This is a genomic window from Bifidobacterium thermophilum (genome assembly GCF_037482445.1).
GTDB classification, from domain to species: Bacteria; Actinomycetota; Actinomycetes; order Actinomycetales; family Bifidobacteriaceae; genus Bifidobacterium; species Bifidobacterium thermophilum_B.
On the sequence record NZ_JBBHLY010000012.1, the window covers coordinates 1 to 115,343 of the forward strand.

Below are 115,343 nucleotides of genomic sequence, written 5' to 3' on the forward strand. Positions count from 1 at the left end.
AAGGACAACCCACGAACACCGAAAGGCGCCACGCCCGCCGGAACCGTTCCCATACGCACCCTGGGAACCCGGGGACGGACACGCCCGACACACCCGTCCACGCGCACGCACACCGCGAAAAACCCACGGACACCGACACCACAACCGCACATCGGACGCAACCCACGCGCACCGCCATGGCACACGGCACAGACCCCCGGGATCCTTCGAACGCATGCCCGGATATACGCAAACCGACACATCGGCCCACAGACGGGACAGGATGCCTCCCATCCCGAGCGCAGCGCATACCCGGGCATACACGGCGCAGCCCATTCGAACCGCCCAAACGCTATATGAGACGCAACTCGTCCGCGCTGTTTTTCCGGACACCAATCCGTGCAAAGTCTGAGCGTGGCGGCATAAGGATCCGAAACCGTGACGCGCCTGAGGCCACAACTCTCTGCACCCGATTCGGGACGCGCATTCCGGCCCACAACCTGTCATCGTCGGTCCGTGCAGGGACACGTCGAGGCCCTGTCTGAATATTGACACCTTCGATTACAATAATCCTGTACTGTACATTGTCCATACTTCATGTCCTCGTGCAACGGGCGTGCATGGTAGTCGGCAACGATTGTTGTCAGGGAGAATTCATGACAAGTCACATGGTCAAGGAATATGCCGAGCCTCTTACTACCCCGATTGACTCTGATCGTGGTATCTTCACCATTCTTGAGGATCGTGCTGAGCGGACGCCGGAAGGAACCCTGATCGAATATCGGGACGATTCTGGTATGTGGCGGCACTTCACGGCCCTTGAATTCAAAGATACCGTTGTCGCGCTGGCCAAGGGGCTGATCGCGCGAGGGGTGATGCCCGGGGATTCCGTGGGCATCATCGCGCATACGTCTTGGCAGTGGACCGCCCTTGACTTGGCGATCATGTCAATCGGCGCGGTGACCGTCCCGGTGTACGAGACGAATTCACCGGCACAGGTGCGCATGATTTTCAACGATTCCAACGTTCGCATGGCGTTTGCCGAAGATGACATGCAGCGTGACAAGATTGAATCCGTCCGGGAGGAATGCCCTGACCTGGGTGACGTGTATGTCATCGGTATTGATGCGCTCGATGCTATCGAGGCATTCGGCAAGGGCGTTTCCGATCGAGAGTTCTATGAGCGTGCGCGAGCGGTGCGGGGCGACGACCTGGCAACCATCGTGTACACCTCAGGCTCGACGGGAACCCCGAAAGGTATCGAGCTCACCCACGGGAATTTCGTGTTCATCGTGATGTCGGGGACCATCACCATGCCCGATGTCGTCACTAAGCCCGGACGCCGGCTCTGGCTGTTCCTGCCGTTGGCCCACGTGTTCGCGCGGTACATGCAGTACGTGTGCTTCGCGGGGAATGTGACTCTCGGTTTGTCCAGCAATTTCAAGACCATGCTCGCCGACTTCCAGGCGTTCAAGCCGACTTTCGTGCTCGCTGTCCCGCGTGTCTTCGAAAAGATCTACAACGCCGCCTCACAGAAGGCCGGGAAAGGAACGAAGGGTCGTATCTTCGCCCGTGCAGCACAAGTGGCTCGGGCATGGTCTCGAGCCCAGCAGTCCGACGAGGGCATTCCGCTGGGGCTCCGCATCCAGCATGCGGTGTACGACCGACTGGTCTACCAGCAGATCATGGACGTGTTCGGCGGCAGCTGCGAGTATGCCGTGTGCGGCGGTGCCCCATTGGATGCGTCAATCGCCCATTTCTTCAACGGCGTCGGCCTGCCGCTGCTCGAAGGGTACGGTATGACGGAAACCTGCGCTCCCGCTTGTGTGAACCCTACGGTCGGCTATCGCATCGGTACGCTTGGCAAACCGTTCCAGGGCGTCAGCTTCGCGGTCGCTGATGACGGCGAGCTGTGCATCAAGAGCCCGGCGGTGTGCAAGGGGTACCATAACCACCCTGAGATTACCGAAAGCCAGATAGTCGACGGATGGCTGCATACCGGCGATCTGGGCGATATCAGTGACGACGGTTTCATCAAGGTCACCGGGCGCAAGAAAGACATCATCATCACTGCAGGAGGCAAGAATATGTCTCCGGGGGAGGTCGAAGCGAGCGTCATGACCTCCCCGGTCGTGGACCAGTGTGTGGTGATCGGTGACCGCAAGCCGTTCATCGCCGCGCTCATCACCATTGACCTCGCTGATGCGAATGCCTGGCTTGAATCACAGGGTGCCGAACCGTGCAAGGATCTTGCCGAGGCGAGCCGCAACCCGATTATCTACACTGAGGTCGAGCGTGCTGTCAACAAGGCGAACGAGCTGGTATCCAGGGCCGAATCAATCAGGAAATTCGAGATTCTGCCGGACACCTTCACCGAGCAGAACGGCATGCTCACCGCAAGCCTGAAAGCGCGCAGGCAGGCGATCGTCGAGCATTACCAGGATCTCATCGATCATCAAATCTACGTGCCGCGTAAGAAATAGCGATACCGGCCGCAAACCGACATCGCATTGACCGTGAAGCCGCCTGGCGGTATTGTTCCGCCTGGCGGCTTCTGACATGTCCTGTGAAGTATGGCGCAGCGCAATCATCGGCTGCCATGCCGGGAAGGGAAGGGCTTTTGAAGGAGCATACGGGCGTGGATCATCCTGCCGTACCCGAGAATGATGATCGCATGGCGCCGGCGGCGTTATCGGAATCCGGACGCAACACAATATTCACTGCCTTGCGTTGGGCTTTGCCGAACACATTACCGGTGTTGACCGGATACCTGTTCCTTGGGCTGACATACGGGGTGCTGATGACGACACACGGATTCCCGTTCTGGCTTCCGATGGTCACGGCGTTGGTGATCTATACCGGATCGATGGAATTCCTTCTTGTCGGGATCCTGTCATCATCGTTCAACCCGCTATCGGCATTCCTCACGGCGGTGGTCGTCGGGGCGCGCCATCTGTTCTATGGGATCGCCATGCTTGGCAGATACCGCAATATGGGATGGAAGAAAGCGTATCTCATCTTCGCGACGAGCGATGAGACCTTTTCGGTGAACTATTCCGCGCGTATCCCACCGGACCGGCATGTCGACCGCGGATGGTTCTACTTCTGGGTTTCCTTGCTCGACCAGATGTACTGGGTGATCGGCAGCGCCGCCGGCGGGCTGTTCGGCAGCATGATCACCGTGGATGTCCGAGGCCTTGATTTCGTGATGACCGCCATGTTCATGGTGATCTTCCTGCAGCAGTGGTTCCAGGACGGTACCTCGTTACGGCACATGATGACCGACCATATCTGCGAGCTGATCGGCGTGTTGGGCTCGCTCGCCGCACTGCTGGTGCTCGGCCCGGACCGGTTCATGATACCGGCCATGATCATCATCCTCGTGTCGTTGCTGGCCATACGCCGCCCATTGGAACGTAGGAACAATCAAGAGGGGGAACGATGACCTGGCAGCAGCAACTGATCACGATCCTTGTCGTGATTCTCGGCACGGTGGCGACACGATTCATCCCATACCTGGTGTTCTCCGAAACCCGCCCGATACCGCCGGTCGTCAGATATCTCGGCAAGGTGCTGGCCCCTGCGGTATTCGGGCTTCTGGTGGTCTACTGTCTGAGGAACGTGAGCGTCACCGGCGGTTCGCATGGCGTGCCGGAACTGGTGTCCTTGTCGGTCGTCACCGGATTGTACGTGTGGAAACGAGACATGCTTATCCCCATGGTCGGGGGCACGCTGTGCTATATGGTGCTTGTCCATCTGATGTAGCAGGTGCCGCGTGAGACGTAGCCATCCCGCCGGTATAATGGCGGTAGCCCGGCGTAGCGTGCCGGGCGCGGCGGAAGACCTGAATTGCTTGAAAGGCGGAACGATGATTCTCACCACGACACCGACAGTGGAAGGCCACCGGATTGTCGAATACAAACCGATTGTCTTCGGCGAAGTGGTTTCCGGCGTGAACTTCGTCAAGGACATGTTCGCCGGTGCCAGGAATTTCTTCGGCGGCAGGTCGCAGTCCTATGAGGATGAGCTCACCCGCGCCCGTGAGGAGGCGTTGAACGAAATGGCGCAGCGGGCGCAACAATACGGCGCCAATGCGGTTGTCGGAGTGGATATCGATTACGAGACCCTCGGCGAGGGCGGCGGTATGCTCATGGTCACTGCAAGCGGCACCGCGGTCGTCGTCGCCTGACCATCGAATCATCCGGCGAACGTCGCGCGGCGTTGTCGACCGTGGGCTGCAACCGGTACGGACAATCGCGGCTGCCGGAAGACGGCGGATCCGGGAAACACAAGGACATACACAGTGATAGGAGATATACGCATGCCGGGGCATGAGAACATCCAGGAGGACAGCCAGACGGAAGCGGAGCCGGCTATCAGACTGTCAGGAGTGGAATTCCGCCGGCGAGGGCGCGTCATCCTCACCGATGTCAATCTTACCATCAAACGTGGCGAGAAATGGGTGTTGTTCGGTCCCAACGGCATCGGCAAATCCACCCTGGTGAACATGATGAGCACCCGTGGGTTCCCCTCCGAGGGAACCGTCGACATCCTCGGCAACCGGCTCGGCAAGGTCGATGTGTTCTCCTATCGTCCGCTCATCGGCCTGAGCTCGGCATCGCTTGCGCGCGAACTGCCGCCGGGGGAGGACCCGCTCGACGCGGTGGTCACCGCACTCACCGCGACCCTCGGCCGATGGCGGGACTCATACACCGCACAGGAGTATGAGAAAGCGCGTCGGCTGATGGCGGAATTCAACATCTCCTATCTCGAAGGCAAACAGATGTACCGCCTGTCCGAAGGCGAACGTACGCGTGTGCTCATTTGCCGCGCCCTCATGGCCGATCCTCAACTGCTGATTCTTGACGAGCCGACCACAGGCCTCGATCTGGGCGGGCGTGAGATCGCGTTGCGGGCGCTCGCCAGGATCGGCAGGGAGGATCGTGACCGGACCGTCATCCTGGTGACGCATCGTCTGGAGGAGATCCCGCAGGGCTTCGACCATGTCGCGATCATGGGCAGGCTCGAGGGTTCGGAAGCAGATGCCTACGAAACCAATGTCGCCGGTGGGGATCCCCAGCCGGGCACTATCGTCTACGCCGGTGACCTTCCACAAGGATTCACGTCGGAGCGGCTGAGCAGGATATTCGGTCTGCCGCTCAACGTCACGCATGAGCACGGCAGATGGGGCGCCTACGCTTACTGACCGTATGGCGAGGCGGCATGGCCGGGGTGTCCCGCCATGTACGCTGATGCCGGCGATAGCATAGAGACGAGGAAAACGACAGCGTATGATGCGAGGGAAAGGACAGGGAAAGGACAGCATGCCGAACCGAGGACCGTTGCAGGCGGGCGAGAAAATACAGTTCACCGACCGGAAAGGCAAGCGGATCACCGACCAGCTGGTCGTGGGCGGGACGACCCAGACCGAACACGGCCTGATCATGCACGACCAGGTCATCGGACAGACCGAGGGCATCGTGGTCACGACGGTCAGGGCGAAGCGGGAAGCGCAGGTCAACCAGCAACACCCCGAGCGTGATGCGGGCAAACCGTGGAAATCAGCGCGTGCGATAGGCGGCTGGGAGTACGCCGTGATGCGTCCGCGTCTCGCCGATTATGTCCTGTCCATGCCCCGAGGCGCGCAGATCATGTATCCGAAAGACATCGCGCAGGTCATCCAGTTAGGGGATATCCGCAGCGGCATGCGCGTGCTGGAATCCGGTGCCGGGTCAGGTGCTATGAGCCTCAACCTGCTGGACGCGATCGGATCCGAGGGGTCGCTGACCACCATCGAGATGCGTCCGGAATTCGCGAAAGTCGCCTTGGGCAATGCGACCGTGTATTTCGGCGAGCGGCCGGCATGGTGGGACCTTCTGGTCGGGGATTTCGACAGTGTCGCGTCGACGCTGCCGGATCACAGTTACGACCGCATCATGCTGGACATGCTCGACCCGTGGAACCGCCTGGACCAGGCGCATCGGGTCATCGCCCCCGGCGGTGTCCTGATCGCCTATATCACGACCACGACCCAGATGAGCCGTATGGTCGAGGCGTTGCGCGCCTCGGGCTGCTGGACCGAGCCGGACATCCAGGAGACACTTGAACGCAGCTGGAAGGCGCAAGGGCTTGCCGTCCGGCCAAGCCACCAGATGATCGGGCATACCGGTTTCCTCGTCGTCTCCCGTGCGATGGCCGACGGATACGAGGCGCTGCACAAACGTGACCGGGCGACCAAGGACACGACCACCGACATCGATGATCTCGACGCTTCCCAGCGTGCGGAGCAGCTCGAGGATCTCGAGCTCAGGGACATCTCGGATCGCAAGCTGCGCAAGGTGCTGCGGGATCTTGACGCGCAGGTGGCGAACCTACGGCATGACGGGCATGATGGCGCAGACGCCGATGACGGCGGGACGGCCCTGCCGGAAACGGCTGCGTCGCGGGACGGAAACGCCTGAACAAGTAGCGGAAACGAGGCATGAATGGGACAGTCATTGAAGAAAATCGCCAAGACAGCAGACCAGTATGGATATGTGCTGCTCGTGATGCGCCATGCGAAGACAGAGCCTGCGAATCTGGCAGGCGATCGGGCCCGGGAACTGACCGACAAAGGGCGCCGTCAGGCGAAAAACGTGGCACGCGGAATCGAATCGCTCGGCATGGTCCCGGATCGGATCGCATGCTCCGGGGCGGTGCGCGCCGAGCAGACGCTGGAGCGGATGCTCAAGGTGTTCGGTGATGGGCCCAAGGTCGATTATCGGCAGAGCCTGTATGAGGGTGGGGTCCAGGCCGTGTTCGATGAGATCGCCCGCACGGCGGACAAATACCATACACTCATGGTCGTGGGGCATGAGCCGACGGTATCGATCGCCAGTGAGTGGATCGCATCAGAGCGTTCGGAACAGTCTTTGCTCAATCTGCTTCAATTGGGTTTGTCCCCCGCATCGGTGGTGATGTTCGGATCCGATAAGCCGTTCTCGAGCTGGCAGGTGCATGCCGCCGATCTGTTCGCCGTGCTCAGCCCCAAGGATTTTGGCGACTGAAACGGGTGGAGAGGCGCGACACCGGAACATGATGCGACCGACAGGAGTGATCCCATGGGAAAGAAGCACGGATACACGCTGCTGCACCTCCTGGTATTTCTCGGTGTTGCCGTAGTGGCGACATCGGCGATCCTGTTGTGGTATGCGTTGGATGGGCATACGGATACCCCCTGTCGCCTACGTAGCCTGTCTCTATTCGGTGTACGGGCTGGTGGCCTTCATCGAGCTGCTCAACCGGCTGCGCAAGATGGCGGTCCCGAAAGCCCGGCGTCGCATCACCGATTCGGCGTTGGTGGCAACACTGCGTCGCAGCCGTATGATTGCGAAATATCTTGACGATGAGCGATTCCGGACCGCCCTCTCATTGGTTATCGGCCTGTTCATCAACTTGTCTATACAGCCATCAATCTGTTCTCGGGACTGTATCTGCGTTCCGCGTGGCTTATCACGCTCGGCTGCTACAACCTGTTTCTTGCATGCCTGCGCGCCTCACTGGCGGATTATATGAGTTCAAGCGCAGGGATTGCAATCTGCAAGAGGAGTATCGCAGGTATCGCAGCTGCGGCACCCTATTGCTGTTCATGGACATCGTGCTTGCCGGCTTCTGTGTGCTCATCGCGCTTGATTCCAAGGGATACGACTATCCTAGGTATCTGATCTACGCGATGGTCGCCATGCTTTCCCTGGAAACCGCGATAATCGGGCGGTTCGGCACGGGGCAGACCGGCTTCCGGTTCACCATGACCGAGCTTTCAGGAGTCGCCGTCTGCCTGATCGTATTCATCATGGCAGTGGTCATGATGGTGAGATCCGGCAGCTACATCAACGGCATGCGGGCAGATACGCGGAATCGGTAACGGGCTTGTCACGGGAAGGCATGCCGGCCGTTCGCCTGGCTGTATCTGTCCATTCTCGCGGCGATAACCTGGACTTTGATATCAGACAAAGTTTTTCCTCTGACGGGTGTCCGTGGTCGCTTCGTCGCCGGATCGGAGGTTACGCCGGCAATGTCGGGTCTTGGCGATGTCGTCACCGCGAGACGCCGAGGTATGCGAGAATCCGCAGAACGCCGGGCTGGAAGCCTAGGCGTCGCTCCTTGGCACAGGTAGTGGCGAGGTCCGCAATCGCATGAAGGTATAAAACTGGTTTATAACGACACCCACAATCGGCTGATGACCTTCTTACGCGGATTTTTGGTATGGTGAGCGCGTTGCAATAGATATCCGTTTCGATTGTGGAGGACAGCCATATGACAGCATTGACTTCGGTTTCCGGATTCCCGCGCATCGGCAGCAACCGAGAGCTCAAGAAGGTCATCGAGGGGTACTGGAAAGGCGCCAGCACGCTCGACGACGTGCGTGCCACCGCGAAGCAGCTGCGCGCCAACCATTGGAAGCTGCAGCAGGACGCGGGCATCGACCTCATCCCGAGCAATGATTTCAGCTATTACGACCAGATGCTCGACACGGCCATCCTCTTGGGTGCGGTCCCGGCGCGCTACCAGCGCCTGGGCTTCGACCAGCCCGAGGACACGCTGTTCGCCATCGGCCGCGGCTATCAGGGCGACAAGGGCGACGTGACCGCGCTGCCGATGAAGAAGTGGTTCACCACGAACTACCACTACATCGTGCCGGAAATCGAAAGCTCCACCCAGATCCACCTCGCCAGCACCAAGCCGTTCGATGAGTTCAACGAGGCGAAGGCGCTGGGCATCGTCACCAAGCCGGTGCTCATCGGCCCGTACACCTTCCTCAAGCTCGCCCGCGACCCGCAGGCCGAGGAACTCGAATTCGACCGCGGCCTGATCAACGACATCGCCTCCGTCTATGCGCAGGTGCTCGGCAAGTTCGCTGAGCTCGGCGCCCAGTGGGTGCAGTTCGACGAGCCGTACCTTGTGCTCGACAAGGAAGACGGCGATGTCGAACTGTTCAAGAGCCTGTATTCCAAGATCCTGCCCGCACGCGAAGGCAAGGTCAAGCTGCTGCTCAACACGTACTTCGGCCACATCGCCGACATCTACGAAACCGTGAACCTGCTGGGCTTCGACGGCATCGGGCTCGACCTGATCGAAGGCAAGGACGAGAACCTCGCCGCCGTGGACAAGTACGGTGTCGCCGAGGGTACGACCATCTTCGCAGGCGTCGTCAACGGACGCAATATCTGGCGCAACAATTATGCCGTCAGCCTCGGCGTGATCGACGCGCTGCACACCAAGACCGACAACATCGCCGTGTCCACCGCATGCTCCCTGCTGCACGTGCCGTTCAGCACCGAAGGGGAAACCGGGCTCGAGCCGCAGGTGCTCAAGCATTTCGCATTCGCTGTGGAAAAGCTCGGCGAACTGCACGACATCGCGGTGCTCGCCGACCAGGACGATACCGCACGCCGCAACGCCAAGGCGCTCGCCGACAACCAGGCGCTGTTCGACGGCACCCGCGTCACCGCGGACCAGGCGGTCGCCAAGCGTCTCGCCGCGCTGACCGCCGACGATTTCGTTCGTCAGCCTGCCCGCGCGGAACGCCAGAGGCTGCAGCGTGAGGCGCTCGGCCTGCCGCTGCTGCCGACCACAACCATCGGCTCCTTCCCGCAAACCAAGGAAGTACGCGCCGAACGTGCACGCCTGCGCAAGGGTGAAATCACCCGTGAACAGTACGACGAGTTCATCAAGCAGCAGATCGACGAATGCATCAAGCATCAGGAGCAGATCGGCCTCGACGTGCTCGTCCACGGCGAATTCGAACGCAACGACATGGTCGAATACTTCGGCCAGCATCTCAATGGCTTCCTGTTCACCAAGAACGCATGGGTGCAGTCTTACGGCACCCGTTGCGTGAAGCCTCCGATCGTGTGGGGCGACGTCTCACGCGCCGAACCGATCACCGTCGCCTGGAGCGCCTATGCGCAGTCACGCACCAAGCACATCATGAAGGGCATGCTCACCGGCCCGGTGACCATCCTCAACTGGTCCTGGCCGCGTGAGGACGTCAGCCATGAACTGCAGACCCAGCAGCTGGCGCTCGCCATCCGCGACGAAGTGCTCGACTTGGAGAAGGCCGGCATCAAGGTCATCCAGATCGATGAGGCCGCCCTGCGCGAGAAGCTGCCGCTGCGCAAGAGTGACTGGCATAAGAAGTACCTGGATTGGGCGATTCCCGCGTTCCGTCTCGTGCACTCCGCCGTCAAGCCCACCACGCAGATCCACACGCACATGTGCTATTCGGAGTTCAACGACATCATCCGCGATATCGACGCGATGGACGCGGACGTCATCTCCTTCGAAGCCTCCCGTGGCGATCTGGTCGTGCTCGACGCGATTCATGACGCGAACTTCGAGACTGAAGCCGGTCCGGGCGTGTACGACATCCACTCGCCGCGTATCCCGAGCGAAGCCGAAATCGAGCATCGCATCGACGAGATCCTCGCCAAGATGGACGTCAACAAGGTGTGGATCAACCCCGACTGCGGCCTGAAGACCCGTGGCAACGCGGAAACCTGGCCGAGCCTGGAGCATCTGGTCGCCGCCGCCAAGGCGGTGCGCGCACGACTGGGGAAGTGACATGCACCAGCCGATGTTCTCCATCGAGGTATTCCCACCCAAACGCAACGCGCCGGTGGGAACCATCTACGACACGCTCGACGGGCTGCAAGGCCTCAACCCCGACTTCATCTCGGTGACCTACGGAACCGGCAAGTCGTCAGACCGGACAGCGACCGCGCGCATCGCGAACACCATCCGCAAGGAGTATGACATACCCGCCGTCGCCCACCTTACCGCGCAATACACTACGCGGGAACAGGTCGACGAGGCGCTTGACATGTTCAGGCAGGCGGGGGTGTCCGCGGTGCTCGCCCTGCGAGGCGACCCCGTGCCCGATCGCGAACCCGCTGGGGCGTTCGAACATGCCAGCGATCTGGTCGCGTACATCCGAGAGCATGACCCGGATATGACGATTTTCGGGGCATGCTACCCGGAGTGTCACCCGCAGGCGAGCGACCTTGATGAGGACATACGAAATCTCAAAATCAAGGTTGACGCGGGCGCAAGCCACCTGATTTCGCAGTTGTTCTACGACAACGCGGACTTTTACCACTTCCTCGACAAGGCGCGTGCAGCGGGCATCGATGTGCCGATCGAGGCGGGTATCATGCCGGTGACCAATGCCAAGCAGATCAGGCGCATGGTGCGCATGTGCTCGTCACGTGTGCCGCTGCCCTTGGAATCCCTGCTTGACAAGTGGGGCGACGACCCGAAGACACTCAAGCAGGCGGGTGTCATCTATGCGTCGAACCAGATCGCCGACCTCGTTGCCCACGGTGTTGACGGGGTGCATCTGTACTCGATGAACAAGCCGGCTGTCACACGGCAGATCTGGCACAATGTCGAGGACCTGTTCTCGCCCGGGCAAACGGGCACAGACTTCGCCTGAGTAATCTATTGCAACAAGCCGGCGGACGGACGCACCATCACGGTGTGGCTGTCCGCCGGCTTTTTTTATGTGGTGGGCGGGATTGATTCCGACGAAGGGCTCTGTGGTGGTGGCTGAGTGTGGTATTCGCCCGCGGTGCGACTGCCTGGTTGCATGCGGCGGCGGTTATGCGTGAGTGCAGAGGACTGCGGTGTTGAATTGGCCTGTGGCGTGACTGCTCAGTCACACGGCGTGGAGGATATCGCGCGGGCGGAGGCTGTCATGATACGGTATCGGCTTGTGGTGCGATTGCGCAGTTACATGGTGTGGAGATAGACGTGGATTGAGGATGTTGCAACACGGTACCAGCCAGTGGTGTAACAGCCAGGTCGCACGCGGCGGCGATAGGCGGGGATTGGATTCCGCAACACTTGGTATCTGCCTGCGGTGCAATCAGCGGGTCACACGGCGGCCCGTAATCAAGTTACTGTCATATCAAGGCCCACATGCCCAGCATCGGCGGCATCCGGCGGTATATTGGAACTATGGATTCATCACCGGCATTTCCCTTCAGCACCCGTGATCTCATCCATATCGGATTCCAACGGTTGGACGAGGCGCGATCGGCTTTTTCGGCACTTAACGAGTACGGCATCGGCGCCGACCATATCCGCCCAATCGCCGATGCGTTGGCGAGCGCCCTCGACCCGGACACCGCAATCGACAATCTCCTCGGCATACTTGAGGGCTTACCGCAGGACGATGACAGCGTGCGTCACATACTCGAAGACGCCACCGCCGCGCGCAGGCTCATCGCCGTGCTCGGGGCGAGCGACAAGCTGGGCAAACTCATGCGCACCCGAACCGACCTTGTCCGCGCCGCGGCCCTAGACCCATGCCATAGTTGCGACTACAACCGTCCGCAACGGTTCGCCAAGCTCCTCGACACAGTACAAGCCAAGACATTGGAACTCGCCGACGCGCAGGAGGATGGTCAGACGCATCTGGCCTACGAATCATCCCTGCCGTTGCCGGAGGCCACCGACCGCCTGCGTGCCGCCTACCGCCGCCAGCTTGCCGCGATCGTCGCCGTTGACGCCACCGCCGAACATCCATGTGACATTCAGCCGCGAATCAGCAAAGCGCTGTCGGATCTCGCGGACGCAGCGCTCGAAGCGGCGCTCGCCATCGCCCGGCATGAGACCCCGGACAGCGCGCGGTGCCGGTTCAGCATCATCGGTATGGGCAAACTCGGCGCCCAGGAATTGAACTACGTTTCCGATGTCGATCTGATTTACGTGGTTGAACCCACCGACGCCGACGCCGGCACGACCACGCTCACCCGCATCGGCACCAGGATGGGCACCATGCTGCAACGCGTTTGCCAATCCGTCATCATGGGTTCCACCGAACCTCCATTATGGCAGATTGACGGCGGGCTTCGGCCTGAAGGCAAGGACGGCCCGCTGGTCCGCCGGCTCGAATCGCATCGCAGCTACTACGAGCAGTGGGCGCAGAACTGGGAATTCCAGGCGTTGCTCAAAGCCCGGCCGGCCGCGGGCGACAGCGAACTGTCGCAAGCCTACCTGGACATGACCCGCCCGTTCGTGTGGTCCGCCTCGAAACGCGACAATTTCGTCCAGGACTGCCAGCAGATGCGCCAACGTGTCGAACGGCTCATCCCGGACAATCTCAAAGACCGTGAGATCAAACTCGGCCGAGGCGGCTTGCGGGACGTCGAGTTCACCGTGCAGATGCTCCAGCTCGTCCACGGGCGTTCCGACACCACGCTACGCAAACGCGGTACGCTGGACGCACTGAAGGCGCTCGCCGACGGCGGATATGTCTCGCGCAAGCAGGCGACCCTGCTGGCGCAGGATTACCGGTTCGAACGCGTGCTCGAACACCGTCAGCAGATGTGGGAACTCAAACGCACGCACCTGTTCCCGGATCTCGGAACCGGCAATATCGGCGGCCTAGAACGCAAACGGGACATCGACATCGATGCGCTTAGCCACAATGAGGAACTCCGCCGGCTTGCGCGTACCTTCGGCCTGCACCCCGAGGAGCTCGTCGAACGTTATGACGAGACGCGGCGCGAAGTCAGGCGTCTGCACCTAGACATCTACTACCGACCGATGCTGCCGATCAGCGCGCGCATGGACGACGACCAGATCACCCTGTCCGACCAGGCGACCCGCGAGCGGTTCGAATCCATCGGTTTCGCCGACCCCGACGCCGCCATGCGCCACGTCAAGGCGTTGACTGACGGCCTGTCGCGTGCCGCGCGCATCAACCGCATCCTCCTGCCTGCCGTCCTCCAGTGGCTTGGGCAAGGACAGAACCCGGATATGGGCCTGCTCAACTGGAGGCGATTAGAAGAGCATTTCGGCGAAGACAGTGACTATCTCGGCTTCCTGCGCGACTCCCAATCCGCAGCGCAACGGCTGTGCCACATCCTGTCCAACTCGCGTTTTCTGGGCGACGCGCTCAACCGTTCGGTCGAATCCGTCACCTGGCTGGGCGATGACGACGAACTCAGGCCGCGCACCCGAGCCAGCCTCGACGTGCAATGCAACGGCATCATCGTCCGCAACCGGTCGAGTCTCAAAGACGCAGCCACGCTGTTGCGCGCCATGAGACGGCACGAGATCGAACGCATCGGACTGGGCTGGATGAGCGGCGTCATCGACGAGGACACCACCCTCACCGGCATGACCGACGTGTATGACGCGATCATCGATGCCGCCTTGCGCTGGGCGTTGGAACACCGTCGCACCATGATGGGCCTGGACGCCTGCCCGGCGGATATCGCCGTCATCGGCATGGGACGCTACGGCGGCAGGGAAATCAACTTCAGCTCCGACGCCGACGCGATCCTGATCTACCGGGCCAACGGCACGGGGAACGCCGGACAGGGAACGCCGGACGAGGCGCTCGCCGCCTCCTACGCGAGACAGGTCACCGACGACGTGCGTTCCCTGCTACAAGGCCCGTCCACGTTGGAGCCGCGCATCGACCTTGACCTCGACTTGCGGCCGGAAGGCAAGAACGGCCCGCTCATCCGCTCGTACGCCTCCTGTGAGGAATACTACGGGTCCTGGGCGAGCACCTGGGAGAGCCAGGCGCTGATCCGTGCGCGGTATGCGGCGGGCGACGGCATGCTCGCCCATGATTTCCTTGACAATATCGCCAATCCGCTGCGCTATCCGACGGCACCGCTCAACGGGCAGCAGATCGGCGAAATCCGCAAGCTCAAGGCCCGTATGGAGGCCGAACGTCTGCCTAGGGGCGTGCGTCGCGACCGGCATCTCAAACTTGGCAAGGGCGGCCTGTCCGACGTGGAATGGACCGTGCAGCTGCTGCAGCTGGAACATGCCGGCACCTGTCCCGGGCTTCGCACCGGTTCCACGATGGAGGCGCTTGACACGCTCGAAACCCAGGGCATCATCGCGCACAAGGACGCTGCCACGCTGCGTCGCACATGGCGGATCTGCACGGCGGCCCGCAACGGCAATTACCTGTGGTCCGGCCGTGCCACGCGTGCGGACATTCTGCCCGACGACCTCGATTCGCTCGGCGGTATGGCCGTGTACCTCGGGTACGGGGCCAATCGCGGGCAGCAATTCGAAAACGACATCCTCGCCCTGATGCGCCAATGCCGTGAAGTAGTCGAACGCCTGTTCTACGGGCAGCAGTGAGTTTGGAGCGGACTCGTTGCGAGCCTGCACGAGAAGTCGGCATCACGCCGGCGGGTGGCACTGTGATGCCCGTCGTGACCACCACAGACGGGTGTACCGCCGGCGAGCACACTGCGAGCGCACCGAAGCCGCCGGCATGTCCCTGAACTGTCCTACAGTTGGCTAGGTCACATAAGGTGGCCACCTCTCAACAGGAAGGTGAGCCTTGTCCGAACACAGCACCCAGTTGCCGGCAACCGGCGTTCCCCAAGAAGCCGAATCGTCCATGGTTGGCAAAAGCGTGGTCACGCTTGACGATTTGACGACATCCCAGATTGTCGATTTGCTTCATAAAGCGCAGTACATCGAAACGCATCGTCATGAGGTGGCGCATACCTGCGACGGCAGGGTGCTGGCCACCCTTTTTTATGAGCCCAGCACGCGCACGCGTCTGAGCTTCGAGACAGCGATGCTCCGGCTCGGCGGCCATGTGATCGGTTTCGCCGGCGCCCAATTATCCTCCGTGACCAAGGGCGAATCCATCGCCGACACCGTCAAAACCGTGTCCAACCTCGTCGACGTCATCGCGATGCGCCACCCCAAGGAAGGTGCCGCGCTCGTGGCGGCCCGTGCGGCCAAGGACTTCGGCATTCCCGTGATCAACGCGGGCGACGGCGGCCACATGCACCCCACCCAGACGCTCGCCGACCTTGCGACCATCACCTCGCGTTACGGCAGGATTACCGGGCTGACCATCGGCCTGTGCGGCGACCTGACCTTCGGGCGTACCGTGCACTCGCTGGTCGAGACCCTGTGCCGTTTCGGCAATGTGAACTTCGTGCTCATCAGCCCTGACGAACTGAAAATGCCGCGGTACGTGATTGACCGCATCAAGCGCGCGCCCTCCTGCACTTACACCGAAGTGCGCGACCTTGCCGGCGTAATCGGCGATCTGGACGTGCTGTACATGACCCGCGTGCAGAAGGAACGCTTCTTCAACGAGGACGATTACCTGCGCCTGCGCGACACCTACATCCTCGATGAGGCGAAGCTTCAGCTCGCCAAGCCGGATATGGCGGTACTCCACCCGTTGCCGCGAGTCAACGAGATTTCCGTGGACGTCGACCACGACCCGCGCGCCGCCTACTTCGAGCAGGTGCACAACGGCATGCTCATGCGCATGGCTTTGGAAAGCTCGGTGGTCGGCGACACGCTGCCCGGGTATGAGGAATGGAAGAACGAGGAGGTCCAAGCCTGATGGAAGTCACCAGCATCCGCAACGGCATCATCATTGACCACGTGCCCGCGGGCACCGCGCTCAAGGTATTGCAGTACCTGAAGATCGACCCGACCAGCACGAAGCTCGCGCTCATCATGAACACCGACAGCCGGCAGTACGGTTCGAAGGACATCATCAAGATCGAGGACGCGGGGGATTTGAACCTTGACGTGCTCGGCTTCATCGCACGCCAGGCGACCATCGACATCGTGCGTGGCGGCAAGATCGTGCGCAAGGAGAAGCCGAACCTGCCTGAGCACATGGTCAACGTCATCAAATGCAAGAACCCGCGGTGCGTGACCACAACGGAACGCGGCATCGACCAGATGTTCCATCTGGTGCATTCCGAACGCCAGGAATACCGCTGCGACTACTGCGATGAGGAAGCCAAGCTGTAAAGCCGTGCGCCGCGCGCGCCGAGGAAAGGAACGATAAGTATGCTCACGCTGCACGACATCCGCGTCTGGGATACGGGGGAGAGGATTGACCTCGTGATCCCCGGCACGGACGCCCAGCGCTACTTCGACGAGCCGGGAGCCGTGTCAGACGGCGAGTTCGACGCCTCAGGGCTGACCGTGGCACCGGGGTTCGCCGACCCGCACGTCCACTTCCGCGATCCGGGGCAGACTTACAAGGAATCCATGCGTTCCGGGTGCGCCGCAGCGGCTTCCGGCGGCTACACGCGGGTGCTCATCATGCCGAACACGCTGCCCGCGATGGACGGCAAACCCGCCCGGCCGGGAACGCCCGGCGCGGATGACGTGCTCGCCGCAGGGGCGCGCGACACCATCGACTACCTGCAGCATTACGACGCGACCCATGACGGCATGCTGCCCGCGCGCTACGACCTGTGCGTATGCGCTTCCGTGGACCGGGCCGGAGAGGAGGCCACCGACCCCGAGGATTGGCGTGCGCACCTGCCCGGCGTCGGCGACGATGCCAAGGACCCGTACCAGCAGGCGCATCCGGTCACCGCGATCAGCGACGACGGCGCGGCCGTGCCCGACAAGATCCTCGACCAGGTGCTCGCCAACGCGAAAGCTAACGGGCTGTATCTCATCGAGCATTGCGAACACCACGACAGCGGCATCATCAACGAGGGACCGGTCAGCCGCAAGCTTGGCGTCCCCGGCATCCCCGAGGACACCGAGCTGCGCATCGTCACCCGCGATATCGAGGCTTCGCGGCGCACCGGCGTGCATGTGCATTTCCAGCATGTGAGCACCGCCGGATCCTTCGAGGCGATTCGCGAGGCCAAGGCGGAAGGCCTGCCCATCACCTGCGAGACCGCGCCGCATTATCTCGCATTGAGCGACGAGGCGATCCTCACCTACGGCGTCATGGCGAAAATGAACCCGCCGCTGCGCTCAGAGGCTGACCGCCGTGCGACCGTCGCCGCGGTCACGGACGGAACGGTTGACCTGATCGCCACCGACCACGCCCCGCACGCGCAGGATGAGAAGGCCGCGGGCCTTGAACAGGCTCCGAACGGCATCATCGGCCTTGAATGCGCGTACGGCGTATGCCATCGGGTGCTGGTGGACGGCGGTTACATCTCAGAGCAGCGGCTCATCGAACTCATGTCCGTGGCTCCGGAGCACCTCATGGGGCATACGCCGACCGACGTGGCCGGACTGCTGAATACCTCCTCACGATGCGCGACCAAACGTACCCTGGACCTTGCCGCCGTGGAACACCCTGAAACCGTGGATTTGGCGATTCTCGACACGTCACGCAGCTGGACCGTGGACAAGGACCGCTTCCACTCCAAGGCGCGCAACACGCCGTTCGACGGCTGGCAGGTTACCGGCCGGCCGCTCGCCACGGTGATCGGCTCGCGGCTGGTATTCTCCCGCATCGGAGCCTGAGCGGACCCGCAGTCACATTCTTCAAGTATCCCTGAAAGAAGGCAAGATGGACAAGCTTATCGAAGCGATCCAAGCGACGCACAACCCGAGCGTGGTCGGGCTCGACCCGACCGACCAGGTCGTGCCCGCGCAGCTCATCGACTCCTTCCATGAGGAGGTCGCCGACCAGGTCGATGACCCTGCCGAAATCCCCGCCATGCAGCGCGCGGTCGCGTATTTCGAGTTCAACCGCGCAATCATCGACGCGATTGCGGGCATCGTGCCCGCCGTCAAACCGCAGATCGCGATGTATGAGGCCTTGGGGCCGGCCGGCATCGACACCTATGAGATGACCTGCGAATACGCGCAATCCCAAGGCTTGTACGTACTCGGGGATATCAAGCGCGGCGATATCGGCTCGACGGCCGCCGCCTACGCGCGGCATCTGGGCGGGCTCAACGCGCAGGATGGCGACGCGCTCGACCTGTGGCATGAGGACGCCGTCACCGTCAACCCGTATCTGGGCACGGACGGCATCACCCCGTTCGTGGACGCGGCCAGGGCAGCCGACAAGGATCTGTTCGTGCTGGTACGCACCTCCAACCCGTCCAGCAAGGAAATCCAAGAGCTAGAGCTCGCCGACGGGACACGCCTGTACGAGCGGGTCGCCGACCTCGTCGAGCAGTGGGGCGCCGAAACGCTCGGCGCATCCGGATACACGCGTGTCGGCGCGGTCGTCGGGGCAACCCACCCCGAGCAAGGCAAACAGTTGCGTGAACGCATGCCGCACACCTTCTTCCTGGTCCCCGGCTACGGGGCGCAAGGCGGCACCGCGCAGGATGTCGCCGGCATGTTCGACGCCAACGGCTCCGGGGCGATCGTCAACTCGTCGCGCGGCATCATCGGCGCATGGCGCAAGAACGGCGGATACGACGAGAGCATGTCCGCCGACGATGCGCTCGCCCTGGTCGCCACCAGCGCCCGGGACGCGGCAATCGCCATGCGGGATGATCTGGAGTCCGCGCTCGCCTGACACACCGCGTAACACGGCGAAATACCGAAGCAATAGAATGCACGCGTCGGCGGACGCCTCGCACGTTCAGCCGCACAGGTTCAGCCACCCACAGCTACCAAGCCCAACAGCCCAAAGGAGAGGCAATGCCCAACGCAACGTTTATCCCAACCTTCGACGTGACCGCCGAAGCATCCCGTGCGGGACGCTTCCCCGGCAGGCGCACCGTACCGGTGGTGGATAACCGCAGATTGTCCGACGGCATCTATCGACTTACCTTCCGCGACAGCTACATCGCGGGACACGCCAAGCCGGCGCAGTTCGTGGACCTGTATTCCGCGGATCCCACGCGCCTGATGCCGCGGCCGTTCGGCGTCAGCGAAGTCGAGGGCGATGACGTGAGCCTGATCTTCGCGGTCGTCGGCAAGGGCACCGATGAGTTCTCCCGACTGGCCCCAGGCGATACGGTCGATGTGATGGGCCCTTTGGGCAAGGGATTCGATATGAAAGCGCCCGCGAACTATGTGCTCGTGGCAGGTGGCCTCGGCGTCCCGCCGCTCCTGTATGCCGCGCAGAAGCTCGCGCTGCGCGACGACGCGACCGCGACCGCCGCGTTCGGATACCGTGACGAACGCTTCGCCGACGATCTGGTGTCCAAATACGCGGAACGCACGGAAAGCATCACCAACGCGCAAGGCAACGTCGTCGATCTGCTTGATTCGATCGAGGATTCGCTGGTCCATGGCGATCTGCCCCCGGTCATCCTGTCCTGCGGCCCGATGCCGATGATGCGCGCCGTCGCCTCCTGGGCGGTCGCGCGTGATATCCCATGCCAGTTGAGCCTCGAGGCGCGTATGGGCTGCGGGTACGGCACCTGCTACGTATGCGTCGTCGACACGGCGGCAGGACGGCAGAAAGTGTGCGTCGCCGGCCCGGTATTCACCCCGGAACAGCTCGGATGGGACAAGTAGAGGTCACGAGAGGATGCAGGAGCAGCAGATGGACAAGCAGATCAACGTATACGAGCCGCATGAATGGAAGCACAGCACCGTCGTCGCCGGCGTCGAGTGGAAGAACCCCGTGGGCACCGCCTCGGGTACGTTCCAGTATGACGCATGCCATTGGTTCTATGATGTCAGCCAGATGGGCGCGGTCACCACCAAGGGCGTTTCCCCGGTCCCATGGGAAGGCAATCCCGGGCCGCGCACGGCCGAAACCCCGGCGGGTACGGTCAATTCGGTAGGCTTGCAGAACCCGGGCGTCGACCATTATCTCGTCGACGAGCTGCCCAAGCTCAAGAAGGAAGGCGCGACGGTTGTCACCAATGTGGCCGGCCATTGCGATGATGACTACGCCGAAGTGGTCGCCAAACTTGCCGATTGTCCTGCGGACATGCTGGAAATCAACGTGAGCTGCCCGAACGTCACCCACGGCGGCATGAGCGTAGGCACCGACCCGGCCGCGCTCAACCGGCTGATCACCCGCTTGCGTCATATCACCTCGAAGCCTTTGATCGTGAAGCTCACCCCGAACGTGACCGATATCGTCCCGATCGCGAAAGCCGCGGTGGACGGCGGCGCAGACGCGTTGAGCATGATCAACACACTGGTCGGCATGCGTATCGATATCCGTACGGGCGAGCCGATTCTCGCGAATCGCACGGGTGGCGTGTCCGGGCCGGCGATTCTTCCGATCGGCCTGAGCTTCGTATGGCGTGTGCGCCAGGCGTTGCCGGATATCCCGATCATCGGCATCGGCGGCATCGATTCCGGCGAGAAGGCCTTGGAATACCTGTATGCGGGGGCGAACGCCGTGGAGGTCGGCGCGGCCGCGCTGTATGAGCCCACGGCCCCGATGCGCGTGGCGCGCGAGCTTGACGACCTGCTTGACTCGCGTCCGGAACTCGCCGCGAAACTCGCGGCGGGGCAGACCTGGCGCTGACGGCAGGCAAACGCCGTCACCCCCTGCGCGGTACGCTTGGGTGCGGTAGACCATGCGCCTGCACCGGCGCGGACGGGCGCATGGCTGGATACAGAAAGGACAGTCTTGCTGATGAATGAGCAGAAAGTATCGCTCGACCGGAGATTCACCTCGTTCCTCCTGCAATCGCAGGCATTGAAGTTCGGGGATTTCACCTTGAAATCCGGTCGCCGCTCGCCGTACTTCATCAACGCCGGCGCCTTCGACACCGGCAGGAAAATCGCCCTGCTCGGCTCGTTCTATGCCGAGAAGATCAGTGCCGCAATAGCCGAGGGAATCCTGCCCGGGAATATTGACACCGTGTTCGGACCGGCATACAAGGGCATCCCGCTGGCGGTTTCCACGGCGATCGCATTGACCGCGCAATACGATATGGGGGTCGGTTACACCTTCGACCGCAAGGAACGCAAGGATCACGGTGACGGCGGCATGTTCGTCGGAACCCAGCTGCGCGACGGCATGAAAGTGCTGCTTGTCGACGACGTGATGACCGCCGGCACCGCCGTGCGCGAAGTCGTCCCCAAGCTGCGCGAGGCGGCCGACGTGCAGATCGTCGGGCTCGTCCTGTCGGTCGATCGCATGGAGAAAACGCGCGACAGCGATATGTCCGCCGTCGCCGCGGTACAGCAGGAGTTCGGATTCCCGGTCATTTCCATCGCGAACGTGCGTGAGATCTTCGACGCGGCATCGCACATGACCGGTGACGACGGTCTGCCGTTGCTTGACGAGGACATCAAGACGCGCGCCAAGGAGTACCTCGACACGTATGGTGCGTGACATCCGCATGATGTGATTCGTGTGTCACTGCTACGACGGCCGGCCGGGAACACCCGCATGGGGTTCCCGGCCGGCCGTTTATCTTGTCATGTATTGTGTGTGGGCACAAGCCGATGATGCCTTGTGCCCACAGTGGCGCTCTAGTCGATGAGCTTGTACCCGTGCGAGGCGATGACCGTACGCAGCTTGTCAAGATATGTCTGTGCGGCGGTCGACAGTTTCGCACGTTCGTTGGTGATCCAGCCGAGCAGCATCGTCTCGTCCGTGTCCAGCGGCACGGTGACGATTTTCTCGTTGTTGAGGTCGCCGTTGTCAATGCCCGTGCACACGGTGTACCCGTTGAGACCGATGATGAAGTTGAGGATCGTCGCACGGTCGGTCACGTTGATTTGCTTGGGGGAGTACTCCGGCCACACGGCTTCCTCGGCGAAGTAGAAGCTGCCTTCGGCGCCCTGCTCGTACTGGATGAACGGGAAGGGCTTGAGATCGTCCATGGTGACTTTCTTCTTGCCGGCCAGCGGGTTGTCGCGCGAGATGAACACGTGCAGGTTCGCGCGGAACAGCGGGTGGAACACGAGATGCTTCTCGCGCAACAGCTTGTTGATCACGTTCTTGTTGAAATCGGACAGGTACAGGATGCCGATCTCGGACTGCATGTTGGCCACCTGGTTGATGATGTCCTTGGTGCGCGTCTCACGGATGGTGAACTCATATTCGTCGGATTTGATCGAGTTGATCATCTCGACGAACGCCTCGACGGCGAACATGTAATGCTGGGTGGAGACGCTGCACAGCTGCTTGCGCGGCTTCGCGTTCTTGTAGCGTTCCTCGAGCAGTGAGGCCTGGTCGAGGACCTGACGGGCGTAGGTGAGGAATTCCGCGCCATCCACGGTCAGCGCGATGCCCTGGGAGGATCGGGTGAAGATCTCGATGCCCAGTTCGTGTTCCAGTTCCTTGACTGACGAGCTCAATGCCGGCTGCGAGACATACAGCTCGTGGGAGGCCTCGTTCATCGAACCGCATTCGACGATTTTGACGATATATTTCAGTTGCAGGAGAGTCATAAGAGGATTTTATATCACGGCAATGTCAAGAATCAGGCGGTTATATCCGCATGGTGGCGGGCGCCCGTCGTCAGATACGTACGCCCAGCGATTGCAGCTCGCGTCTGGTGTGCGTCGCGTCATCGAACAGGAACGCGTGCATGCCGATGGATTTCGCCCCCTCGACATTGCGCGGCGTGTCGTCAAAGAACACGCTGGACGCGGGATCGGCGATGCCGAACCGGCCCAATGCCAGACGGTAGAAGCCGGCGTTGGGCTTGAACTGCTTCTCGACGCCGGACACCACGGTCCCGTCCAGCAGCTCTGCAAGCTGCGGGAACTTGTCGAACGCGAAATGGAAGGTCTCATACGACCAGTTCGTCAGTCCCCACACGCCGTATCCGGCGGCCTTCAAATCCGCGAGCAACCCTTCCATCCCCGGGATGACCCGTGTCAGGGAATCGTCGTAGCGGGCGATGTAGTCGGCGAAGATATCAGCGATAGCATCCCCGTGATCGCGCTTCACGTCCGGAAGAATGTCGGCGAGCGCCTCGCCGTGGTCCATCCGGTCCTCATAATCGAAGAAGCCATACGGGTCGTCCGGCGCGCAAATACGATCCACCAAGGAATCGGGGTAGCGGCCGCGCAACGCGGCCGCACACTGCCAGTCGATGAGCACGCCGCAGAAATCGAACACGATATCGCTGATCACCGTCGGCGTGTGCTCCGTATCGGTGCGTGCAGTGTGCTCCGCGGCCTGTTGTCCCGCTGTCTGCGTTGCCAGTGTCGTCATACTGTCCCTTCCTGACGAGCCCCGGCCATGGTCGCCGACGGCGCGCGTCAAATCAATCGGTCGGCTTCGCCCATGACAAAGCCCGCACCACAGTCTAGCGGCTGTGGCCCCCTTACGCGCGAAGACAGACGTATCGAGGGTATGAACGGATCGGAAACGTATCGGAAACGGGATGCACCGTCACTGCTCGCCCTGTTGGAAAACCTGGACGTACAGGATCTGGGTGTCCGCGTTCGCGCACCCGGTGATGCCGGTGGCGCCGATGCTCATGGCATCCGTCTGATCCGGAGGATAGACGAGCATCGAATCCGCGTCGGTCGGCGTACAATCCGCGGAGTCGAAATTGCCGGCATTGACGATTCTCAGGGCGCTATGCGCGGATTCGCCAGGCTTGAGGGTGATTGTCGACGCGGGAACCGTACGGTCCCGCTGTGCCGCCGCGCCGATCTGGGCGTCGCCGTGACGCAGCGAAACACCGGGATAGCCCCGTAACGTGCAAGTCCGGGAACCGGAATTCGTCAGCACCAGATACGGGTAGGAGCTTCCCGCTCCACCGCCCGCGCCCTGCGTCAGTTCTGCGGTCAGCTCCTTGGTGACGCATGCCCCGGAAGCCGTGGCGGAACCTGATGACGATGACGCGGATGGCGTCGAAGATGACGATGCCGTGGAGGACGGGGATGGCGAGACGGATGCCGACGAGGTCGACGATGCCGATGACGTCGGCGATGCCGATGAACTGGCATCGGCACCTGACGACGACCCGCAGGCGCTCAACGATCCTGTCAGCAGCAGTGCCGTCGTCCAAGCGATTGCGGTGCGTATTGCGACGTGGCCGGACGTTCCGGGCCGTGGCGATGGATTGATGCCGGACGGCGAACCCTTGCCATACTGGGAAACGATCATCATATTCCTTCCTCTGCGAAGCACACTGACTCTCCTGTCGCTGACGCGTAACCGCGTCGTGGCTTCATTGTACTTGCAACATCGTTGGAACCGGGGAGGCTGCCGCAAACGGGAGTTAGCCGATGAGTTGCGCGACCGCCTGCGGAATAGCGCGCACCACATCGCTCGCGATAATCGGCTTCCCGGCATCATGACCGGTATCGCGCTCGCTGACGCCGTAGACTTCGGGCGCACTCCACCCGCATTGTGACGAATGCGAGGCGATGGCGGCGGCAAGGCCATGCAGGTAGACCGCGGCGGCAACCGTGTCGGCCACAGCCGGGGCGTCATCGGGCGATCCGGACACGTCGGACTGGGACAGCAGCGCCCCGATCATGCCTGCAAGGATGTCTCCCGCCCCGGCCGTGCCCAGCCAAGCGGGGGCGCGTCCGCACAGGATCACTCGGGTCCGCCCGCCGTCATAGGGGTCCGTTCCGGCGATAACGCTGACCGCGCCTTTGAGCACGACCGTAGCACCAGTCGACTCGTGTGCAAGTGTCGCATATTGTGTGGGCGCCGATACGACTTGGCTGGCGGTCACCGGCCCGTCCGCGGCGCCAAGCCTGGTCAACAGGCTTGCCAGCTCACCGGCGTGGGGCGTAATCACCACGTTTCCAGGTACCAGGGCAGGAAGCAGGTCAAGCGCACCGGCATCCACGACGATGGGTGGCATCGCTTCCGGGTGAGTGTCCTGCGCCGAGGTGTCCTCATCGTGCGTCCCGGAGTCCGGGGAGAGCGCATAATGCGACAGAAGCTTCGCAATCGTCTCGCGCTGGATGTCCTCATCGTCTGGGGCATCCCCGGACGCGGGAACCCCCGAACCGACAACCCAGGCGTTCACATGCCCCTTGCCGATGACCGCCTCCGGCAGCGCGCGCAATACCAGATCCTGCGCGCGCTGCGGCCCGAGGTACCGCACCATGCCGATGCCTGATCTCGCGGCTGCACTGGCACCGAGCACCGCCGCACCGGGGTATCGTGCCGAACCGGTGACCAGCCCTACGACCCCACGCGTGTATTTCATATCATGCACCGACGGCACTGCGATCGAGGAAGATGCGAGGTCGGCGTCCATCATCTCCGCTGCAGGTTCGGCCTCGTCGATATCGAACCCGAAATCGACGAGCGTGACCTTCCCGCAGGCATAGGACGCGGGAGGCAGCATGGCGCAAGGTTTGAGGGCGCCGAACATCACCGTTCGGTCCGCGTTCAGGCATGGTCCTGGGATTGTCCCGTCGTCCACGCCGATTCCCGAGGGCGTGTCCACGGCCAATACCATGGGCTGGTCATCGGTATGCGCTTGGGCTGCGCCGGAACCGGGCCGCCCGCCGGGCCCCCACAAATCCAGCAGCGCCGTAGCGAGCGTCGCCGCGATGCCGTGCAATGCTCCGGACACGCCGATTCCCGTCATCGCATCGATGACCAGATCGGCCTGGTTCGCGAGCTCAACGGCGACACGGAGACGTTCACCGGCCTCGCCCGCGGAGAAACCGCTCACGCAACCGGAGATATCAGCCTCCGGATCCAATACCAGCACGCGGCCGCCGCTATGCGCGAACGCGGAAAAACCACCATCATGCAGGCCCCTTCCCACGGCGACAACCGTGACTTGGGCGTCATCGCCCGCGAGTTGCGCCGCGGTGAACAGCCCGTCACCGCCATTGTCGCCGGCCCCCGCGAGAACGACCACATTGGCGTCCTCGACGGTGATGCCTTGGCTGTCAAGCATGCGTTCCGCCTCATGGGCTGCCGCTGCCGCCGCCATGCGCATCAGCGGCACGCCATCATCCAGCAGCGGCCGTTCCAGCTCGCGTACCGTGTCTGCGGCGTATGCGTTGAACCTGAGCATCTGCAGGCGTTCCTGATCAATGCTTCCACCCATGGCATGGACCCCTTTCCTATCAATGGCGTTCAGGCCCGTTGCACCCTGCACCAGGACTGCTTACTTCCACTGTAGTCCCTTTCGGGGCGGATTCGCGGCGACGCGTGCATGTCCTGTGCGGGCGCATGACGCTGTCGGCAAGTACGCCCGAAGCATTCGTCGTCCCTCGGGCGGTACAGTAGTGGGATACGGGAATCGGTGGATTGCCGTGAGAGGACAGAAGGAGCATGGGCATGAACGTGGTGGCGGCTGCTGAGGCGTTATGGGCGCAGCACACTATACATCTCGATCCCGAGCCGCGAGGGGAGCGGCAAGGTGTCGTACATGCCGACCAGACCGGGGACGCGTTGTCGTTCGTGGCCGTCGGTGATTCGATGATCGCCGGTTGCGGGGTAGAGGACCAGTCCGAAGGATTCACGCCGGCTATGGCATCAGTGTTCTCTGATGTGCTCGACCGGCCGGTTGACTGGCGTGCCGTCGGCAAGCTCGGTGCCACCATGCGTCGCGTGCGGTATCGTCTGCTCCCGCAGGTCGAGCATCATGCCGATTTGATGGTGCTATGCGCCGGGTCGAATGATCTGATGGCGCGTAGGACCATCGCCCAGTGGCGCGACGACCTGTCCGCTTCGCTTGATCTGGCGAAGGGACGCGCCGACCATGTGGTCGTGTTCAGCGCCGCCCAGCTGTATCGCAGCCCGTCCTTGGGCAAATCCCTGCGTCATGTCATCGAAGGCATGACCGACGAGCAGACGCAGGCCAGCCGTGAGATTTGCGAACAGTACGGAGTCAGGTTCCTCGACATGACCCACGAGGACGTCGGCGCGGACCGCGAGGGCTTCTACGCGCACGACAGATTCCACCCCAGCGCGTACGGATACCACTGCATGGCGCAGCGTGTCGGCGAGCTGCTGGAAGGCTGGATGGCCGACACGCTGCGGTAAAGGGCAAGAGAGTCGCCGGAATCTCCAGCGCAGAAAGCTGGATGACGGGCGTGCCGCCATCCAGGCAACCGCTCCTTACTCTTCAGCCACCAGTTCCAGATAGCCGTCGTTCCACAGATCCTCGTCGCCGTCAGGCATGAGCAGCACGCGCTCGGGGTTCAGGGCCTCGACCGCGCCCTCATCGTGGGTGACCAACACGATCGCGCCCTCGTATTTCGCGATCGCCTTGAGAATCTCATCTCGCGAGACAGGATCGAGATTGTTGGTCGGCTCGTCCAGAAGCAACACATTCGCACGGGATGTCACCAGCGTGGCGAGCGCCAGCCTGGTCTTCTCGCCACCGGAAAGCACCTTCGCCGGTTTCATCACGTCATCGCCGGAGAATAGGAAACTGCCCAGAATCGACCGCGTATGCGTGTCATCGAGCTCCGGGGCGACGTGCTGAAGGTTCTCCAGTACCGTCGCATCCATATCGAGCGTGTCGTGCTCCTGAGCGAAATACCCGATCTTGCACCCGTGCCCGTACACCACCTCACCGGTATCCGGCTGCTCCTGCCCGGCCAGGATCCGCAACGTCGTCGTTTTGCCGGCGCCGTTGTACCCGAGGATCACGACGCGTGAACCCTTGTCGATCGCAAGATTGATGCCCGCAAACACGATATTGGACCCGAACGCCTTCGAGATATCCTTCGCCATGATCGGGGTGCGGCCGCAAGGCGCCGGCTCCGGGAAACGGATATCGGCGACCTTCTCCTTCTTCTCTGCCTCGCTGGTCTCGGCGAGCAACCGTTCGGCGCGGCGCATCATGTTCTGGGCGGCGACCGCCTTCGTGGCCTTCGCATGCAACCGGATACCCTGCTTCATCAGGCGCTCCGCCTTCTTTTCGGCGACCTCGCGTTCGCGCCGACGACGTTCCTCATCGACCACACGCTGATGAAGATACGCCTTCCATCCCAACGAATACATATCGATCTGGCCGAGTTGGGCGTCAAGATGCCATACTTTGTTCACCACCTCGTCAAGCAGTTCAGTGGAGTGGGAAATCACCAGGAAACCGCCTTCGAAGCGTTTGAGATAGCCGCGCAGCCACTCGATCGAATCCGCATCAAGATGGTTCGTCGGCTCGTCGAGGATCAACGTGTCCGCATCCGAGAACAGGATGCGCGCCAGCTCGATACGCCGCCGCTGGCCGCCGGAGAGCGTGCCGAGCTGCTGCTGCATGACTTCCTGGGGCAGTCCGAGGCTGTCGGCCATCGAAATCGCCTCGGACTGGGCCGCATAGCCGCCCGCCTTGTCGAAATCCTGCATGGCCTTGTCATACCGGTTCATCGCCTTGCTCATCACATCAGGGTCCGGATCGGTCATATCCTTCTCGGCCTTACGCATACGGCTGATGATCGTCGCGATATCGCGGGCGCTCATCATCCTGTCCAACGCGGTCTGCGTCGGATCGGCCACATGCGTATCCTGGGGAAGATATCCCAGCTTGCCGGAAATGCGTACGGAACCCGCGGCAGGGAGCATATCGCCGGTAATCACACGCGTCAGCGTCGTCTTGCCTGCGCCATTGCGGCCGACCAGGCCGATCTTGTCGCCCTTCGCGACATGAAAATCGGTCGGATGCAACAACGTACGCGCCCCGATCTGGATTTCCAGTCCCTTTGCCTCGATAGCCATGCCCACCTGCCGTTTCTTCCAAACATCGCGGTCAAAGTCCAACAGGCTATCTTACCCATAGGGAGCCGACGTGCCCGACAGCACCGCAGCGCGGTCTTCAGACGCCCCACGCACGCCACACGGAATCGAACACATGTTCGACATACGTCATACAAGGCTGTATTCTAGAACCCAGTACCACCCACACCGGAGGCAAGACGTGAGCACAGCACAACAGGCGCCGCACCAGCATCACACCACCGCGGCCGAGCATATCCTCAACAGCGATTCGTTCCTGCAGCGGGAGCTCGCCAAAGCGCCGCTCAACGAGCATGACGGTTCACTCGTCGCCGACATCAGCCACATCCCCAACGACCTCAAGATCACCATCCAGGGCGCTCGCGAACACAATCTCAAGAACGTCGATCTGTCGGTCCCGCGTAACCGCATGGTGGTGTTCACCGGGTTGTCCGGTTCCGGCAAGTCGTCGCTCGCGTTCGACACGCTCTTCGCCGAGGGGCAACGGCGGTATGTCGAATCCCTGAGCGCCTATGCCCGTCAGTTCCTTGGGAGGATGGACAAGCCGGACGTCGATTTCATCGAAGGCTTGAGCCCTGCCGTGTCCATCGACCAGAAGACCACGAACCGCAACCCGAGGTCGACGGTCGGCACCATCACCGAAATCTACGATTATCTCAGGCTGCTGTTCGCGCGCACCGGACAGCCCCATTGCCCGCAGTGCGGCGAACCGGTGAGCGCGCAGACCCCGCAGCAGATGGTCGATGCACTGCTTGCCATGCCTGAACGCACCCGCTTCCAGATCCTTGCACCGGTGGCCAGGGGGCGCAAAGGCGAATTCGTCGATCTGCTCGAGCTCCTGCGTTCCGATGGGTATGCGCGCGCGCTGATCGACGGCGAGATGCGGCAGCTTTCCGATGACATCAAGCTTGCCAAGCAGAAGAAGCACACCATAGAGGTGGTGGTCGACCGTCTGGTCATCAAAGACGGCATCCGCCAAAGGCTTACTGACTCCATCGAAACGGCCCTCAAGCTGTCGAAAGGGCTGGTCATAGCGGATTTTGTGGATCTTGACGAACAGGACCCCAACCGTAGGCGTCCGTTCTCCGAAAAGCGGGCATGTCCGAACGGGCACCAGCTTGAGCTCGACGAGATCGAGCCACGCACGTTCTCCTTCAACGCTCCGTACGGCGCCTGCCCTGAATGCACGGGCATCGGCTACAGTCTGGAGATCGACCCGGACCTGGTGATCCCCGATCCGTCGAAAACCCTCAACGAGGGGGCGATCGAGCCGTGGGGTCTGACCAAAGGCACCGGCGACTATTACCGGCATGTGCTGGAAGGGCTTGGCGAGGAGATGGGATTCAATCTGGATACCCCTTGGCAGGATCTTCCCGAAGACGTCCGGCACGCCATCATGTACGGCCATGATTTCAAAGTGAAGGTCTCATACCGGAACCGCTGGGGGCGGCTGCGCGAGTATTCGACGGGATTCGAAGGCGTTGTACGCACGCTGATGCGTCGCCACGACGAGACGGATTCCGACCAGATGAAGCAGTACTACGAGTCCTATATGCGCGAGGTACCCTGCCAGGCATGTGGCGGCAAACGTCTGCGCCCGGAAGTGCTTGCCGTCACGGTGGACGGGAAGTCCATCGCCGATGTCTGCGACATGCCGGTGGAACGGAGTCTCGCGTGGATCAGGAATCTGCGTCTGGAAGGGTCCGCCGCCGAAATCGCCGGTGAGGTAGTCAAGGAGATCAGGGCGCGTCTCGCTTTCCTCAACGATGTCGGGTTGAGCTACCTGAGCCTGTCCCGTGCCGCTAAGACCCTGTCCGGCGGCGAAGCCCAGCGCATCCGACTCGCCACACAGATCGGCTCGGGGCTTGTCGGGGTCATGTACGTGCTTGACGAGCCTTCCATCGGACTGCATCAGCGCGACAACAAGCGCCTGATCGACACCCTGCACCACTTGCGCGATCTGGGCAATACGCTGATCGTCGTGGAACACGACCAAGAGACCATAGAAACCGCGGATTGGCTGGTCGATATCGGCCCTGGGGCAGGTGAGCATGGCGGTGAAGTGGTATATTCCGGCCCCGCCTCGCATATCGTCGACGCGCCCCGCTCCGTCACCGGGGATTACATCGCCGGCAGGCGTGCCATCGAAGTGCCGAAGCGTCGCCGCCGTACCAGTGCGAGCCGGCGGCTCACCGTCATCGGGGCAAGGGAGAACAATCTCAAGAACATCAACGTGAACTTCCCGCTCGGCGTCATGACCTGTGTGACCGGTGTGTCCGGTTCGGGCAAATCCACGCTGGTGAACACGATCCTCTATCCGGTGCTCGCCGATAAGCTCAACGGCGCGCGCATGGTTCCGGGCAAGCATACCCGCGTCGAGGGCGTCGAGCAGTGCGACAAAGTCATCCATGTCGACCAGAACCCCATCGGCAGGACCCCGCGTTCCAATCCGGCGACCTATACCGGGGTGTGGGACAAGATCCGTGCGCTCTTCGCCAAGACCCCCGAGGCACAGGTGAGGGGATACGGGCCTGGACGGTTCTCCTTCAACGTCAAAGGCGGGCGTTGCGAGGCCTGCCATGGTGACGGCACGCTCAAGATCGAAATGAACTTCCTGCCCGACGTGTACGTCCAGTGCGAGGAATGCCATGGCAAGCGGTATAACCGCGAGACCCTGGAAGTCAAGTACAACGGCAAATCCGTTGCCGACGTGCTCGACATGCCGATCGAGGAGGCCGCCCGGTTCTTCAAGGCATACCCGTCCATCTCCCGGTATCTTGACACGCTCACCCAGGTCGGTCTGGGGTACATCCGTCTGGGGCAACCGGCCACAACCCTTTCCGGCGGCGAATCCCAGCGCGTCAAGCTCGCCACCGAGCTGCAGCGCCGCTCCACAGGCAAGACCGTCTACATTCTCGACGAACCGACCACCGGACTGCATTTCGAAGATGTGCGCAAACTGCTCCTCGTCCTGCAAGGCCTGGTTGACAAAGGCAACACGGTCATCGTGATCGAGCACAACCTCGACGTCATCAAGTCCGCGGACTGGATCATCGACCTGGGGCCGGAAGGCGGCGATGGCGGCGGCACCGTCGTCGCGCAGGGCACTCCCGAGCAGGTCGCCAAGAACGAGAAGAGCTGGACGGGCAAATTCCTCAAGGACATGCTCTGAACCGCTTTGAACACGGTGAGACGCCGGAATCATTGCAGACGACTCCAGAACGCGGTAGCGGCGGCAACCCGGGGAAAGGAACCTACAGAACCCATGGGCATCATCGAACGTCACAGCCCCGAACGCTGGCGGGCGACCGCCAAGGGGATCCTCGCGGATCAGACCATGCAAGGACACACATCCGCCACGCAAGACGACGCTTCGGAAACCCCGCGAGGAGTCAACGCCAACGGGGCGCCGCTGCTCGGCGACTCGCGTGACCTGTTCCGCCCGAAAACCGGAGATATCCCGGCGGAACCCGGTGTGTACAAGTGGCGGGACGGGGAAGGACGGGTCATCTATGTCGGCAAGGCGAAGAACCTGCGCAACCGTCTGACCAACTACTTCCAACCGCTTGACCAGCTGCACCCGCGCACCCAGACCATGGTGCTCACCGCGAGAAGCCTGGAATGGACCGTCGTCGGCACCGAACTCGAGGCGCTCACCCTCGAATACACGTGGATCAAGGAGTTCGATCCCAGATTCAATGTGGTATTCCGGGACGACAAGACCTACCCGTATCTCGCCGTCTCAGTGGGCGAAAGCATCCCGCGGGTATGGGTGACACGCAGTAGAAAGCGGCGCGACACCAGATATTTCGGGCCATACGCGAAGGTGTGGGACCTGCGCCATAGTCTCGATCGGCTGTTGAAGACCTTTCCGGTGCGCACCTGTTCTGATGGGGTGTTCAACAAGGCGCGTCTTACCGGCAGACCCTGCCTGCTCGCCTCCATCGGCAAATGCTCCGCGCCCTGCGTCGGGCGGATCAGCGAAGCCGACCATCGCCGCCAATGCGAGCGATTGGTCGGCGTACTGACCGGCAGGGTGGGAAAATCCTATATCGCCCAGCTTGGCCGTGACATGAAGACGGCAAGCGATGACCTCGATTTCGAACGCGCAGCCAGGCTTCGGGACGAAATCGCGATGCTGCGGACCGTCATGCAGCAGAATTCCGTTGTCCTCGACCAAGACGTGGATGCCGATATCTTCGGACTGTCCTCGGATGAGCTCGAGGCATCGGTCCACGTGTTCTTCGTCAGGGACGGGTCCATCCGAGGCGAACGCAACTGGACCGTCGAACGAGTCGAGGATATCGGCGATGACGAATTGATGGCCGACCTCATCGTGCAGGTGTATTCGGATCTGCTTCATGAACGCGGCGACGGACAGCATCCGCAGGACAGTGACAGTATGCAGCATATCAACGTCCTCGAACGCAGGGATGCCATCGGTGCGACACAGCGCGTGACCGCTTCGGACAGCCTCGCCAGGGCACAGGCGACAAGGACCCGACACGAGCGGCTGGAACAGACCGGCCGCGCGGATCTCCTGGCGCCGATCGCCCCGGTACCGCGCGAGATCCTCATGCCGGTCGAACCGGCCAGACGCGAGGATCTCGAATCCTGGCTCAGCGGCGAACGCGGGTCACAGGTCTCGATACGAGTCCCCGGGCGCGGGGAGAAACGCACCCTGATGGAACGCGCCAACGACAACGCCGCGCAGGCGCTGCAACGAAGCAAAATGAGCCGTATCAGCGATATCGGCGCCCGCACCGAGGCGATGAACGACGTCGCCAAGGCACTTGGACTGCCCCAAGCGCCGTTGCGTATCGAATGCTACGACATTTCCAATACCATCGCAGGCGCCTATCAGGTGGCATCCATGGTGGTCTTCGAGGACGCGATCGCGAAGAAATCCGAATACCGTCGCTTCGCCATCAGAGGGCATGACGGCAACGGCGCGCTCGATGATCTCAGCGCGCTGTATGAGACCCTGACCCGTCGGTTCCGTCACGGCAACATCGCCGGCGATTCCGGCGACAGCATCGACAACGAACGGCGGATAGAACGCGTGCTACAAAGCCAGACCGGCCAAGACGGTGCGCCGACGGCAGACGGCGATACCAGCGAGGTCGTCCAGCAGAATACGGAACGCAGGCATTTCGCCTACAAACCCAACCTCGTCGTCGTCGATGGCGGCAAGCCGCAAGTCATGGCGGCCGCCAAAGCGCTTCATGACTGCGGGGTGGACGATGTCGCCGTATGCGGTCTGGCGAAACGGCTTGAAGAAGTCTGGGTCCCTGACGACGACTATCCAATCATCCTGAAACGGCAGTCCGAGGGCATGTATCTGCTCCAACGCGTGCGCGACGAGTCGCACCGCTTCGCGATCACCTATCACCGGCAAACACGGCGTAAAGGTATGCTGCGGTCCGCATTGGACGATATTCCCGGCATCGGGCCGGCATACCAGAAACGGCTGCTCAACGCATTCGGGTCCGTGCGCGCCATGCGGGATGCCAGCGTCGACCAGCTCGAGCAGGTCAAAGGCGTCGGGCACGCCAAGGCCGAGACGATATACCGGGCATTGCACGCAGAAGACAAACCCACCGATTAGCATGGGCGATACCGGTACTACCGGCGTTGTCCAGCATCGCATCCATGACGGGTGCGCGGGAAAGCGAGTGAGAACCTTGATTGACATCCCTGATTCCTTCGGTGCGCCCACCGCGGCCAACCAGTGCGCGGTGCTCGGCAAACCCACCGCGCACTCCCTGTCGCCTGTCCTGCACCAGGCCGCCTACCGGGCGCTCGGCATCCAGGACTCATGGTCATACCACCGCTACGAGGTGGGCGAAGATGCGCTCGGAGGCTTCCTCGAAGAGCTCGACGACAGCTGGCGCGGCCTGAGCCTGACCATGCCTTTGAAACGTACCATCCAGCCTTACGGAATACCGTCGAATACCTGGGCGAAACATCTCGGTGTCGCCAATACCGTAGTGTTCGACTGGCAGACCCCGGCGGTCCCGGGGCCGGCGACCGACGCGGGACTGCCGTTCATGCGTCTGTACAACACCGATGTTGATGGCATCGATCTCGCCATCCGCCACGCCTGGGATACCCGGGGAGGATACCCGTCCAACGCGGGCCGTCTCAAGGCGCTGGTCATCGGCAACGGCAATACCGCCATGTCCGCCATCGCGGCGCTCAGCCAACTGCGCACGCCTCAGGGTGCGACCGTCGGCGGTATCGGTATCACCGTCGCGGCGCGGCATCCGGAGCATAACCGCGACATCCTCGCTTTGCGCGAGCGGCCGGCCTCGTCAGGCGTGCTCCGGGTCGATGCCATCATCGGTCTCGATGCCGTGGCGGCGACGATGAACGACTATCAGGTCATCATCAGCACCCTGCCGGCGCATGCCGCGGACGATCTTGCGGCACAACTCGTCGCAAGCGGCCTGCACGTGGACGGCACACTGCTCGACGTCGCCTATGCCCCCCATCCAAGCCGGCTCAATCGTGCCTGGGAACAGGCAGGCGGCATATCGATCGGGGGCGAGGAGATGCTGCTGTACCAGGCCATCGGCCAGGTATGCCTGATGACAGGCCGTGGAGCACAAGCCTGGAGCGATGGCGGACCTGTCGACGTCCGACAAGTCGACAGCGCACTGGAAGATGCAATGAGAGCAGCGTTACGGGAGGCAATACAATGACCGAAGCCAGCACACAGCATGCGGGGAACGTACCTGGAAACGAGGGGGATCGGCCGGACCCCGCCGATTCGTTCGAGGTCCTCCTGATCACCGGTATGAGCGGCGCAGGACGCACCCATGCCGCGGATGCCCTCGAGGACATGGGCTGGTATGTCGTCGATAATCTTCCTCCGAAGCTGTTGATCCCCCTGGTCGATATGATGACTTCGTCCGGGTCGAAAGTCCATAAACTCGCCGCGGTCATCGACGTACGGTCGCGAAGCTACTTCGACGATCTGTCAGAAGTGCTCAGCCACCTCGACGATCTTGGCGTAAAGACGCGCATCCTCTTCCTCGACGCGAACAACGAGGTGCTGATCAAACGCTACGAGTCGGTCAGGCGTCCGCACCCGTTGCAGCACGGCAACCGCCTCATCGACGGCATTCTCGAGGAGCGCTCCCTGCTGGCCAATCTCAAGGAACGCGCCGATCTGGTTATCGACACATCATCGCTCAGCATTCATCAGCTGTCCACGAAACTGTATGAATCGATGCTGGGATCGGGACCTGCCACGGTATCGGTGCATATCTTCAGCTTCGGGTTCAAATACGGCATCCCCATCGACGCGGATTTCGTCGCCGATGTACGGTTCCTGCCTAATCCCTATTGGATCCCCTCGTTGCGCGAGCTGACCGGGCTTGACAAGCCGGTAAGCGACTACGTGCTTTCGAGCAAGGGCGCACAGGAATTCCTCGACGCATATCAGCGCGCGATCAGCATCGCCATCGACGGTTATGCCAGGGAAGACAAGCATTACGTGACCATAGCCATCGGATGCACCGGCGGGCAACACCGTTCGGTCGCCATGAGCAACGCGCTGGCCCAACGGCTGCGTTCACAAGGATTGTCCGTGACGGTTTCGGCACGGGAACTCCACCGTCACGTACACCAGTCCTGACCGAATGACGAAAGCCAACGGCTGAATTTACACGGCTTGACGTAATCTTGTCCAAGATATTGGATATGACAGATAGCCGTTGCCGACCTGCCGGCGAGCCACCGTCGCAGGCGCAGACACTATGAAGAGAAACAGGAAGTAGGAGGTTGGCTCTTGGCTCTTCTCGATGATGTCAATAGCGAACTCGCCACGATCGACGATGACTTGCCAGCCGCGATGGTGGCACAGGCTGCCGCCATGTTCCAATTCGGCGGCGGTCTGCGTCAGACCAGCAACAAGCAGATTGTATTGTTCGCACAATTTGACTCGCTTGAAGCGGCGAAATGGTTGCATAACGCCATTGTCAACCAATTCCAGCATCAGGCGCAGGAAGTCGCGAAGAAGCAGCCGCTGCATGAACAGAACGCGGCGAAACAGCCGAAGTTCGACGCAAAGATCAAATCGGTCCGCCGTCAGACCCCGCAAGGGCAGATTCTCCAACGGTACAACGTGGTCGTCGAGCGCGGCGCGATGGGACTGGCGGTATGGCTTGGACTGTACAATCCGCGCACCCATCGTGTCGTCCGTGGTCTTCCGCCTGAGATCGTCAATGGCAAGATTCCGCAGATCAAGGCTGCCTGGCGTGGCGCATTCATGGCCCATGGGCTCATTTCCGACATCGGCACTGCAAGCTATCTCGAAGTCGTATGTCCGACCCATGAGTCGTCTCTCGCCTTGCAAGGAGCGGCGCATCGTCTCGGCATCAGCGCCAAGACACGTCAGGTGCGCAGTTCGGAACGCGTGACCCTGCGTGACCCGGACGCCATCGAGCGCCTCCTGGTTCTCATCGGCGCGCCCCGCTCAGCACGCGAGTGGACCGGCAAACGTACCGATGGCGAACCCCGCGGCAAGACGAATCGTCTGGCGAATTTCGACGATGCGAATATGCGCCGCAGCGCGAAGGCGGCTGAGGAGGCCACCAAGAAGGTGCGCGAGGCGTTCGAGATCCTTGGCGACGACATTCCACCCAAACTCCGTGCCGCCGGTCAGCTCCGACTGGACCATAGCGATGCGAGTCTGGAGGAGCTGGGACGTCTCGCCGACCCGCCCATCAGCAAGGATGCCATCGCCGGCCGTATCCGCCGACTGCTGCAGAAGGCGGAGAAAGCGCAGAAAATGCAGCGGCAGGCCGAATAGCCGGGAAGGACGGCCATACACCGCAATGTCGGGACGGCGCCGCCATTCGCACAGCGCGGATGGCGGCGCCGTTGTTCGTTGTTACCTGTATCATCGCAAGTGGCGTACCAACGTCACCATCTTCCCGCATGGCCTGTGAGGTATGCGGTTAGGAAAGGATACTCATGAAGACACTGAAGGATCTTGGAGATCTCAAGGGCAAGCGCGTTCTCGTGCGCGCCGATTTCAACGTCCCGCTGGACGGCACCACCATCACCGATGACGGTCGTATCCGCGCCGCTTTGCCGACCATTGAAGCTCTGCGCGCTGACGGTGCGAAGGTCATCCTGATGGCCCATCTCGGCCGTCCCAAGGGCAAGGTCGTTCCTGAGCTGTCTCTCGCCCCGGTCGCCAAGCGCCTGGGCGAGCTGCTCGGTGTGAATGTTCCGCTTGCCGAGGACACGTATGGCGCGGATGCCCATGCCAAGGTCGAGGCCATGAGCGACGGGGATGTCGTCCTGCTGCAGAACGTACGGTTCAACCCGGAGGAGACCAGCAAGGACGAAGCCGAGCGTGACGCCTATGCCAAGAAGATCGCCGAGCTCGGCGATGTCTTCGTTTCCGACGGTTTCGGTGTTGTGCATCGTGCGCAGGGCTCCAACTACTCCATTGCGAAATACCTGCCTTCCGCAGCCGGCCTGCTCGTCGAGAAGGAAGTCAAGGCGCTGTCCCGTGCCACCGAGAACCCGGAGCGTCCGCTGACCGTGGTGTTGGGCGGCTCCAAGGTGTCCGACAAGCTCGGTGTCATCGAGAACCTGCTCGGCAGCGCGAACCGTCTGGTCATCGGTGGCGGCATGGTGTACACCTTCCTCAAGGCCAAGGGCTATGAGGTAGGCACCTCGCTGTTGGAAGAGGATCAGCTCGAGACGGTCAAGGGCTATATCGAGACTGCCGAGAAGACCGGTGTCGAGCTCGTGCTGCCGACCGATATCGTCGTGAATGCAGGCTTCCCCGCCGGCGACACCCCGATCGCTCCGGAAGTCGTGAAGGCTGATGCCATTCCTGCCGACAAGATGGGCCTTGACATCGGTCCGGAATCCCAGAAGCTGTTCCACGACAAGATCGTCGATTCCAAGACGGTCGTGTGGAACGGGCCGATGGGCGTGTTCGAGGTCGCGCAGTTCGCCGAGGGCACCCGTGCCGTGGCACAGGGCCTTGTCGATGCGACGAAGGCCGGCGCCTTCACCATCGTCGGTGGCGGCGATTCCGCTTCCGCAGTGCGTAACCTCGGCTTCCCGGAGGACGGCTTCTCGCACATCTCCACCGGCGGCGGCGCTTCCCTTGAATTCCTCGAAGGCAAGGAGCTGCCCGGCCTGAAGGTGCTCGAGTAGGTTATCCCCCCAAGCGGTTGCGAATCCGCTGCGATGTGCGGGCGTGCATGGCTGTGCATGCCCGCACATGTATTATGCGGGCGTCCCGGTAGGCGGGATATAGTTGGAACAAAGACCGAGCGTGATAGGAGCTGTGCATGGCGGCAAGACGCATTCCTCTGGTGGCGGGCAACTGGAAGATGAACTTCAATCATCTCGAAGCCACATACTTTGTGCAGAAGTTCGCATGGCTGCTCCGTGACGCCCACACCGATTACCGTCGTTGCGAAGTCGCGCTCATGCCGTCGTTCACCTCCATCCGCAGCGTCCAGGTGCTGGTCGAGGCTGATGATCTGCCCATCAGGTACGGGGCCCAGTCCGTTTCCGTGACATCGCAGGGTGCTTTTACCGGTGACGTGTCAGCCGATATGCTGGCCGCGCTCGGATGCTCCTACGTGATTGTCGGGCATTCCGAACGACGTAAATACCATCCCGAGGATGACGCCAATATCGTCGACCAGGTCCGTGCCGTGCTCGCTGCCGGGATGAGCCCGATTCTATGCGTCGGGGAAAGCTACGAGGAGCGCAAGCAGGGCATTGAGCTTGATTTCGCTGTCGGCCAGGTCCGTGATGTCACCCGGGATCTGTCGGTCGATGAGGCGTCGCGACTGCTCGTGGCGTATGAGCCGGTATGGGCGATCGGTACCGGGATGGTGGCCACCCCGCAGTCAGCCCAGGACGCGGCGAAGGCGATCCGTGATGATATCCGCGGTACGTTCGGCAAGGAGACCGCCGACAAGCTTCGCATCCTGTACGGCGGTTCCGTGACTTCGAAGAATGCGGACCAGCTGATCCGCCAGCCCGATGTCGACGGCTTCCTGGTCGGTGGCGCTTCGCTGCACGCCGAGGAACTCGCCAATATCGTGAGGATCGTGGCCAAGTCGGGCACGGCTGTCGCATGACGATCATCACGGTTCGGATGCGATAATCCGCCCGTTGCGCTATGATATTTGCAGTTACACACAATGGAGGTTCAACTCGTGTCAGGTATGGCTGTTCTTAAGCTGGTTATCCAGATTCTCGTCGTCGTACTCAGCTTCCTGCTGACCCTGCTCATTCTTATGCACAAGGGCAAGGGCGGTGGCCTTTCCGACATGTTCGGCGGCGGCCTGACGCAGAACGCCGGTTCCTCCGGCGTCGCCGAGAAGAACCTGAACCGTTGGACGGTCATCATCGCCGTGCTGTGGGTGGCGTTGATCATCACGCTTGATCTGTTCACGAAGTTCAACATCGGCGCCTGAGATCAAACTTCCGGCCACGCACATATAGGTGGTGATGTGTCCGCCCTGCCTTTGTATATCACGAAGGCAGGGCGGATTCGTATCTGGATTCGCATCCAGGCATTATGTTGTGTGCGCATCGGGAAAGCCACAGAGCCGACCACAAATCGCATCACGGCAACGAGACGAAACAGGAAAGACACCATAATGATTAATGGTTCCAGTACGGTGACACAGAACACGCTCCAGGGCATACGGCAGGATATACGGCTTGTCGTCGCCGATCTTGACGGGACACTCATGCATGATGCGCCGACGTTCGAGGAACGATTCGTAACCCGGCATTCCATCGACACCATGTGGCGCATGCACGACCGGGGTGTGCGCTTCGCGGTCGCGACGGCACGGCCCGTCAGCACCGGATACGATGTCGTCTCACGGCTGCCTGTGGATGCCTGCATTTATCTCAATGGCGCCCTGATCGATATGGATCCCTCGTCATCGGATGTCGAGATGCTGACCAGCGGCGTGCTACCGGATGACGGGCATCTTGTGAAAACCGGTTTCTCCTCACGCCGTGCATGCGAGGTCTGCCGTTTTCTCGTGCATGAGCTCCCCGGATTGAGAATCGGCATCGTCATGGATGATGTCCGGTATACGAATTTCGATGTCAGCGTCTATTGGAAGACCCAGACCTTCGTGATCACGGACTTCACGGATGTGCCTGACGGCGTGGCTGACAAGATCATCATCTTCCCGGACCCACAGCAGTGGGGCAGACTCGGCGCATTGGTCCCTGATGATTTCTCCGTCAATATCTCAGAGGGATCGATGTGGATGCTCATGAACCCACAGGCGAACAAGGAGCAATCGCTGAAGACCATTTGCGCGGCGATGGATATTCCTCTCGCACAGACCGTTGCATTCGGCGATGATCTCATCGATATCGCCATGATGCGAAGGTCCGGCACCGGTGTGGCGGTCTCAAATGCGAATCCCGAAGTGCTGGCCATCGCGGACGATATCTGCCCGTCCAACAATGACGACGGCGTGGCCCAGTGGATTGAACACCGCTGGCGGCTCTGAGAAACCGCTGTGGTGTCGCACCTTGTGGCATCGGGAGAGGTCATGGTATTGAACTTCGTACTGGGTTGGCAAACAATGCTGGTTCAGAATAATGACACGCGGTTCAATCCGTTCACGCTGGTGGTATAGTAACTCCTAGCGTTGAACTCAATTTGAACTTTGGAGTGTCATGGCAGAAGGAATCTTCGCGCAACGTCTCGCTGAGGCGATGCAGCAGCGTCACCTCAAGCAGATCGACATCGTCAGACGGGCACCCGAGTACGGTATCCATCTCGGGAAGAGCCATGTCAGCCAGTACGTCAGCGGTAAGACCGTTCCACGCCCGGATACCGTCCGCGCCCTCGCTGAGATGCTGGGGGTCAGCGATGCCTGGTTGTCGGGGGAGAGCGATGCCATGACGGCATCGAAGCCGCGGCTCGCGGAAGGTCCCCAACATGCGGATCCCGCTGCAAACCACTCTGATCCATCGTTCACCGTCGCGCCTGCATCTACGAAAGGAACCACCATGCGGCATTTCGGCAAATCATCCAAGCTTGACAATGTCCTGTACGATGTCAGGGGACCGGTTGTCGATGAAGCGGCCCGGATGGAGGCTTCAGGCACCCATGTACTCAAACTCAACATCGGCAACCCCGCGCCGTTCGGCTTCCGAACCCCCGACGAAGTGGTGTATGACATGGCCCAGCAGCTTACCGATTGCGAAGGCTATTCGGACTCCAAGGGCCTGTTCTCGGCGCGCAAGGCGATTATGCAGTACGCGCAAATCAAGAATATCCCGAACGTCAGCATCGACGGCATTTACACCGGTAATGGCGTCAGCGAGCTGATCAATCTCAGCATGTCCGCGCTGCTCGACAACGGTGACGAAGTGCTGGTGCCTTCCCCGGATTATCCGCTGTGGACCGCGTGCGTCACCCTCGCAGGGGGCACCGCGGTCCATTACATCTGTGATGAGCAATCGGAATGGTATCCGGATATCGAGGATATGCGACGTAAGATCACCGATCACACCAAGGCGATCGTGATCATCAACCCGAACAATCCCACCGGCGCCTTGTACCCGCCTGAGGTACTCCAGCAAATCGTCGATCTCGCTAGGGAACACCAGCTCATGATTTTCTCCGACGAAATCTACGACCGCCTGGTCATGGACGGCCTCAAGCACGTGTCCATCGCGTCCATGGCCCCGGACCTGTTCTGCGTCACCTTCTCCGGACTGTCCAAATCCCATATGATCGCCGGCTACCGTGTCGGTTGGATGGTGCTCAGCGGCAACAAGAGCATCGCAAAGGACTATATCGAGGGGCTGAACATGCTTACGAACATGCGCATCTGCTCGAATGTCCCCGCCCAATCCATCATCCAGACCGCGCTCGGCGGCCATCAGAGCGTCAACGACTATATCGTGCCCGGCGGCAGGATCTACGAGCAGCGTGAATACATCTATGAGGCATTGAACTCGATTCCAGGGGTATCCGCCGTCAAACCGAAGGCTGCGTTCTACATTTTCCCGAAGCTGGATATCAAGCGATTCGGTATCAAGAACGATGAGAAGTTCGCACTGGATCTGCTACGAGAGCAGAAGCTGCTCATTGTGCAGGGCAGCGGTTTCAATTGGCAGCATCCCGACCATTTCCGCGTGGTATACCTGCCTCGCATCGAGGTGTTGAAGGATGCGGCGACCAAGTTGGGCAACTTCCTGTCCACGTACCACCAATGATGGCTTGGTGACCGGGTCTTTCCTTACACGACGGGGCGCATGCGGGTGATCCCTTGCATGCGCCCCGTCGTGTATATGCAAGATAGTTCAACATCACCGATGTATGGCATTGAATATGAATCAGGACATATGAAATCAGGCCCTGATTCCCGACAATGAAGCGGGTATCAGGGCCTGAATACAATCAGCCTATTGTGGATAGGTCTCAGCCGTTGACGCGGTCGATGCCGGACTGGACGTCGGCGATCACGGAATCCCAGGAGGCGATGAACTTGGCGACACCGTCGGCCTCGAGCTGATCGGTGACATCCTTGATGTTGATGCCCAGGGCGGCGAGCTTGTCCATGATGGCCTGGCTCTCCTCGTAGGTGCCCTTGATGGACGGAGCGCCGTTGCCGTGGTCGGCGAGAGCGTTCAGCGTCTTCTCCGGCATGGTGTTCACCACGTTCGGGGCCACGAGCTCGTCGACGTACTTGCAATCGGAGTACGCGGCGTTCTTGGTGCCGGTGGAAGCCCACAGCGGACGCTGCTTCTTGGCGCCCTTGGCCTCGAGAGCGGCCCAGCGAGGATCGTTCGCGAACTTCTCCTCGAAGAGCTTGTAGGCGAGGCGAGCGTTGGCCACAGCGGCCTTGCCCTCGAGAGCCTTGGCCTCATCGGAGCCGTTGGCCTCGAGCAGCTTGTCGACGGCGGTGTCCACGCGGGACACGAAGAAGGAGGCGACGGAGCCGATGTGCTTGAGGTCGTGGCCGTTGGCGTCAGCCTGAGCGATGCCCTCGATGAAGGCGTCGATGACCTGCTCGTAGCGCTCGATGGAGAAGATCAGCGTCACGTTGACGGAGATGCCCTTGGCGAGCGTGGCGGTGATGGCCGGCAGGCCCTCGAGGGTCGCCGGGATCTTGATCATGGCGTTCGGGCGGTTGACCTTCTCCCACAGCTCAACGGCCTGCTTCTCGGTGGCCTCGGTCTCGTGAGCGAGACGCGGGTCGACCTCGATGGAGACGCGGCCGTCGACGAAGTCGGTGGCCTCAGCAATGTCGCGGAAGATATCCGTCGCGTTGCGCACGTCGGTGGTGGTCAGCTCGCGGATGGCGGTCTCAACGTCGACCTTGCCGAGCTCCTTGAGCTGCGCATCGTACGGGCCGACCTGGGAGAGGGCCTTCTGGAAGATGGACGGGTTGGTGGTCACGCCAACGACGTTCTTGTTCTTGATGAGGTCCTGCAGGGAGCCGGACTCGATGCGGGTGCGGGACAGATCGTCCAGCCAGATGGAAACACCGTTGTCGCTGGTGCGCTGAGTTGCTTCAGTCATGTTTGTGTTACTCCTTGATATTCCTAGATGGGAACACATTAATTCTACATGAAAGGGTACCTTGAGGTTTTCTTCACGCGAACGTCAAAGTACCCTTTCATAGTGGTATGGACGCGATCAGGCGTTCACTTCGGCGATGGAAGCCTTGGCAGCTTCCACGACGTGCTCGGCGGTGATACCCAGATCGATCATGTTCTGAGCGCCGTCGCCCTGCAGGCCGAACTGCTCGATGGAGATGGCCTTGCCATAGGCGCCGAGGTACTTGTACCACGGCATGGCAACGCCGGCCTCGATGGAGACGCGGGCCTTGACGCCGGCCGGGAGGATCTCCTCCTTGTACTCGTCGTCCTGCTCCTCGAACCATTCCATGGACGGGAAGGACACGACGCGGGCCTTGATGCCTTCAGCGGCGAGGGTCTTGGCGGCGGCCACGGCCCACTGGACCTCGGAACCGGAAGCCATGACGATCACGTCCGGGGTGCCCTCGGTGTCGACGAGCACGTAAGCGCCCTTGCGGACACCGTCCTTCGCCTTGTCCTTGGTCTCGGCGAGCGTCGGCACACCCTGACGGGTGAGGATCATCGCGGTCGGCAGGGTATTCTTCTTCTCGAAGAAGTAACGGTAGGCCTCAGCGGTCTCATACGCGTCGGCAGGACGCACAACCTCGAGCTGCGGCATGGCGCGGAAAGCGGCCAGATGCTCGATCGGCTGGTGGGTCGGACCGTCCTCGCCGAGGGCGACGGAATCATGGGTCCACACGTACAGGTTCGGAATCTCCATGAGTGCGGCCAGACGCACGGCCGGGCGCTCGTAGTCGGAGAACTGGAAGAACGTGCCGTTGAACGGACGGGTGTCGGAACCGAGCAGGATGCCGTTGGTGATGGCGCCCATGGCGAACTCGCGCACGCCGAAGTGCAGCTGGCGGCCGTACTCGGACTGTTCAGGCCAGGTGCGGGTCTCGTCGGAGGACGGGCCGAAGGACTTGGCACCGTTGATATTGGTGTTGTTGGAGCCACCGAGATCGGCGGAGCCGCCCCACAGCTCAGGCATAACCTCAGCGATGGCGTTGAGGACCTGGCCGGAGGACTTACGGGTCGCGACACCCTTGCCGACTTCCTGGGCGGCCTCGAAGGCGTCGATAGCCTCGTCGAAGCCTTCAGGCAGCTTATGCGCCTTGATGCGCTCGTACAGGGCTGCCTTGTCCGGGTTGGCCTTCTGCCAGGCGGCGAACTTCTCGTCCCATTCCTTGTGGGCCTCGAGGCCGCGCTCGGCGACCTTGCGGGCATGCGCGAGGGCTTCCTCGTCGATCGGGAAGTCGACATCCGGATCGAAGCCGAGTTCCTTCTTCAGGCCGGCAACGGCCTCGGCGCCGAGCTTGGAGCCGTGGGAAGCCTCGTTGTTGGTCTTGCCCGGGGTCGGCCATGCAATGAGCGTGTCGACCTTGATGAAGTGCGGACGGTCGGTGACGGCCTCGGCCTTGTCGAGGGCCGCGGCGAGGGCCGCGGTGTCTTCCTTGTAGGAGCCGTCAGGCTGGATGAAGGACACTTCGTCGGTGTACCAGCCGTAGGCCTCGTAACGCTTGAGGATGTCCTCGGAGAAGGTGAGCTTGGTGTCGCCCTCGATCTGGATGTGGTTCGCATCGAAGATCACGAAGAGGTTGCCGAGCTTCTGGTTGCCCGCGAGCGAGCCGGCCTCGGAGGACACGCCTTCCTCGACATCGCCTTCACCGCAGATGACCCACACCTTGTGGTCGAACGGCGAGGTGCCTTCGGCGGCATCCGGGTCGAGCAGACCGCGCTCGAAGCGCTGGCCATAGGCGAAGCCGACAGCGGAGGCAAGACCCTGGCCGAGCGGGCCGGTGGTCATTTCGATGCCCGGGGTCAGGCCGTACTCCGGATGGCCCGGGGTGCGGGTGTCGGCGCCGCCTCGGAAGTACTTGAGGTCGTCCAGCGTCAGGCCGTAGCCGGAGAAGAACAGCTGCACGTATTGCGTGAGCGAAGCATGGCCACCGGAGAGGATGAAGCGATCACGTCCGGCCCACTTGGGATCGTTCGGATCGTGCTTGATGTAGTGCTGATACAGCGTGTAGGCAATCGCAGCCAGGGACACAGGGGAGCCGGGATGGCCGTGCCCCGCACGCTCGACGGCGTCGGCGGAGAGGACCTTCGCCATCTTGACGGCGCGCTCGTCCAATTCAGACCAGGTGAAATCGGTCATAGGTGATCTACTTTCCTTCCAATACTTCGGGTGGCCGCGCATTCGGCTTATGCCGCGCCACGGACGCCCTCACATTGCACTACCATGCTAACTTTTGCATCAGACTTCGTGGTGCGCTTTTGGCGTGTTCTGAACATTCATGTGCCATTGGTGATGCAAATGAACATGCAATATGTTCGGTTTTCCCTATTGATGAACCTATTAGCACTCGCCCGGCAAGAGTGCTAAGACATTAGATATTGCATCTGGGCATATTCCCCGCGGCTGGACGCCGTGGACGTATGCCCGTGGTAAGTATTGTAAGACCTGCCCCTGTGCCAGGGGCGATACACCAAGGAGGCGCGCATATGACGCAATCCCGTCGCATGCTGGTTCTGCGCGCCGTGATCGAGGATTACATCCGTTCGCAGGAGCCTGTTGGTTCCACATCGCTGACACGCAACCATCATCTCGGCGTGAGCTCCGCCACCATTCGCAATGACATGGCCGCTTTGGAGGACGAGGGGTATCTGGTCCAGCCCCACACCTCAGCGGGAAGGATCCCGACCGAGAAGGGGTATCGTTATTTCGTGGACCGGTTGGCGACCGTTGTGCCGTTGTCTCCCGCCCAACGCAGGGGGATCAGCAATTTCCTTGCAGGCTCGGTCAGCCTCGAGGATACGCTGCAGCGGGCGGCCCGCCTGTTGGCTCGCATCACCGGGCAGGTCGCCGTTGTCGCTTCGCCGGCACTGTCCAAGTCGACGTTGAGGCATATCGAAATCGTGCCCGTCTCCGTCAACAAGCTTCTGGCGGTTATCATCACCGATACAGGCAGAGTCGCACAACATACGTTGGAGGCGCGGCAACTGCCTGATAGCAAGCAGCTCACAACGTTCTGCGAAACGGTCAACGCCCGTTGCGCCGGCAAGTCATTGGCCTCGGCGGCGGCGACAATCCTCACGCTTGCCAACAGCCCGGAACATGGCGTCATGGCGACGCTGGCCGCCGCGTTGTCACGCGCGCTGACCAGCATGGCCGATGACGAGCAGGCCACGGACCTGTATATGGCCGGCACCTCGAAGCTCGCCCATCAGCATTCCGGCACGGAGATGGCGCCATTGCTCGATGCGCTCGAGGAACAGGTGGTCATCATGAGACTCATGAACTCGCTGAGTGAGGAGGTCACGGAAAACGGTGTCGGCGTCGCCATCGGTTCGGAAACGCATACGCCGGAACTCATGCATGCCTCCGTGGTCACCAGCGGGTATGGGCATATCCATGCCAAGGCGTCGGATGGTCCTGACGGTGCGCAGACAGGCAAGCCTGTTGCGTTCGTCGGTTCTATCGGCCCCACGCACATGGATTATGTCACGACTATGGCTGCTGTCCGGGCGGTGGCAAGATACCTCACCAATATCATCGGCGAGGACGAAGCCAACGCCGTCGGCTGACATAGGCGTGTGACACAATACTTCCAGAACACAACCAAAGGAACAACCAGTGGCAGACTACTACGAGGTCCTGGGCGTGGAACGCACGGCCAGCGAAGAGGAAATCAAAAAGGCCTATCGCAAGATGAGCCGTAAGTACCATCCCGACATCGCCGGACCTGAATTCGAGGACAAGTTCAAGGAAGTCAATAGCGCCTATGAGGTGCTGTCGAATCCTGACAAGCGCAGGATGTACGACCAGGGTGTCGACCCCAATGATCCCTCCAGCGGGTTCGGTGCCGGTGCGGGCGGCTTCGATATGGGTGATGTCGGTGACATCTTCGGCCAGTTCTTCAGCAGCGCGTTCGGTGCCGGCTCGTCCCAAGGGCCGACCCCCCGCACACAACCTGGCCGCGATGCGCTGGCGAGAACGACGATCGACCTGAAGACCGCTGTATTCGGAGGCGTCGCCCACGTAAAGATCAACACCTTCGGCCTATGCCAGGAATGCAGCGGGTCCGGGGCGTCGAAAGGTTCCGAACCGGTGACCTGCCCTGAATGCCACGGCCAGGGATATCGGCAGAAAGTCATCCGTACCATGCTCGGCCAGATGATGACTTCCGCACCGTGCGAGCGTTGCGAAGGCCATGGCACGATTATCGAGAATCCATGCCCGCAGTGCATGGGGCATGGCCGGGTACGTACGACGCGTGATGTCGGGGTCACCGTGCCGGCTGGCGTGCATGATGAGACCAGGCTCCGTCTGCCGCATCAGGGCGAGGTCGGCGAAGGCGGAGGCGCTGCCGGCGACTTGTATGTCGACATCCGCATCAAACCGGACAAACAGTTCACGCGCGACGGCGATGACCTGCATTGCTGGGTGCAGATCCCCATGAGCTGGGCTGTGCTCGGCCACGGCCTTGACATCGACACGTTCGATGGTTCCCAGCATCTTGACATTCCGCAAGGATGCCAACCCGAGCAGACAGTCACGCTCAAGGGACTCGGCTCGACCAAGCTCGGCGATTCGACGAGAGGCGATCTCATCATCCATGTGAATGTCGTCATTCCTACCAAGCTCAAGGATGACGAACGTAGGCTCATCGAGCAATTCGCCGAGAAGCATGACGGTGAAGACCAACAGGTTTCCCAGAGCTGCAAGCCGTTAAGCGGCAAGAAGGGGTTCTTCAGCAAACTCAAGGACGCACTGAGCTGATTCAGACGATTGCAGGCACAACGCCGTCTCGTCGTTCCTGCTCCTTTCGGGGGAGCGGACGACGGGGCGGCGTCTGTAGTTATTATGGGTCCGGTGCCGTTATTTCAGCAGCGACCGGCACATCGACCGGTATTCGCTGACGTACCCGCCGCCGAAGAACACACAGTGTCCGGCGATGGGGTAGAGCTGCCAGATGGTGACGCGATCCTCCCACCCTGACTTGAGCGGATGCACCCGCTGATAGCCGTCGATGATCTCGCGCAGATACGACATGCCGAACAGATTGAGCATGGCGAGATCCTCCTCGCGGTGCCCGCCGTGTGCCGCTGGGTCGATGAGCACCGCCTCCACGTCACCGCTGTCGCGCGTCCACATGACATTGCCGCTCCACAGATCGCCATGGACGCGTGCGGGCTTGTCCTCGCCCGCACGGCCAAGCAGATCTGGCAGCCGGTCGATGACCCGATCGGTCAAGGCAAGGTCGTCTTCGCTGAGTTCCCCACGTTGGATACCCAATTCGACCATCGGACGCAATCTGCCTTCGGCGAGGTAGGTGACCGGGTCGGTCCATTCGCCGGTGTCCATCTTCACAGGGTCCTGGAGCGGCCCGAAGTAACACGTTCCCGTATATCCTTCTGGCGCCGAACCGAAATACGGTGCTCCGGCATCATGCATGTGGGCGAGCGCCGCGCCGAAATCGTATGCGGCTTTCGGCGTGGGGGAGCAGCCTTCGACACGTTCGATATCCAGATAGCCGTCACCCCAGTCGTAGACGTCGACGACGCGCGGGCCGCCCTGGGCGTGTGCCGCTCCAAGCCATTGCAGCCCGCGGCCTTCGCACTCGAAGAACCCTGCGGGCGCGAACATCCTGCTTTTACGATATTTCGCCATATGGCACCTCCTGTTGTATACCTCTAGTGTATGCTCCGTGTCGCGTGGCGCCTTGGCATCGTCTTGGCGTAGTGTGCCATCCTTGCGATGAAAAGCGAAACAGGAGTGTGCAATATTCCTGTCTATGGATAAAGTGGTCACGTCATCTGCTGAATGCCTACACGGATGAACAACCAGATCAACGATTAGTAGTGATAAGAGGGATCATGAATTTCTTCCAAGCGATTATCCTCGGCTTGGTGCAGGCGCTTACCGAGTATCTGCCGGTATCATCAAGCGCCCATATCCGCATCATTGGCGAATTGATGCTCCATACGGATCCGGGTGCGGCGTTCACCGCAATCATCCAGCTGGGCACCGAGCTCGCGGTGCTGTTGTATTTCCGTCGTGATATCGCGCGCATTCTGTCCCACTGGTTCCGTTGCCTGTTCACCCGTCCGGTGACGGGGGACTGGAAGGAGCGGTTCGGCACGCGGGATAGGGACGCCGCTGAAGGCTGGTACATCATCATCGGCACCATTCCGATTGTCGTAGCCGGCCTGCTGTTCCAGGATGCCATCGAGACCACGTTGCGCAACCTGTGGATCACCGTGACGGTGTTGATCGTCTTCGGCATCCTGTTGTGGGTCATCGATGCCAGGGCGCCGCAGAAGAAGACGATTCGCGAGATGAACTGGAAAGAGGCGCTGATCTTCGGTCTCGGACAGATGCTTGCGCTCATCCCGGGCGTGTCGCGTTCCGGCGGCACCATCACCTTCGGCCGGGCTATGGGGTACACCCGCGAAGCCGCGGTGCGTGTGAGCTTCCTTATGGCCATCCCGGCGGTATTCGGCGCGGGAATCCTCGAAACCGTGAAATCTGTCGGTTCCGCGGCGGCCGATCCGACGTTCCCGGGTTGGGGCGCGACCATCGCAGCGACCATCGTGAGCTTCGTGGTCGGCTATATCGTCATCATCGGCTTCCTGAAGTTCGTGTCGACGTTCTCGTACCGCGCGTTCGCCATCTACCGCATCGTCATCGCCGTCGTCGTGGCGATTCTGCTGATTGCCGGTGCGTTGCAGCCGATGGAACAGGCCACCAAGACGGCCGCTGTCGAGATGGTCAACACCGTGGCCGCGATGTTCTGACCGGTTACCTGCGATATTGCCGCCGTCGCTGGCGGCGATGGGGCGCCATGCGTGTGGATTCGTGGCAATTCACGCGCTGGCGCCTTTGTGTATTCGGCAGGTGCATCTGGCCGCTGTCTGTTATGTACTGGAGTATCATGCCCTTACATGACGGAACATGTGGTTCATGGCTTCGGTCCGGTCTGGGACGATGCTTCGCGGGTATTGGTCCTTGGCAGTATGCCGAGCCCGAAATCGCGCGAGCAGGGGTTTTACTATATGCATCCGCGGAACAGGTTCTGGCCTATGATGGCGGCTGTGTTCCATGACGACCCCGGGGTGAGCCCGAGGCAGCGGGCGGCCTTCGTGCTGAGACATCATGTCGCGCTGTGGGATGTGCTTGCATCGTGCGACATATCTGGCGCGAGCGACGGCAGCATCCACAATCCCGAACTCAACGATATCGAGATGATGCTGCGCGGGGCGCCGATACGGCTGGTGCTCGCCACGGGGAGCAAAGCCGGGCAGCTGTACGCCAGGCTCATCGAACCGGGGCTCAGGCGCCGTGGCATCGATGTGGAGATGATGACGCTGGCATCCACGAGTCCTGCAAACGCGGCCAAGTCATTGGATGATCCGGTGTCGATCTACCGCGCCGCATTCGCCCGTGCCGGGGTGCTCGGGGAGGGGGACTGATTGGGGTTTCATACGTGGCAACGGATGCTCTCGTTGGTTGTGGTGAGACGATCCGGCAGTCGATAACAAAAATCCCGGGCACTGTGCCCGGGATAGCGGAGCGGACAACGGGACTCGAACCCGCGCTCTCGACCTTGGCAAGGTCGCGCTTTACCAACTAAGCTATGTCCGCATGTATTGCAAGCCGATGAGCTCGCTTGGAACACAGGACACTATAGCGGTATGCTGTAGAAGGTGCAACTCTCACGGCGAGTTGCTTGGAATCGCAAGGGATTGCCGGCGTGTCGCCTATGATTCCATCCGCTTGAGGAAGGCTTCGGCCTCCCTGACCAGCTGTTCGGCCTGGGGGGCCCCAAGCGATGCGACGGTCCTCGCACGCTGGGCCAGATCGTATTCGTGCTCGAGATGCGCGATATACGACGACAGGCTGTCATCGCAGGCGGCGAGGGTGGTCGCCTTGGTCTTCCAGGCATCGGCCTTGTTCTGCAGGTCTTTCGTATCGAGCTGTACGCCGAGGGTGGTGGACAATCCATGGACCAGTTGGAGGGTCCCCTGGGCGCACGTGTCTGAATTCATGTATTTGGGAATGGAAACCCATATCGAGGTTGTGGCCATGCCGGCCTTGCATGCCATATGGTCGAGAACCGTGGTGATGCCGATAGGCCCGTTATACTCCCGGTCGAGTTCGCACGTACAGGTCGCGCTGGAGATGTCGACCGGCAATGGCCGGGTATGCGGGCATGATGCGTACATGGATCCCAGGGTGACAAAATGGGAGACGCCGAATTCCCGGGCGATCTGAAGGGTCTCCTTGCAATAGTCCTTCCAGTGGTAATTGGGCTCGGGGGCGATTTGCGCCAGGACGCACAGTTCCGGGGACACTTGGATCTCGTAGAACGAAGTATGCGGCCAGACGATGCGCGCATGCCCCGTGACGTGGCACAGCATCGGGCGCGCGCTCTGGTAGTCGTAATAGCCATCGGAGTTGATCTCCCGCACCAGCCTGGATTCATAATGGCTGATGAGGTAATGGATGACCTCACTGGCGGCCTGGCTGGCGTCGTTCCAGCCTTCGTAGGCTGAAACCATGAACTTCTCGTGCATCAGTTCTGCAGTCATAGCCTCTAATGTAACCGGTTGTCGCGCTCCGCGTCGGGGCTTAAGCCGGCGGTGGAATCCACTCAGCCCTTGGAAATACTATGTTTTCAAGCTGTTCTCTATCTGATGGGCGAAAAGCGACACGCCGAAGAGGATGCTCGATTTTGCAAATCACAAGGATGTCGTTATAGTAATTACTCGTTGCTTCAAGCACGGCAACGTGGTTGAAACGCGGACATAGCTTAGTTGGTAAAGCGCGACCTTGCCAAGGTCGAGAGCGCGGGTTCGAGTCCCGTTGTCCGCTCTAAGGTCCGATGAGTTGACGACCTTACGGTGGGTTAGCCAAGCGGTTAGGCAGCGGCCTGCAAAGCCGTATAGACGAGTTCGACTCTCGTACCCACCTCTGGCGAGGAAGGCGCAAGTCTTCCGAACCAAGACACAACCTGGGCGGTTGGCGCAGAGGTAGCGCACTTCCCTGACACGGAAGGGGTCACAAGTTCGAATCTTGTATCGCCCACGAGTCCGGAGGAATCCGGCTTTCTTCACCAATCGGGTGATTGGCGCAGCGGCTAGCGCACTTCCTTCACACGGAAGGGGTCGCAGGTTCGATTCCTGCATCACCCACGTCAACATCAACGTCACGCTCAGCGTGGCGTTTTTTGTTTTTCAAGCAGTTCCGCTGCGATTGTGGTGATTCCTAGGGCTAACGACTACTGCAGCACGCGTCCGATGCCGGCGGTCTTCAGTGTGCGCAAGCCTTCTACCGACGCTGAAGGGTGTCTCAGTATCGGCAGAAGCGGAATACGGATGTCTGGACACGCTCAGGCGGAGACCGGAGCGCAATGTCGCGTCCCGCATTTACCGTAAACGTGGTAACACACAGTCCAGGCCTGCACCTTAGTACCGCGGGCCCCGATAGCAAAGGACACCTCATGGCAGAACAAACCATCTCCATCACACTCAACGGCGAATCGAAGGAGGTGGAAGCAAGCCAGACCGGCGTCGAACTGTTCGGCGATAACAAGGACATCATCGCCGTGCGTCTCAACGGCGAACCTCGCGATCTGTACACCCAGCTGCACGACGGTGACACGGTGGAGCCGATCGCCCTCGATTCCGAGGACGGTCTTGCGATCATGCGTCACTCCGCTACCCATGTCATGGCCCAGGCTGTCCAGGAAATCCGTCCGGATGCCAAGCTTGGCATCGGCCCGGTCATCAAGGACGGCTTCTACTACGATTTCGACGTGAAGGAACCGTTCACGCCTGAGGACCTCAAGGAAATCGAAAAGCGCATGCAGCGCATCATCAAGTCGTCCCAGTCCTTCCGCCGCCGCGTGGTCAGCGAGGACGAAGCCCGCGCCGAAGAGGCGGAACAGCCATACAAGCTCGAGCTGATCGGCGCGAAGGAGGCCGAGATCGACGAGGCGGCCTCCACGGAGGTTTCCGGCAAGGGCGAGCTGACGATGTACGACAACATCGACCGTGACGGCACCGTGGTCTGGAAGGACCTGTGCCGCGGGCCGCATCTGCCGAACACCCGCTATATCAAGGCGTTCAAGCTGGAACGCACCGCCGCCGCATATTGGCGTGGCGATGAGAAGAACCCGATGCTCCAGCGCATCTACGGCACCGCATGGGCGAGCAAGGACGACCTCAAGGCCTATATGTCCCGTATGGAGGAGGCCGCCAAACGCGACCACCGCAAACTCGGCCAGGAAATGGACCTGTTCTCTTTCCCGGAGGAAATCGGCCCCGGTCTTGCGGTGTTCCACCCCAAGGGGGCGGCGGTCATCAACGCGATGGAGGACTATTCCCGCGAAATGCACCGCAAGGCCCATTACAGCTTCGTGCAGACCCCGCATATCACCAAGGGCGGTCTGTACGAGACGTCCGGGCACCTGCACTGGTACAAGGACAACATGTACCCGCCGATGCGTGTCGACGAGGAGCGCGATGCGGACGGCAACATCACCAAGCAGGGCTTCGACTACTATCTCAAGCCGATGAACTGCCCGATGCACAACCTGATCTTCAAGTCGCGCCAGCGTTCCTACCGCGAGCTGCCGTTACGGCTGTTCGAGTTCGGCACGGTGTACCGCTATGAGAAGTCCGGCGTGGTGCACGGCCTGACCCGTGTGCGCGGCCTGACCCAGGACGATTCGCATATCTACTGCACACGCGAGCAGATGAAGCCCGAACTTCGCCGTCTGCTCACCTTCGTGCTCAAGGTGCTCAAGGACTTCGGCCTGAACGACTTCTATCTGGAGCTGTCCACCAAGGATCCCCACAAGTTCGTCGGCTCCGACGAGATCTGGGAGGAGGCGACCAATACGCTCGCCGAGGTCGCCAAGGAGTCCGGTCTTGAACTCGTCGACGATCCCGCCGGCGCCGCGTTCTACGGCCCGAAGATCTCCGTCCAGGCGCGCGACGCCATCGGCCGCACCTGGCAGGTGTCCACCATCCAGCTCGACTTCAACCTGCCTGAGCGTTTCGGCCTTGAGTACATCGCGGCAGATGGCACCCACCAGCGCCCGGTGATGATTCACCGTGCCCTGTTCGGCTCCATCGAGCGGTTCTTCGCCATCCTGCTCGAGCATTACGCGGGCGCGTTCCCGGTCTGGCTCGCTCCGGTCCAGGTGACCGGCATCCCGGTGGCCGACGAGTTCGCCCCGCATCTGCAGGCGTTCATCGACGATCTCGAGGAGAACCTCGTGCGTTGCGAAATAGACAACTCTGACGACCGGTTCGGCAAGAAGATCCGCAACGCGTCCAAGTCGAAGGTCCCGTTCACCCTGATCGCCGGCGAGGAGGACGTCAAGAAGAACGCCGTCAGCTTCAGGTTCCGCGACGGCAGCCAGCTCAACGGTGTTCCAGTCGAACAGGCCAAGGCATGGATTCTCGAAGTCATCAGGAAGCGTGTCCAGGTGAACAACGCCGAGGATTTCGCCACTGCCACGAAGTGACCAGATTGGCATCCCATTGAATGCGTTCGGGCGGTGCCGGTCATCCGGTGCCGCCCGAACTGCCTGCCGGGCTATTCGACAAGAAAGGTACTGAAGACAATGCTTGAACATTGCCGGGGACTGTGGAAGAAACTGACTGAGCCCATCGCGCGTGTATGTGTGAACCTGCACATGAGTGCCAACGGCATCACCATTACCGGGTCGGTCCTGTCCATAGCGTTGTCCATTGCGATCGGCATCACAGGCTGGATTATTCCGCTTGTGTTTTTCCTGGCCATCGTTGTGCTGTTCGATTCCCTTGACGGTTCCGTTGCCATGCTGACCACGGGAGGAACCAAATTCGGCGCGTTCCTCGACTCTACACTCGACAGGATCGCCGATTGGGCGGTGCTCATCGGATGCATCCTGATTTTCTATCTGCACAACGACTGGTGGTTCCAGGGCGGTACTTCGGGCGAGGATGTCATCTCGCATGTCGGTATCAGCTGTGCGCTGGTTTCCATCATGACCTCGTTCGTCACCTCATATGCCCGCGCCCGCGCGGAATCCGTGGGATATGAGGCGAAGAACGGCATTGCGACACGGGCTGACCGGCTCTTCATCATCCTGGTCGGCATGTTCGTGACCGGACTGACCCGGAACGGGCTGTGGCTCGCCATCGCGATGGTGCTGCTTGCGGTACTCGGTCTTATTACCGTGTTCCAAAGGATTTTCGAGGTTCGACGCCAAATGAAAGCCGATGAGCACGATTTGGGCACAGCCTCGGCAGGGAAGTAATCCCGGTTATGCTTGACAGGATCCTCGTCTTCATCGCCAGGCATGCCGGTATTCTGCCTGAACGACTGGTCAGAGGTGTATTCCTGTTTGCGGCTGATATCGCATGGTTGCTGCATGCCGGCGGAGTCAAGCAGCTGGAACGCAATCTGGCGCACGTATTGGGCATCAGCAGCTATCGTGGCCATAGGAGTCCGAAGCTCGCTCTTGAGGAGAGGCGACGCCTGCGGCATGTTTCGCATCAGGCGATGCGATCGTACTTCACGTATTTCTCCGAAGCCATGACGGTCGGCGGCAGAAGCGACGAGTGCCTGACTGCACGCGTACGCGGGGAAGGCCCCGGTTGTGAGCGGATCATTGAAACCACGCGTGTGCAGGATGGTTCTGCGCCGATCGCCATGGGGCATCAGGGCAACTGGGATTACGCCGGGTATTGGGCGCATCATGATGTCGCCCCGGTGACCACGGTCGCGGAGCGTCTGGGCAACAAGGAGCTGCTGGACACTTTCGTCGATATCAGAAGGTCTCTTGGCATCTCGATTCTGCTCACCGGACAGCATGGCCTGGTCGCGCGTCTGGAGGATGCACTGGGCGAGCCCCACGTACTGGTGCCGTTGCTCGCCGATCGCGATCTGAGCCGTCACGGCGAATTCGTCCACGCCTTCGGTTCGATGATCCGTGTCGCGCGGGGGCCGGCGACACTTGCCTATGACACGGGCCTGCCGCTGTATGTCGTGAACATGTACAGGGAACGGCTTCACGGTGAACGGCGGAAAAAGGCCGGGACTGCGTATGGGTATGTCTGCCGGGTCAGCGCACCGATTGATATCTCTCGATTCGCCGGTCTTCCCCGCGAGCAGGCGATTCATGATATCAGCCAGGCATGGGTTGATGTGTGGGCGAGCGGTATAGCCGAGCATCCGCAGGACTGGCACATGCTCCAACCGATTTTCATCGAGGATCTCGACCTGTCACGGCTCAAGGACGTCCCCGACGAGGTCCTCAAGATGATCAAGCAGCGCAAACGAGGCATGTAAGCCTTCGCCGGAAAGCCCGAGACGGTGTAGGCTATGACTATTGTCTTGTTGACGGAAGAAAGGACATGATGTCGAACGCAGATCGTCGCGATGAGGCAGACTGTGGAGCGCAGTGCCAGCCGGATCCGTTGCACGGCCGGAAGTTGCGTGTCGGTATCATCTCGCCGTATTCGTTCGAGACTCCGGGCGGTGTGCAGTTCCATATCCGTGACTTCGCGAAGGAACTGATCGCCCGGGGCCATGAGGTCGAGGTCCTCGCGCCCGGACGACGGACCAACGATATGCCGTTGTGGGTGCAGACGGTCGGTACCTCCTTTGCGATTCCCTACAACGGTTCGGTGTCGCGGCTGAGCTATTTCGGGTTTGTCGGGGCCCAGGTACGTCGCTGGGTCCGGCAGGGGCATTTTGATATTGTGCATCTTCATGAGCCTGAGACGCCTTCCCTGAGTCATAAACCGCTGACCATGGTGCATCATCCTCCGCTCATCGGGACTTTCCATGCCGCGTTCGACGTATACCCGTTCGCGTTGCGCTTCTTCCATGGTTATCTCAACCGTTATCTGCGACCACTGTCCCACGCCATATGCGTCAGCGATGCCGCACGCGAAATTGCACAACGGTATTTGCCCGGGAATGTGCCGGTGTCGGTCATACCCAACGGTATCGAGGCGGATCAGTTCGCTCATGCGACACCCGTTCCCGCTTGGCAGGGGGATGATGACAGCCCCACAATCGGGTTCCTTGGAAGGATGGGGGAGGAGCGGAAAGGATTTGCGGTATTCTGCCGTGCAGCGGCGAGGATTCTTGACCGGTATCCGCAAGCTCGGTTCCTGTGTGCCGGCGACGGTGAGCGCGAAGGCAGGTCGATCGTCAATGCGGTCGATCCATCGGGGCGTCTTATGGATCATATGGAATTCCTTGGCAGAATCAGCGATGAAGACAAGGCTCGATTCTACAGGTCGCTCAGCGTCTATATCGCTCCCCAGACCGGTGGCGAAAGCTTCGGTATCGTGCTCGCCGAAGCCATGGCGGCGGGGTGCGCGGTCGTGGCTTCGGATTTGCCGGCATTCGCAGCTGTTGCGGATGCCGGTCGTGCGGCTGCGTTGTTCGGTAACGGTGACGACCGTGATTGTGCTTCCGTGGTGTGTTCGTTGATAGCAGATGGTGGGGCGCGCGCGTCGTTGGGCGAGGCGGGACGAAACCGCGCACAGCAATATGACTGGAGCAGCGTGGTGGACCGGGTTCTCGGCGTGTACGCGGCGGTCTTGTCTTGAAAGCGCTTTACAATCGGTTTGTTTATCGTACCCGTATCTGCTAGGAGCATTATGTCAGGGCATTCCAAGTGGGCGACCACCAAGCATAAGAAGGCCGCCATTGACGCCAAGCGCGGCAAGCTGTTCGCGAAGCTGATCAAGAACATCGAGATCGCAGCCCGTCTGGGCGGCGGCGACCCCGACGGTAACCCGACGCTGTATGATGCGATCGTCAAGGCCAAGAAGGCGTCCATGCCTGCCGACAACATCAAGCGCGCTGTAAAGCGCGGTTCCGGTGAGGAAGACGGCGCAGCCAACTATGAGGACATCGTGTATGAGGGCTATGCGCCGGCCGGCGTTGGCCTCATCATCGAGTGCTTGACCGATAACCGCAACCGTGCGGCGGCGGAAGTGCGTTCCACACTTACCAAGGGCAATGGCTCCCTCGCCACCTCGGGTGCCGTGAGCTTCAACTTCGAGCGCAAGGGCCAGATCGAGGTGCCGTCCGAAGGCCTGGATTACGACAAGCTCTTCGAGATCGCGGCCGAAGCCGGCGCCGAGGACGTGTCCGATGACGGTGACGTGTTCAGCGTCATCACCGCGCCAGGCGATCTGGTCACTGTCCGTAAGGGTCTTCAGGATGCCGGTATCGATTACGATTCCGCCGATCTGGTCATGATCCCCAAGAACGAGGTCGAGCTCAGCCTCGATGATGCGCGCAAGGTGTCCAAGCTGATCGACAACCTGGATGACCTTGACGATGTGCAGAACATCTACAGCAATTGGACCGCATCTGATGAGGTCATGGCCCAGTTGGAGGAAGAGGAGTGATCTGTTGATCATTCTTGGCGTCGACCCTGGTCTGACTCGATGCGGGGTCGGCGTGGTGGAAGCCGGCGCGTCACGCCGGCTTTCTTTTATCCACGTCGATGTCATCCGCACCAGCCCGGATACCTCGCAGGATCTGCGACTCCTGGCGATATATAACGGTCTTGTCGACAAACTCGAACGGTTCATCCCCGATACGGTGTCCATCGAGCGGGTGTTCGCCCAGGCGAATCGCAATACCGTACTGGGGACCGCCCAGGCCGCGGGCATGGCGATGCTGGCGGCGGCACAGCATGGCATACCCGTTGCGTTGCATACGCCGACCGAGGTCAAGCTCGCGATCACCGGAAACGGCAAGGCCGACAAACTCCAGGTGGAGCGAATGGTCATGCGGATACTGAACCTGTCTGAGATGCCGAAACCGCCGGATGCGGCGGATGCTTTGGCACAGGCGATGTGCCACGCGCTCCGCCCTGCCGGGGCGTTGCAGGGAGGCGAGCGCGAGCAGCACTTGACCGCCGCGCAGCGGCAATGGGCGATGGCCGCGCAGCAGGCCAAGCGTCGGCGCAGCGTCGACCGTGGCATGTAAACTTATCGAACAGATGTTCGATTCTACTTGCGTCTTGACGAAGGAGGCATCATGATTGCCATGCTGAACGGGCAGGTCGAGTCCGTCGACCAATCAGGAGCCATTCTTGATGTCAATGGTGTCGGTTTCGACGTGCGTATGCCCCAGACCGATCTGTCATCGCTGCATGCCGGGCAGCATGCCACGGTGCATACGTCGATGGCTGTCACCCAGGACGCGATCACCCTGTATGGATTCCTTTCCTCCACAGAGAAGAAGATGTTTCTGCAGTTGCAGAAAGTCAGCGGTATCGGGCCGAAGGTCGCCTTGTCCCTCTTGTCCACCCTTCCTCCTGACCGTCTTGCGCGGGCGGTTGCGGACGGGGATGCCGCGGCATTGTCCAAGGCTCCCGGACTGGGCAGGAAAGGCGCCCAGAAAATCATTCTCGAATTGAAGGGGTCGCTCGATCTTGCGCAAGTCGAAGGTCCGTCAACGGCCGCCATCACGGCAGTTGTTGATATGGGCTCGCAGCAGGTGATCGAAGGCCTGATGTCACTGGGCTGGCGGCAGCAGGATGCGCGTGATGCCGTGGAGCGCGCCTGCCGTGATCACGGTATCGATACACCGCTTGTACAGCAGGACGTGCCGAGGGTGCTCAAGCTTGCGTTGACCGAGTTGGATAGGGGAAGGTGACATGAAGACGGGGAACGACAACGTACACGACGGCGGGAATGACGGCGTCGCTATGGTCAGCAATGACGGTGCCACAGAGGCGTCGCTGCGGATGGTCTCCTCGCAGCCGTTGGACAATGAGCCGGTGAGCGACGAGGAGCTTCGCCCGCATGTCCTTGACGGGTTCATCGGCCAGCCGCGGCTCAAAGCCCAGCTGCAGCTGTTCCTTGACGCCGCGCGCAAGCGTGAAGTGCCCCCTGACCATATCCTGCTCGCCGGTCCTCCCGGCTTGGGGAAGACGACGCTTGCCATGATTGTGGCCAATGAGCTGGGTGTCCCCATCCGTGTGACTTCCGGCCCGGCAATCCAGCACGCGGGAGATCTGGCTTCGATCCTCAGTTCGTTGGATGCCGGCGAAGTGCTGTTCATCGATGAAATCCACCGGCTGCCCCGGCCCGCGGAAGAACTCCTGTATATCGCGATGGAGGACTTCCGCGTCGATGTCATGGTCGGCAAAGGGCCTGGTGCCTCCTCGATCCCGCTCACATTGCCCAGGTTCACGGTGATCGGCGCCACGACCAGGGAAGGCATGCTTCCTTCGCCGTTGAGGGCTCGGTTCGGTTTTACCGCGCATCTCGACTTCTACCCCCATGAGGAACTCGAGAAGCTGATCGAACGCTCAGCGTCCGTGCTGGGCGTGTCCCTCGGACAGGGGGCGGCGCATCAGCTGTCGTTGCGTTCACGCGGCACGCCTCGCATCGCGAATCGTCTGCTGCGTCGTGTACGCGATTGGGCGATCGTCCACGATCTGGATGTCGTCGACGTCGATGCCGTTCGTGAAGCCCTGGCGCTGTACCAGATAGATTCAGAGGGACTTGACAGACTGGATATCGCCGTGCTCAAGGCGATCTGCCTGAACTTCGCGGGCGGCCCGGTGGGTCTGAACAACCTGTCCGCCATGGTCGGGGAGGAATCCGAGACCGTGGAAACGGTGTGCGAGCCGTACCTTGTTCGTGAGGGGTTTCTGGTTCGAACACCGAAGGGCCGTGTGGCGACAGCGAAGGCGTGGACGCATCTGGGTCTCGAACCACAGGAGCATGATGTCAACAAGCTATTCTAAAATACATACTTTGGATAGCCCGCAGCACATGTCAGGAGCCTCATGAATCAGAATCTCGATCCGAATCTCATTATGATCCTTGTCCTTGTCCTGTTCATCGTCATGATGTGGATGAGCTCGCGGCGTATGAAGAAACAGCAGAAGCAGCAGCAAGAGGAGCTTCGCGAATCCCTCGTGCCCGGCACTTTGGTCGTGCTTGCCGGCGGCATCATCGGGACCATCGTCTCGGTGGACAAGAAATACGAGGAAGTCGTCGTTGATTCCGAAGGCAGCCGAATCCGCGTCAAACTGCAGTCTGTGCGCGGCAAGTATGTTCGTCCGGCGTTCATCGACGACGATGACGTGCAGCAGGCGACCGATGAACAGCCGGCGGATCCGGAAAGCGATGGCGATGCCGAAACGGTGGATGCGCAGGGCCAGGAGGAGCCGAAGACCGTGGAATCGTCTCTCGCGATCGCAGAAGACGGCGAGTCAGGGGACGACAAGACCAAGTAACGTGCCCAACGCCGCTAGTCTGCGGCCGAATGAGACAACGCCGATAATCAGAAAGATCAGGTTATTGCTATGGCATCCGATATCCATATCAGGCAGCTTGAACGGGTAGGCCACGATCGAGCGGAATTCATGACCTCGCTGTTCCGATCCGTCAAGGGGTTCCCGAAGGAAGGCATCAATTTCCGTGATTTCATGCCTGTGCTCGAAAATGCAGAAGGCTTGCAGATCATGCTTGAAGGCCTTGAAAAAGCCCTGCCGGTCCCAGCCAGCGAGTTCGATTCGGTCGCGGGTCTGGAAGCGCGAGGCTTCCTGTTCGGGCCGGCACTTGCGGCCCGACTCGGGAAAGGCTTCATCGCCGTGCGCAAGGCAGGCAAACTTCCCCCGAAGGTCATCGGCGAGGATTACACGCTGGAATACGGCAAGGCCCGCGTCGAAGTCGAGTCCGATGCCGTCAGCGAAGGTGAGCGTGTGCTGATTGTCGACGACCTCATCGCGACCGGTGGAACAGCGAAGGCCGCGGCCGACCTGATTCGCAAGTGCGGGGGAGTGGTCGCGGGCTTCAGTTTCGTCATGCAACTCGAAGGGCTCAACGGAATCGAGGAGCTTGGCGGCTACCCTGCCAGCACCTTGGTCTCGATGCCCGCGTAACGACTCGTGAGGGAAGACGGTCATGGATCTTTATGAATATCAGGCAAGGCAATTGCTCGACGAGCAGGGCATCGCGACCCCGAACGGGATTTTCGCGCGCAATATCGATGAGGTCGCCCAGGCCGCGGATACCATAGGGTATCCGTGCGTGATCAAGGCGCAGGTCAAGATCGGGCATCGCGGGCAGGCAGGCGGCGTGAAGCTCGCACATTCACGGGACGAAGCGGTTGCCGCGGCCCAAGACATTCTCCCGATGGTCATCCACGGCCATAAGGTCCGTGGCGTTCTCGTCGCGGAAGCCAAGAACATCATCCACGAATACTATGTCTCGATTTCCGTGGACCGGTCTTCGCGGGATTTCGACGTCCTCGCCACCGCCAACGGCGGGACGGAGGTCGAAGAGATCGCCAAGGCACATCCGGAGTCGGTCAAACGCCTGCACATCAACGCACTGGACACCTTCGACCTCGATGCGGCGACCGAGATGGCGAAGAATATCGGGTTCTACCATGCCGATGTCGACCAGGCCGCCCGCATTCTGCTGAATATGTGGCAATGCTTCAAATCCAATGACGCGACGCTCGTCGAGATCAACCCGTTGGCCAAGATCGGCGATCCCGAAGACGAGTCGAGCAAATCCCTGTGTGCTTTGGATGCGAAAATATCGTTGGACGACAATGCCGCGTTCAGGCATGATGGCTGGAAACGTTTCTCCGGTGCCTCGCAACTTGACCCGTATGAGCAGCGTGCCAAGGAACTCGGCCTGCACTATGTGCATCTCAAGGGGCAGGTCGGTGTCATAGGCAACGGGGCAGGACTGGTCATGAGCTCGCTCGACGCGGTGTCAGGCGCTGGCGAAGAGCAAGGGACCGGCATCAAGCCGGCGAACTTCCTTGACATCGGCGGCGGCGCTTCCGCGGAAGTGATGCGCAACAGCCTTGAGATCGTGTTGTCCGACCCCCAGGTCAAATCGGTGTTCGTCAACGTATACGGCGGCATCACCTCATGCGAACAGGTCGCTGCCGGTATCCTCGGCGCCTTGCAAGCCATCGAGACGGTCAAGCCGATCATCGTCCGGTTCGATGGGAACGCCGCCGAAGAAGGCTTGGCCATGCTGTCCGATGCGCATGATCCCCATCTCCATGTGTACGCCACGATGGAGGAGGCTGCGCAACAAGCGGCACACATCGCGGCCATCGCCGATGCATCACCGAAGGAGGCCAACAAATGACGTTGTTCGTAGAAGACGGCGCGCCGGTCATCGTTCAGGGCATGACCGGGCACCAGGGAATGACCCATACGGCTCGTATGCTGCGTGCCGGTACGAATATCGTCGGCGGCGTCAATCCCCGTAAAGCCGGCACTTCGGTGACCTTCACCAAAGCCCGGAACGGCGAAGACGCGGTCATCCCGGTATACGCCACGTGCGCTGAAGCCTCCAAGACGACCGGAGCCCGCGCCAGCGTCATCTTCGTCCCGCCGCGCTTTGCCAAAGACGCGGTCGTCGAGGCGATCCAAGCGGGAATCACCACCATCGTCGTGATCACGGAAGGCATTCCTGTTGCAGATTCCGCCTATTTCGTCGAACTTGCGTTGCGCAAGGGCGTACGAATCATCGGGCCGAACTGCCCGGGACTGATTACGCTGCCATCGTCGGCTGATACCCGTGGCGTGAATATGGGCATCATCCCGGATGGCATCGTCAACCGTGGTCCGCTGGGCCTGGTATCCAAATCCGGCACACTCACCTACCAGCTCATGGGCGAGCTTTCCGATATCGGTTTCACCGCATGCGTCGGTGTCGGCGGCGATCCCATCGTCGGCACCACCCTGCAGGAAGCGCTTGAGGTCTTCGAAGCCGATGACGCGACGAAGGGCGTCGTCATGATCGGTGAAATCGGCGGAAGCGCGGAACAGGACGCGGCCCGGTGGGCGAGCCAGCATATGACCAAACCGGTGGTGGCATATATCGCCGGTTTCACCGCCCCGGAAGGCAAGCAGATGGGACATGCCGGTGCAATCGTCTCCGGAGGCAAGGGTACTGCGCAAGACAAGAAGATCGCACTTGAATCCGTGGGCATCCCGGTAGGCAGGACCCCGCGCCAGACCGCGGATCTCATGCGTAAGGCCTTGCAATCAGTATCCGCATGAACCAGCGTGTCGCCTCATTGTTCAAGGGGGTCGTCTTCGCGGCGGCCTCCATGGCTTTGTACGCGTTATCCGTGTGGCTCGTCATCACGCTGCTGCTGCTTGTGATATCCATGGAAGAAGGCGCCACGAACCTCACCGGGTACGCGGTGCCTCTTGCCCAGGCCATGGTGCTGCTTTCCCAAGGAGTGGGATTCAAAGCCGGGGCGATCAGCCTGACCATCATCCCGCTGGGACTCACCGCCCTGTTGATATGGCTCCTTGCCAGCATCGCCCGCAAGAGAAAGCTCTCAGCGGGAGCGTATGTCGGCGGGCTGATGGCCTGGGTTGCGATGAACGCCGCATTCACATACGGGGTATCAGTGGGCTTGCTTGATGGCGTCGGCGTGGTCATGCTGAAAACGGGTCTGGTGTTCACCGTCGCATTCGTTCTTGGGACTGTCCCAGGCGGGCAAGCGTGGCATACGGTGGGCGAGTTCGTTAATCGCCACATGACACCCGAACTGCGTCGTGTGTGGACCCTCGGCGTCGCCTTGGGCGGAACGTTGCTCGCCGTGTATCTTGTTGCAGCGTTCATCGACCTCATCGTCTGGACAATCTACGGGTATGATGCCGTCCAGCGTGTTTTCGAGCTCGATGCCATGGGTACCGGCTCACGTATCCTCACATCGATATGCACATTGGCATGGCTGCCCAATCTGTGCCTGTGGTCGCTGTCATGGATGTTCGGGGCGGGCTTCAAGATCGGTGATGTCGCCCATTTCACGCTATGGTCCGACCAATCCAACGGCTTACCGGGTTTGCCGGTATTCGGTATTTTCCCGCGGGCGATCGGCAATGACGGGCTGCGTACGGTGTTGGTATCGTTGCCGCTCATCGTTTCCATGGTATGCGCGGCGGCGTTTATGCTGTTGCCCTCGGGCTTCGCCATCCGAGCGCCGCATGCCGGGGATGACCGTGCGACCATGGTGCGCAAGGCGATAGGATTCGTCTACCCGCTTGGCGCTTTCTGCATCGCCGGTGTCTTGGTGTCGCTGGGCTCGTCATGCATGTTTGCGCTGTCCAACGGGTCGCTGGGCGCGCATCGCTTGGCGCATGTCGGCGTGGACGTCGTCGCGTCGACGAGGGCGGTTGGCCAGCCGACGATGACCGGCCTGTTCGCGGTATGGGCTGCGATTATCGTACTCGATGCCGCCATTTATGGATTACGCTTGGGGTGGATGCGGTTGCGTCCGTCCAAGAATTCCCGTGAACCATCCGAACAGGATGACGGGAACAGGGGGGACGTGCAATCCACGCCCCGTGTCGTGAACTCGACACCGATCATCAAGGAGGAACAGGATGACAACAAACCGGCCGATTAAACGCGCCCTGGTGTCAGTATTCCACAAAGAGGGCATTGAAGTACTGGCGAAAGCGTTCGTAGCCGCAGGCACGGAAGTGGTTTCCACGGGCTCTACTGCCAAGCGTCTGGCTGAGCTGGGGGTACCGGTCATCGAAGTCAGCGAAGTGACGGGATTCCCGGAAAGCCTTGACGGTCGTGTCAAGACCCTGGATCCCCATATTCACGCGGGCATTCTCGCGGACATGACCAACCCGGACCATGTGGACCAGCTCAAGACCCTCGGCATCAAGCCTTTCGACCTGGTGGTCGTCAACCTGTATCCGTTTGCCGACACGGTGCGCTCCGGCGCCAATGAGGCAGATACCATCGAGAAGATCGATATCGGCGGACCCTCCATGGTGCGTGCCGCCGCGAAGAACAGCGCCACCGTCGCCATCATCACTGACCCGAACGACTATGCCTTGGTGGCCAAGCGTGTCGAAAACGGTACAGGGTTCAGCCTCGAGGAGCGCCGATGGCTCGCAGCCAAGGCGTTCGCGCACACCGCCGCCTACGATGCGACCATCAACGAGTGGACCTCCAAGCATTGGCCCAAGCCGCAGAGCATCGAACAAGACGGACCTGACGCCGAGGAATTGCCGCATGAGGACACGTTGTTCCCTGCTGCATACACACGTACATGGGACCGTGCGCACATCCTGCGCTACGGCGAGAACCCCCATCAGAGCGCGGCGCTCTACCTCGACCCCCTGAACCAGACCGGCTTCGCCCATGCCGAGCAACTGGGCGGCAAGCCGATGAGCTATAACAACTATGTCGACGCCGATGCCGCATGGCGTGCGGTGTGGGATTTCGCCCCGGCTATCGCCGTTGCGGTGGTCAAGCATAACAATCCTTGCGGGCTCGCGCTCGGGGCTACTGTAGCGCAAGCGCATCAGAAGGCCCACGCCTGCGACCCCATGAGTGCATATGGCGGCGTGATCGCTGCCAACACCACGGTCACGCTCGAGATGGCCCAGAATGTCCGTCCTATCTTCACCGAAGTCATCGTGGCTCCGGATTATGAGCCTGAGGCGCTTGAACTGCTGCAGACCAAGAAGAAGAACCTGCGTATCCTCAAGGTCGCCGAGCCTCCGCGCACCAAGCAGCAGTACCGGCAGATCGATGGCGGCCTCCTGGTGCAGACCATGGACCTCATCGATGCGCCGGGGGACACGCCCGACGCATGGAAGCTCGTTTCCGGCGACCCCGCCGACGAGGATACACTTCGTGATCTCGAATTCGCCTGGCGTGCCATCCGTTGTGTCAAGTCCAACGCCATTCTGCTCGCGCATGACCAGGCAACGGTCGGTATCGGCATGGGTCAGGTCAACCGTGTCGATTCCTGCCATTTGGCCGTGGAACGGGCCAATACGCTGGCCGATGGCGCTGATCGCGCCCATGGTGCGGTCGCGGCGTCCGATGCTTTCTTCCCGTTCGCAGACGGTGCCGAGTATCTCATTAACGCCGGCGTCAAGGCCATCGTCCAGCCTGGTGGTTCGATCCGCGATGAGGAAGTATTTGAGGCGGCCCGCAAGGCAGGCGTGACCATGTATGTCACGGGCACGCGCCACTTCTTCCACTGATATCGGCTGACGGTCAGCTGACAGGGGGAGAGGAGCCCTACATGGTTCCTTATCCAGGATGCTGAAAAGCGACGAGTCGAAAGCCTGGGGCGATATTCCGATCATTCGTGACCGGAATACCGCCCCAGACGCATATATGCCCGGCTTGGTCGAGAACGATATGCCAGAATGCAGTTCATGCCGCGCAGGTTCCGGGGCGATACAGGACAATGCCGGCGTGTACAGTGAATCACACGGTACACTCATCGTTCTTCGAGGAAGGAATATCCATCGTGGCACATGATCATCCGTATGTTTCCGAGGCTCGCGAAGGCAAGCCGGTTTGCGAGTGGACTGTCGCCATCCTGGTGTGCGCCAGCGGTATCCTTGCCGGGCTCGGATATACAACGGCCGCCACGACTGTTCTGGTCGTGACGGCCGTTATCCTGGGATTGGTTCGTCTCATCCTGCGCGAACGCAGCCCATGGAAGGTGCGTTCCACGATATTCGACGCATTGATGTGCCTATGCCTCGGTCTCGGGCTGTCCGCCCTCGCCTTGAGCATCCACTTCATGGTCTGAATCGGCGATGCCGTCAGCGGGGATGTCCTGCCCGTCCTCGTCCTGCTGGGCGTCATCCGCGGCGGTATTTTCCGCATCGGTCTCGCCGGGTAGTGCCTGTGCGGACTGCTGGGCTTCTGCTGCTGCGCGCCGGGCCGCCGCTTGGTCGTTGATGAGCTGGGCTCCGATCATCACCATGGCGACGATCGCGCCAGCCAGAATCGGGCAGATCCAGAACACCCAAAGCTGCTGGAGCGGGTTGACCGACAGGCCGGCATTACGGGCGAACAATGCAATACCGGTGGACCGGGCTGGATTCATTCCGGCACCGGTCACCGGATACGTCACGGCCGCGCCCAAACCATATGCCAGACCCATCGCTGTAGCGCGTGACGCGGCATTCGCGTCATTATGCGACGTTGCCATGGCCGCGGCGATGACAAGGACGCTCGCGATGATTTCGACGACGACTGCAAGCGTGATATCGAACGAGGCGTTGACACTGCTGAGCATGGAAGCCGAGACCGAGCCGTCGCCAAATCCATTCACCGCGTCCGTCAGCCAGATTTTCTTGGTCAGCGTCTCAGTCGTTGGAAGAATGCCGATTACCAGCGCCCCCGCGACGATGCCGCCAAGGACCTGGGCGATGATATACAGTATGCCGTCCAGCGGCTTCGTGTGCCCGACCAGCATGGAAGCGAGCGTAATAGCGGGATTGAATTGCCCTCCCGACACCTTGGCGAAGATGAAGGTGGCGGCTGCATACGCTGCACCTGTGGCGAGCGCTATGAATGCCATATTGATCCCGAACAGTGCCGAACCGAACGTACTGAAGGCGTAAATCGCGAAAATCACGATGAAGCTTCCCGCCAACTCCGCGCCCACGCGGATGGCGAGCGGCTGGCCTGTGCTTGCGGGCTTGCTCTGGGCAGCCTGCGATCCCGTATCAGTCATTGATGATTCTTTCTCTAGATGGGATGACGGAATGTGATGTCGATCGAGGACATGCCTGTTTCCGTCGGACAGCTGTCATTCTACCAGCATGGCGCGGTGTCCCCGGTATTGCGGTACAATATCCATGTTTCGCAGCCCCGAGATCGCGGGCAGGATCACGCGGAACCACTGATATGTTATCCATGACGGTCTGAAGGCCGTCCGGCCACGTTGGGAGAACGATGCCAAACGCATATTCCCGAGCGCTCAAAGCGCATGAAGATTCTCAAGAAGGTATCCGCCTGCAGAAGGTCCTTGCCCAGGCGGGATTCGGCTCGCGGCGCAAATGTGAACAGATCATCCTCGATGGCAGGGTCGAGGTCGACGGAGAGCTGGTCACCCAGCTTGGTACGAGGGTCGATCCGAGCAGGCAGCAGATCAGGGTCGACGGGTCGCGTGTACGGCTCAACCCGAACCATGTGACGCTGGCGCTGAACAAACCGCGCAAAGTGCTCAGCACCATGGACGATCCGAAAGGCCGCTATACCCTGCGTGACATCGTCGGCGACAAATACGAGCGTATTTTCCACATGGGCCGTCTTGACTATGACTCCGAGGGCCTGATTCTCATGACCAATGACGGCGAGCTCAGCCAACACGTCATGCACCCGAAATACGAGGTGGAGAAAACGTATATCGCGACCTTGCAGGGGCGCATCAGCGGCAATGTGTGCCGTCGTCTCGTGTCGCAAGGGGTGCAGCTCGATGACGGGTGGATCCGTCTCGATCATTGTGCCATCATCGACGCGAACCATGAGACCACGTTGGTGAAAGTCGTGCTCCATTCGGGCAAGAACCGCATCGTGCGTCGCATCTTCGACGCGGTCGGCTATCCGGTCAAACGCCTTGTCCGTACCCAGATCGGCCCCATCAAGCTTGGCGACCTTAAGCCCGGCTCGTATCGGGTGCTGTCGCAGACCGAGGTGCGGTCGCTGTCCAAGGAGGTCGGGCTGTGATTCGTGTGGCTATTGACGGGCCCGCCGGGGTCGGCAAGTCGTCGACGTCGAGGGCGCTGGCGAGGCATTTCGGGTTCGCCTATCTCGACACCGGGGCGATGTACCGTGCGTCTGCATGGTGGTGCCTCAACCGGGGGATCGATCTTGACGCCCCGGAACTTGACGAACGGTTGATTACCGAGACCGTCGGCGAATTCTTCACGGACGGGCATGCCGATATCACTGTCGACCCCGATGATCCGAAGGTTCTCGCCGACGGGCGGGACATCAGTGACGAGATTCGCTCCGCGCAAGTATCCTCACATGTCTCGAAGGTTTCCGGTATCATCCCGGTACGGCATATCCTCATCGCCGCACAGCGGGCATACATCGCCAGGGAGGCTGCAGCGGACTCGTTCTCGCAGGGGCGGGGAATCGTCGCCGAGGGGCGTGACATCACCACCGTGGTCGAGCCGGATGCGGAGGTCCGCGTCCTGCTGACGGCGCGCGAGGAGGTCCGTCAAGCGCGCAGGAGCGGACAGGCCGCACAGGGCGTGGGAGCGGATGATATCGCGAAACGCGATCGTGCCGACTCGCAGGTGACCAGTTTCATGACGGCGGCGGATGGTGTCATCACACTCGACAACTCCGATCTCACCTTCGAACAGACATTGGAACAGCTGATCCACCTGGTCGATGAAGCCGTCGAGGAGCAGGAATACCGCGAGTATGCCGCGAATCTTGAGGGATACGAGCTCGACGATGAAGACCGTGAGCTCATCGCCGGGGATTACGACGAGCATGACGAGGAAGCCCGCGGACAGCGTGTCGGGGTCATTGCCGTAGTCGGACGCCCCAATGTCGGCAAGTCGACGCTGGTGAACCGTATCCTCGGCCGGCGTGCCGCGGTCGTAGAGGACACCCCGGGCGTTACCAGAGACCGTGTCAGTTATGATGCCGAATGGGCGGGCACGGACTTCAAGCTGGTTGATACCGGCGGATGGGAGGCGGACGTCGAAGGCATCGCATCCGCGATCGCATCCCAGGCCCAGATTGCGGTCCAGCTGTCGGACGCGGTGATTCTTGTCGTTGATGGGCAGGTCGGCATGACCGATACGGATGAGCGCATCGTCGGTATGCTTCGCTCGGCCGGCAAGCCGGTCACCCTCGCCGTCAACAAGGTCGATGATGCGCAGAGCGAATACCTGACGGCGGAATTCTGGAAACTGGGGTTGGGTGAGCCGCATGGCATCTCCGCCATGCATGGCCGTGGTGTCGGCGACTTGCTCGATGCCGCCATCGACTCGCTGGAATCGGCGGACCAGACCTCCGGATTCCTCACCCCGGCCCATCTGCGCCGCGTCGCCTTGGTGGGACGCCCGAACGTCGGCAAATCCTCGCTGCTCAACCAGCTGGCACACGCCGAACGTTCCGTGGTCAACGACCTTGCCGGAACGACCCGGGACCCGGTCGACGAGATCATCGCCTTGGACGGCCAGGACTGGCTGTTCATCGATACCGCGGGTATCAAACGCCGCCAGCACAAGTTGTCCGGCGCGGAATACTATTCGTCTCTGCGCACCCAGGCGGCGATCGAGCGTGCCGAGCTCGCGCTGGTCCTGTTCGATGCCTCGCAGCCTATCGCCGACCAGGATCTCAAGGTCATGAGCCAGGCAGTGGACGCCGGACGCGCAATCGTCCTGGTGTTCAATAAATGGGATCTGATGGACGATTTCTCGAGGCAACGGCTCGAACGCCTATGGAATACCGAATTCGACCGCGTCACATGGGCCGAGCGCGTCAATCTGTCCGCAAAGACCGGTTGGCATACGAACCGCCTGACGCGTGCGATGCGGACGGCGTTGGATTCATGGGATAAGCGAATCCCCACGGGGAAGCTCAACGCGTTCCTCGGACGGGTCCAGGCCGCCCATCCTCATCCGCTGCGAGGCGGCAAGCAGCCGCGCATCCTGTTCGCCACCCAGGCGTCGACACGCCCCCCGCGGTTCGTCATCTTCGCCACCGGGTTCCTGGAGCACGGATACCGGCGCTATCTCGAACGGCAGCTACGTGAGGAGTTCGGCTTCGAAGGGTCACCGATTCAGATTTCGGTCAAGATTCGTGAGAAGCGCAGGAGGTAGGAACAGCTTCCTGAATGTGATGCGCCACGCCGAGTTGAGTATGTAGACCAACCTGTGGTAGGCTAGCTCTTCGGTGCTTAGAGCACTGTTCGGGCCGTAGCGCAGTTTGGTAGCGCACTTGACTGGGGGTCAAGGGGTCGCGGGTTCAAATCCCGCCGGCCCGACCGGAAAGCCGCGGGATTGCAACGATCCCGCGGCTTCTGTTTTCCGCCCGGAGGGCGAACATGCGACAAACGTGCGACACCGCCTACATATCCACGTCCGGATTGCCCGAGCCGTCCCGATCGGTAGGACGGATCCCGATTTGCGCTGCGGCGGATCCGCATCGTCACCAATCCTCCACTCATCATTGTCTGGAAGTGTCCCGCCCCCGCCCTGTTCGGGGGTAGACTTGTCTCTGTCATGGGAGAAAGGGTTTATAACATGACGGGTACCAATCACTTCGAACGCTGCGCACAGGTGATGCGTGAGCATGGCATGAGCGATATGGCCGTGGCACAGTTCGGGCATCTGTACGATGTGTGGGCGAATGGCAGCGAAGCCACATGGATCCGCGAAGCGGACGTCGAGCCGTTGCAGGACGTGCCGAGTTTCCACGACATCTATGAGACCATCGACCATGATCGGGCTGTCGACGCTTTCGCGAAGACCGCGTTCATCAAGCTCAACGGTGGTCTTGGAACGTCCATGGGGCTGTCCTGCGCCAAGTCGCTGTTGCCGGTACGTAGGCACAAGGCCCGTCAGATGCGCTTCATCGACATCATCCTCGGCCAGGTAGTCACCGCCCGTGACCGGCTGGGCGTGCCGCTGCCGCTGACCCTGATGAACTCGTTCCGTACGTCTTCGGATACGCTCAAGGTCTTGGAATCCAATATTCGATTCCACCAGGATGACATCCCCGTGGAAATCGTCCAGCACCAGGAACCCAAGATCGATGTCGAGACAGGGGAGCCGGTGCGGTGGCCCGATCGCCCCGAACTGGCCTGGTGCCCTCCGGGCCACGGCGACCTGTATTCCACCTTGTGGGAATCCGGGCTGCTCGATATCCTGTGGGACAAGGGTCTGCGCTATCTGTTCATCTCGAACTCCGATAATCTCGGTGCCCGTCCTTCGCGTACGCTGGCCCAGTATTTCGAGAACACCGGCGCGCCGTTCATGGCGGAGGTGGCCGTGCGTACGGAAGCCGACCGCAAGGGCGGCCATGTGGTGCGTGATCGCCGCACCGGGCGTCTGATGCTGCGCGAGATGAGCCAGGTCCATCCTGACGACCGTGCCGATGCACAGAATATCCGACGCCATCCTTATTTCAACACGAACAGCGTCTGGATTCGTATCGATGCGTTGCGCGACCTGCTGGAACGTCATCATGGCGTGCTGCCCCTCCCCGTCATCGTCAATAACAAGACCGTCGATCCGACGGACCCCTCGAGTAGGAAGGTCGTCCAACTCGAGACGGCGATGGGGGCCGCCATCTCGCTGTTCGACGGTGCGATTTGCGTCCAGGTGGATCGTATGCGGTTCCTTCCGGTGAAGACCACCAACGATCTGTTCATTATGCGGTCGGATCGTTTCCATCTGACGGATGCCTTCGAGATGGAGGATGGCAACTACATCTTCCCGAATGTGGATCTCGACCAGCGGTTCTACAAGAATATCGATGATTTCAACGAACGGTTCCCGTACAACGTACCGTCGCTGGCCGCTGCCAATTCGGTGCATATCGAAGGCGACTGGACCTTCGGCCAGAATGTCGTGTTCTATGGCGATGCCGTGTTGAAGGACCAGGGGCGTCCCAGTTATGTCCCCAACGGCGAGTTCGTAGGGCCGCAAGGTATCGAACCTGACGAATGGCTTGTATGATCCGCAGAGGAGAAGAAAAATATCTTTTTTCGAGAAACAACGCCCGGGGACATAAAAACCCTCTAATATAGAGGGAGGTGCTTTCGGGTACCGGTACTAGAGAACAATAACGATACGTGAGGACTAATGGCAGAAGGTAGCAACGGGAGACGGCGTTTTTCCGACAAATGGGGCAAACATGAATTGGATGTCTTGGCCGTGTTGTCTTCAGCTTTCCCCCAATGGCTCACTTCGCGCCAGATTGCGCAGCGCGTCAAGGCATATGCCGATTCCTATGGCGAGCTGGCCGATCAGGCCGCGAAGGCGGCTTTCGCCAAACAGTTCCAGCGTGATCGTGCCAAGCTCGCCGCGATGGGTATCGCCATCGAATCTAGGCAGCCTGAATATTCGTCGAAGTCAGAGGGGCAGGATTTCGCCTCGTATCGGCTCCAGCTCGGCGATGAGCCGAGAGTGCGCCTTCATTTCGAGCCGGAGGATCTGCCTGTACTGGCCGCGGCGAATTATCTCGCCCGTTCGATGTCGATTTCGTCCAATGCGGCCCATCAGCAGGTGCAGCATGCTTCGCGCACTGCTCCGCGCGTACCCCAGACGCCGGTTCCCGGGCTTGGTCTTGATTCCATCGCCCCGGGGCTGGGGACACAGACATTGCCTGAATCCCTGGTCAAGGTGATCGATTCGAGGCGGTTCGCCGCCACCGTGGATGTCGACGGGGAGCGTATCAACGTCGCATATACGGATTCCGACGATCTGGCCATGTATGTTCTCGAGCATCCCGGCGCCTATATTGTCAGTCCGCAGGAGGCGGTCGACGCGTTCAACCGCAGGTTGAAGGCTGCCGTGGATTTTGATCTTGCCGATTCCACGCAGAGTCCGGAAAGCTCTGAGGTGAACGCCCCCGCCATCAGCCGCCAGGTGCATGAGCCTGGGGATCCGGAAAGCCTGAAAGTACGTCAGAAGAAGGCTGGTCCGTCCTTCCAGACCGGCAGTGAGGTCGACCGCCGTTTGCGCCTGATGCTGTTCCTGTCTGCGCATCTCGGCGAGGAATTCTCGTTGGCGGAGCTTGCGGAACGCTTCATCGGCAAGCCTGCTTCCGAAGATGAGTTGAACAAGTATGTCAACGTCATCCATAAGGACATCAATACCCTGACCACGGTGTCCGATGATGGTGAAATGGCCGGCAGCCAGTTCTTCGACATCGATTGGCCCCTGCTTGATAGCGAGGGCATCGTATCGGCCACGAATTCCCTTGGCCTTGAACGACTCGCCGGCATCTCACAGCAGTATCTCAGCATGCTGACGGCCTCGGTAAGCTATCTTGCCCATTCCTCCCTGCTTCCCGATCAGCAGCGTGACCAGGCGCAGTCCCTGTATGCCAGACTGCGTCAGCATGTCAAGCCGGGGCAGACGCCGTGGCTGAGTCTCACCGGCTACGAGCTCGAGCCGAGGGCTTTTTCGATTGTCAAGCGAGCGATTTCCACTGATTCGCTGCTGGATATGGAGTATACGGATGGTGCCGGCAGAACCCGCCGCAAGTTGGTGGCGCCGGCTAAGATCTTCGTTGACGAAGGCGTGTACTATGCGGCGGTGTGGACGGATGTGGCGGCTGCTGCGCCAAAGGACAAGCAGCAGTTCGTGCAGAAGGACACGACCATCAACAAGGCCAACGGCCTGCCCAGGGTCTGGCAGGTGCTTCGTCTTGCGCGCATCGAGAAGGCCGAGCTTGTCGAACCGGTTCACAAGCTTGATATCCCTGATGTCCCGGTGAGTGAATTACGCAAATGGAGTTTTGATAACGGCACACAGACCGTGTTCATCGCCGACCAGCCTGATCTGCCTTTCACCAAGCGGCTGCCGGGAGCGACCGTCGAGCCGTGCGGCAATGGCCAGAAAGTGCATCTTATCGTCTCTTCCGATTCGTGGTTCGTCGCGTTTTGCATTGCGCATGCGCGGCATATCACTGCGGTGGCTCCCGAGACGCTGCGTTCGATGATCAAGGCGCGCGCGGAGCGTGAACTGAGTCTCGACCAGCGTGAAGACGACGCCAATTGATATGATGGGTATCTGCTTATCGTCGAGTTGAAGGAGGTTCCCATGCACTGGTGGATTGTTTGGGTTGTGCTCGTCCTCGCGATGATCGCCGTGATATGCATCGGTGCGGTATATGCCATTCGTCGCGGCATTGCGGCATTGCACCTTGTCTCCGCGCTCGGGGAGGCGGTCAGCCAGAGGATGGATGCCATGCAGGAGCCGGCTGCACAATCCAGTCGGGAACCGGCGTCATTTACGCAACCTTTGCAGCAGGTGGCGATGCGTTACAGTGATGCGTACGCGAAAGTGATTGAGCGGCAGGATCGCAAGCAGGAAAGGCATGCGGCGGTCTGGCGGCGTTGGCGTCTGTTCAACGAGTGATAGAACGTGAACAGTTGGGGTAGATGGGGGAGCACATGACGAAGCACAGGCACCATGTCCATGGAAAGGATAGCGCAGACAAGGCGGCGTCGGGGCAGTCGGGGGAATCGCCGGCAGCTCGGTATCGTCGTTTCCGTACCAGGCAACGCATGGCGAATACGTCTTACGCGAAGTTCGCGGCGGGCATGCCGTTCCCCCTTGATGACTTTCAACGGGAAGCGTGCGAGGCGCTCGAACAAGGCGATAACGTGCTGGTTGCGGCGCCGACGGGGGCCGGCAAGACCGTGGTCGCGGATTTCGCCATGTTCCTTGCGCACGAGCATCAGGTCAAAGCATTCTACACCACCCCGATCAAGGCGCTGAGCAATCAGAAATACCATGATTTATCGGCAATCTATGGTGCTGATCATGTCGGATTGCTCACCGGCGACACCTCGATCAACCCCGAGGCCGATATCGTGGTGATGACGACCGAAGTGCTGCGCAATATGCTCTATGAGCATTCCACGACGCTCTTCGAGCTGCGGTACGTGATTCTTGATGAGGTGCATTATCTTGCAGACCGTTTTCGCGGGCCGGTATGGGAAGAAGTCATCATTCACCTTCCGAAGTCGGTGCGCATTGTCGGCCTGTCTGCAACAGTGTCGAACGTCGAGGATTTTTCGCGGTGGATTGCTTCCGTTCGCGGTACAACGAAGCTTGTGGTCTCAGAGCACCGCCCTGTGCCGCTCGAACAACACGTGATGCTGCAAGCGAATGCGCACACCGAGCCGGAGATCATCGACCTGTATCGCCGCAACGCCCGCGACGAGGCGACTACGGCGTTGAATCCCCAGCTGGTCCGTCGCATCGACCAGCTCGAGCACCAGGCTTCACGCAAGCGTTCCGTCCGCAACGGGCACGGCCGTCACCAAGGGCGCGGCAAACATACCTTGAACAGGGATGAGCGCTATACACCGCATCGCCCGGATGTCATCGATGAGTTGAACTTCATGGGCATGTTGCCGGGGATTTATTTTATCTTCTCGCGCAACGGCTGTGACCAGGCGGTCGAGCAATGCATCGATGCGGGACTCGAGCTGACAACGGATGATGAGGCGATGCGCATCCATGAAATCGTCGATGAGATGGTCGAAGGACAGCTCAGCCATGACGATTTGAAGGCGCTGCATTTCTCCCAGTTCCGTTTTGCCCTTGAGGAGGGCTTCGCTTCTCATCATGCGGGAATGATCGCTTTGTTCAGACAGATTGTCGAGCGTCTGTTCGAGGAGGGACTGGTCAAAGTCGTGTTTGCGACGGAGACTCTCGCGCTGGGCATCAATATGCCGGCACGCAGCGTCATTGTCGAAAAACTGGAGAAATACGATGGAACCGGGCATGTCACGCTCACACCAGGGGAGTTCACCCAGCTTACTGGACGCGCAGGCCGTCGCGGGATTGACACCATCGGCCATGCGGTGATTGTGGATCATCGGGGATTCGTGCCGGAGACTGCGGCTGCGTTGTCAAGCAAACGCGTGTATCCGTTGCACTCCAGTTTCAAGCCGACGTTCAATATGGCCGTGAACCTGCTCTACTCGAGTAGCTATCAGACCGCCCGGGTCACCCTTGATCGTTCTTTCGCCCAGTGGGAGGCCAATGAGTCGGCATGGCAGCTGGAGGCCAGGATCGACTCGCTGCATCATGCGCTTGAAGGGTATGAGCAGGCATTCGCGTGCGATCGAGGTGATTTTACGCAGCTCCTGACATTGCGCATGCAACTCAGCGATCTGCAGAAGAACGGGAGGCGTGCCCTCAAACACAGGACGTTCCCCACCCAGACGGCAAGACGGGAGGCGTTCCAGTCACTCGACGAGCAGATATCCCGGTTGCAGTGGGATGAGCAGCACCATCCGTGCCGCTCCTGTCCCGATCTTCAGGAGCACCTGCGGTGGGGGCATCGTTGGATGCGGGAGAAGCGGGAACTTGACCGCGTGCAGTACCGCTATGATTCACGTACCGGATCCGTTGCACGGCAATTTGACCATATCTGCGATATTCTCGCGGATCTGGGATACCTGGACAGGTACGACGACGGCGGTGTCGCATCGCTCGTCCTGACGTCCGGCGGTCGTTTGCTCAGACGGTTGTATAGTGAGCAGGATCTGGTGCTTTGCGAGGCTATCAGGTCCGGTGTGCTGGATACCCTCACCCCGCAGCAACTGGCGGCAGCTCTATCCGGGCTCGTATATGAACCGAGACGGGGCGAAAGCGGTGAGCCGCGACGGTATCCTGGAGGCTCCACGGGACCGGTGGCCCACGTGTGCTCCCAGTTGAGGATGACCAGTACGCGAATCAATGCCATGCGTGAGGATTGCGGTCTCGAGCGGCTTGCCGACATTGATTTCGGTATTGTCGATATCGTCTATCGCTGGGCCGAGGATGAACCTTTGGCACAGGTGTTACATGATACCGATCTGACCGGCGGGGATTTTGTGCGCAATATGAAGCGGCTGGCGGACATGCTGCAGCAGGTGGCGACCGCATTGCCGAATGTCCCGGAATTCGACGGCCCGCTGGCGCAGAAGGCGCACGATGCGCATCTGATGATCAACCGAGGAGTCGTAGCCTATAGTGGCGTCGACTGATTCGCCCTCGGCAATGCCGGGAATACCGGTCAAGTCCGAACTGTTAGGTACGGTTGGTAGGTATTGATTATCCAAGGAGGAATAGGACAACATGGCGGAACGCAGTCTGCGTGGTATGAGTATTGGCGCGAAGTCGCTCGAATCCGACGATAATGTGGACTTCGCGGCGCGTACCGATGTCGCGTATGTGTGCCCGAACGGCCATCGTACGATTATTCCCTTTGCGGAAGGTGCGGAACCCCCGAAAGAGTGGGAATGCCGTTGCGGGCAGATTGCGCATCGAGAAGGCGAATCCGATGATGAAGCGGATGAAATCAACAAGCCGACCCGTACGCATTGGGATATGCTGCTGGAGCGTCGCACCGAGGACGAGCTGAAGGAACTGCTCGAGAAGCGCCTGCAAATGCACCGGGATGGGTGGATTCCCGATTATGAGTGAGTATCTTTTACGACACATGCCGTGCGCGGACCGTTCTGCGCACGGCATATGTCGTAAACCGGTCAGCATGGCGGGGCATAATGAGGGGGAGAGGGGCATATCGGCTTTCTCGTACTGATTGGAACCGGAACATTCGCGGAGAGGACCTTATGACTGCAACGCAACCACGAAACGTCGTACTGCTCGATTTGGACGGTACGTTGACGAAATCAGACCCTGGTATCATCGCATGTGTCATCAAGGCCTTCCAGGAACTTGGACGTCCTGTGCCAGACGATGCCGAGCTGCATCGGTTCATCGGGCCGGCGATTATCGAATCCATGCAGCGCAACCATATTCCAGACGATGAGTTGGATCGCGCTGTGGAGATCTACCGTGACTACTACACCAACAAGGCGGTCTTCGACGATCCCAACCAACCCGGCAACAAAGTGCCAGGACGCCTGTACAACACCGTGTATCCGGGAATTCCCGAACAATTGCGTACACTGCGAAACCATGGTTATGTCCTGGTCATTGCAACGTGCAAGCCTGAATACCAGGCGAAGCCGATTTGTGAGCATTTCGGCCTTGACGCCATGGTCGACGACATCTATGGCGCCAGCAAAGACAATTCGCGACTCGACAAGGACCAGGTTATCCGATATGGGTTCGAGAAAATGGGGTTCGATGAGACGCACGGCGACCGTGCGCTGATGGTCGGCGACCGCTGGACGGATGTCGAAGGCGCAAAGGCATGCGGCCTCGAATGTCTCGGATGCGGATGGGGGTATGCGGAACCCGGAGAGCTCGCCGACCATGGCGCATACCGGATTATCGATGCGGTGGATCAGCTCTATGATGCTGTGCATGATTTCTTCACATCAGCGCGTTGATTCTTTGTCGAAGATGCTCTGTCCGTCAGGAATATGATCCGAACGTGTGTCACCATCGGTGGCGTGTTGTCTGTGGCATTGCTCCGATGATCCGTATGATGCGGTCTGTACTGCGTACGGATCATCGGCATATGCCTATATGCATAGAGGCATCGGGCATTGGAAAGAAACCTCACTGGCGTTGTAGACACAGTCGCGTAAAAATCCGATAATGTATGTTATGTCAGATTACTGCCACAGCCGGCTACCCCATGGTCTCCGGCTGCGTTCCCGGGATACACCGCGCTCTGCGGCAACCGCCCTTGGTTTTGTGTATCCTTCTACGCGTTATCACGCTGTGAGTCGCTTGCTGTCGTCTGTGGTCCCTGCGCCGATGGTTCTGATGCCGACTGTTGCTTGCACAGTGCTGCGCGTCGAGCTTGGTCATCCGCCGCCTTCGACGCGATATGGTACATCATCCACAGGTCCCATACGATGAGTGCGATGAGGACGATTCCAGAAGGCCATCCTGCGCGCGTATACCACACGCGCATCACCATGCCGATGCGGTTCCCGCATTCGATGAATACGATATATGGCGACATTGCCATCACCAGTGAAATGAAGTGCATGATGATCGCACTCTTCGTAACCGGTTTCGGATGTTCTTCGGTGCCTGCGTTCCGGTGAGCGAGCACAGCGACGGTGATGCAGCAAGCTGCAGCGACAATCCATAGAATCAAAGGAACCAATGACATAACGTGCTCTTTCTGTGTTGATGTGGTGTTGTGTCGTGTGCCGGTCCGGCTAACAAGTGATGCATTGCGCGCTCTGCCGTCCGCAACGGGCAGGGGCTACTCCCCCATCCCGGCTGAGACATCATGTGGGGCAGGCCAGATGCGCGATGCCGTCAAGGTTCGTCTTGCATATCAGGCTCACGCTCTGCATGATGTACGGCGATACGCTCACGCATGCGCTGGGCTGACAACTCCTCGAATGGCATGTGCGGCGATACGCTGCTTGGCGATGTGACTGCACTGCCATCAGGATACACGTCTACGCATGGTTCATGTTCCAAAGCGTCTTCGATGCCATGCCACAACGCGGCCACTGATACCCCGAAGATCGCGGCCCCCGATTGCATGACGTCGCCGATGGTATCCCCGTCCCGGCATTCCCGGACATGCTCGCCGTCACTCAGGATCGTGGTGTGCTCGAGCTGGGAAATACTGCGTTGCATCAGGTATCCGATGGCGATGGTGACATTTTGCAGGTTGACTCCTGCGTCAAGCAGTCTTTTGGACACCGCAAGAATCAGAACGTCTTTGAACGAGTAAAGCCGTCTTGATCCCGAGCCGTGCGACGCCTTGATCGACGGGACCACGATCTGTTTTCGCGCCCAATAATCAAGCTGGCGGTACGTAATCCCGGCGACTTTTGATGCCACTGTCCCCCTATAGCCTCGAGTGGGTCGATCGTCGTCGGGAAGAGCGAACAATTCACCTTGCACGATGCGTGTCGCGAGTATTGTGGCGCGAACGCCGGCATCCGACGTGCGCGATATCTTGTGGCTCGCCATGCCTTGCCTTTCGCGTGTCCTGGTCTCGGATGAGACATGCATCCTTAAAGCAATACGATACAGAAATAAAGGACGTGGAGTCCCCGATATATAGCGGAGAATCCACGTCCGAATATCAGCTCAGGCTTTGCTTGTGTTCGCGAAGAAGACCAGACGGAATTTCCCGATCATGATCTCATCGCCGTTCTTCAGCTGTGTGTCATCGACGCGTTGGCGGTTGACGTAGGTACCGTTCAGGCTGCCGGCATCGATGACTTCGAATGTGCCGTTGGTGCGACGGAAGACCGCGTGGTGGCGCGATACGGTGGAATCGTCCAGCAGGATGTCAGCATGGGGGTCACGTCCCACAGTGACCTCATCTTCGTCAAGGAGATACCTCGAACCTGACACTGCGCCTCGTGTCGAGATGAGCAACGCCGTGCCGGGCGATAGCTTGGTAATGGTATCCAGGTCCTCCTGGGTCAGAGGACGGTCGCCTGTTGTCGTAATGGGAATGGTGATGGCGGGCATGCCGATGATGGTTGTCTCGCCAGCGCTTGGAATCGGATCAGTCATACTTGCTATTCTACAGTCTTTGCGTATTGATATTGGGGTACGTCGCGAATCTCGTTGATTTCGACCTTATCGGATGATGTCACTTTGACTTTCGCTCCGAATTTCACACTGAGCCTGGAGCCGACGCCGCCGGCGATATTGACGGCGTTCTGCAGATTCTGTGGGTCGCCGATAGCCTTGACCTTGTACGGTGTGGACAGTTCCTGACCGTCGCAAATCAGCCCTGTTTTCGTGTCGGCGAAGTAGGTTGACGTCACGACTCTCACGGTGTTGACCGCCATGACTTCCGCACCTGCATTGCGCAGTTCCTCGATCAGTTCGAACATGGTGGCGGCATCGATGCGGTCCTTCGTGCCCTTGCTGATGGTGATGACCACGCCCTTGCCCTGTGCTGCCAGACGGCCGGAGAGCAAGCCGCTGGTCTCTTCGTTCTGCTTGGCGATGCGTTCGGCTTCCGCCTGCTTGTCCGCGGCCTTCTGCAGCGCGGTGAGCTGTTCGGTCAGCTGGCTTTTGCGCTGTTCGAGATTCTGTACTTGGGAACTGGTCTCGGTGATGAGCCTGGTCAGTTCGTCCTCGCTCATCGTCTCATATGTTGATGTGGTGTTGTTCAGCTGGATGGCATAGCTGAAACCGAGCAATGCGCACAGCAAGAGCACAAGCAGGCTGGTCATGAAGCGGGTGCGGGCCGCGTTCGCTTGTAGCGAACGCTTGGGTTTTCTTCTGACAACCGGGAACGATCCCGTCTCGGTATGGTCGTTCGCGCTGTCCGCGACACGCTGACGGTGCACGCGGCTGAGCAGATCCTGTGGTTCCTTCTTATGACTCATATGACATTACGCCTTGAAGACGAACCGGCGGATTGCGGACACATTGGAGAAGATTCTGATGCCCAGCACGACGATGACTGCGGTCTGCAGCTGCGAGCCGACGCCGAGCTGATTGCCCAGAAGCACGAGCAGTGTGGCGGTCAACACGTTGGAGATGAACGAAATCACGAACACCTTGTCGGAGAATGTGCGTTCGAAATACGCACGGGCCGCTCCCAGCAGGGCGTCAAGCGCCGCGACGACCATAATCGGCAGGTACGGCTGCAAGACGACCGGTATATCCGGTTTTACGAAGATGCCGATGACCACGCCGATGATCAGCCCCAATACTGCAGCCATTAGTTCGCCCTTTCCGCGTAGCTGATGTCACTTGAGCTTGCCGCTTCCAGTGTAATCGACTTCGACGTCGTGATTTGCGGGTAAATTCCCGCGCCTTTCAACGTCGTATATAACGAACGCTGGCTCTTCTCCCCCACGGCGGAGGCCAACGCGCTTGCATCCCCTATGGCTTGGATTTTATAGGGGCTCTGCACCTGGTTGACACCCACCAGAATTGTCTGGCCTGCGGTGCGCACCGACGTCTGCACACCTAGACGATAGCCATTGATGGAGATGGCTTCCGCGCCGGCCTGCCATAGGATCTGGATGAACACCTGCAGATCGCCGTCGGTGACGACACGGATATTCGAGCTGCTTTCCCGCGGCAACGACCCCGAGGTGGTGTCGCTGTTCGCCGCGATTGGGTTCGCGATGGTCAGCGTGATACCCGGCCCAGTCACCGGAATCGTGCCGGTGGCCATCTCGTCGTAGGTCAAGGTGTCGTCCTTGGTGGTGTTGGCCAGCTTCTTGGACTGGTTCTCCACCTTGACTCTCAAAGAGGAGACTTCGCTGTTCAGGGTATTGAGATGTTTGGTCTGCTGTGTGAGTTCCTTCGCCAGACTGCTGCGAATCTCCTTGCGAGGGTCGGTGTGCAGAATCTGGACGATGATGCTGCCGGAGAATCCTACGGCGATGCAGATGATGAACACGATGACTCGTGTCGACCAGATGCGCAAAGCCGATTTTGGACGCTTGTCCAGCCTCGAATCGCTGAACATCGGGTCCATCGGACGGTTCGTCAGGTCATCGATGAGACGCAGCGAATCATCCTCCAGTTGGGGGCGCCTGCGCCTCGGAGTGATCGGCATGTCCGGTGACGGCGCTGCATGGTGTGCGCCCAGTGATGACGCGGAAGCGGAAAAAACCGCACGCGTGCGTACAGGCGCCGTCTCCTTCGGAACGGGAATGGAGTCCGGCGCCTGTGGTGCCTCATGCAGCGTATCTGCCATATGTCACTGCCCGTTGTCGTTCCGGATCAGTTCCAGCCCCTGATGCGCGTAGATGAGCCCTGCGAGCCAGTACAGCGCGATGCCCCAGATGCAGATGGCCAAGGCCACCAGATGCAAGGTCAATGTTGCAGGATTCTTCCAGATATCGGCGAAAATCAGCAGCACAATCGCCGTCATCAGCAGGGCTGTGCCGGTCTTTCCCACGAAATGGACCGGCAGAGGTCCATACCCATGTTGCGCGAGCATCACGATGAGGACGCCCATGAGCAAATCCCGCAGTCCGACGACAATCAGCACCCACCATGGGATGACGTGGGCGATGCCGAGGGCGAGGATGCTGCAGAAAATGAGCAGCCGGTCGGCGATGGGGTCGAGGATTTGGCCAAGCTTGCTCACTTGGTTGAACTTCCTCGCGATGACCCCGTCAAGACCGTCGGACATGGCCGATAGAGCGATGAGGACCAGCGATGCGAGCATCTCGTGCCTGGACACCAAGACGGCGACCACGGGAATCGAAATAATCCTCAAGACGCTGATGCCATTGGGCACCGTGAATATCACGTCGCGTGCTTCAGGGCTGTACTGCTCCCCTGAGGTGTTGGAATGCGTGTGTGTACCGCTCATAACCACCGGGGACTTCAGATACGAGATGCCTGGAGTGCGGTGACGATGATACCGCGGGCGCCGACCTCATAGAGCCGATCCATCAGCTGGTTGACCTTTTCACGCGGCACCATGACGCGCACGGCTGCCCACTGCTTGTCATGCAGCGGGGAGATAGTCGGGCTTTCGAAGCCCGGCGTGACCTCGACCGCAGCTGCGACTTTCGAGACGGGGATATCGTAGTCCATAAGCACGTACCGCTGTGCGGTCAAGACGCCTTGGATGCGGCGGCCCAGGATGGTCAGGCGCTCGTCGTTCTCCGTGACACGCGGGGAACGGATGAGGATGGCTTCCGAGTGCAGAATCGGGTCGGCGAACACGCGCAGGCCGGCATTGCGCAACGTCGTGCCGGTGGAGACGACATCTGCGATGAGATCGGCGACGCCAAGCTGCACGGATGATTCGACCGCGCCGTCAAGGTGGATGATATCGGCGTGGATTCCGCGGGCCTTGAGATAATCGTCGACCAGCTTGTCATAGGAGCTGGCAACGCGCTTGCCGTCGATGTCCTCAAGACGGTTGATCGGCGATTCCGCGGGAGCTGCGAACCTGAAGGTGGAAGCGCCGAATCCGAGCGGCATATGCTCGACGGCCTCGGTGCCGGAATTGAGCAGCAGATCGCGGCCGGTGATGCCGACGTCGATGGTTCCGCGGCCCACGTACACGGCGATGTCCAGCGGGCGAAGGTAGAACAGCTCGATATCGTTATCGGGGTCTTCGACGACCAACTGCCGTGAGTTGCTGCGCAGACGGTACCCCGCCTCGGCGAGCATGTTCCAGGCTGGTTCCGACAGCATGCCTTTGTTTGGCACGGCAATCCTTAACATATTTCCTCCCTTGTTGCTGCGGTTCCCGAAGACAGGACGCTCACAGGTTCTTGTAGATGTCTTCCAGTGTGATGCCCCGATCGATCATCATGACCTGAAGATGGTAGATCAACTGGCTCATCTCTTCCGCAGTACGTTCCGCGCCTTCGTATTCAGCAGCGATCCATGTCTCCCCGGCCTCTTCGACGATTTTCTTGCCGATGAAGTGCGTGCCTTTGTCGAGCTCACCGACGGTGAGCGAACCTTGAGGGCGGGTCTGGGCTTTCTCGCTGAGCTCCTTGAACAGTGATTCGAAGGTCTTCACTTGTTGTCTCCCTATGTTGTCTGTTGTTGCGTGCAGTGCGGCCGGTTATGCCCGGTATGCCGCCTGTGCTTTCTCACGGATTGATTCGATGGCTGCGGCGGGATCTTCGGCGCCGTACACGGCGGAACCTGCGACGAGCACGTCGGCCCCCGCATCGGCGACGATGTGCGCGGTCTTGGGGCTGACTCCCCCATCGACCTGGATGTGGGTATCCAGACCGCGGCGGGTGATTTCATCGCGCAGGCGACGAACCTTGCCCATCTGGTTGTCAAGGAACTTCTGGCCGCCGAAGCCTGGTTCTACGGTCATGATCAGAACCATGTCGAACTCGTCAAGAATGTCGAAAATCGGCTCGACGGGCTCTGCCGGACGAACCGCGAAGCAAGCCTTGCAGCCCATGTCACGCAGCTGGCGGGCCAGACGCACCGGCGCATGCGTGGCGCCCATATGGAAGCTCACCGACGCCGCGCCGAGCTTCGCATACTCCGGAGCCCAGCGATCCGGATCCTCAATCATCAGATGCACGTCGACCGGCAGGTCGGTGACCTCGCAGATACGCTTGACGATTGGCTCGCCCAGGGTGAGGTTTGGCACGAAATGGTGATCCATCACATCGACGTGGACGAGATCGGCATTGCTGATCGCTTTGAGGTCACGCTCGAGATTGCAAAAATCGGCGGACAGGATGCTTGGTGCGATTTGAATACTCATGATACCCATTCTATGGAATACGGCTGACGATGACGAACCAGGAGCCGGAAGATGGACACGGCCCGCCGCCGTGCAGGTCATGCCTCGATTGCGCTTGCTTCCAGTTCGGTCTGGGTACGCAGGCGTTCTGCAAGCAACGAACTGTCTTTTCCACGCCGTTGCAGGATGACGAAGGCGATGGCGCCGAGGACGAACACCACCATTGACACCCATACGTTGATCCTCACGCCGAGGAACTCGTGGGCGAAATCGATGCGCAGGCATTCGATCCATGTGCGTCCGGCGGTGTACCACATGACATACAGCGCGAACAGGGATCCGCATTTGAGGGTGCGGTACGCCTTGCGCCCGATCCACACGAGCAGTGCGGCGCCGATCAGGTTCCAAATCATCTCGTAGAGGAAGGTCGGGTGGAACAGAGTGCCTGTCGGACAGGTCGAGCCGTCGTAGCACTGCTCCATGCTACCGATGGCAGTTCCCGCTGTGTTGAGTTTCAACCCCCAAGGCAGCGTGGTGGGTGCTCCGTACAGTTCCTGGTTGAACCAGTTGCCCAGACGTCCGATCGCTTGGGCAACCAGGAGTCCCGGTGCCACGCAATCAGCGAGCAAGGCCATCGGGTAATGCTTGTGCCGGCACCATGCCCATGCGGCTAAGGCGCCGAAGACGACGCCGCCCCAGATGCCTAGTCCGCCGTTCCAGATGCGGAACATCTCGACCCAATCGCCGTTGGGGCCGAAGAAGCGTTCCGGCGTGGTGATGATGTGGTACACCCGCGCGCCGATGATGCCTGCCGGCACAGCGCACAGTGTGATGTCAAGAATCTGGTCGAATGTACCCCCGGCATGCCGCCATCGGTTCGTGGTGATCCAAACCGCGCATATGATGCCGGCGATGATGCACAGCGCGTAGAAATGGATGGTCACCGGGCCGATGGTGAACTGCGAAATCGACGGGGACGGGATATAAGCCAGTGTCATGATTCCTTGATGGTAGTAGACGATGGCGATAACATGCCGATGCGGCGGATTGGCGCGCGTCTTGGGCGGGCGGTTCGTCCGTAGCCGCCTTGACCCCTGCTGTACTGCTGTATTAGTTAATTGTAATACAGCAGTACAGCGGCTTAGGTCGGCTGTGACCAGGCGAGGACACGGAACGAATACCACAGGACCCCACCAAGCGTCACCTTGGTGGGGTCCTGTCATTGGCGCGGGGGTACGTGAAGGCGGGCCGACCGACCGAGCGCCTCAGCGCAAGGTGTCAGTGCCGCGCATTGTGGATGCCCTCAGCGAGCTCCTCTGTTTTGGCTGCCAACGCGGACAGGCCTTCGTCGAGCGGCTTCGGGGTGCGTGCAGAATCATCGAGCAAGGTGTGCACCAGCGCGGAACCGACAATCACGCCATCCGCATACGATCCGACCTGTGCGCCCTGCTCTGGGGTGGACACGCCGATGCCGACGCATACGTTCTGCGCGCCGGCATCCCTGGTCCGGGCGACGAGACGCTCAGGGGAGGCGGACAGGGTCGCGCGCTCGCCGGTGACGCCCATACGGGATGCGGCATACACGAAACCGCGTGCGTTCGCCGCGACGATGCGCAGACGCTCATCCGAAGTGTCCGGAGACACCAAGAAGATTCGATCGAGACCGTGTCGGTCAGACGCTTCAATCCATTCACCGGCTTCGTCGGGAATCAGATCAGGCGTGATGATACCGGCGCCACCGGCGTTCTCGAAATCGGTCGCGAAACGTTCCACACCGTAATGGAAGATGAGATTCCAATAGCTCATAACCAGCGGCACGCCGCCAGCGTTCGCCACGGTTTCCACCGCTTTGAACACGTCGGCGATGCGCTCGCCGTTGTCGATCGCGATTTTCGACGCCGCTTGGATGACCGGGCCATCCATCACCGGGTCGGAATACGGTAGGCCGATTTCCACGGCGTTGACGCCATGGCGGACCATCGTGTCGAAGGCCTTGAGCGAGTATTCGGAATCCGGGAAACCATACGGCAGGTATCCGATGAACGCGGGCTCGTCGCGCTTCCTGAAGTCATCGAACATCGCGCGGGTCTTGCTCGGTTTATGGCTGATGCCGAGAGGCTGTCCTGAAGGGGTTGTTGCGGGGTTGGTCATCGTTCACTCTCCATCTACGCTCGTGCCGTGTGCGCCGTTGGCTTCCAGCGCCTTGCTTTGTTCATCGGTCAGATAGCCGAACCATTTGCCGGCTGTAGCCACGTCCTTGTCTCCGCGTCCCGAGATGTTGACCACGATCACCGGATCGGTGTACCCCTTCGCCTTGAGATCGGCGGCCGCCTTATAGGCGCCTGCGACGGCGTGGGAGCTTTCGATGGCGGGGATGATACCTTCGGTCTCGCACAGGTCCTTGAATGCGCTCATCGCTTCGTCATCGGTGGCATACGAGTACTGCACACGGCCGATGTCCTTGAGCCACGCGTGCTCGGGGCCGACGGAGGCGTAATCAAGACCTGCGGAAATCGAATACGTGTTCTTCGTCTGTCCTTCGGAATCTTCCAGCAGATAGGATTCGGCGCCCTGGAACAAGCCCAGATCCGCAGCTCCCGGGGTCAGACGCACGGCGTGTTCGCCCGATTCGATGCCGTGTCCGCCGGCTTCGAACCCGTACAGGTTGACACGGGGGTCATCGAGGAAGGCGTTCATGATGCCGATGGCGTTCGAGCCGCCGCCGACGCAAGCGCATATCGCATCCGGGTGGTCGATACCGTAGATGTCCTTGAGCTGTTCCTTGGCCTCCTCGCCGATGATCTTCTGGAAGTCACGCACCATGGTCGGGAACGGGTGCGGTCCACAGACCGTGCCGAGCAGGTAATGCGTGGTCTCCACGTTGGTGACCCAGTCGCGCAACGCTTCGTTGATGGCGTCCTTGAGAATACGCGACCCCTGGGTCACTTCGACGACTTCGGCGCCAAGCAGTCGCATACGCGCCACGTTCAGCGCTTGGCGGCGGGCATCGATCTGGCCCATGTAGATGCGGCATTTGAGACCGAGCAATGCGCAGACCGTGGCGGTTGCGACACCGTGCTGGCCAGCACCGGTCTCCGCAATGACGCGGGTCTTGCCCATGCGCTTGACCAGCAACGCCTGGCCCAACGCGTTGTTGATTTTGTGGGCTCCGGTGTGGTTGAGATCCTCACGCTTGAGGAAGACACGGGCGTTGAGCCCGGTCTTCTTGTTGAGCCGTTCGGCGAAGCGCGGCGCCTCGGTGAGTTTCGAAGGACGGCCGACATATTGTTCGTTGAGCCGCTTGAGCTCGGCCTGGAAGGACGGGTCGGCCTTGGCTTCGTTGTAGACACGCTCGAGCTCGTCCAACGCCCCGATCAACGCCTCCGGAACGAATCGACCGCCGTACTTGCCGAAGTACGGGCCCTGATGTTGTGATAATGGTGTGGATTCTGAGGCTTTCACGCGTTCTCCTGTCTGTATTAGCCTGCGCACCGCCGCGGTATGGTCGTCGGCGGTCGCGACACCTTCACCGACCAGCACCGCATCGGCGCCGGCCCGCGCGTAATCCTCGAGCTCGACACTGCCGAACACTCCGGATTCCGCGACTTTGATGACATCATCAGGCAGATCGCCGGCAAGTTCCTGATACTTGCTGACATCCACCTGAAGATTCTTGAGATTGCGGGCGTTGATGCCGATGACCTTCGCCCCCGCATGGCGCGCTCGGTCAATCTCCTCACGCGTATGGGTTTCGACCAGTGCGGTCATGCCCAAATCATGGGTGAGCTTAAGCAGCTGGGCGAGGCGGTCATCGTCAAGTGCCGCGACGATGAGGAGCACCAGATCCGCTCCATGCGCCCTGGCCTCCCAGATTTGGTATTCATCGGTGATGAAATCCTTGCGCAGCACGGGGATATTCACGGCTTGGCGCACCTGGTCGAAATCGTCAAGGCTCCCGAGGAATCGACGCCCTTCCGTCAACACGGAGATGGCACCGGCTCCCCCAGCTTCGTATTCGCGTGCCAGCGCAGCCGGATCGGGAATATCGGCCAAATGCCCTTTGGATGGCGAGGCGCGTTTGATTTCCGCGATGACCGGTATGGAATCAGCGCGTTTGAGCCATTGCGTGGCGTCAAGCGCCGGCGTCCTCGTCTCCGCGAGCCGTTTGAGCTCGTCGAGCGGCGTACGTTGTGCCCGCTCATACATGTCTTGTGTGGCTCCTGCCACAAGATCGTCAAGTACTGACATGGTTCCTCCAGAAGTTGTTCCCAAGACTAACGATTCAGACGTGTTATTCCACGGGGATTCCCGTATGCCGGGACATCGGCGTGCGTGGGGACGCATCGCTGCTCATCCCCGTACATGGCGTGGATCCTCGGGTTGCAACGAACGCAATTGTGCGGCAATCTGGATCGCTTCGACGCTCGCCTCGGCTTTGTTGCGTGTCTCCTGCCACTCGTTGGCTGGCACGGAGTCGAGCACGATGCCGGCGCCAGCTTGCACCGAGGCCTGATGGTCGCGGATGAAGGCGGTGCGGATGGTGATGGCCATATCCATGTTGCCGCTGAAATCGAAGTATCCGGCGGTTCCACCGTAAATACCGCGGTCTGCAGGTTCGAGCTGGTCGATGATGTCAATCGCCTTGGGCTTCGGTGCTCCCGACAACGTGCCCGCCGGGAACGCCGAGGTAAAGACGTCGAATACGGTTTTGTCCGGGCTGACCGTGCCGGTCACCGTCGAACAGATGTGCATGATGTGGCTGAACCGTTTGATATCCATCAGGGAGACGACTTCCACGCTGTCGGGGACACATACGCGGCTCAGATCGTTGCGGGACAGGTCGACAAGCATGATGTGCTCGCTGCGTTCCTTCGGATCGGCAAGCAGTTCCTGCTCCAGACGGGCGTCCTCTTCTGGGGTGGCGCCGCGGGGCCGCGACCCTGCAATCGGGAAGGTCATCGCATGGCCGTCGTCCACTTTGATCAAGGTTTCCGGGCTCGAACCGACGACATTGAAATCACGGCCCTGTGCGTCCGTCAACGCGAAGAAGTACATGTACGGGCTCGGATTGAGCGTGCGCAACACCCGGTAGACATCGATCGGATCGGCTGGGGAATCAATGTCGAGACGCTGCGAGATGACGACCTGGAACACGTCCCCGTCGATGATATGCTGCTTGGCGCGTTCGACCGCGCGCTCGTACTGGTCCTTGGGCGTACGGAACCTAAGTTCCGGCTTGGGGACGCTCGGGTCGAGGACATTGACCCGGGATTCGCCCTCGGCGGGGGTTGCGGCCTTGCGTTCCATCGTGTTCAGACGCTCGACGGCCCGATCGTAGGCGAGGTCGGCACGGGCAGGCGAATCATCCATGTTGACAGCGTTCGCAATCAGCCACACCGAACCGTTCACATGGTCGACGACGGCGATATCGGTGGCCAGCGCCAGCACCGTTTCCGGCTGACCGGTCTCATCGGGTGCGCTCGCGCTGAGCGTCGGCTCCCAATGCCTGATGGCATCCCAGCCGACCGTGCCGACCAGTCCACTCGTCAGGTTCGGCAGCCCCTCGACGTTAGGCGCCTTGAGCGCTCGCAGAGTGGCATGCGCGACTTCGGCGACATCGCCGCTTGTGGGGATGCCTTTGGGCACAGTACCTAACCAGCTGGCTTGGCCATGGTCGGAACGCAATTGCGCCATGGAATGCACACCGATGAAGCTGTACCGGCTCCACGATCCGCCGTATTCCGCGGATTCCAGGATGAACGTGCCGCTTGCTCCGCCGGCGAGCCGTTCGTAGAATCCCACGGGGGTCAGTGAATCGGCAAGCAGCCTGCGCACGATGGGAATGACACGGTACCCTTGGTCGGCCAGCTCGTGGAATTGGCGGCGGTCCGGCCAGGTTTCGCCCCATCTCAGGTTGGTTACACTGCACGTGCTCATTGCTGTTCCTGCTCCTTCGTGCGATATCCAACGACCACCGGGAGCGGGCCGCCCTGTTCGAAGCATGACCTCTTACCGGTGTGGCATGCCGCTCCGACCTGATCAACCTCGACGAGGATGGCGTCGCCGTCACAGTCGAGATTCAGCGCCTTGACATACTGGACATGTCCGGACGTGTCTCCTTTACGCCAGTATTCCTGTCGTGAGCGGGACCAGAACGTCACCCGCCCGGTGGTGAGTGTGCGTCTCAGAGCCTCATCGTTCATGTAACCGACCATCAGCACTTCACGCGTGTCGTATTGCTGGATGACCGCGGCGACAAGTCCTTTGTCGTCGCGTTTGAGTCTTGCGGCGATCCTTGGGTCGAGCGCGGTGCTGTTGTCGTATTGCGGCTGTGGATCATTGCCATTCGATGCCATGGGTTTCGCTCCCTGTCTGTTGGCTTGTTGTTGGGATGTCATTGTCGCCAAGCATCGGCGAGGGATTTCCCGTCCGCCGGTGCGGAAAGCGGGTACTGAAGAAAATATGAGAGAAACTCCGGGATGGTGGACTGGCCTGATTGCGTTGCGGCCATATCCGGATGTCTCAACGTATCCTCGGAATGCTGTTGGGTCAGCGAACCGTATAGCCGGCCTTGCGCAGCTCGGCTTTGACTTCGCCAATCGTCATCTTCCCGTAATGGAAGACCGACGCCGCGAGGACCGCATCGGCTCCGGCCTCGATGGCGGGTGGGAAATCCTCCACCTTGCCGGCACCGCCGCTTGCGATAATCGGTATGGTGACCTGCGAACGCATCGCACGGATCATCTCGAGATCGAATCCGTTCTCGGTTCCATCAGCATCCATTGAGTTCAGCAGTACTTCGCCTGCTCCAAGTTCCTGGGCCCGGCGGGCCCACCACAACGCGTCGATGCCGGTGGAATGGCGGCCGCCCATGGTCGTCACTTCGAAACCGGACTGCGTGTGCTGCTCGCCGCGTTCGCGACGCGCATCCACGGAAAGCACCAGGACCTGGCTGCCGAAACGCTGGGAGATATCGCTGATTAGCGTCGGATTGTTGATTGCGGCAGTGTTGACACTGACTTTGTCGGCGCCGCACCGCAAGAGCTGGTCTACATCGTCGACGGAACGGACTCCACCGCCCACGGTAAGCGGGATGAACAGTTGCTGGGCCGTCCTGTTGACGACGTCGAACATGGTGCGACGATGCCCTGTGGAGGCGGTTACATCGAGGAAGGTGAGCTCATCTGCGCCCTGACGATAATATTCGGCTGCAAGCTCCACCGGATCGCCTGCATCGCGGAGGTTCTCGAAATGCACGCCCTTGACCACACGACCTGCGTCGACGTCGAGGCACGGAATAACGCGAACCGCCAATGCCATTTGCGACTCCTTGTGTGAAGGGTGAAGCTTGCCTACACGTCACACCATAGCCGCTGGTCTAGAGCAATCCGGCGGTCCGTCTCACGAAGTGGGCGCGCAATCAGGATTCGGTTCGTTTCAGGCGGTTTTCCTATATTTCGCCGAGAGTTGTCCGCATGCGCCGTCGATATCCTGCCCACGTGTGTCCCGTAGGGTCGCCGTGATGCCTGCACGGTGCAGGATGTCAAGGAATTGACGCTCGTCCTCTGGTTTGGACGCGGTCCACTTCGATCCCTCAATGGGGTTGAGCGGAATGGGGTTGACATGCGCCCAATCATCGCCGTAGTGGTTCAATCGTTTCGCAAGCAGTCGGGCATGTTCCGCTTGGTCGTTGATCCCCCGCATCAGCGCGTATTCGATGCTGACCCGGCGTTTGGTCGCCAGATAATAGTCATGAGCGGCATCGAGCACCTGGGTGGTGTTGAACCTACGATTCATCGGGACGAGTTCATCGCGCAGCTCGTCGCTGGGGGCATGCAGCGACACCGCAAGGCGGACAGGCATCCCCTCTTGGGCGAGTTTGCGGATGCCGGGCACGACCCCGACCGTTGAGACGGTGATGTTGCGTGCGGAGATGCCGAACCCCTCCGGCGGCATCGCGCTGATCTGCCGGACCGCGCTGATGACGGAACGGTAGTTGCCCATCGGCTCGCCCATGCCCATGAACACGACATTGCTCAATCGGCATGGACCGCCGGTGATGCCGCCGTCGCGTGCGGTCTTCGCCGCGATACGCACCTGCTCGAGAATCTCGCCGGTCGACATGTTGCGCGTCAGTCCGAGCTGGCCGGTGGCGCAGAACGGGCAGCCCATACCGCAGCCGACCTGGCTGGAGATGCACAAGGTGGTGCGGCTTGGATACCGCATGAGCACGGATTCGATCATGGCCCCGTCAAACAGGCGCCACAGTGTCTTGATCGTCGTCCCCTCGTCCGCGCTCTGGTGTGTGACCTCATGGATGAGTTCCGGGAAGAACGCTTCCTGTGCGGTGGAGCTGAGTTTCGACGGAAAATCCGTGAATGATTCGACATCCGTGTCGAAATGCGCGAAATAGTGGTTGGCGAGCTGCTTGACACGGAATTTGGGCATGCCGATGGCCTTCGCTGCTGCCACACGTTCCTCTGGGCTCATATCGACTAGGTGGACCGGCGGTTTGCCGCGCCGTGCATGGTCCTTGGCGAGCACATCGCGGAATGCGCCGGTGGTGCCTCCCGGCGTGATGCCGGTCTCCGGCGTCTGGCCCGAGTTCACATCGCCGTCATCGTGCGTGGTCATACATGCTCCTGTCAGTTGTGTTGCTTGGTTCCCGTATGCGGGCGTACTTGTGACATGCCGTTATGAATGATGTCGACGGCATGTCGGGGTCATAGACCCGTGACGTACAGCAGCGCCATCATGAACGGAGCTGTCAGCAGAATGGAATCGACGCGGTCCATCACCCCGCCGTGCCCTTTGAGCAGATGCCCCATGTCTTTGATGCCGATGTCACGCTTGAGCATGGACGCGCACAGGTCACCGAACGTGCCCACGACGCCCATGAGGACGCCGACCACAATCGGCACCCACCAGCGGGATGCCCACAGGGACGGGTAGGTGCATGCGAAGATGGCGAAAGCGCCTGCCATGGCGAACAGGATTGAGCCGAGTAGTCCTTCCACCGATTTCTTGGGCGAAATACGTGGAGACAGTTTGTGCTTGCCGAACCAAGCGCCGGCGAACAAGCCGCCGGTATCGCTCAACGCAGGCAGGAACACGATCATGATGGCATGCGCGAAAGCATGGCCGTGGAAAGTCAGCGACAATGCGATGAACGAAGCGATCAGCGGGATATACAACACTGCGAAGACGGAGACCGCGACGCTGGTCAGCCGGCTGTGCTGGATGGTGGCTGAACCGTGGTTGAAGGAGGATTCGAGCCTCGCGCCGGCGTTCGTCTGCGCGAGTTTCCGCTCGACCTCCATGCTCAGACGGTCGCCGAAGCTGAAATTCGCGGTGGCGCTCAGTGTGACGAGCACGATGGAGAGCATGATGCACAAGGCCATGGCCGACACATGCCAAGGCGAATAGTAGGTTGCCAGCAGGGTGACCGTGGAGCAGATCCACAGCATCACCACCGGAATGTGCATGCCGGCGATCGCGAAATCGACTCGAAGCTCCCACAGGGCGAGAATCATGAAGACGACGAGCAACACCATAAACACGTCCATGCTGATCGCCAGGCATGCGATGATGATTGCGATGAGTACGACGGCCGTGGCAATCGCCTGCGGCATGTTGCGACCCGTCTTCTTGTTGATTTCCTCTATCGTTTCGTCGGCGTTGCCGTCATGCTCTACATGTTTGTCCATCATCATCCCCTATCGGCTCACCATCGGAAACGGGCCCCGACATCCGTGTACACGGCATGATCGAGGCCCGTCGTGTATGGGTCTCAGACCTCCATGATCTCCTTCTGCTTGGTTTCCAGCAGAGAATCAAGTTCGTCCGTGAACTGCTTGGTGATCTTGTCAAGCTCCTTGAGCTGACGATCGCCGTCGTCCTCGCCCATATCGCCGTCCTTGACGGACTTGTCGATGGTTTCCTTGGCCTTGCGACGGATATTACGAACCGCCACCTTGCCCTCTTCGGCCTTGGTCTTGGCGATCTTCACATACTCCTTGCGGCGTTCCTCGGTCAGCTCGGGCATGGTCGCGTAGATGACGCTGCCCTCCCTGCGGGGGCTGACGCCGAGATCGGAGTCGCGGATGGCCTTTTCGACGGCGTTCGCCTGGGAGGCGTCATAAGGGGTGACTGCCAGCGTACGCGGTTCCGGAACGCCGATGGTGGCGACTGCCTTGATTGGTGTAGGCACGCCGTAATACTCGACGGTCAGGCCGTTGAGCAGCGCCGGGTTCGCGCGCCCGGTACGGATGCCGGTGAAGTTCTCCTTGGTGGCTTCGACGGACTTGCCCATCTGTTCCTTGGCTTGTTCGATGACTGTGGCCATGATATCTCCTTTGGCGGATTCGTCGTTGAACGACTGGTTGTTCTTATTGTATCGTCATGCGGCGGCGAATCGGCGCACAACGCTTGGTGTTCAGTCAACGAGCGTCGATTGGGCGGTTGACACGAGCGTGCCGAGCTGTTCGCCGAGCAGGGCCTTGGTGACATTGCCCGGTTCCTCGAGCCCGAATACACGAATCGGCTTGCGGTTGTCACGTGCCATGGACAATGCGGACGCATCCATGACCGCGAGGTTGTCGACCAGGGCGCGATTGTAGCTGAGCGTGGCGAAACGCTGCGCGTTTTCGACTTTGCGCGGATCGGCGGTATACACGCCGTCGACGCCGTTCTTGCCCATCAACACCTCATCGCAATGGATTTCCAGGGAACGCTGGATGGAAACCGTGTCAGTGGAGAAATACGGCATGCCTGCGCCGGCGCCGAAAATCACCACGCGGCCCTTTTCCAGATGCCTGATGGCCTTGAGCGGAATATACGGCTCAGCGACCTGCCCCATCGCGATGGCCGTTTGCACACGGGTGGCCTGGCCTTCCTGCTCGAGGAAGTCCTGCAATGCGAGGCAGTTCATAACCGTGCCGAGCATGCCCATGTAATCGCCGCGGCTGCGGTCGATGCCGGCCTGTTGAAGTTCTGCTCCGCGGAAGAAGTTGCCGCCGCCGGTGACGATGGCCACCTGAACGCCCTGACGCACTGCGGGAACGATTTCCTGGGCGATGCGCCGCACCACTTTCGTATCGATACCGACTGCTCCCCCGCCGAACGCTTCGCCTGAGAGCTTGAGCAACACCCTGCGTGGCTTATCCGTGCCAGTCATATTTGGGCCTTTCTGTGCCTGTCTTATCATTGCCGCCTAACCACTGTAGCGTCGATGAACGACAGGCGTGCATGCACTTGCCCGCGGGTGTTGCATCACCGCATTGGGGATATCGCAAACCGCCAAAATAGGAAAACCCGCCGCGGCCAGTTGCTTGAAACTGACTACGACGGGTATCGGGTTCGCGTCCGTAGCCCCGACCCTCAGGGTGATGGTACGAGGCAGGCTCAGAGGCTCAGTCCTCTTCGTCGCCCTTGCCGACTTCGATACGGGCGAAAGCGATCGCCTTCGCACCGGCTTCGTCGAACAGCTTGCCGACGGTCTTGGACGGATCCTTGACGTAATCCTGATCCAGAAGCACCGCTTCCTTATAGAAGGCGTTGAGACGGCCTTCGACAATCTTCGGCGCGATCTTGTCGATGACGGCCTGCGGCTTGCCCTTGGCGGCGAGCTCATCCGAAGTCTTCTCAGTCGCGATACGACGCTCGGATTCGAGAACGGTCGGATCGACATCCTCACGGGTGAGCCAGCGCGGGCTCATCGCGGAAATCTGCAGCGCGGCCTCGTGAGCGACCTTTTCGCCGGCTTCGTCAGTGGCGATGAGGGCCACGATGGACGGCGGCATTTCAGCGGACTTGCGATGCGCGTAGATCTCGACATGCGGTCCGGCGATCTTGGCGAACTGGCCGACCTTGACATGCTCGCCGAAGAGTGCGGCGGCCTGTTCGATGTCCAGCTTGACATCTCCGTCAGCAGTCTTGGCTGCAAGCACGTCGTCCACGTTATTCGCGTCGGCGGCGATAGCTGCGTCCAGCACGGACTCGGCGAACTCGACGAACTTCGGGGTCTTCGCCACGAAATCGGTCTCGGAATTGATTTCAACAGCGTAGCCGACCTCGCCGTCCGCGGTCTTGACGACCTTAGACGCGATGGTGCCTTCCTGGGCCTTGCGGCCTTCGCGCTTACCCGCTGCCGCGATGCCCTTGGCGCGGATGATTTCCTTGGCGCGGGCGACATCGCCTTCGGCTTCGGTAAGAGCCTTCTTCACATCCATCATGCCGGCGCCGGTTTCTTCACGCACCTGCTTGATCAGAGCTGCAGTGATAGCTGCCATGTGTTGTCTCCTCTTGATTTTGAAGTGATACCCAGCGGCGGGAGATGGTTGGTCTCCCGCCGCCTAGGATAACAAATGCCGCGAATCAGGCCTTGGGCTCTTCGCTCTTGGCTTCTTCGGCTTCGGCAGTCGGGGCGTCCTTGGTCAGGAGCTCCTTCTCCCAAGCAGCCATAGGCTGCTCGGACTTGTCATCGGCCTTGGCTGCCTTGCCGGAACGCTCGAGCAGACCGTCGGCGACGGCGTCAGCCATCAGGCTGGTGAGCAGTTCGATGCCGCGGATCGCGTCATCGTTCGCCGGAATCGGGTAATCGACCAGATCCGGGTCGGTGTTGGTATCAACGATGGCGACCACCGGGATGCCCAGCTTGTGGGCTTCGGAGACGGCCAGCGCTTCCTTGTTGATGTCCACGACGAACAGCACCGAAGGAGTGCGGTTCATGTTGCGGATACCGCCAAGCTGCTTCTCCAGCTTGTCCTTTTCGCGCTCAAGCAGCAGCAGTTCCTTCTTGGTCAGGCCGGAACCACGCACGTCGGTGAAGTCCATCTCTTCGAGTTCCTTGAGACGGGCGACGCGCTTGGACACGGTCTGGAAGTTGGTGAGCATGCCGCCGAGCCAGCGCTCGGAGACATACGGCATACCGACACGGGTCGCCTGGTTCTTGATGGCTTCCTGCGCCTGCTTCTTGGTGCCCACGAAGAGGACCGTGCCATTATGGGCCACGGTTTCCTTGATGAAGTCGTACGCCTTGTCGATCAGGTCAAGCGACTTGAACAGGTTGATGATGTGGATGCCGTTGCGCTCCATGAGGATGTACTGCTTCATCTTCGGGTTCCAACGGCGGGTCTGATGGCCGAAGTGCAGGCCGGCCTTCAGCATGTCGCTCATAGTGATCTGAGCCATGGTAATACTACCTTTCTGTCGGTTATTGCCTGGTCATGTGTCACCGCGTGCAGCCTGTTTCCAGACCGACCGACACGGGACGTCGCGGACATGACGCGAATTATGCGTCGTGTTTGGGAATACGTTGAGGTTGCCGGCCGCGCGACAGCAGACAACCCGATGTGACGCACGCGTAAAACAGTAGCACGGGCCGGGGATTTCCCGGCCCGTGCTACAGGACGTGTCGTACGCCATGGCTTGTGCCGTATTCAGCGTTCGCCGCGCAGCTTTCTCATCGCCGCCCTGCGCTCGTCCTTCTCAAGCCGGTCGAGGTAGATATGCCCGTCAAGATGGTCGGTTTCATGTTGGAGCATGCGGCCCATGATGCCCCTGCCCTCCAGCACGACCGTCTTGCCATCCAAGTCGATGCCGCGAACACGGGCATAGTCGGCGCGGCGTGTCTTGTACCACAGTCCGGGCACGGACAGGCAGCCTTCGTCGCCGTACTGTTCGCCGCTGGTTTCCTCAAGGACCGGGTTGAGCACGTATCCGAGTTTGCCGTCGATGTTATAGGAAAACGCCCGCAGACCGATGCCGATCTGATTGGCTGAGAGCCCTGCGCGGCCGGGATCGTCGACCGTGTCGAGCAGGTCCTGCACCATGCGGCGAATCGCCGGGGTGATGGTCTCGATTGGCTCGCACGGTGTGCGCAAGACGGGGTCTGGGATGACGCGAATCTCTCGGATTGCCAATTACTTCTCCTCTGTCTGTTGTTCTTCGTGCTGGCCGTCGTTGGACTGGCCGGCAGGGCCTTCGTCCTCGGACTGGCGTTTTGCGCGCAACTCGGCCACGTTCAGTTTCGCCTGGTCCAGCGCCTGGCGCACCTTGGGTGAAACGGTCTCCGAAACCTGGGAGACGGTCTCGGCTGTTCTGTCGAACAGCTTCACCGTCGCCGGGATCGGGGCCGACGGCCCTTTGGGCGTATAGATGACATGCTCGACGATGTCATCGTAATGCGTGAGGACCTTGTTGCGCACGACTTTCATACTCGGGGTCAACGTGCCGTCCGCCTGGTTGAAATCATCGGGCAGGATGGCGAATTTGCGCACCGACTCGGCGCGGGAGACGGAACTGTTCGCCTGATCGATATACTGCTGAACGAACGCGCGGACCGCATCGTTGGCTGCGATCTGATCCATGGACATCCGCGCGTCCATCCCCTGGTTCTTCAGCCAGTCCCGTGTCATATCCTCGTCCAGGGCGATCAGGGCGGCGACGAAAGGCCGGCCGTCTCCGATAACCACCGAGTGCGACACGATCGGGCAGGTGTTGATGGTGTCTTCCATCGGAGCGGGGCTGATGTTCTTGCCGCCCGCGGTGATGATGATATCCTTCTTACGGCCGGTGATGAACAGGAAGCCGCGGTCATCGATATATCCCAGATCGCCGCTATGCAGCCAGCCGTCAGGGTCCATCACCTCCGCCGTCAACTCCGGTTGCTTGAAATACCCTTTGAAGACGTTCGGCCCCTTGATTTCGACCTCGCCGTCTTCCAACGTGCGGATCGCGATGCCGGGGCCGGGGCGTCCGACGGAACCGACCTCATTGGCGTCTTCGAAATTGACCACACAGGGTGCCGCGGTTTCGGTCATGCCGTATCCCTGGATGAAGGTGATGCCGTCCATGCCGTTGAAGAAATGGGCGAGGTCGGCGTTGATCGGCGCCCCGCCGCAGGCGAGATACTTGAGGTTCGGGCCGAGCGCCGAACGCATGGATTTGCCCACGGTGGCCATATAGAACGAATGGCTGATCCGCTCGCCCAGCGTGTGGTGCGATTGCTCGCCGTTCTCCCCCTTGGACCACTGGCTGAAATGCCTGAACGCCTTCGCGAAAAGCCTGCCTTGGAACCCGGCGCCCGCCTTTTGCGATGCCGCGTTGTACACCTTCTCGAACACTCTCGGAACACCGAGAAGATACGTCGGCTTGAAGCTGCGCAGATCGGCAAGCAAATGCCTTGCCGTCGGAACGTACCCGACCACTCCCTGCGCGCCGATCGCGGTGTACTGGATATACCTGGCGAAGCAATGGGCCAGAGGAAGGAACAGCAGCAGACGGCTCGGCTGGTACAGCATCTCGTCAAGGACGTCATACCCTGCATATACGATATGCGTGAAATTGCGGCTGGTCAGCATGGCGCCTTTCGGCTTGCCTGTCGATCCGGACGTGAACACGATCGTCGATACATCATCGGCCTTGACCGCGCCGATGGCTTGCTCGAGCTCGTCATCGGTCACTGATTGCCCGAAATCGATCACGGCGTTCAGCCCGTCGGTCTTGAAGTTGAAAATATAGGTCAGACCCGGGTTGTCCTTGCGGATGCTGTCAAGCGTATGGGCGTGCGACTCGTCGCCGGCGAACGCGATGACCGGATTGACATCGTTGACGATACTTGCCGCCTGCTTGGCGGAATCCGTCTCATAGATCGGCACGGTGATCGCACCGATCGCCGCGCAGGCGAAGTCCACGATGGCCCAGTCATAGCATGTGGCGGAATAAATCACCACCATGCTGCCATGCTTGACACCGATGCCGAGCAGGCCTCGCGCCACCGCGCGGACGCGGTCGTTCATCTCCTGCGCGCTCACCGTATGCCACACACGGTCCGGTTCACTCTGCCATTCAGCGATAGCCCCCTGTGGATCACGTTGCGCACGCTTGTGCAGCAACGAATAGATCGTGTCGTCATCGGTGGTCTGGTAGACCGGGTCAACTGCAAATTCTTTCAGCATGGGTTCAACTATAGTCCTATGCCCTGCCGTTGCCTCGCGATTCGCCGGGAACGATCAGCCGACATCGGCGAGTACCGCCACCCATTTGCTCGCCTGTTTGCGGAACACGATCGAGGAATGGTAGATGGACCTGCCTACGTTGACATTGACATTATATTCGATGCGTTCATCGGTCACCAACGCGACCTCCATCCAGCAAGGGATGGTGGGAAGGCGCTTGAGTTGGGCGTCGGCACGCCTGCCATGGCATACATGCTCATATGACTCCATGAGCTGCCACATGAATTCGATCCGCTTGATGCATTCGCCCGACAGATGCATGCGCATCAGGTCCGTGACGCCACGGCCCCGTATCGCATCGACGAGCATGCATGCCAGACGGCAGACAATGAAGGAATGCTTCTTGCAGAAATCGGGGACGAACGCCTCTGGCGCCTCACGGAAATACCCGTTGACCTTGACCGTGACCGCAAGCCCGCCGGTACCCAGGGCGATACGGCCTTGCATCATGGGAAGACGATGCTGGTTGAAACGGTATACCCAGAGTGCATCGCTGTTGTCCATGGTTCCCCTTTCCATTAAGGCGACATCGTTGGCCAGCCGGCTTCCGCGCCCGGCCTATGGAACCAGCACAACAAAAAAGCCTTGCCGTGTCAAGCTGCACGGCAAGGCAAACGTTATATGTGGATAACTGCGGTCATCCGCCGCGATCATCCACCATGACAGGCACCTCTACCTGGTGGTCGACGTGACCACCACCGAGCAACGCTGGAAGTTCTTCACATCGACGTATCCGGTCGAAGCCATGGCACGGCGCAACGCCCCGATGAAGTTGGTCGTGCCGTCCGCCTGGTGACTCGGGCCGAAAAGGATCTCCTTGAGCGGGGCGACCGTCCCGACATCGGTGCGCTTGCCACGAGGCAGCGTCTGGTGACGCGCCTCGGCGCCCCAATGCATGCCATGTCCCGGTGCCTCGGTGGCGCGGGCGAGCGGGGAACCGAGCATCACGGCGTCCGCGCCCATGGCGAACGCCTTGATGAAGTTGCCTGATGACCCCATGCCGCCGTCGGCGATCAGCTGGACATACCGGCCACCGGACTCGTCCATGTAGTCGCGTCGCGCCTCCGCGACATCCGCGATGGCCGTGGCCATAGGAGCTTGCAGGCCGATGGTGTTGAGCGTGCCGGAGACGGCGCCTCCGCCGAACCCCACGAGCACTCCGGCGGCTCCGGTCCGCATCAGATGCAGCGCGGCGGTGTAGTTCGCCGCCCCGCCCACGATGACCGGGACGTCGAGATCATAGATGAATTTCTTGAGATTCAGCGGCTCATGATCGGTCGACACGTGTTCCGCGGACACGGCGGTACCGCGAATCACAAACAGGTCAACGCCCGCGTCGAGGACAGTCGAATAGAATTCCTGCGTGCGCTGCGGGCTCAATGCGCCCGCCACGGTGACACCGGCTTCACGGATCTCATGCAAACGCTCGGCAATGAGTTCAGGCTTGATAGGCTCGGCATAGATCTCCTGCATACGCCGGGTTGATTCACCCTCGGGAAGCGACGCGATTTCGTCCAACAGCGGTTCCGGATCGTCATATCTCGTCCACAGCCCTTCAAGATCGAGCACGCCGAGGGCGCCAAGACGGCCCATTTCGATGGCGGTCTTCGGGCTGGTCACCGAATCCATAGGCGCGGCGATGACCGGCACGTCGAATTCATAGGCGTCGATCTGCCAGGCAGTGCTGACATCCTGCGGATCACGGGTGCGGCGGGACGGAACGATGGCGACATCGTCGAGTGAATAGGCGAGCCGGGCTTTTTTACCCAAGCCGATTTCAATTTCCTGAGACATGGTTCCAAGGCTAATGCGAGCACGTGACGAAACAGGCCCGCTATCGGGATATGACGCACCGTCCAACATCGTGGACGAGTGCGGGCATATGTTACCGGGATACGCTATGAATAGACGGTATATCACACCTTCACAACCCCGTGAGGAGGAATTCATGGCCAAGATTAAGGTCGAGGGCAAGGTCGTCGAACTCGACGGCGACGAGATGACCCGCGTGATCTGGAAGGACATCAAGGACCGTCTGATCCTTCCGTATCTCGATATCGACTTGGAATACTACGATCTGGGCATCGAGAACCGCGACGCCACCGACGACCAGGTGACCATCGACGCGGCGAACGCCATCAAACGCGAGCATGTCGGCGTCAAATGCGCGACCATCACCCCCGACGAGGCCCGGGTCAAGGAATTCGGCCTCAAGAAGATGTGGAAGTCCCCGAACGGTACGATTCGCAACATTCTGGGTGGAACGATCTTCCGTGAGCCGATCGTGATCTCCAATATCCCCCGTCTGGTTCCGGGATGGACCAAGCCGATCGTCGTCGCGCGTCACGCCTTCGGCGACCAGTACAAGGCCACCGACTTCAAAGTCGACCGTCCGGGGCGCTTGACAGTCACCTTCACGCCGGATGACGGCAGCGAACCCATCGAACACGTGGTCTTCGACTACCCCGGTGCCGGTGTCGCCCAGGTCCAGTACAACGTCGCCGAGTCCATTCGCGGTTTCGCCCGCGCCTGCTTCCGTTACGGCCTGCAGCGCCACCTTCCCGTATACCTGTCGACCAAGAACACGATCCTCAAGGCGTATGACGGGGAATTCAAGGACATCTTCGCCGAGGTCTTCGAAACAGAATTCAAGGACCAGTTCGAGGCCGAAGGGCTTACCTACGAGCACCGTCTCATCGATGACATGGTCGCCAGCTCGCTCAAGTGGCATGGCGGGTATATCTGGGCGTGCAAGAACTATGACGGCGATGTGCAGTCCGACAGTGTCGCCCAAGGTTTCGGCTCACTCGGCCTGATGACCTCGGTCCTGATGACGCCGGACGGGCAGACGGTCGAAGCCGAGGCGGCGCACGGCACCGTCACCAGACACTACCGGCGCTGGCAGAAGGGCGAGAAGACCTCGACCAATCCGATCGCCTCGATTTTCGCATGGACCGGTGGCCTGAAGCATCGCGCCAAGCTTGATAACACCCCTGAAGTCGCGCATTTCGCCGAAACGCTCGAGCATGTCATCATCAAGACCGTTGAATCCGGCCGTATGACCAAGGATCTCGCCATGCTCGTCGGCCCCGACCAGGCATGGCTTGACACGCAGGGATTCATGGATGCACTCGACGAAGAGCTCGCCAAAGCGCTCGCCAAGTAACGTATGATATCCCGAGCCTGAGGCGGTTCGTGGAGATATGGCCCGGGGACAGGTTCGCCCCCGGGCTTTTTGCTGTCTGTATACTACAATCATCAGCGAGCCGAACCGAAGGATGGATATGGGATTGCGCAGCTTCAGCATACTGAGGAACGTTTTCGCGGCAGTGGTGTGTGCGGGCCTGTTGGCGGGCACAGCGGCGTGTGGGGCAGCCGATGCAAAGCGGACTGCCGCACCGACAAGCCACTCCCCCGGGGCGGTTGCGATTTTCACGCCTTCGGATGGCATTACGCTTTCCCAGTACACGCCGTTGAACAAATGGGCGAAGCTCGTTCCCGAGATCACGCAGCAGCTGGAGGATCTCGGTTTCTCTTCCGACAATATCAGCACGTACAAAGATACCAGCCTGGACAAGCAAAGCCAGGACATCCAGGATTACGTCGTGAATATCGCGTCCGGCAATAAGGCGTCCTCGGGTTCAGACGCAGACGATACCACGCTCATCGTCGCACCATGCACGTCCACCGACAAGACGGTGGCACAATACGGGGACTACGTGACCACAACGGAGACGGCATCGGGAGACGACGATGCCGTCGCGTCGGAACGACTCTCCAGCGCGCTGGAACTGGCGGAGAAATCCGGCATGCACGTCATCGTACTGTCCAACGACATCAGCGGAGTGACCCCCGATGCATTGGTGCGGATGTCGACGGCGAGCATGATAGGGCAATTGCAGGCCAAGCAGTTGGTAAACAAGTTGCAGCTTGATTCCGCCAGCGCGTCCAAGCCGAAAACCATTGAAATCCTGCTGCCGGTCAGTGCATCATCGGATGACGGGGGGAATGGCTCGACGCAGTTCGCCAAAGAGGCGTTCAGCGGGATGTGGAAGGTGCTTGGCCCGTATTTCCGGTCAGGTGCCGCGGTCACCGCCTCTGACACCTTGAACGCGAAGACGACGGGCTCCAGCTGGAGCTCGGTGGCATTCACCGCCACCGGCGATGACGATATCAAGCAGGAGCTGACCGCGCGGCTCAAGAACGATGGATCCTCTTCCCCCGCCCACGTCGACGGCATCATCGCCATGAACGACTACGTAGCATCAGTGGCGGTAGACGAGCTGACAGCGTTGGGATATGAAGGCTCTGCAGCGGATATCAACCCATCCATTTCCATCATGGGCATCGTCGGCAGCCTCTCAGGGCACAAGGATCTGACAAAGTCAGCGGTTCCGGCGCCACAGGGTGCCGACAGCGGCGGCAACACCTCCGAGAACGATACTGTGTTGTCCTGGCCGGTCATCACCGGGTACGGCGCCTATACCGCGATGCTTCCCGATATCGTCAACGGCAAGCAATGGATGACCGCCCTCGAAGACAGGCAAGGCATCGCCAAGGATATCGCGCAGGCGGCAAAGCGCCTGTCCACAGGCGGCAGCCTGGCCTCGATGTCATCCGTAAGCAACAAGACAATCAACGGCAAGACCATACCGGTCATCACCGGGAAGCTCGTGGCGGTCAATGCCTCGAACCTGAAAGCGAAGCTCATCGACCCCGGATACGTGACCCTCGCCGATGCCGGGCTATGACCTTGATGGTGTCGACGGTTTGAGCCCTATGGAATGCTCGACGACCATGGACTGTGGATCGGCATAATGGTCCTCGTGCGAAATCGTCTTGACTCCCCAATGGACACAGGATGAACCGCAGTGGTCCGAATCACCCTGCACGATTGCGACGGAATCGTTGCGCTCCACGGTTGTGCCAACAGGAATGGCGGTAGTGGCAGGCTCGAATGTCGAGACATACCCATTGTCGTGCTCGATGCTGATGACGGATTTCCCGGCGACCTCGCCGCTGAAACGCAGTGTTCCTTTGGCAGGCGCCACGATGATATCGCCTGGCTTTGCTGTAAGGTCGATGCCGCGGTGTCCAGATGCCCGTAGTCGTGCCGGGCGTTCGAATCTCCTCGCTACTGTCGGGTGGATGACAGGCCAGGCCATCAGCGAGGAGCAGCGGCGGTGCGATGATACTGATTCGGATGCCTGATCGGCAAGAGGTCCGTGAGTCACGTGCCGGGCGTGTCGGATGCCGCTGGCGTTCCCGACGAGTGCCGGACAGGACGATCCATCTGCAAGCAGGCTCTGCCGGGACGAGGCGCCGCTGCGGTCCCCTATCACAGTGGCATATGGGGATGGTTGCATGGGAAACGGCGATGCGGACATCATGTGGGTCGCCGTGACAAGGATGAGGATCATTGAAGACAGCCATGGCGTATTGGGCATTTGACACTCCTGAATACTCGTAGCGGGTCATGTGCGGGAATCCGCCCATATCCGAGTATGATTCCCGGTCCTGTCCCTGTCGAGCCACAATTGGCGATGTGGTCAGAAGACGCCATGAATACCATGCGGCCGGGCGCCCATGCGCCCGGCCGGGGAAGAATACGAGCTGCAGGATTCAGATTGCGCAGCCGTTGGCATCAAGATTCGGGTTATCCTTCGAGTCGCCGGCTACGAAGAACAGGCTGACCACCGAGACGCCGAATACTGCGGCAATGGTGATGATCAGCCACATCGGCACTGATGGGATCCACATGATGACCAGGAACGCGATTGCGCACAGGACAATCAGGATCCACGTGATGATGCGCAATACCTGGCGTACGGAATGCGGTGCGCCACCGATCTTCGGATTGTTCAGGTTGATGTCCTCGGTCTCGGGTTTGCGCTGCTGCACACTCGAGCTGGGCTTCCATTCGCCTGCCTGTTCATGCTCTTCAAGACGGCGTGAACGTTCCTGCAGCGTATACTCGTCGACCATGCCGCCACGGTTGCGGCCATTGGTCTCGTCGTACTGCTGCGGGATACCCCTGTTCTGCTTGTTGCGCTTTGCTGCTGCTCGGCGTTCTGCACGGTTCGGCATATCGCTCCCTTCGCATGAAATGAATCGGTAACCAGTGTACTAGCATTCTCTCGGTGGTATGCCAGTACACACGAAAGGCTGCGGCCGCACCGAACGACAGGCGGAATCAAAACCCGACTATATCGCGGTGCGGCCACAGCCTTCCACTTAACGCGGCAACATCATCGGACGCTGCGTAGGCACGATAGGTGCCGGCAGTTCGGTCGATCCGGTCAGATACCGGTCGACTGCGGCCGCACAGCTGCGGCCTTCGGAAATCGCCCACACAACGAGGCTCTGTCCGCGGCCGGCGTCGCCGCATACGAACACACCGTCCTGGGATGTCGCGAAGTCGTCATTACGGGCAAGATTGCCACGCTTGTCGAGTTCGACCGGCATCTGCTCCATGATCGTGGACGTATCGGGATGAAGGAAACCGACCGAAATCAGGACAAGATCTGCGGGAATGACCCGTTCCGTGCCTGCCTGACGGGTGAACGGCCCGTTCTCACCCGGCGCCACATCGACGATCTTCAGCCCGGTGACATGGCCGTGCTCATCCGCGATGAAGCCGGATGCCGTGGCGGAATGCTCGATGGTGACGCGGTCTGCGCCTTCGCCCTCGAATTCCACGGAATCGACATTATAGACGTACGTGCCGCCTTCCTCCATGGAGGAGGTCTTCTGGTACGTCCTGGCGAAGGTCGGCCATGGCGCGTTATCGGGCCTGCTTGAAGGTTCCTTCGGCATGATCTGCAGGACGGTCACGTCCTTGGCACCCTGCCGGATCGCGGTGCCAAGGCAGTCGGAGCCGGTGTCGCCGCCGCCGATGACCACCACATGCTTGTCCTTGGCAGTGATATCGTGCACCGGTTCAACACCATAGACACGTCGGGTGGCATCCGGCAGGAACTCCATCGCGAAGTGGATGCCTTCGAGCTCCCGTCCCGGGATCTTCATATCACGCGGGACCGTGGAACCGATGGCGACGACCACCGCGTCATAGCGATCGCGCAGCTCGTCCCAACTGATATCCTTGCCGATTTCGGTATTGGTGCGGAAGCGGGTGCCCTCGGCTTCCATCTGCTTGACACGGCGGTCGAGCAGACGCTTGTCCAGCTTGAAGTTGGGGATGCCATAGCGCATCAGACCGCCGATGGCGTCATCACGCTCATACACGACGACCGTATGGCCGGCACGGGTCAGCTGCTGCGCGCAGGCAAGACCGGACGGACCGGACCCCACGACCGCGACTGTCATATCGGTCAGGCGCTCAGGCGGCATCGGCTTGACATAGTCAAGCTCCCAAGCCTGGTCGATGATCGTGGCCTCATCGTTCTTGATCATGGTCGGCGGCTGATGAATACCAAGCACACAGGCCTGTTCGCACAGCGCCGGGCAGATGCGACCGGTGACCTCGGGGAAGTTGTTGGTCATGGACAGCCTGTTGTAGGCGTCCTCCCACTTCTCCTGGCGGACCAGGTCGTTGAATTCTGGGATGATGTTGCCCAGCGGGCATCCGCTCATGCAGAACGGTGTGCCGCAATCCATGCATCGTGCCGCCTGCTGCGTGGTCCACGGCTGCAGGCCGCTTTCGGCGTGGACATCGAGCCAATCCTTGATGCGTTCCTCGACCGGGCGTTCGGCGAGCTCGCGACGGGTACGGACTTTCAGGAATCCTCTGGGATCTCCCATGTCAGTGTGCTCCTTCCATGACTTGCTCGTAAACGTGCTCCCAAGCGCCTGGCGCATTGAAGTCGACGTTGTTGGCTTTTGCCTGTTCCATCGCCTTGGTCATGGCGACATAATGCTTCGGCGTCACGTGTGTGATCCGGGTGCGCGTGTGTTCCCAGTCATCCACGAGTCCCTGTACGAATGCTGATCCGGTCTCTTCGGCGTGACGTTTGACAAGATCATGGACGAGCTGCTCGTCTTCACCATCCAATGGCTCGAACAGCAGTGCACCGCTCTTGCGCGCGTCAGGATTGACCTGGCGCATGTCGAGGTCCAGCACGTAGGTGTCGCCGCCGGAGAAGCCGGCGCCGAAGTTGCGTCCGGTCGAGCCGAGAATCACGACGACACCGCCGGTCATGTACTCGCAACCGTGGTCACCCACACCCTCGACGACGAAGGTCGCACCGCCGTTACGTACGGCGAACCGTTCGCCTGCACGTCCCGCAACGAACATCTCGCCTGATGTGGCTCCGAAACCGGTGACGTTGCCTGCGATCACATTGCTATGCGGGTCGAAGGTGATATCGTGTTCCGGGCGGATGACCATACGGCCGCCGGACAGGCCCTTGCCGGCGTAATCGTTCACCTCGCCGTAGACGCGGATGGTCTCGCCACGCGGAATGAATGCACCGATGGACTGGCCGCCGGAACCGTGGAAGGTCATGTCGATGGTGTCATCGGGCAGGCCTTCGGCGCCATACCGACGGGTGATCTCATAACCGACCATGGTGCCGAGTGTGCGATTGACATTGCGAATCGGCATCTCGATGCGCACCGGTTCCTTGTGCTCGAGGGCGGGCTGGGCAAGTTCGATGAGCTTGTTGTCCAAGGCCTTGTCGAGCTCATGGTTCTGCTCGATGGTCTGATGCAGGATCGTTCCAGGGATGGGGCCGGGCTGCATGAGCACATTGCTCAGGTCGATGCCGTCGGACTTCCACCTGGCAACCGCCTCGTTCTGGTCGAGGCACTCGACATGGCCGACAGCCTCCTCAAGCGTGCGGAAACCGAGCTGTGCGAGGATCTCACGGACTTCCTGCGCAATATACATGAAGAAGTTGATCACGTATTCGGGTTTGCCGCGGAACCGGGCGCGCAGCTCCGGATCCTGCGTCGCGATGCCTTGCGGGCAGGTGTTCTTCTGGCATGCCCGCATCATCACGCAGCCTTCGGTGATGAGCGCCGCCGTGGCGAAACCGAATTCCTCAGCGCCAAGCAGCGCTGCGATCACGACGTCGCGACCGGTCTTGAGCTCGCCGTCGCACTGCACGACGATACGGGAGCGAAGACCGTTGAGCACGAGCGTCTGCTGGGTTTCGGCGAGGCCGATCTCCCAAGGAGTGCCGGCGTGCTTGATGGCGTTGAGCGGAGCCGCACCGGTGCCGCCGTCACTGCCGGAGATGAGCACCACATCGGCATGGCACTTGGCCACACCTGCCGCGATGGTGCCGACACCGAACTCCGAGACGAGCTTGACATGCACGCGCGCCTTCGGATTGGCCATCTTCGCATCGTTGATCAGCTGCTTGAGATCCTCGATGGAGTAGATGTCATGGTGCGGTGGCGGGGAGATCAGCTCGACGCCGGGTGTCGCATGACGGACCTTGGCGATCCACGGCGGCACCTTGGCGCCCGGCAGATGTCCGCCTTCGCCCGGCTTGGCGCCTTGGGCGAGCTTGATCTGCAGATCGGTGGCGTGGACGAGGTAGTCGCTGGTCACACCGAATCGCGCCGATGCGATCTGCTTGATCCGGCTGTATCGCAGCGGATCGTTGATACGGTCGTCGGATTCGCCGCCTTCACCGGAGTTCGACCGTGCGCCGATGGTGTTCATCGCGATGGCGAGCGTCTCATGGGCCTCCTGTGATATGGAGCCGTAGCTCATGGCGCCTGTGGAGAATCGCTTGACGATCTCGCTTGCGGGCTCGACCTCGGAGATGTCGATGGGCTTGCGGGTCTGCTTGAACTTCATGAGACCGCGCAGTGTCATGAGACGGTTCGAAGTATCGTTGATGTGCGCCGAATACTTCTTGAATAGGTTGTAGTCGCCGCGCTGGGTGGCCTGCTGGAGCAGGAAGATCGCCTCAGGGTCGTTGAGATGGTCTTCGCCGGTCCGCCGCCACTTGTAGTCGCCGCCGGTGCGCAGATTGCGGTGCGGACGGCTGGTCCACTGGTTCGGGTAGGCGACGCGATGCCTGATCGCCACTTCCTCGGCGATCTCGTCAAGGCCTGCTCCCCCGACACGGGATGTCGTACCCGTGAAGTACTTGTCGATGACCTCCTGGTTGAGGCCTACGGCCTCGAACAGCTGGGCTCCGCGATAGCTCATGATCGTAGAGACGCCCATCTTGCTCATGATCTTGAGCACGCCTGTCGACAGCGCGCGCGTCAGATTCTTGACGGCGGTCTGCGCATCCACCTTGAGATAGCCGGTGCGGGCGAGCTCCTCGACCGATTCGAATGCGAGGTACGGGTTCACACATGCCGCGCCATAGGCGATGAGCAGGGCGACATGGTGGATCTCACGCACATCGCCGGCCTCGACGGCGAGCGAGACCTGCGTACGCGTATGCTGCCGCAGCAGGTGATGCTGGACCGCGCTGGTCAGCAACAGCGACGGGATCGGACCCCAGGTGTGATCTGACTCACGGTCGGAAAGCACGATGAAGTTCTTGCCTTGGGCAATGGCATCATCCACTTCCTGGAAGATCTCCTCAAGGCGCTCCTCCAAGGCCTTGCCGCCGCCGGCGACCTGATAGAGGCCACGCACGACGAACGGCTTGTAGAAGCCGCCGAGGATCTTTGCCTTGTCCAGGCGCTTGAGCTGGGCCATCTGGTCAGAATTGATGACCGGCAGCGGGATGAGGATCTTCTTCGCGTGCAGCTCGGTGTCCTGCAGAAGATTCGCTTCCGGACCGATCGCCGACTCGAGGCTGGTGACGATGCGTTCGCGCTCCCAATCCAGCGGGGGGTTGGTGACT

Annotated in this window: 98 protein-coding genes and 6 tRNA genes (1 of these 104 running past the window's edge); 63 read left to right on the top strand and 41 right to left on the bottom strand. The window is 60.6% G+C overall.

Translation table 11 applies throughout. The features are described 5' to 3' along the window. Window positions 1-647: 647 nt before the first annotated feature. The 18 genes from WD012_RS07025 (at window position 648) to pyrE (ending at window position 22,006) form a co-directional block, all read left to right on the top strand. Entirely contained in the window at window positions 648-2,462 is a 1,815-nt protein-coding gene (locus WD012_RS07025; protein WP_339563234.1) for an AMP-dependent synthetase/ligase, read from the top strand. A 191-nt stretch (window positions 2,463-2,653) separates the two neighbouring features. Beyond that, complete coding sequence (locus WD012_RS07030) at window positions 2,654-3,424, top strand: AzlC family ABC transporter permease (RefSeq protein ID WP_339563235.1); 771 nt, start codon at window positions 2,654-2,656, stop codon at window positions 3,422-3,424. Continuing rightward, on the top strand, window positions 3,421-3,744 hold the full coding sequence (locus tag WD012_RS07035) for a branched-chain amino acid transporter permease (RefSeq protein ID WP_339563053.1): 324 nt from the start codon (window positions 3,421-3,423) through the stop codon (window positions 3,742-3,744). The genes WD012_RS07030 and WD012_RS07035 overlap by 4 nt, the downstream gene beginning before the upstream one ends. Before the next feature lie 103 nt (window positions 3,745-3,847). After that, window positions 3,848-4,168: a putative heavy metal-binding protein gene (locus WD012_RS07040; RefSeq protein ID WP_044279828.1), complete on the top strand. Its 321-nt coding sequence runs from the start codon at window positions 3,848-3,850 to the stop codon at window positions 4,166-4,168. A 132-nt stretch (window positions 4,169-4,300) separates the two neighbouring features. Continuing rightward, a complete protein-coding gene (locus tag WD012_RS07045; protein WP_339563054.1) occupies window positions 4,301-5,185 on the top strand; it encodes an ABC transporter ATP-binding protein in 885 nt (294 codons plus the stop codon). Between the two features lie 118 nt (window positions 5,186-5,303). After that, a complete protein-coding gene (locus tag WD012_RS07050; protein ID WP_339563055.1) occupies window positions 5,304-6,440 on the top strand; it encodes a tRNA (adenine-N1)-methyltransferase in 1,137 nt (378 codons plus the stop codon). A 24-nt stretch (window positions 6,441-6,464) separates the two neighbouring features. Further along, window positions 6,465-7,025 carry a SixA phosphatase family protein gene (locus WD012_RS07055; RefSeq protein WP_339563056.1) on the top strand — a complete coding sequence of 187 codons (561 nt, stop codon included), beginning with the start codon at window positions 6,465-6,467 and terminating at the stop codon, window positions 7,023-7,025. Window positions 7,026-7,501: 476 nt separating this feature from the next. Next, complete coding sequence (locus tag WD012_RS07060) at window positions 7,502-7,882, top strand: hypothetical protein (RefSeq protein ID WP_339563057.1); 381 nt, start codon at window positions 7,502-7,504, stop codon at window positions 7,880-7,882. 392 nt (window positions 7,883-8,274) lie between these two features. Then, the gene (gene metE / locus WD012_RS07065) at window positions 8,275-10,581 is read left to right on the top strand and encodes a 5-methyltetrahydropteroyltriglutamate--homocysteine S-methyltransferase (RefSeq protein WP_339563058.1); all 2,307 of its coding nucleotides are present in this window, start codon (window positions 8,275-8,277) and stop codon (window positions 10,579-10,581) included. A 1-nt stretch (window position 10,582) separates the two neighbouring features. Beyond that, window positions 10,583-11,452 (top strand): methylenetetrahydrofolate reductase [NAD(P)H], encoded by an 870-nt coding sequence (gene metF / locus WD012_RS07070; RefSeq protein WP_339563059.1) that lies wholly within the window; start codon window positions 10,583-10,585, stop codon window positions 11,450-11,452. 524 nt (window positions 11,453-11,976) lie between these two features. Then, window positions 11,977-15,132 (top strand): bifunctional [glutamine synthetase] adenylyltransferase/[glutamine synthetase]-adenylyl-L-tyrosine phosphorylase, encoded by a 3,156-nt coding sequence (locus tag WD012_RS07075; RefSeq protein ID WP_339563060.1) that lies wholly within the window; start codon window positions 11,977-11,979, stop codon window positions 15,130-15,132. 265 nt (window positions 15,133-15,397) lie between these two features. Then, window positions 15,398-16,369: an aspartate carbamoyltransferase gene (gene pyrB, locus WD012_RS07080; protein WP_339563236.1), complete on the top strand. Its 972-nt coding sequence runs from the start codon at window positions 15,398-15,400 to the stop codon at window positions 16,367-16,369. After that, window positions 16,369-16,788 (top strand): aspartate carbamoyltransferase regulatory subunit, encoded by a 420-nt coding sequence (locus WD012_RS07085; RefSeq protein WP_029576694.1) that lies wholly within the window; start codon window positions 16,369-16,371, stop codon window positions 16,786-16,788. The genes pyrB and WD012_RS07085 overlap by 1 nt, the downstream gene beginning before the upstream one ends. A 39-nt stretch (window positions 16,789-16,827) precedes the next feature. Next, the gene (locus WD012_RS07090; protein ID WP_339563061.1) at window positions 16,828-18,258 is read left to right on the top strand and encodes a dihydroorotase; all 1,431 of its coding nucleotides are present in this window, start codon (window positions 16,828-16,830) and stop codon (window positions 18,256-18,258) included. 46 nt (window positions 18,259-18,304) lie between these two features. Continuing rightward, window positions 18,305-19,270: an orotidine-5'-phosphate decarboxylase gene (pyrF, locus tag WD012_RS07095; protein WP_339563062.1), complete on the top strand. Its 966-nt coding sequence runs from the start codon at window positions 18,305-18,307 to the stop codon at window positions 19,268-19,270. Between the two features lie 125 nt (window positions 19,271-19,395). Continuing rightward, window positions 19,396-20,220 carry a dihydroorotate dehydrogenase electron transfer subunit gene (locus WD012_RS07100; protein WP_339563063.1) on the top strand — a complete coding sequence of 275 codons (825 nt, stop codon included), beginning with the start codon at window positions 19,396-19,398 and terminating at the stop codon, window positions 20,218-20,220. A 28-nt stretch (window positions 20,221-20,248) separates the two neighbouring features. Beyond that, on the top strand, window positions 20,249-21,190 hold the full coding sequence (locus WD012_RS07105) for a dihydroorotate dehydrogenase (RefSeq protein WP_339563064.1): 942 nt from the start codon (window positions 20,249-20,251) through the stop codon (window positions 21,188-21,190). Window positions 21,191-21,301: 111 nt separating this feature from the next. Continuing rightward, entirely contained in the window at window positions 21,302-22,006 is a 705-nt protein-coding gene (pyrE, locus tag WD012_RS07110) for an orotate phosphoribosyltransferase (protein WP_339563065.1), read from the top strand. Window positions 22,007-22,146: 140 nt separating this feature from the next. Here the strand turns inward: pyrE and WD012_RS07115 are convergent, their stop codons facing one another. The 4 genes from WD012_RS07115 to WD012_RS07130 form a co-directional block, all read right to left on the bottom strand. Next, window positions 22,147-23,070 carry a LysR family transcriptional regulator gene (locus WD012_RS07115; protein WP_339563066.1) on the bottom strand — a complete coding sequence of 308 codons (924 nt, stop codon included), beginning with the start codon at window positions 23,068-23,070 and terminating at the stop codon, window positions 22,147-22,149. A 70-nt stretch (window positions 23,071-23,140) separates the two neighbouring features. Next, window positions 23,141-23,842, bottom strand: coding sequence for an HAD family hydrolase (locus WD012_RS07120; protein WP_339563067.1), 702 nt, complete (start codon window positions 23,840-23,842; stop codon window positions 23,141-23,143). Between the two features lie 180 nt (window positions 23,843-24,022). Next, complete coding sequence (locus WD012_RS07125) at window positions 24,023-24,748, bottom strand: DUF4232 domain-containing protein (RefSeq protein ID WP_339563068.1); 726 nt, start codon at window positions 24,746-24,748, stop codon at window positions 24,023-24,025. Between the two features lie 112 nt (window positions 24,749-24,860). Then, a complete protein-coding gene (locus tag WD012_RS07130) occupies window positions 24,861-26,666 on the bottom strand; it encodes a bifunctional ADP-dependent NAD(P)H-hydrate dehydratase/NAD(P)H-hydrate epimerase (RefSeq protein WP_339563069.1) in 1,806 nt (601 codons plus the stop codon). Window positions 26,667-26,899: 233 nt separating this feature from the next. On the opposite strand from WD012_RS07130, the gene WD012_RS07135 reads away from it, so the two are divergent. After that, window positions 26,900-27,607 (top strand): SGNH/GDSL hydrolase family protein, encoded by a 708-nt coding sequence (locus WD012_RS07135; protein ID WP_339563070.1) that lies wholly within the window; start codon window positions 26,900-26,902, stop codon window positions 27,605-27,607. A 75-nt stretch (window positions 27,608-27,682) separates the two neighbouring features. Here WD012_RS07135 and WD012_RS07140 read toward each other — a convergent pair whose 3' ends face one another. Continuing rightward, window positions 27,683-29,284 (bottom strand): ABC-F family ATP-binding cassette domain-containing protein, encoded by a 1,602-nt coding sequence (locus WD012_RS07140; RefSeq protein WP_339563071.1) that lies wholly within the window; start codon window positions 29,282-29,284, stop codon window positions 27,683-27,685. Window positions 29,285-29,537: 253 nt separating this feature from the next. On the opposite strand from WD012_RS07140, the gene uvrA reads away from it, so the two are divergent. From uvrA to WD012_RS07190, 10 genes are all read left to right on the top strand, one after another. After that, window positions 29,538-32,474, top strand: a complete 2,937-nt coding sequence (uvrA, locus tag WD012_RS07145) for an excinuclease ABC subunit UvrA (protein ID WP_422614385.1) — start codon at window positions 29,538-29,540, stop codon at window positions 32,472-32,474. Between the two features lie 165 nt (window positions 32,475-32,639). After that, window positions 32,640-34,910 (top strand): excinuclease ABC subunit UvrC, encoded by a 2,271-nt coding sequence (gene uvrC / locus WD012_RS07150; RefSeq protein WP_422614386.1) that lies wholly within the window; start codon window positions 32,640-32,642, stop codon window positions 34,908-34,910. Window positions 34,911-34,977: 67 nt separating this feature from the next. Next, window positions 34,978-36,006: a shikimate dehydrogenase family protein gene (locus WD012_RS07155; protein WP_339563074.1), complete on the top strand. Its 1,029-nt coding sequence runs from the start codon at window positions 34,978-34,980 to the stop codon at window positions 36,004-36,006. Then, complete coding sequence (gene rapZ, locus WD012_RS07160) at window positions 36,003-36,944, top strand: RNase adapter RapZ (RefSeq protein ID WP_339563075.1); 942 nt, start codon at window positions 36,003-36,005, stop codon at window positions 36,942-36,944. Before WD012_RS07155 ends, rapZ begins: the two co-directional genes overlap by 4 nt. Before the next feature lie 153 nt (window positions 36,945-37,097). Beyond that, window positions 37,098-38,120 carry a DNA-binding protein WhiA gene (whiA, locus tag WD012_RS07165; protein WP_339563076.1) on the top strand — a complete coding sequence of 341 codons (1,023 nt, stop codon included), beginning with the start codon at window positions 37,098-37,100 and terminating at the stop codon, window positions 38,118-38,120. Between the two features lie 164 nt (window positions 38,121-38,284). Beyond that, window positions 38,285-39,490 (top strand): phosphoglycerate kinase, encoded by a 1,206-nt coding sequence (locus tag WD012_RS07170; protein WP_339563077.1) that lies wholly within the window; start codon window positions 38,285-38,287, stop codon window positions 39,488-39,490. 137 nt (window positions 39,491-39,627) lie between these two features. Continuing rightward, complete coding sequence (tpiA, locus tag WD012_RS07175) at window positions 39,628-40,431, top strand: triose-phosphate isomerase (RefSeq protein WP_339563078.1); 804 nt, start codon at window positions 39,628-39,630, stop codon at window positions 40,429-40,431. Between the two features lie 87 nt (window positions 40,432-40,518). Continuing rightward, the gene (gene secG, locus WD012_RS07180; protein ID WP_339563079.1) at window positions 40,519-40,770 is read left to right on the top strand and encodes a preprotein translocase subunit SecG; all 252 of its coding nucleotides are present in this window, start codon (window positions 40,519-40,521) and stop codon (window positions 40,768-40,770) included. Between the two features lie 186 nt (window positions 40,771-40,956). Further along, window positions 40,957-41,835 carry an HAD family hydrolase gene (locus WD012_RS07185; RefSeq protein ID WP_422614382.1) on the top strand — a complete coding sequence of 293 codons (879 nt, stop codon included), beginning with the start codon at window positions 40,957-40,959 and terminating at the stop codon, window positions 41,833-41,835. A 169-nt stretch (window positions 41,836-42,004) separates the two neighbouring features. Next, window positions 42,005-43,555 (top strand): aminotransferase class I/II-fold pyridoxal phosphate-dependent enzyme, encoded by a 1,551-nt coding sequence (locus tag WD012_RS07190; RefSeq protein WP_339563081.1) that lies wholly within the window; start codon window positions 42,005-42,007, stop codon window positions 43,553-43,555. 205 nt (window positions 43,556-43,760) lie between these two features. Here the strand turns inward: WD012_RS07190 and tal are convergent, their stop codons facing one another. Then, on the bottom strand, window positions 43,761-44,864 hold the full coding sequence (tal, locus tag WD012_RS07195) for a transaldolase (protein ID WP_339563082.1): 1,104 nt from the start codon (window positions 44,862-44,864) through the stop codon (window positions 43,761-43,763). A gap of 117 nt (window positions 44,865-44,981) precedes the next feature. Next, window positions 44,982-47,081 (bottom strand): transketolase, encoded by a 2,100-nt coding sequence (gene tkt, locus WD012_RS07200; protein WP_339563083.1) that lies wholly within the window; start codon window positions 47,079-47,081, stop codon window positions 44,982-44,984. Window positions 47,082-47,428: 347 nt separating this feature from the next. On the opposite strand from tkt, the gene hrcA reads away from it, so the two are divergent. Both hrcA and dnaJ read left to right on the top strand, forming a co-directional pair. Beyond that, entirely contained in the window at window positions 47,429-48,511 is a 1,083-nt protein-coding gene (gene hrcA, locus WD012_RS07205) for a heat-inducible transcriptional repressor HrcA (protein WP_339563084.1), read from the top strand. Window positions 48,512-48,560: 49 nt separating this feature from the next. After that, window positions 48,561-49,706, top strand: a complete 1,146-nt coding sequence (gene dnaJ / locus WD012_RS07210) for a molecular chaperone DnaJ (RefSeq protein WP_339563085.1) — start codon at window positions 48,561-48,563, stop codon at window positions 49,704-49,706. Between the two features lie 99 nt (window positions 49,707-49,805). On the opposite strand, the gene WD012_RS07215 is transcribed toward dnaJ, so the two are convergent. After that, window positions 49,806-50,597 (bottom strand): fructosamine kinase family protein, encoded by a 792-nt coding sequence (locus WD012_RS07215; RefSeq protein WP_339563086.1) that lies wholly within the window; start codon window positions 50,595-50,597, stop codon window positions 49,806-49,808. Between the two features lie 206 nt (window positions 50,598-50,803). Here WD012_RS07215 and WD012_RS07220 point away from each other — a divergent pair, with 206 nt between their 5' ends. Continuing rightward, complete coding sequence (locus tag WD012_RS07220) at window positions 50,804-51,724, top strand: undecaprenyl-diphosphate phosphatase (RefSeq protein WP_339563087.1); 921 nt, start codon at window positions 50,804-50,806, stop codon at window positions 51,722-51,724. Window positions 51,725-51,871: 147 nt separating this feature from the next. Then, entirely contained in the window at window positions 51,872-52,399 is a 528-nt protein-coding gene (locus WD012_RS07225; RefSeq protein ID WP_339563088.1) for a DNA-deoxyinosine glycosylase, read from the top strand. Between the two features lie 99 nt (window positions 52,400-52,498). On the opposite strand, the gene WD012_RS07230 is transcribed toward WD012_RS07225, so the two are convergent. Both WD012_RS07230 and WD012_RS07235 read right to left on the bottom strand, forming a co-directional pair. Beyond that, window positions 52,499-52,571, bottom strand: a tRNA-Gly gene (locus WD012_RS07230). Window positions 52,572-52,687: 116 nt separating this feature from the next. Further along, the gene (locus tag WD012_RS07235) at window positions 52,688-53,518 is read right to left on the bottom strand and encodes a PAC2 family protein (protein WP_339563089.1); all 831 of its coding nucleotides are present in this window, start codon (window positions 53,516-53,518) and stop codon (window positions 52,688-52,690) included. Between the two features lie 210 nt (window positions 53,519-53,728). On the opposite strand from WD012_RS07235, the gene WD012_RS07240 reads away from it, so the two are divergent. The 19 genes from WD012_RS07240 to WD012_RS07330 all read left to right on the top strand — a co-directional run bounded on the left by WD012_RS07240 (window position 53,729) and on the right by WD012_RS07330 (window position 69,536). Then, a tRNA-Gly gene (locus WD012_RS07240) sits at window positions 53,729-53,801 on the top strand. Between the two features lie 28 nt (window positions 53,802-53,829). Then, window positions 53,830-53,900: transfer RNA gene (locus tag WD012_RS07245), tRNA-Cys, on the top strand. Window positions 53,901-53,942: 42 nt separating this feature from the next. Next, window positions 53,943-54,014: transfer RNA gene (locus tag WD012_RS07250), tRNA-Val, on the top strand. Window positions 54,015-54,048: 34 nt separating this feature from the next. Next, a tRNA-Val gene (locus WD012_RS07255) sits at window positions 54,049-54,121 on the top strand. 308 nt (window positions 54,122-54,429) lie between these two features. Continuing rightward, the gene (gene thrS, locus WD012_RS07260) at window positions 54,430-56,463 is read left to right on the top strand and encodes a threonine--tRNA ligase (RefSeq protein WP_339563090.1); all 2,034 of its coding nucleotides are present in this window, start codon (window positions 54,430-54,432) and stop codon (window positions 56,461-56,463) included. 99 nt (window positions 56,464-56,562) lie between these two features. After that, entirely contained in the window at window positions 56,563-57,240 is a 678-nt protein-coding gene (locus WD012_RS07265; RefSeq protein WP_339563091.1) for a CDP-alcohol phosphatidyltransferase family protein, read from the top strand. 8 nt (window positions 57,241-57,248) lie between these two features. Then, window positions 57,249-58,274: a phosphatidylinositol mannoside acyltransferase gene (locus tag WD012_RS07270; RefSeq protein WP_339563092.1), complete on the top strand. Its 1,026-nt coding sequence runs from the start codon at window positions 57,249-57,251 to the stop codon at window positions 58,272-58,274. A gap of 68 nt (window positions 58,275-58,342) precedes the next feature. Beyond that, entirely contained in the window at window positions 58,343-59,548 is a 1,206-nt protein-coding gene (locus tag WD012_RS07275; RefSeq protein ID WP_339563237.1) for a glycosyltransferase family 4 protein, read from the top strand. A 51-nt stretch (window positions 59,549-59,599) separates the two neighbouring features. Further along, window positions 59,600-60,358, top strand: a complete 759-nt coding sequence (locus WD012_RS07280) for a YebC/PmpR family DNA-binding transcriptional regulator (protein ID WP_339563093.1) — start codon at window positions 59,600-59,602, stop codon at window positions 60,356-60,358. Window positions 60,359-60,362: 4 nt separating this feature from the next. Continuing rightward, on the top strand, window positions 60,363-60,944 hold the full coding sequence (gene ruvC, locus WD012_RS07285) for a crossover junction endodeoxyribonuclease RuvC (protein ID WP_339563094.1): 582 nt from the start codon (window positions 60,363-60,365) through the stop codon (window positions 60,942-60,944). A 51-nt stretch (window positions 60,945-60,995) separates the two neighbouring features. After that, window positions 60,996-61,616 (top strand): Holliday junction branch migration protein RuvA, encoded by a 621-nt coding sequence (ruvA, locus tag WD012_RS07290; RefSeq protein ID WP_339563095.1) that lies wholly within the window; start codon window positions 60,996-60,998, stop codon window positions 61,614-61,616. 52 nt (window positions 61,617-61,668) lie between these two features. After that, on the top strand, window positions 61,669-62,715 hold the full coding sequence (ruvB, locus tag WD012_RS07295; RefSeq protein WP_339563238.1) for a Holliday junction branch migration DNA helicase RuvB: 1,047 nt from the start codon (window positions 61,669-61,671) through the stop codon (window positions 62,713-62,715). A 42-nt stretch (window positions 62,716-62,757) separates the two neighbouring features. Further along, window positions 62,758-63,210, top strand: a complete 453-nt coding sequence (locus tag WD012_RS07300; RefSeq protein WP_339563096.1) for a preprotein translocase subunit YajC — start codon at window positions 62,758-62,760, stop codon at window positions 63,208-63,210. A 69-nt stretch (window positions 63,211-63,279) separates the two neighbouring features. Then, window positions 63,280-63,858 carry an adenine phosphoribosyltransferase gene (locus WD012_RS07305; RefSeq protein WP_339563097.1) on the top strand — a complete coding sequence of 193 codons (579 nt, stop codon included), beginning with the start codon at window positions 63,280-63,282 and terminating at the stop codon, window positions 63,856-63,858. Between the two features lie 22 nt (window positions 63,859-63,880). After that, window positions 63,881-65,089, top strand: a complete 1,209-nt coding sequence (gene sucC / locus WD012_RS07310; protein WP_339563098.1) for an ADP-forming succinate--CoA ligase subunit beta — start codon at window positions 63,881-63,883, stop codon at window positions 65,087-65,089. Continuing rightward, a complete protein-coding gene (gene sucD / locus WD012_RS07315; RefSeq protein ID WP_339563099.1) occupies window positions 65,086-66,009 on the top strand; it encodes a succinate--CoA ligase subunit alpha in 924 nt (307 codons plus the stop codon). Before sucC ends, sucD begins: the two co-directional genes overlap by 4 nt. Continuing rightward, on the top strand, window positions 66,006-67,370 hold the full coding sequence (locus WD012_RS07320; protein ID WP_339563100.1) for a cell division protein PerM: 1,365 nt from the start codon (window positions 66,006-66,008) through the stop codon (window positions 67,368-67,370). The genes sucD and WD012_RS07320 overlap by 4 nt, the downstream gene beginning before the upstream one ends. Further along, a complete protein-coding gene (gene purH / locus WD012_RS07325) occupies window positions 67,348-68,976 on the top strand; it encodes a bifunctional phosphoribosylaminoimidazolecarboxamide formyltransferase/IMP cyclohydrolase (RefSeq protein ID WP_339563101.1) in 1,629 nt (542 codons plus the stop codon). Before WD012_RS07320 ends, purH begins: the two co-directional genes overlap by 23 nt. Window positions 68,977-69,248: 272 nt before the next feature. Beyond that, window positions 69,249-69,536 (top strand): DUF3017 domain-containing protein, encoded by a 288-nt coding sequence (locus WD012_RS07330; RefSeq protein WP_339563102.1) that lies wholly within the window; start codon window positions 69,249-69,251, stop codon window positions 69,534-69,536. On the opposite strand, the gene WD012_RS07335 is transcribed toward WD012_RS07330, so the two are convergent. Further along, a complete protein-coding gene (locus WD012_RS07335) occupies window positions 69,480-70,469 on the bottom strand; it encodes an MIP/aquaporin family protein (protein ID WP_339563103.1) in 990 nt (329 codons plus the stop codon). The genes WD012_RS07330 and WD012_RS07335 overlap by 57 nt on opposite strands. A gap of 221 nt (window positions 70,470-70,690) precedes the next feature. On the opposite strand from WD012_RS07335, the gene WD012_RS07340 reads away from it, so the two are divergent. The 9 genes from WD012_RS07340 to WD012_RS07380 all read left to right on the top strand — a co-directional run bounded on the left by WD012_RS07340 (window position 70,691) and on the right by WD012_RS07380 (window position 81,794). Beyond that, window positions 70,691-71,464: a pseudouridine synthase gene (locus WD012_RS07340; RefSeq protein ID WP_339563104.1), complete on the top strand. Its 774-nt coding sequence runs from the start codon at window positions 70,691-70,693 to the stop codon at window positions 71,462-71,464. Further along, window positions 71,461-73,584, top strand: a complete 2,124-nt coding sequence (gene der, locus WD012_RS07345) for a bifunctional cytidylate kinase/GTPase Der (protein WP_339563105.1) — start codon at window positions 71,461-71,463, stop codon at window positions 73,582-73,584. Before WD012_RS07340 ends, der begins: the two co-directional genes overlap by 4 nt. Window positions 73,585-73,674: 90 nt before the next feature. After that, window positions 73,675-73,748 (top strand) — tRNA-Pro (locus WD012_RS07350). 259 nt (window positions 73,749-74,007) lie between these two features. Beyond that, a complete protein-coding gene (locus tag WD012_RS07355) occupies window positions 74,008-75,444 on the top strand; it encodes a UTP--glucose-1-phosphate uridylyltransferase (protein WP_339563106.1) in 1,437 nt (478 codons plus the stop codon). Between the two features lie 126 nt (window positions 75,445-75,570). Then, window positions 75,571-77,493, top strand: a complete 1,923-nt coding sequence (locus tag WD012_RS07360) for a helix-turn-helix transcriptional regulator (RefSeq protein WP_339563107.1) — start codon at window positions 75,571-75,573, stop codon at window positions 77,491-77,493. Window positions 77,494-77,535: 42 nt separating this feature from the next. Then, a complete protein-coding gene (locus WD012_RS07365; RefSeq protein WP_339563108.1) occupies window positions 77,536-77,853 on the top strand; it encodes a hypothetical protein in 318 nt (105 codons plus the stop codon). A 35-nt stretch (window positions 77,854-77,888) separates the two neighbouring features. Next, a complete protein-coding gene (locus WD012_RS07370; RefSeq protein ID WP_339563109.1) occupies window positions 77,889-80,480 on the top strand; it encodes a DEAD/DEAH box helicase in 2,592 nt (863 codons plus the stop codon). Window positions 80,481-80,571: 91 nt separating this feature from the next. Continuing rightward, on the top strand, window positions 80,572-80,919 hold the full coding sequence (locus WD012_RS07375; RefSeq protein ID WP_339563110.1) for an RNA polymerase-binding protein RbpA: 348 nt from the start codon (window positions 80,572-80,574) through the stop codon (window positions 80,917-80,919). Window positions 80,920-81,068: 149 nt separating this feature from the next. Then, the gene (locus WD012_RS07380; RefSeq protein ID WP_339563111.1) at window positions 81,069-81,794 is read left to right on the top strand and encodes an HAD hydrolase-like protein; all 726 of its coding nucleotides are present in this window, start codon (window positions 81,069-81,071) and stop codon (window positions 81,792-81,794) included. A 320-nt stretch (window positions 81,795-82,114) separates the two neighbouring features. Here WD012_RS07380 and WD012_RS07385 read toward each other — a convergent pair whose 3' ends face one another. From WD012_RS07385 to WD012_RS07510, 26 genes are all read right to left on the bottom strand, one after another. Continuing rightward, entirely contained in the window at window positions 82,115-82,378 is a 264-nt protein-coding gene (locus WD012_RS07385; protein WP_339563112.1) for a hypothetical protein, read from the bottom strand. A gap of 305 nt (window positions 82,379-82,683) precedes the next feature. Further along, the gene (locus WD012_RS07390) at window positions 82,684-83,352 is read right to left on the bottom strand and encodes a MerR family transcriptional regulator (protein ID WP_339563113.1); all 669 of its coding nucleotides are present in this window, start codon (window positions 83,350-83,352) and stop codon (window positions 82,684-82,686) included. Window positions 83,353-83,472: 120 nt separating this feature from the next. After that, window positions 83,473-83,907, bottom strand: a complete 435-nt coding sequence (locus tag WD012_RS07395) for an FHA domain-containing protein (RefSeq protein WP_339563114.1) — start codon at window positions 83,905-83,907, stop codon at window positions 83,473-83,475. A gap of 5 nt (window positions 83,908-83,912) precedes the next feature. After that, window positions 83,913-84,734: a DUF881 domain-containing protein gene (locus WD012_RS07400; protein ID WP_033492555.1), complete on the bottom strand. Its 822-nt coding sequence runs from the start codon at window positions 84,732-84,734 to the stop codon at window positions 83,913-83,915. A 6-nt stretch (window positions 84,735-84,740) separates the two neighbouring features. After that, window positions 84,741-85,073, bottom strand: a complete 333-nt coding sequence (locus WD012_RS07405) for a DUF1290 domain-containing protein (protein ID WP_015450554.1) — start codon at window positions 85,071-85,073, stop codon at window positions 84,741-84,743. Continuing rightward, window positions 85,073-86,062, bottom strand: coding sequence for a DUF881 domain-containing protein (locus tag WD012_RS07410; protein WP_339563115.1), 990 nt, complete (start codon window positions 86,060-86,062; stop codon window positions 85,073-85,075). Before WD012_RS07410 ends, WD012_RS07405 begins: the two co-directional genes overlap by 1 nt. Before the next feature lie 3 nt (window positions 86,063-86,065). After that, window positions 86,066-86,686, bottom strand: a complete 621-nt coding sequence (locus tag WD012_RS07415) for a CDP-alcohol phosphatidyltransferase family protein (RefSeq protein ID WP_339563116.1) — start codon at window positions 86,684-86,686, stop codon at window positions 86,066-86,068. 14 nt (window positions 86,687-86,700) lie between these two features. After that, complete coding sequence (gene hisG / locus WD012_RS07420; RefSeq protein ID WP_033492560.1) at window positions 86,701-87,552, bottom strand: ATP phosphoribosyltransferase; 852 nt, start codon at window positions 87,550-87,552, stop codon at window positions 86,701-86,703. A gap of 40 nt (window positions 87,553-87,592) precedes the next feature. Further along, window positions 87,593-87,856 (bottom strand): phosphoribosyl-ATP diphosphatase, encoded by a 264-nt coding sequence (locus tag WD012_RS07425; protein WP_029576760.1) that lies wholly within the window; start codon window positions 87,854-87,856, stop codon window positions 87,593-87,595. 45 nt (window positions 87,857-87,901) lie between these two features. After that, window positions 87,902-88,567, bottom strand: a complete 666-nt coding sequence (rpe, locus tag WD012_RS07430; RefSeq protein ID WP_015450549.1) for a ribulose-phosphate 3-epimerase — start codon at window positions 88,565-88,567, stop codon at window positions 87,902-87,904. Window positions 88,568-88,644: 77 nt separating this feature from the next. Next, window positions 88,645-89,544, bottom strand: a complete 900-nt coding sequence (gene lgt / locus WD012_RS07435; RefSeq protein WP_339563117.1) for a prolipoprotein diacylglyceryl transferase — start codon at window positions 89,542-89,544, stop codon at window positions 88,645-88,647. 280 nt (window positions 89,545-89,824) lie between these two features. Continuing rightward, window positions 89,825-90,697 carry a tryptophan synthase subunit alpha gene (gene trpA, locus WD012_RS07440; RefSeq protein WP_339563118.1) on the bottom strand — a complete coding sequence of 291 codons (873 nt, stop codon included), beginning with the start codon at window positions 90,695-90,697 and terminating at the stop codon, window positions 89,825-89,827. A gap of 3 nt (window positions 90,698-90,700) precedes the next feature. Next, complete coding sequence (gene trpB, locus WD012_RS07445) at window positions 90,701-92,794, bottom strand: tryptophan synthase subunit beta (RefSeq protein WP_339563119.1); 2,094 nt, start codon at window positions 92,792-92,794, stop codon at window positions 90,701-90,703. Between the two features lie 102 nt (window positions 92,795-92,896). Then, window positions 92,897-94,483, bottom strand: a complete 1,587-nt coding sequence (locus WD012_RS07450) for a chorismate-binding protein (protein WP_339563120.1) — start codon at window positions 94,481-94,483, stop codon at window positions 92,897-92,899. Continuing rightward, the gene (gene hisI, locus WD012_RS07455; protein WP_321046347.1) at window positions 94,480-94,902 is read right to left on the bottom strand and encodes a phosphoribosyl-AMP cyclohydrolase; all 423 of its coding nucleotides are present in this window, start codon (window positions 94,900-94,902) and stop codon (window positions 94,480-94,482) included. Before hisI ends, WD012_RS07450 begins: the two co-directional genes overlap by 4 nt. A gap of 193 nt (window positions 94,903-95,095) precedes the next feature. Continuing rightward, window positions 95,096-95,866 carry an imidazole glycerol phosphate synthase subunit HisF gene (gene hisF, locus WD012_RS07460; protein ID WP_015450542.1) on the bottom strand — a complete coding sequence of 257 codons (771 nt, stop codon included), beginning with the start codon at window positions 95,864-95,866 and terminating at the stop codon, window positions 95,096-95,098. Between the two features lie 117 nt (window positions 95,867-95,983). Further along, a complete protein-coding gene (rlmN, locus tag WD012_RS07465; RefSeq protein WP_339563121.1) occupies window positions 95,984-97,180 on the bottom strand; it encodes a dual-specificity RNA methyltransferase RlmN in 1,197 nt (398 codons plus the stop codon). 89 nt (window positions 97,181-97,269) lie between these two features. Continuing rightward, window positions 97,270-98,253 carry a phosphatidate cytidylyltransferase gene (locus WD012_RS07470; RefSeq protein WP_339563122.1) on the bottom strand — a complete coding sequence of 328 codons (984 nt, stop codon included), beginning with the start codon at window positions 98,251-98,253 and terminating at the stop codon, window positions 97,270-97,272. Window positions 98,254-98,336: 83 nt separating this feature from the next. Then, entirely contained in the window at window positions 98,337-98,891 is a 555-nt protein-coding gene (gene frr / locus WD012_RS07475; protein WP_015450539.1) for a ribosome recycling factor, read from the bottom strand. A 90-nt stretch (window positions 98,892-98,981) separates the two neighbouring features. Continuing rightward, on the bottom strand, window positions 98,982-99,722 hold the full coding sequence (gene pyrH, locus WD012_RS07480; protein ID WP_015450538.1) for a UMP kinase: 741 nt from the start codon (window positions 99,720-99,722) through the stop codon (window positions 98,982-98,984). A 235-nt stretch (window positions 99,723-99,957) separates the two neighbouring features. Next, the gene (gene tsf, locus WD012_RS07485; RefSeq protein ID WP_033505567.1) at window positions 99,958-100,836 is read right to left on the bottom strand and encodes a translation elongation factor Ts; all 879 of its coding nucleotides are present in this window, start codon (window positions 100,834-100,836) and stop codon (window positions 99,958-99,960) included. Between the two features lie 85 nt (window positions 100,837-100,921). After that, window positions 100,922-101,737: a 30S ribosomal protein S2 gene (gene rpsB / locus WD012_RS07490; RefSeq protein WP_339563123.1), complete on the bottom strand. Its 816-nt coding sequence runs from the start codon at window positions 101,735-101,737 to the stop codon at window positions 100,922-100,924. 248 nt (window positions 101,738-101,985) lie between these two features. Beyond that, window positions 101,986-102,468 (bottom strand): peptide deformylase, encoded by a 483-nt coding sequence (gene def, locus WD012_RS07495; RefSeq protein ID WP_339563124.1) that lies wholly within the window; start codon window positions 102,466-102,468, stop codon window positions 101,986-101,988. Further along, complete coding sequence (locus tag WD012_RS07500; RefSeq protein ID WP_339563125.1) at window positions 102,469-104,505, bottom strand: AMP-dependent synthetase/ligase; 2,037 nt, start codon at window positions 104,503-104,505, stop codon at window positions 102,469-102,471. It abuts the gene before it with no gap. Between the two features lie 54 nt (window positions 104,506-104,559). Next, a complete protein-coding gene (locus tag WD012_RS07505; protein WP_339563126.1) occupies window positions 104,560-105,069 on the bottom strand; it encodes a hypothetical protein in 510 nt (169 codons plus the stop codon). Between the two features lie 168 nt (window positions 105,070-105,237). Further along, complete coding sequence (locus WD012_RS07510) at window positions 105,238-106,359, bottom strand: GuaB3 family IMP dehydrogenase-related protein (protein ID WP_339563127.1); 1,122 nt, start codon at window positions 106,357-106,359, stop codon at window positions 105,238-105,240. Window positions 106,360-106,513: 154 nt separating this feature from the next. On the opposite strand from WD012_RS07510, the gene WD012_RS07515 reads away from it, so the two are divergent. Both WD012_RS07515 and WD012_RS07520 read left to right on the top strand, forming a co-directional pair. Then, complete coding sequence (locus WD012_RS07515; RefSeq protein WP_339563128.1) at window positions 106,514-107,731, top strand: NADP-dependent isocitrate dehydrogenase; 1,218 nt, start codon at window positions 106,514-106,516, stop codon at window positions 107,729-107,731. Window positions 107,732-107,849: 118 nt separating this feature from the next. Further along, window positions 107,850-109,316, top strand: coding sequence for a substrate-binding domain-containing protein (locus WD012_RS07520; RefSeq protein ID WP_339563129.1), 1,467 nt, complete (start codon window positions 107,850-107,852; stop codon window positions 109,314-109,316). Here WD012_RS07520 and WD012_RS07525 read toward each other — a convergent pair. From WD012_RS07525 to gltB, 4 genes are all read right to left on the bottom strand, one after another. Continuing rightward, window positions 109,311-110,012 carry a M23 family metallopeptidase gene (locus WD012_RS07525; protein ID WP_339563130.1) on the bottom strand — a complete coding sequence of 234 codons (702 nt, stop codon included), beginning with the start codon at window positions 110,010-110,012 and terminating at the stop codon, window positions 109,311-109,313. The two genes, WD012_RS07520 and WD012_RS07525, sit on opposite strands and share 6 nt — an antisense overlap. Window positions 110,013-110,187: 175 nt before the next feature. Continuing rightward, a complete protein-coding gene (locus WD012_RS07530; protein WP_339563131.1) occupies window positions 110,188-110,652 on the bottom strand; it encodes a tripartite tricarboxylate transporter TctB family protein in 465 nt (154 codons plus the stop codon). A gap of 147 nt (window positions 110,653-110,799) precedes the next feature. Continuing rightward, a complete protein-coding gene (locus WD012_RS07535) occupies window positions 110,800-112,326 on the bottom strand; it encodes a glutamate synthase subunit beta (protein ID WP_339563132.1) in 1,527 nt (508 codons plus the stop codon). Between the two features lies 1 nt (window position 112,327). Next, window positions 112,328-115,343, bottom strand: partial view of a glutamate synthase large subunit gene (gltB, locus tag WD012_RS07540; protein WP_339563133.1) — the 3' portion only. The gene runs 1,556 nt beyond the window's last position; only the last 3,016 of its 4,572 coding nucleotides appear in the window; its start codon lies off the right edge, out of view — the gene reads right to left on this strand; it ends in the stop codon at window positions 112,328-112,330.

Coding starts and splice junctions, on each gene's coding strand:
- WD012_RS07025 (WP_339563234.1), top strand. CDS start 648: ATGGTCAAGGAATATGCCGAGCCTCTTACTACCCCGATTGACTCTGAT.
- WD012_RS07030 (WP_339563235.1), top strand. CDS start 2,654: ATGGCGCCGGCGGCGTTATCGGAATCCGGACGCAACACAATATTCACT.
- WD012_RS07035 (WP_339563053.1), top strand. CDS start 3,421: ATGACCTGGCAGCAGCAACTGATCACGATCCTTGTCGTGATTCTCGGC.
- WD012_RS07040 (WP_044279828.1), top strand. CDS start 3,848: ATGATTCTCACCACGACACCGACAGTGGAAGGCCACCGGATTGTCGAA.
- WD012_RS07045 (WP_339563054.1), top strand. CDS start 4,301: ATGCCGGGGCATGAGAACATCCAGGAGGACAGCCAGACGGAAGCGGAG.
- WD012_RS07050 (WP_339563055.1), top strand. CDS start 5,304: ATGCCGAACCGAGGACCGTTGCAGGCGGGCGAGAAAATACAGTTCACC.
- WD012_RS07055 (WP_339563056.1), top strand. CDS start 6,465: ATGGGACAGTCATTGAAGAAAATCGCCAAGACAGCAGACCAGTATGGA.
- WD012_RS07060 (WP_339563057.1), top strand. CDS start 7,502: ATGCCTGCGCGCCTCACTGGCGGATTATATGAGTTCAAGCGCAGGGAT.
- metE (WP_339563058.1), top strand. CDS start 8,275: ATGACAGCATTGACTTCGGTTTCCGGATTCCCGCGCATCGGCAGCAAC.
- metF (WP_339563059.1), top strand. CDS start 10,583: ATGCACCAGCCGATGTTCTCCATCGAGGTATTCCCACCCAAACGCAAC.
- WD012_RS07075 (WP_339563060.1), top strand. CDS start 11,977: ATGGATTCATCACCGGCATTTCCCTTCAGCACCCGTGATCTCATCCAT.
- pyrB (WP_339563236.1), top strand. CDS start 15,398: ATGGTTGGCAAAAGCGTGGTCACGCTTGACGATTTGACGACATCCCAG.
- WD012_RS07085 (WP_029576694.1), top strand. CDS start 16,369: ATGGAAGTCACCAGCATCCGCAACGGCATCATCATTGACCACGTGCCC.
- WD012_RS07090 (WP_339563061.1), top strand. CDS start 16,828: ATGCTCACGCTGCACGACATCCGCGTCTGGGATACGGGGGAGAGGATT.
- pyrF (WP_339563062.1), top strand. CDS start 18,305: ATGGACAAGCTTATCGAAGCGATCCAAGCGACGCACAACCCGAGCGTG.
- WD012_RS07100 (WP_339563063.1), top strand. CDS start 19,396: ATGCCCAACGCAACGTTTATCCCAACCTTCGACGTGACCGCCGAAGCA.
- WD012_RS07105 (WP_339563064.1), top strand. CDS start 20,249: ATGGACAAGCAGATCAACGTATACGAGCCGCATGAATGGAAGCACAGC.
- pyrE (WP_339563065.1), top strand. CDS start 21,302: ATGAATGAGCAGAAAGTATCGCTCGACCGGAGATTCACCTCGTTCCTC.
- WD012_RS07115 (WP_339563066.1), bottom strand. CDS start 23,070: ATGACTCTCCTGCAACTGAAATATATCGTCAAAATCGTCGAATGCGGT.
- WD012_RS07120 (WP_339563067.1), bottom strand. CDS start 23,842: ATGACGACACTGGCAACGCAGACAGCGGGACAACAGGCCGCGGAGCAC.
- WD012_RS07125 (WP_339563068.1), bottom strand. CDS start 24,748: ATGATGATCGTTTCCCAGTATGGCAAGGGTTCGCCGTCCGGCATCAAT.
- WD012_RS07130 (WP_339563069.1), bottom strand. CDS start 26,666: ATGGGTGGAAGCATTGATCAGGAACGCCTGCAGATGCTCAGGTTCAAC.
- WD012_RS07135 (WP_339563070.1), top strand. CDS start 26,900: ATGAACGTGGTGGCGGCTGCTGAGGCGTTATGGGCGCAGCACACTATA.
- WD012_RS07140 (WP_339563071.1), bottom strand. CDS start 29,284: ATGGCTATCGAGGCAAAGGGACTGGAAATCCAGATCGGGGCGCGTACG.
- uvrC (WP_422614386.1), top strand. CDS start 32,640: ATGCAAGGACACACATCCGCCACGCAAGACGACGCTTCGGAAACCCCG.
- rapZ (WP_339563075.1), top strand. CDS start 36,003: ATGACCGAAGCCAGCACACAGCATGCGGGGAACGTACCTGGAAACGAG.
- WD012_RS07170 (WP_339563077.1), top strand. CDS start 38,285: ATGAAGACACTGAAGGATCTTGGAGATCTCAAGGGCAAGCGCGTTCTC.
- tpiA (WP_339563078.1), top strand. CDS start 39,628: ATGGCGGCAAGACGCATTCCTCTGGTGGCGGGCAACTGGAAGATGAAC.
- secG (WP_339563079.1), top strand. CDS start 40,519: ATGGCTGTTCTTAAGCTGGTTATCCAGATTCTCGTCGTCGTACTCAGC.
- WD012_RS07185 (WP_422614382.1), top strand. CDS start 40,957: ATGATTAATGGTTCCAGTACGGTGACACAGAACACGCTCCAGGGCATA.
- WD012_RS07190 (WP_339563081.1), top strand. CDS start 42,005: ATGGCAGAAGGAATCTTCGCGCAACGTCTCGCTGAGGCGATGCAGCAG.
- tal (WP_339563082.1), bottom strand. CDS start 44,864: ATGACTGAAGCAACTCAGCGCACCAGCGACAACGGTGTTTCCATCTGG.
- tkt (WP_339563083.1), bottom strand. CDS start 47,081: ATGACCGATTTCACCTGGTCTGAATTGGACGAGCGCGCCGTCAAGATG.
- hrcA (WP_339563084.1), top strand. CDS start 47,429: ATGACGCAATCCCGTCGCATGCTGGTTCTGCGCGCCGTGATCGAGGAT.
- WD012_RS07215 (WP_339563086.1), bottom strand. CDS start 50,597: ATGGCGAAATATCGTAAAAGCAGGATGTTCGCGCCCGCAGGGTTCTTC.
- WD012_RS07220 (WP_339563087.1), top strand. CDS start 50,804: ATGAATTTCTTCCAAGCGATTATCCTCGGCTTGGTGCAGGCGCTTACC.
- WD012_RS07225 (WP_339563088.1), top strand. CDS start 51,872: ATGACGGAACATGTGGTTCATGGCTTCGGTCCGGTCTGGGACGATGCT.
- WD012_RS07235 (WP_339563089.1), bottom strand. CDS start 53,518: ATGACTGCAGAACTGATGCACGAGAAGTTCATGGTTTCAGCCTACGAA.
- thrS (WP_339563090.1), top strand. CDS start 54,430: ATGGCAGAACAAACCATCTCCATCACACTCAACGGCGAATCGAAGGAG.
- WD012_RS07265 (WP_339563091.1), top strand. CDS start 56,563: ATGCTTGAACATTGCCGGGGACTGTGGAAGAAACTGACTGAGCCCATC.
- WD012_RS07270 (WP_339563092.1), top strand. CDS start 57,249: ATGCTTGACAGGATCCTCGTCTTCATCGCCAGGCATGCCGGTATTCTG.
- WD012_RS07275 (WP_339563237.1), top strand. CDS start 58,343: ATGTCGAACGCAGATCGTCGCGATGAGGCAGACTGTGGAGCGCAGTGC.
- WD012_RS07280 (WP_339563093.1), top strand. CDS start 59,600: ATGTCAGGGCATTCCAAGTGGGCGACCACCAAGCATAAGAAGGCCGCC.
- ruvA (WP_339563095.1), top strand. CDS start 60,996: ATGATTGCCATGCTGAACGGGCAGGTCGAGTCCGTCGACCAATCAGGA.
- ruvB (WP_339563238.1), top strand. CDS start 61,669: ATGGTCAGCAATGACGGTGCCACAGAGGCGTCGCTGCGGATGGTCTCC.
- WD012_RS07300 (WP_339563096.1), top strand. CDS start 62,758: ATGAATCAGAATCTCGATCCGAATCTCATTATGATCCTTGTCCTTGTC.
- WD012_RS07305 (WP_339563097.1), top strand. CDS start 63,280: ATGGCATCCGATATCCATATCAGGCAGCTTGAACGGGTAGGCCACGAT.
- sucC (WP_339563098.1), top strand. CDS start 63,881: ATGGATCTTTATGAATATCAGGCAAGGCAATTGCTCGACGAGCAGGGC.
- sucD (WP_339563099.1), top strand. CDS start 65,086: ATGACGTTGTTCGTAGAAGACGGCGCGCCGGTCATCGTTCAGGGCATG.
- WD012_RS07320 (WP_339563100.1), top strand. CDS start 66,006: ATGAACCAGCGTGTCGCCTCATTGTTCAAGGGGGTCGTCTTCGCGGCG.
- purH (WP_339563101.1), top strand. CDS start 67,348: ATGACAACAAACCGGCCGATTAAACGCGCCCTGGTGTCAGTATTCCAC.
- WD012_RS07335 (WP_339563103.1), bottom strand. CDS start 70,469: ATGACTGATACGGGATCGCAGGCTGCCCAGAGCAAGCCCGCAAGCACA.
- WD012_RS07340 (WP_339563104.1), top strand. CDS start 70,691: ATGCCAAACGCATATTCCCGAGCGCTCAAAGCGCATGAAGATTCTCAA.
- WD012_RS07355 (WP_339563106.1), top strand. CDS start 74,008: ATGACGGGTACCAATCACTTCGAACGCTGCGCACAGGTGATGCGTGAG.
- WD012_RS07360 (WP_339563107.1), top strand. CDS start 75,571: ATGGCAGAAGGTAGCAACGGGAGACGGCGTTTTTCCGACAAATGGGGC.
- WD012_RS07365 (WP_339563108.1), top strand. CDS start 77,536: ATGCACTGGTGGATTGTTTGGGTTGTGCTCGTCCTCGCGATGATCGCC.
- WD012_RS07370 (WP_339563109.1), top strand. CDS start 77,889: ATGACGAAGCACAGGCACCATGTCCATGGAAAGGATAGCGCAGACAAG.
- WD012_RS07375 (WP_339563110.1), top strand. CDS start 80,572: ATGGCGGAACGCAGTCTGCGTGGTATGAGTATTGGCGCGAAGTCGCTC.
- WD012_RS07380 (WP_339563111.1), top strand. CDS start 81,069: ATGACTGCAACGCAACCACGAAACGTCGTACTGCTCGATTTGGACGGT.
- WD012_RS07385 (WP_339563112.1), bottom strand. CDS start 82,378: ATGTCGCCATATATCGTATTCATCGAATGCGGGAACCGCATCGGCATG.
- WD012_RS07390 (WP_339563113.1), bottom strand. CDS start 83,352: ATGGCGAGCCACAAGATATCGCGCACGTCGGATGCCGGCGTTCGCGCC.
- WD012_RS07395 (WP_339563114.1), bottom strand. CDS start 83,907: ATGACTGATCCGATTCCAAGCGCTGGCGAGACAACCATCATCGGCATG.
- WD012_RS07400 (WP_033492555.1), bottom strand. CDS start 84,734: ATGAGTCATAAGAAGGAACCACAGGATCTGCTCAGCCGCGTGCACCGT.
- WD012_RS07405 (WP_015450554.1), bottom strand. CDS start 85,073: ATGGCTGCAGTATTGGGGCTGATCATCGGCGTGGTCATCGGCATCTTC.
- WD012_RS07410 (WP_339563115.1), bottom strand. CDS start 86,062: ATGGCAGATACGCTGCATGAGGCACCACAGGCGCCGGACTCCATTCCC.
- WD012_RS07415 (WP_339563116.1), bottom strand. CDS start 86,686: ATGAGCGGTACACACACGCATTCCAACACCTCAGGGGAGCAGTACAGC.
- hisG (WP_033492560.1), bottom strand. CDS start 87,552: ATGTTAAGGATTGCCGTGCCAAACAAAGGCATGCTGTCGGAACCAGCC.
- rpe (WP_015450549.1), bottom strand. CDS start 88,567: ATGAGTATTCAAATCGCACCAAGCATCCTGTCCGCCGATTTTTGCAAT.
- lgt (WP_339563117.1), bottom strand. CDS start 89,544: ATGACACTGGCTTATATCCCGTCCCCGTCGATTTCGCAGTTCACCATC.
- trpA (WP_339563118.1), bottom strand. CDS start 90,697: ATGACCAACCCCGCAACAACCCCTTCAGGACAGCCTCTCGGCATCAGC.
- trpB (WP_339563119.1), bottom strand. CDS start 92,794: ATGTCAGTACTTGACGATCTTGTGGCAGGAGCCACACAAGACATGTAT.
- WD012_RS07450 (WP_339563120.1), bottom strand. CDS start 94,483: ATGAGCACGTGCAGTGTAACCAACCTGAGATGGGGCGAAACCTGGCCG.
- hisI (WP_321046347.1), bottom strand. CDS start 94,902: ATGGCATCGAATGGCAATGATCCACAGCCGCAATACGACAACAGCACC.
- hisF (WP_015450542.1), bottom strand. CDS start 95,866: ATGGCATTGGCGGTTCGCGTTATTCCGTGCCTCGACGTCGACGCAGGT.
- rlmN (WP_339563121.1), bottom strand. CDS start 97,180: ATGACCACGCACGATGACGGCGATGTGAACTCGGGCCAGACGCCGGAG.
- WD012_RS07470 (WP_339563122.1), bottom strand. CDS start 98,253: ATGGACAAACATGTAGAGCATGACGGCAACGCCGACGAAACGATAGAG.
- frr (WP_015450539.1), bottom strand. CDS start 98,891: ATGGCCACAGTCATCGAACAAGCCAAGGAACAGATGGGCAAGTCCGTC.
- pyrH (WP_015450538.1), bottom strand. CDS start 99,722: ATGACTGGCACGGATAAGCCACGCAGGGTGTTGCTCAAGCTCTCAGGC.
- tsf (WP_033505567.1), bottom strand. CDS start 100,836: ATGGCAGCTATCACTGCAGCTCTGATCAAGCAGGTGCGTGAAGAAACC.
- rpsB (WP_339563123.1), bottom strand. CDS start 101,737: ATGGCTCAGATCACTATGAGCGACATGCTGAAGGCCGGCCTGCACTTC.
- WD012_RS07500 (WP_339563125.1), bottom strand. CDS start 104,505: ATGCTGAAAGAATTTGCAGTTGACCCGGTCTACCAGACCACCGATGAC.
- WD012_RS07505 (WP_339563126.1), bottom strand. CDS start 105,069: ATGGACAACAGCGATGCACTCTGGGTATACCGTTTCAACCAGCATCGT.
- WD012_RS07510 (WP_339563127.1), bottom strand. CDS start 106,359: ATGTCTCAGGAAATTGAAATCGGCTTGGGTAAAAAAGCCCGGCTCGCC.
- WD012_RS07515 (WP_339563128.1), top strand. CDS start 106,514: ATGGCCAAGATTAAGGTCGAGGGCAAGGTCGTCGAACTCGACGGCGAC.
- WD012_RS07520 (WP_339563129.1), top strand. CDS start 107,850: ATGGGATTGCGCAGCTTCAGCATACTGAGGAACGTTTTCGCGGCAGTG.
- WD012_RS07525 (WP_339563130.1), bottom strand. CDS start 110,012: ATGCCCAATACGCCATGGCTGTCTTCAATGATCCTCATCCTTGTCACG.
- WD012_RS07530 (WP_339563131.1), bottom strand. CDS start 110,652: ATGCCGAACCGTGCAGAACGCCGAGCAGCAGCAAAGCGCAACAAGCAG.
- WD012_RS07535 (WP_339563132.1), bottom strand. CDS start 112,326: ATGGGAGATCCCAGAGGATTCCTGAAAGTCCGTACCCGTCGCGAGCTC.